This is a genomic window from Micromonospora sp. NPDC049230 (genome assembly GCF_040647875.1).
Classification (GTDB): Bacteria; Actinomycetota; Actinomycetes; order Mycobacteriales; family Micromonosporaceae; genus Micromonospora.
Map to the genome: position 1 here is coordinate 39885 of NZ_JBEZCZ010000003.1, position 115343 is coordinate 155227.

Below are 115343 nucleotides of genomic sequence, written 5' to 3' on the forward strand. Positions count from 1 at the left end.
CCCTACCGCCACTCCGCCACCGCCCGGCTCCGGGCGGGGCCCCCGCCCCCCCCAACACCCGCGCGGCCGGACGCGCCCATCGTGCTCACGTCCGCGGCGGAGCGGGCGCTCGCGGTCGAGCTACTCGGCTTCGCCGCGGTGGTCGGCGAGGCGGAGCGCAGCCTCGAGTTTCATCACCTCGCCGGTTACCTGCACCGGCTCGCCACCGCGTTCAACGCGTTCTACGAGCGCTGCCCGGTGCTGCGGGCCCCGGACGAGCTGCGGGAGAGCCGGCTGCTGCTGGCCGAGCTGACGGCCCGGACGCTGCGGCAGGGGCTGCACCTGCTCGGCATCCGCACCCCGGAGCGGATGTGAGGGGTCAGCGGGTCCTCTTCGTCGCCCGCTTTCGGGGCGGCGTCAGGAGGTCCGCGATCTGGGCGATCGCGGCCGGCACCAGGCGGTAGTAGGCCCACACCCCGCGCTTGTCGCGTTCGAGTAGCCCGGCCTCGGTGAGGATCCGCAGGTGATGACTCACCGTCGGCTGGGAGAGGTTGAGCGCCCCGGTGAGGTCACTGACGGACGCCTCACCTTCCGGCGCGGACTGGATCAGGCTCAGCAGACGCAGTCGGGCCGGATCGGCGAAGGCCTTCAGCACCCCCGCGAGCCGTTCGGCATCGGCCCGCTTGATTGGATCGCCGGTCAGCGGCGAGATCGCAGGCATGGCAGTTTTCGCAGTTCCCACGCCTGCCATAGTGACACCAACGCGATCGATAAGCCGGTAAAACCGACATCAATACTCCGATGGCGTCCGGATGGCCGCTTGGAGCGACTGAACGTGGTCACGTAGTGGCCGTGTGGGGCTCCGCCAAGCCCCACACGGCCCTACGCCGACGGACAGGCCGTCGAGTCGGCCGCGACCGGAGGTCAGCGGCGGGGTTTGGGGGAGACGCGGGGCAGGACGTACGGCGGGCCCGCGAAGATCAGATCCGACTTCAACTCGTGGTACGCCCGCTTGGGCTGGTAGGTCTCGTCGTAGATCGTGGCCAGGCCCTCCGGCGGGTCGTCGAACCAGCCCGGCACCCAGGAGTGGTTGTCGCTGAAACCCCAGACCGTGTACGACAGGCAACTGCGCACGGCGAGGCACGCCTTCATCAGCACGCTGAAGTTGGCGGCCGACGCCTGCAACCGGGGGTTGATCTCGTCGGCGTTGCCGGCCCGGACTGCCTCGGTCAGCTGGCTGCGGACGTCGACCTCGGTGAACGCTGTCGCCACGCCGAGCCCGGCGAACTTCTTCAGCGCGGCGGTCACCTGGAGGGTGTCGAAGTTGCCGTACTGGGTGCCCAGGTGGCCCTGGGCGCCGACGCCGTCGATCGGCACACCCTGGGCGAGCAGGCCCTTCGTCATGTCGTAGACGAACTGGGTCTTGTCGTCGGCCGGGTTGCCGGAGCCGAACGCCTCGATGTTGTAGTCGTTGTAGAACAGCAGGGCCCTGGGGTCGGCGGCCCGCGCCCAGCGGAACGCGTCGGCGATGTAGCCGGGCCCGAGGTTGTCGGCCCAGAAGCCCTTGTAGTGCAGGGTCGACGGGGTGTCCCAGGGGTCGCTGACCGCCTCGTTGACCACGTCCCACTGCCAGATCTTGCCCCGGTACCTGTTGACGACTGTGGTGATGTGCTTGCGCAGCAGCTCGCGCAGCTCCTGCTTGCTGATGGAGCCGTCGGCGACACCACTGGTCAGCCAGCCGGGCAGCTGGTTGTGCCAGACCAGCACGTGCCCGCGCACGCTCTGCCGGTTGCGCTTGGCGAAGTCGATGAGCTGGTCGGCCGCCGCCCAGTTGTAGGTGCCGCGGGTGGGCTCCAGGACCTCCCACTTCATTACGTTCTCGGCGGTGACCGAGGTGAACTCGGAGGAGGCCAGCTCGCGGTAGCGCGGGTCGCCGGCGTCGTTGAGGGCGTCCGTGTTGACCGCGGTGCCGACCTGGAGGCCGTGGCGCAGGCCGAGGGCGCCGAGGCTCTGCGCGGTGGGGTCGTACGGCCGACTCGCGGTGGCGGGCACCGTGTTCAGCGCCGCGACGGTCGCGACGGCGACCACGCCGACGGTCGTCCACTGTCTCAGCTTCATGTGCCTTCCCTTCCGGACCTTTGATCGACAAGTATCGATCAAGAAAGATGCGGTCCGGTGTTGGCGGATGGGGAACAGGATCGGGGTCGAGCGCCCGGGTGGCGGGACCCGGGGGGCCGGTAGTTCCGGCCGGTGACCGGAAACCTGCTCGAAACGTTAAGGCCGTCGATGTCCGGGCGTCAACGCCGAAAACTTCCGGAAATTCGTCATATGACCTGCGGGGGCTCACTGGGGTCGCCCGCGAAACTTCCGGAGGTCGACGAACTGCGGGCATCGTCGACCGGGGGTCGACGATGCCCGAACGTGTCTGCTGGAGCTGACCTGTGCGCTCAGCGCAGGCCGGCGAAGAGGTCGTCCTCGGGGGTCGGCGCGTCGGTGTGGTCCCGGACCCGGACGAAGGTCTCCACACCCATCAGCTCGGTGAACCGCTCCCGGCCCAGTTGCAGGAAGAAGATGTTCTCGGTCTGGCTGGCATGGGTGGCCAGGGCGTCGAACTTCTGCGCCCCGAAGGCGCTGGTGTCCACCCAGGTGCTGATCTCGTCGTCGGGCAGGCCGAGCTGCGGCATCGGCTCCGCCTCCGGGTCCGGCGCGTCCCACTCGACGCCGAGCTCCCGCATGATCTGGCCGAACTGCTCGAACGCGGTGCGCGGCACCGTGGTCCAGTACACCTTCGCCGGGGTGCCGGTCTGCTCGACGGCGGCCATGGTGATCCGGTGCGCCTGGATGTGGTCCGGGTGGCCGTAGAAGCCGTTCTCGTCGTAGGTGACGATCACGTCCGGCTGGTATTGCCTGATCAGCTCCGCGAGGCGGCCGGCCGCCTCCGCCACCGGCGTCGTCCAGAACGCGCCGGGCTGGTCGTTTGTCGCCCAGCCCATCATGCCGGAGTCGGCGTACCCCAGGGTCTCCAGGTGGCTGACCTTCAGCACCGCGCAGCTGGCCTCCAGCTCGGCCTGGCGCATGGCCACGACGGCGGCCGGGTCGTGCCCCGGGTCGCCCGGCTTGACCCCACCGGGGCCGTCACCGCACCGCCCGTCGGTGCAGGTCACCAGCACCGTCGTGATCCCCTCCGCGGCGTAGCGGGCAAGGACGCCACCGGTGCTCGTCGCCTCGTCGTCGGGGTGGGCGTGCACCGCCATCAGGGTCAGAGGTCGCTCAGCCATGCCATCACCCTACGGTCGGCGCCCCGCCCAGGGTCGCGGAGGGCGGCGAAGTCGCCGGGACCGGGCGCATCATAGCCAGCCCGGGGCCGGGACCGTCGACCATGTGTGAACCCTGCTCACCCGCCCGGCCTCGGCTCTACGGTGAGACGTGGCCAGCACATCCGAGAGGTCGGAACGCGGGGAGAGGTGCGATGGCGGGGGCCGGCACGGGGACGTCGTTCGGTGACGTGAGACAGGTCGACGCGGGGGTCCTGAACATCGGGTACGTCGACGCGGGGCCGCCCGACGGTCCCGCGGTGATCCTCCTGCACGGCTGGCCGTACGACATCCACAGCTTCGTCGACGTCGTGCCGCTGCTCACCGACGCCGGTCACCGGGTCGTCGTCCCACACCTGCGGGGCTACGGCACGACCCGGTTCCTCTCCGACGACACAATGCGCAACGGCGAACCGGCGGCCCTGGGGCTCGACCTCATCGCCCTCATGGACGCCCTGAAGATCGACAGCGCGAAGCTGGCCGGGTTCGACTGGGGTGCGCGTACGGCCGATGTCGTGGCCGCGCTGTGGCCCGAGCGCTGCCGAGGGCTGGTCTCGGTGAGCGGCTACCTGATCGACGGCCAGGCATCGGGCAAGGTGCCGCTGCCACCGAAGGCGGAACTGGCCTGGTGGTACCAGTACTACTTCGCCACCGAACGCGGCCGCGACGGGTACGACAGGAACCGGCGCGACTTCGCCAGGCTGATCTGGCAGACCGCGTCCCCGAAGTGGTCCTTCGACGATGCCACCTTCGAGCGCAGCGCGACAGCGTTCGACAACCCCGACCACGTGGACGTCGTGATCCACAACTACCGGTGGCGGCTGGCCCTCGCCCCCGGCGAGTCGCAGTACGACGAGGTGGAGAAGCGACTGGCCGCCAAACCGAAGATCACGGTGCCCAGCATCTCGATGGAGGGCGACGCCAACGGCGCGCCGCACCTGGAACCCAGCGTCTACGGCAAGCAGTTCGCCGGGCCGTACGAACACCGGACCGTCGGCGGCGGAGTCGGGCACAACCTGCCCCAGGAAGCACCCCGGGCCTTCGCCGACGCGGTGCTGGACGTCTGACCCGGGCCGCTATCCCCGGCGGCCCGGTCGCTGGGGCTCCGGACGTTCCACCCGCACCGGGTCGCCGCGAACGAGGTCGTCGTGCACGCGCCACCGGGCCGTGGTGACGGCACGCCGGGCCGCCTCGTCGCCGTGCTCGATGCGCCGCCGCAGCAGGTGCAGGGCGATCCGGCGGTTGAGGCTGAACTGTCGTTCCTCGTCCACCACGACGACGATGCCCGACGGACGGTGCGTCGCCCGTACCGCGGTGCTGGCCTTGTTGCGGTGCTGACCACCCGGGCCGCCGGTCCGGCAGGGCACGATGTCGACGTCCGCCTCGGCGAACGTCGTCGGCGTGGCGTCGGGTTGCGGCGGCTGGGCGGTGACATACCAGTTCTTGCGGCCCGTGCTCGCCCGGTAGGGGCTCGGGGCCTGCCAGCACAGCGTCCCGGTCCACGAGTCCACGAACGCGTCGGCGTCCGCGCCGGTGACCCGGATGAGCGCCGACCGGTAGGTGCCGGGCCGGTCGCCGGGCGACACCTCGACGCTGTCGATCGTCAGACCTCGGCGGGTGCCGTCCCGGGTCAGGCGGTGCAGGAGCTGGGCCACTGCCCAGGCGCACTCGGCGGGGCCGCGACCGGCGGACAGCAGCAGGAGCACGCTCACGACCGCCCCCGCCCGCCGCGGTGGCCCCGCCGCTCGGCGCGGGAGGTGGACCCGAGATCTGGCGTCTTGTAGGTGACCAGGGGAGTCGTGCTGACCACCGGCGTGGCCAACCGGTGCTCGACCAGATCGGCGATCACCTGCTCGATGCGCTTGTACGCCGTGGGCGCCTCCTCGAACAGCAGTTGCCGGTCACCACACACCACAAGCGAACCCACCGGAGTACGACGAAGCTCCTCGACCGTGTGCTTGGCCCGGCCCCGCCGCAGGGCGTCGGCCCGCGACATCTTGCGCCCCGCGCCGTGCGCCACCGAGTGGTTGGCCTCCGGCCCGGCGTGGGCGGCCACCAGATAGGAGGCCGTGCCCCGGGTGCCGGCGACGAGGACGTCCCGGCCGTCGCCCGGCGCCGCGCCCTTGCGGTGCAGGTAGACCCCGTCGGAGACCTCGACCAGGTTGTGGCACTGGTCGACGATCGGTGCGGTGGGCTCCGCCCCCAACGCGTACGCGACCCGGGCCGCGAGCACTCGGCGGTTGAGCGAACCCCAGCGCACGGCCTCGTCGTGCATCGCCAGGTAGGCGGCGGGATCGGGAGCGGCACCGGCGCCGTGTACCTCGGTGTGCGCCCGCAGGATCCGCTCACCCAGACCACGGGAGCCACTGTGCACGATGAGCACGAGGTCGCCGGCGTCGAGCCCGAGACGATCCGCGTGGTGCGCGTCGAGGATGGTGTCGACCCGAGCCAGTTCGACGAAGTGGTTGCCACGGCCGACCGTGCCGAGGCCGTCCAGGTGACCGGCCGGGATTTCCTCGGGCACGTGAGCCCAGGCCGGGTCGTCGGCGTCGCGCTCCGGGTGCAACGCGCGGTCGAGGTCGGGGAACCGGGAGGCGAGCCGCTCCGGCACGGCACGCTTGAGCGTGATGGGGAACACGGCGATGCCGCAGCCGATGTCGGAGCCCACCAGGAACGGGTACAGCACCGTCGAGGCCATGGCCGCCCCGATCGGCGCGCCCTTGCCGGGGTGCAGGTCCGGCATGGCCGCGACGTGGATCATGCCGTCGAGGGCGGCGACCTGCTGGCACTGCGCGAGCGCTGCGGACTCGATCCAGCTCGCGGGTGAGGCGAACACCGTGACGGTGGCCGGGGTGGACGGGGGCAGGGACTCCCCAGGGGAGTGGTGCTGGAGCAAGGAGGCTCACTTCTCACGCAGACGCGGGAACGGACGACGGCACGGCCTGCCGGGAGAGGTCACCGGAGGCGGATGCGCGGGGGTGGTTCCGTCAGTACGTCATGGACGCCACTCTCGTGCAGTCCGTCGTGCACGACAAGCGATTTTCCGGCGCACCGGGCGCTGCCGTGCGGGCTCGCCAAGCCGGGCACTGACGGTAGCGCGACAGCTGTCAGATGACTGATCGCCCCTGGCCAGTCGCTCGTCCACTATCCGTTCATGCTGACAGGGCGTGACGGCCTGCTCGTGGAGGCCCGTACCGCGCTGGTCCGGGCCTGCGGTGCGGTGCTTCTCGGCCCGGCCGGAGTGGGGCGCACCGCCCTCGCTCGGGCCGCCGTTGACGACCTGCCGCCCCGACTGTTCCGCGCGGTCTGGATCACCGCTACCGCGGCGAGCAAGGAGGTGCCGTTCGGTGCGCTCGGCCAACTCCTCAGCGGCGGTCACCCAGCCCTGCACCCGGCCCTGGTGCACAACACAGTGCTGGCCGCCCTGCGTGAACGGTGCGGCTCCGGCCGTACCCCGGTGTTGGTCGTCGACGACGCCCACCTGCTCGACGGGCCGTCCGCCGGCGTGCTGCTCTCTCTGGTCCAGGCCCGTGCGGTCCGCGCGCTGGTCACCGTCCGGTCCGGGGTCCCGGCCCCGGACGCGGTGGTCGCGCTGTGGAAGGACGTCGGGCTACCCCTGCTGATCGTGCCGGCCCTCGCCGAGGACGCGGTCGGGGCGCTTGCCGAACAGCGGTTGTCCGGCCCGGTCAGCCGCTCCACCACCCAGCTGCTGTGGCAGTGGACGGGCGGGCTGCCGCAACTGACCGCCGCGCTGATCGACCACGGGCGGGAGGTCGGTTCGCTGGTGCGCGACACCGACCAGTGGCGGTGGCGCGCCCCTCTCGCGGTGCCGGCACAGGTGGCCGACCTGCTCGACCGGGAGCTGGATCGCGTCGGCCGCCTCGGCGAGGACGCGCTGGCCGCGTTGGCCCTCGGCGGGCCCCTGCCGCTGCCCGTCGTGGAGGCGGCCGCGTCACCGGAGTTGGTCGCCGATCTCGAACAGCTCGGCATGGTCCGCAGCGAACAGAGCGACGACCAGATCCTGGTACGACTACGCCACCCGATGCTCGGTGCCGTTCTGCGCCGCCGGATGTCGCCCGCCCGGCGTCGCCGGGTGTCCGCCGCTCTGCTGGCCAGCACGCCCCAGGGCACGACCCGGGGCGCACACGCGGTGGCCAGCGCGCTGTGGGCGGTGCACGCCGGCCAACCGGTCAGCTCGGCCGAGCTGCTCCGATCGGCCAGCCTCTGCCTGTACGCGGATCCGAGCGCCTCAGAACAGCTGGCCCGTCGGGCCCGGGAGCGCGGCGGCGGCGCACCGGCGGCGGTAGCGCTCGCCGCCGCCCTCGTCGAGCAGAGCCGCACCACCGAGGCGTACGAGACGCTTGTCGCGGCACTGCGCGATGCCGAGGCCGCCGGTGACCGGGGTGCGCAGGTGACCGTCCGGGTGGCGTTGGCCAGGCACCGGGCGTGGGTGGGGCGGGAGCCTCGGCAGGCGTACGACGATCTACTGCGGATTCGCGCGGACGCCGAGGCGGCCGGTGACGCGGCCGGTCGGGCGGAGGCGGCGGCGGTCGCCGTGGTGGTCCAACTCTTCAGCGGTCAGGCGGCGCGGGCGCTGCACGACGCCCGCGAATTCCTGGGTGCGACACCTCCGCCGGCCGGGCAGTTGCGGGTCACGCTGGCGTCGGTGGCCGCGCTGGCCCTGACCGGGCAGACCGCGGAGGCGGCCCGGGTGGGCCGTGCGGCGGTGCGGCGGTCTGGTTCGTCGGCACTGCCGTTCGCCCGTGGCATGGCCGCGGCGGCGCTGGCGTTCGCCGAGCTGTGGCGGGAGCCCACCCCGACCGGGCCGGTCACGGACCCGGCGGCGGGACGGTGGCCGATGCCCGACGATCCGCTGGTCTCCGGGCTGTCCCACACCGCCTGGCCGATCTTCGACGGCTACGCCCAGCGGGTCAGCGGGGACCGGGCCGGTGCCATCAGCCGGCTCCGGGACGCCGTCGCGCAGCAGGCCGATGGGGAGGGGCTGTTCCGGTCCGAGGCCACCGGCTGGCTCGCGATCACCCTGGCCGAGGACGGCCGCCCGGACGAGGCCGAGGCGGTGCTGCGGGAGCACCCCGTCGACGCTGTCGCGTTGGTGCCTGGTCTGCGGCCGTGGGCGACGGCCGCGGTAGCCGCCGCGGCGGGTCACCGAACGCGGGCGGCCCGGTTGATGGACGAGGCGATCGCCGTCGCCCACACGTCCGGGTGCTGGCTGGTGGAGCTGGGATACCTCATCTACGCGGCACACCTCGACCCGGTCGCCGGACCGACCAGGTACGCGGGCCGCATTGCCGAGGCGATCGGGCACGTGGACGCCGAACGCCTCGTCACCGCCGGTCGGGCGGTGATCGCGCTGGCCGGCCGGAACCCGACGGTGCTGCTTGAGCACGCCCACCGCCTGGTCGACGTCAACATGAGCGGTGAGGCGCTGAAACTCGTCGACGAGGCCACCCGAACCGCCACGTCCGACAGCGCCCGGCTCTTCGTCGACCTGCGCACCCGCCTGCGGGCCACGGCACCCGGCGACCCGGCGGTGGCCGCGGGGCTGACCGCACGGGAGACGCAGATCGCCGGGTTCGCCGCCCGTGGCCTGTCCGACCGGGAGATCGCCGACCAGTTGGTGCTGTCGGTGCGTACGGTGCAGACACATCTGGGTCGGGCGTACCGCAAACTCGCGGTGACGTCCCGGCGTGAGCTGCCCGACGCGTTACGCCTGGTCGGCTGAGGGCCAGGGACGGCCGTGGCGCGCGACGCACCACGGCCGTCACCGTCCGGGAACCGCTAGGTGTTCTTCGTGTAGCAGGTGACCTGCCCGTTGGAGTCCTCGTGACACTCCGCCCCCTTGGCGCCGAGAACGTTGATCGTGCCGACCAGGACGGTCAACCCGAAGGCGGTCAGGATCCCCATGCCCACCTTCTTGGCCAACTCCGCGAAGTTGGCCGTGACGTCCAACCGGAACGTGACAGGCGCGTACCGGATCTGGTCCCACAGCTCGGCGATCCGCGGATCGTGACCGGTGATGCTGAAGTCGTCGCTGCTGTGCTCGTCGGTCACCCGACCGCTCGCGACGGCCACGAACACGTTCTTGTTCTGGTCCACCACGTTCGGCGCGGCGGCGAAACTCCAGCTGTGGCTGAGCAGACCGTTCTCGTGGACGTGCCCCTGGAACCAGTAGTGGCCGTCGCTGGCCATCCGCAACCACGCGGTGCCCTTGACGCTGGACGGCAGCAGACTGCCGGAGAACGTGTTGCTCCACTCCTGCTCCAGCCGGTCCATCGTCGTCCGGGTCGACCCGGACGGATGCCCGACCTGTGCCCCGACCTGGCGCAGGGTCAGCGGCGCCCGGATGTCGAGGTACCGGGTCGCGGCCGTACGGACGCTGGTCATGGCGTCACTCCCTCGACTTCCACATGTGTATGGTGCCGTTCTCGTCCCGGTAGGAGTGGACCTTGCCCGGCTGACCGAAGAACGCGACCCACCCGGCGACCACCGCACCCACGATGACCAGCGGAATCCACTTCAGGATGTTGGTGATCAGCTGCCCGACGTTCATCGTCACGCTCAGCCGGAAGTTCACGCTGGCGCTGCTGAGCTGGTCCCAGTACTGCGCGATCCGCGGATCATGCCCGTGCTCGGCGAAGTCGTCACTGCTGCTGTTGTCCGACACCTTGCCGCTGGCGGAGAAGACGAAGGCGTTGCCGTCGGCATCCACGAAGGCCGGCGTGGCCACGAACGACCAACTGTGCGAGACCGCGCCGTTCTCGTGCACGTGGCCCTCGAACATGTAGAAGCCGTCGCTGAACAGTCGCAGCCACGCGCTGCCCTTCACGCTGGACGGGAGCAGGCTGCCGGAGAACCACTCACTGGACGTCTGGTCCAGTTGGACAAGCATCCGTCGGCTGGAGCCGGTGGGGTGGCCGATCTCGCCGCCGATCTCCCGCATCGTCATCGGCGCCTCGAACCGCAGGTACTTCCCGGCCGCCTGACGCAGGCTGGTCATGACGTGGTCACCAGGATCGGCACCAGCGCCCGACCGGTCGGCAGCGGACCCAGCGCCTTGCCCAGGATCGCCCCGACCGCCTTGAGCGGGTCGGCCACCCGCATGGCGTGCCCCCGGGTGGGGGAGGTGGTCAGCAGGTCACCGGGACGCACCGGGCCGTGTGTCGCGTCGACCAGGCAGTACACCTTGCCGGCCAGGGCCAACGGCCGACGCCTGTCGCTGTCCGGCTGCCGGTCCAGCACCATCGCCGGGGCGAAGCTGCCCGCTCCGGAGACCACGCCGGCCACCGCGCTGTCGTACGGCTTGTCGGCCAACTCCAGCGCACCGGTCTCGCCGATCACCAGCACGGCGCCGGGAATCGCCGCGGTCAGGTGAGCGTCGGCGACGTCGAACTCCTCGGCCAGGTCCGCGTTGCTGAGCGAGATGTCGCCGTGCACACCGTCGATGACCACTGTGTACGCCCGGGTGTCCGGGTTGGCGAAGGCCATCGAGCTTTGGTCGCCGTTGATTCCGATGGTGTACGTGCGGGTCTTGCTGTGGCAGAACTTGATGTGGTTGTTCGTGCCGTCCAGGTCGACCTGGTTCGCCGCGACGATCTTCGAGCTGACCGCGTTCGTCGCGGACACGTTCGTCGCGGTGACGCTGGGGCTGTTCAGGTTGTTGGCCGCCCACAGGTCACCGGTGGTGCCGTTGAGCAGCAGCTTGTACTGGCGGGTGTCCGGGTGCGCGAACGCCATCGAACTCTTCTCACCGTCGATGCCGACGGTGTACGTGCGGGTCTTGCTGTGGCAGAACTTGACGTGGTTGTTCGGGCCGTCCAGGTCGACCTGGTTCGCGCTGAGGCTGCGGCTGTTGACGTTGTTGGCCGCCCACAGGTTGCCGTTCTGCCCGTCCAGGATCGTGGTGTAGGCGCGCTTGTCGTTCGCCAGGCTGATGGTGCTGGTGCCGCCGTTCATCCCGATCGTGTACGCGCGGGTCGTGAAGTTGGTGAGCACCAGAGCGTTGTCTGCGCCGTCGAGCACGACGGCCCGCGCGGCCACGGTGTCGGCGGTGATGGTGGTCGGCGGCGACGGTGTCGGCGTCGTCGGTGCCGCCTCGGCGTCACCCTTGACGACCGGAGCGGCAGTGGCGGGCGGTCCGTCGGCGCGCTGCGCCTGCTCGGTCTGCCGGGCCTGCTCGGGTGCGCGGACTGGCGGCGGCGCCGGTGCGGCGGTGTCCGCCCTGGCGGGCGCGTCGTCCGGGGTGGTCCGCTGCGGGGGTGTGCTCGGTGGGGTGACGGGCCGGGCGATCGCCTCGGCGCTGTCCGGGTTGCTGGCCTTCGCGGCCTCGTTGTTTGTCATGTGTCCATTGCACCGGCCAGCCGGCCGGCAATCGTCGGTAGTCACTACGTAGGTTGGTCCACCCGACTACGTAGCGCCGACGGCGTACGCTGCCGCGATGACCGCACCGCGTCGCATCCTGATCTACGGGGTGCACGGCGCGGGCAAGTCCACTCTCGCCGTGCGCCTGGCCGAGCGTCTCCGGTTGCCGTGGTATCCGGTGGACGACCTGCTGTGGCTGCCGGGATGGGTCGAGGTGCCGGTCGCCGAGCAACGCGGCCGGATCGAGGAGCTCTGCCGGCGGGACACCTGGATCCTCGACGGCGCGTACCACGGCTGGCGGGACGTGCCGCTGGCCCGTGCCGACCTGGTGGTGGCCCTGGACTACCCGTGGTGGCGCTCGTTCGGGCGGTTGCTGCGTCGTACCCTGCGCCGCCTGGGCTCGGGTGAGCTGATCTGCAACGGAAACCGCGAATCACTGGGCAGTGTGCTGTCCTCGGACTCGATCCTGGTCTGGCACGTGACTTCGTTCGGCCGGGAACGGCGGCGGATGCGGGCCTGGCAGGCCGACCCGGCCGGGCCGCCCGTCCTGCTGTTCACGAGCCCGGCCGCAGTGGACGACTGGGTGGCGGGCCTGCCAACCCGGTGACGGCCGCCCAGACACGCCCCCCGGTTCAGCCGATCGACGTAGAGCCTGGGCGCATCAGCCTCGCCCGGGCCAGTGCTCGATCACTGGTCTGGGCGCCGTTGGTCATCGCGTAGCGCGGCCGAGCGTGGCCAGGCCAGGAAACGTGCGTGCAGCAGGCCCGACGGAGTGTGCGGCAAATCCTCACATGCCTGCACAAGGTACGCCGACAGGTGCAGCATCAGCGAGATCCGCGCACCGGTGAACTCCGCCACGAGCTGTCGCTTGCGGGTCCGACACGGCCAGGCCGCGCCGCAACCCGTGCAGGTTCACTGCGGCCGTACCGGCTGATGCGCCGACAACAAAGACCTCACCACCCGTCCGGCTCGTTGGAAGAGGGAAGGGGTCACCGCCGACACCGGGCCAACCAATCCCGGGGCTGCGGCAATCCCTTCCCCCTGGCACCCACCGGCCCGGCGAATCTGCCGCAGGCGGACCGGCGAGGCCCAGAGACCTGAACCTACGAACCAGCCCCGGGCACCCCAACGTCCCAACGGACACTACGGCGGACATTTCTACGACCCTGACGCGTCCCGCCGTGTCCATTACCGTGGGACGGTATGAGTCACCGCCTCCGCGCGGCCATGCTCCGCGCCCACCTCGACCCGGCCGCCCTCGCCGCGGCCGTCGGTGTCGACGTCAAAACCGTCACCCGGTGGCTCACCGGCCGCGTTCCCCGCCAACACACCCGCCTGGCCGTCGCCGACGCCCTCGGCGAAACCGAAGCCGACCTGTGGCCCCAGACTCGCCCCGACCAGGCACCCGGCGCGGAAGCCACCGCCGAGGTCGTCGCCGCCTACGCCCACCGAGCCGACATCCCTCACCACGTATGGGCCGCACTACTCACCGGCGCCACCACCCGGATCGACCTACTCGGCTACGCCTACCCGTTCCTCCTGGAGTTGCTGCCCAACACGATGCAACTCATCAGCGGCAAGGCCGCCGATGGTGCTCGCGTGCGGCTCGCATTCGCCGACCCGGACTGTGCGCACGTCAGCGAACGCGACGCCCTCGAACAGATCGGCGGTACCCTGCCCGGCCGCATCCGCAACGCCCTCAACTTCTGCGAACCACTCCACGGCGTGCCCGGCGTCCAGATCGGCCTGCACACCGTGCATCTGTACAACTCGGTGTTCCGCTTCGACCACCAGATGATCGTCACCCCACACCTGTACCGCGCCCGCGGCTACCAACACCCCGCCCTCCACCTGCGCGAACTGTCTCCGCACGGCATCTTCGCCGCCCACGCCGACCAGTTCGAACAGATCTGGCAAACCACCACCGCCTACCTCAAGGAGACCCGGTGACCGGCCGGCGCGACTACTACCACGACCCCAACGCACCGACCGCCAACAGCCTCGTCCCCGCCGCCGCCGCCATCATCACCGACGACCACGGCCGCGTCCTGCTGCAACGACGTACGGACTCCGGCAACTGGTCGCTTCCCGGCGGCGCCATGGACATCGGTGAAAATCTGCAGCAGTGCGCCATCCGTGAGGTCAAGGAAGAGACCGGGCTCGACATCGAGATCACCGGCCTGCTCGGCATCTACACCGACCCCGCACACGTCATCGCGTACGCCGATGGTGAGGTTCGCCAGGAGTTCACAGTGACCTACCGAGCCCGAGTCACCGGGGGCACGCTGGCCGTCAGCGACGAGTCCAGCGAGGTCCGCTTCATCCACCCCGCTGAGTTCGACGGAATCCCCATCCACGACACCGTCCGCCTGCGCCTCCGCCACCACGCCGAAGGCCGCGACGCCCTCCACCTTGGATAGACCCCGACCGGCCTCGCCGCACCGGGGTACGTCCTCGTCCCCACCCGGTGGACGTTGGACTTCGCACCGCCCGGCGGCGAGGCCGGCAGCGCACGATTCACGCAGACATGTGTCGTGCGGCTGGGTGGTGACCGGCCGCAGATCCCGCTCTACCTCTCGCACGAGCGAGAGGACGACGCCCTGCGCAAGCTGGGTCTGACCGACTGAACCCGTACCCGCGGATCCCGCCCTGACCACTGGTCAGGGCTGAAGGGGCCCGGCCGGTAGGTCACCGGCCGGGCCACCGATCAGGACTCCTGGGTACGACGTCGGGCCAGGAGGAATGCGAACGCGCCCAGCACGACCAGCACACTTCCGATGCCCGTCAGGGCCGGGACCGTTCCACCGCCGGTGACCGGCAGGATGGGACCCCTGCCGCCGGGGCCACCGGGTGCGCCAGGTGCTCCAGGGCTGCCGGGTGCGCCAGGGCTACCGGGTGCTCCCTGCGGTCCGGGTGCGCCTTGCGGTCCGGGTGCCCCAGGTGCCCCGGGTGCCCCAGGTGCCCCAGGTGCCCCAGGTGCTCCGGGTGCGCCGGGGCTGCCGGGTGCTCCGGGTGCTCCGGGTGCTCCGGGTGCTCCGGGTGCCCCAGGTGCCCCAGGTGCTCCGGGTGCGCCGGGGCTGCCGGGTGCTCCGGGGCTGCCGGGTGCTCCAGGGCTGCCAGGCGCGCCAGGGCTGCCGGGTGCTCCGGGGCTGCCGGGTGCGCCAGGGCTACCGGGCGCTCCGGGGCTGCCGGGCGGGCCAGACGGGCCGGGCGGACCGGTCGGCCCGGGTGGTCCGGTGGGGCCGGGCGGTCCGGTGGGACCGGCGCACACCGGTGCCGTGATGACGTTGGTGTCGAGAGTGACGGCGGCGGTTCGGGCCAGCGCACGGCCCTGGAGGGTCGCGCCGGTGGCCATCGTGATCGCCGCCTGGGCCATGATGGTGCCCACGAATGTGGTTCCCGTGCCGATCGTCGCCGAGCTGCCGATCTTCCAGAAGACGTTGCAGGCCGAAGCGCCGTTGATCAGAACGACGCTGCTGTTCGACGCCGTCGTCAGCGAGGAGTCGACCTGGAAGATGAACACGGCCGCCGGGTCGCCCTGGCCGTTCAGCGTCAACGCCCCGGTCAGTTGCGCGGCCCCGATTCGGTAGACGCCGGGGTTGAGCGTGTTGCCACCGAGTTCCGCGGGCAGGTTGGTGAATGGTGTCCGTCCGGCGGCGTCGTTGAAGGCGATGGTCAGGTCACTCTGGGCCTGGAGAGCGACCGCGTCGCCGAGATGGACCTCACCGCCGATGGTTGCCGTCCCGAAGCCCGACGCGGTGTTTCCGGGAAATCGTCCGAGGCTCTGCCCCAGGAAGCTCGGGCCGGTGTTTGTCGGCTCGGCTCCGGCGAGGACGGAGAAGTTGCCCGCTGTTCCCAGGTTCACCGGCGCGTCGGCGGCGCTGGCCGGCGTCGAGCCGAGCAGCAGGAAGCTGACGGCGACGGCGGCGGCTGCGGATGCCGCGAGCGCCGCCAGGAGCCCTCGGCGAAAACGATGATGATGGGGCTTTGCTGTCACAGAACACCCTCCGTGGGTTATTACTTCGCAGGAGGGCTGGGTAGAGCCAAGACCTGCGTCAAACGGCCTGGATGGCACTGACAAAGTGCGGTGACCACCACATCACGCCAGAGCCGCCGATACCCATAAAACGGGATAATAGGTGCATTAAGCGCCCAATATGTATTCACGTTCACATTGCTCTGCACCGCACGAGTGATCGACCGACCACCCGGCTCAGGACCGGTGTGCCGCCGCCGGCCTGATCGCCCGGCCGTGCACGCAGGGCGAGGACGGGCCGTTGCTGGTGGCCGGGAAACGGAACCGACGCAGTTCCTCGATCAGGAACCCTTCGGCGCTGATGGCGGCGACGGTGTCGCGGTTGGTGCGGCAGCCGCCGAACAACTTCGGCCACAGTGTCGCGTCGAGCAGCCGCTGGGCTCGGTGCAGACCGCTGTGCTCCTCGGCGGCGACGTGCTCGAAGAAGCGCAACTGGCCGCCGGGGCGCAGCACCCGGCTGACCTCCGCGAGCGCGCCCGCCTGATCCGGCACTGTGCACAACACCAACGCGACGACCGCCGCGTCGAACTCGCCGTCACCAGCGGGCAGGGCCTCCGCCAGACCGTCGACGACGGTGACGGGCACCGGCGCGTCCGGTGCCGCCCGCTCGGCGGCGGCGCGCAGACGACGTTCTGGCTCGACCGCGACGACCTCGGTGACCCCTGGCGGATAGTGGGCGAACATCCTGCCGTTGCCCGCGCCGATCTCGATCACCCGGCCGGACAGGCCGGCGACCAGGTCCCGGCGGAACTCCGCCGTACCGGCCCGGTCCATGGCGACGCTGAGCCGCTCGTATACCCGGGCGAACACCGGGTGGGACACCACGGCCATGTCGACCTCCAGGGAATGCGGGGTCCTCGTCGACCTGTTCTCAAGCGATTGTGCTGCATCGGCGCACGGTTTCCGTCTTACTGGTGTGGCAGCGACCCATCCCGCACAGACAGGACGTGGTTCGACCATGAAGATCGTCGTCATCGGTGGCAGCGGCCTCATCGGCTCCAAGCTCGTGGGCAATCTCGGTGCCCGGGGACACGAAGTGGTGCCCGCCTCTCCGAAGACGGGCGTCAACACCCTGACCGGAGACGGGGTCGCTGAGGCGCTCGCCGGCGCGGACGTCGTCATCGACGTGTCGAACTCGCCGTCGTTCGAGGACACCGCCGTGCTGAAGTTCTTCGAAACGTCCACCCGGACGCTTCTCGCCGCCGCGTCGGACGCCGGGGTGGGTCACTACGTGGCGCTCTCGATCGTGGGGTGCGACCGGATCCCGGACAGTGGCTACATGCGGGCGAAGGTCGCCCAGGAGAAGCTCATCGTCGCGGCCGGCATCCCGTACTCCGTCGTGCACGCCACGCAGTTCTTCGAGTTTCTCCAGGGGATCATCGACACCGCCACGGACGGCGACACCGTGCACCTCGCACCGGTGCTCATCCAGCCGATGGCGGCGGACGACGTCGCGGCCGCGGTCGCCGACGTCGCGGTCGGTACGCCCACCAACGCGGTGGTCGAGATCGCTGGCCCGGAGCAGTTCCGCCTCGACGAACTGGGCCGCTCCGTCCTCGCGTCCCAGCAGGATCCCCGGTCGGTGGTGACCGACCCGGGCGCCAGGTACTTCGGCGCCACGCTGGGCGAGCGCTCACTCGTCCCCGCCGACGGCGCTCGTCTCGCCGCAACGAGTCTCGACGACTGGCGTGCGCGGGCGGCCCGCGCAACGTGACCGGGCCGGCTACCCGGGTGGATTCGCCCGCCCGCCGAGGCGCTGCACCAACTCCCGTACCGCCTCGGTGAACGCCTCGTCCGTCTCGTCCGGCCAGTGGCCGTGGATGGGTGGGGGAACGCTGTCGCTGGCCGGCGTCACCACGTCGCGGGGATCGCGTTGCCGGCGGTCCACGGCGTCTGCCGGGTCGCTGTCCGTCGCCGCCGGGGGTGACCGGTGGGCGGAGAAGACCCAGCCGCCGATGGGGTCGGTGTCCCGCCACAGGTTCACCCAGCGCCAACCGACCCGGCGGCCGATGTCGTGCAGTGCCGCATCGTCGATGTAGGCGGGGAAGAGCCGCGCGTAGAGGCGACGCAGCGGCGACCCGTGGGTGAGCAGGGCGACGTGGCGGCCGACCTCCGGCGGCAACTGGAGCACCGTCGCGGCGAGCAGGACCGAGCCGTGGCTGTGCCCGGTGAGCAGCACCGGGTGGCCGCTCTCGACGAGGTACGTGACGCGGCGGGTCAGCTCGGGTACGGCGCGTTCGGCGTAACAGGGCGGCGCGAAGGGGTGGGCGGCTCGGGGCCAGAAGGTGCCGAGGTCCCAGAGGACGCCGACGTGCCGCCGGAACGGGATGGTCCGGTAGGCGAAGACGCTGCCGATGACCAGGCCGATGATGATCGCGGCGATCAGCCAACTCCCGAACGCGATGCTGAAGGTGACCGCCTCCGCCGGCAACCCGATGTTTCTCTCGACGAGGTCGCTCGGGAACTCTCCCAGCAGGCCGATTGTGGTGTTGGCCGTGGCGAGCCCGGCGAGGCAGCCGAAGAGCACCGCCAGCGACACCAGTTTCTCGGTGAACCGGGCCCGGGCTATCGCGTCTCGGACCTGCCGGAGTCGGGGTCCGACCTGGGCCGGCGGGTTCGGGTAGTCGTGCGCGACGATCGCCGCGGCGGCGCGCCGCCGGCGACGGCGGGAGAGCACGATGACCAGGCCGGCGACGGTCAGCGTGACCAGCACCGCCCGCAGGAAGCCGAAGATCACCCAGGTGTACGCGCGGGGTGGGCCGGCGGCGATGCCCGCACCGGTCGGCACGTCGCGGTCGAGGAAGTCCGCCGCCCGGTAGACCAACCCCGCGGAGTACGCCACCGCCACGCTGATCCCGGCCGCCGCTATCGCGAGCGCGCCCAGCCCGAACAGCGGCCGGGCCCCTCGGCGCCGGTTGCGGCGTCGCAGCAGCACCACGCCCAGGGCGGTCAGCAATGTCGTCTGCGCGACGAACAGCCAGGCCAGGGTCGTGTCGTAGCCGGGCAGCTGGTGGCTTTCGTCCCATTGTCGCGGGCTGTCCAGCACGTGGGCCAGCACGAGGACGGTCAGGGCGATGGCGGCGGTCCGCACCGCTTTGGTGATGCCGTCGAGTCGCCGATCGGAGGCGGCCCGGTCGATCAACGGGGGAGTGCAGAGTGATCCCACGCAGGCGGCCAGGACCACAGCGGTGGCCACCGTCAGCGCGACGCCGGTGGCGGTGGCACCGGTGGCGATTCGGGCCTGGAGCAGGGTGAGGTCCAACGTCGCGAACGCGGCGGCGACGTGGATCGAGCGCAGTCGGCCGACCAGCGGCTCGGCGTCCCACTGACCGACCTCGCCGAGCCGGTGCCCGGAGACCTGCTCGGGTGCGTGGAACGCCTCGAACGTCCGCCCCGGGCGGTTGCTGATCCGCCAGATCAGGCCGATCGCGGTGGCCGGGACGAGAGCGAGCACCGCCAGTCGGAGCCCGACCGGCCGCCCGCTCAACCAGGACAGCCAGCTGCGCCCGGCGAGGCAGTTCGACGAGTTCAGACACTTCCAGCCGACGAGGTCCAGGGCGACGCCCGCGATGGCGAGCACGTAGAGCGCGGTGAGCGTGAGCGCCAGCAGCCGGCACAGCGACCTGACCACCGCCTCGGAACCGGAGTTCGCGGGGCGCATCCAGATCGCCACGTTCACGAGCATGAACGGCAGGAGGAAGACCAGCCCCAGGGCGCGGGCCACCGTCCCGGAGGGCAGGTCACCCCAGCGGTACGCCTCCAGCGTCACCCCGTGGGCGCCGGCGCTGTCCGAATACCGGGGGCGCGGCCGGTAGAAGCCGCCGCTGCGGTCGCCCGCCACCTGCGCGGTCTGCCGTAGGTCCAGCACCTCTTCGGCGTTCGCGCCGGAGACTCCGTGCACCCGCAGCTCCACGACGTCGCCGCGGATGTCCGGCCCGCTCAACCGCGCTGATCCATCCGGCGTTCCCCCCGCGGCGGCTCGGCTGCCCCATGACCCGATCCACCCGAGGCCAGCCCCGCCAGCACCGTGGCCCGAGGGCGCCACCCGGACGGCGGCAGAGCGCGGTCTACCCGAAGCGGACGGCCTCAATCGCGACAGGCCCGGCGTACGCCGGAATGATCGTCGCGGTTCCACGGCGAGGCGTCCGACGTGCCTCGGAATGGTCGTCGCGGCCCACGGCGGCCCCACACTCGTCGCGGTCGTCGCGGCCCAGCTCGGCGCGGTCGCCGGCTGGTCGCGACGTCGCCGGAGCCGTCGGTCGCCGGACACGCCGGCTCGGCCGGGTCTCCGTGGCCGGCCCGGTCCACAGCCGGCACGTCCGTGGGGATTGATCGGGCCCGGGCGGGGTAGGTGCCGCCATGGTCGCTGCCGGTCGGCACGGAGCGGACCGGCACGCTCCGCTCGTGGTCCGGCTGTGGGACCGCACGATGGCCACGCTGCGTGAGCGGTTCCGTCGGGTACGGGCGATCGGCGGGCTGGCGGTGCAGGCTGGCCTGGCCGCCGCGCTGGCGTGGTTCGTGGCGCACGAGCTGTTGCAGGTGTCGCAGCCGGTCTTCGCGCCGATCTCCGCGGTCTCGACTCTCGCCGCGTCCGTCGGCCAACGGCTCCGCCGAACCGTCGAGCTGATCATCGGTGTCACCGTCGGCGTGCTGATCGGCGATCTGCTGCTCCTGGTGATCGGCACCGGCTGGTGGCAACTCGTCCTGATCGTCGTGCTCGCCATCGTTGTCGCGTTGTTCCTCGCGGGCAGTGCGGCGGTGGTGACCCAGGCCGGGGCGACGGCGGTGCTGATCACCACGCTCAGTCCCTCCGTTCGTGACCTGGAGATCCCTCGGTTCGTGGACGCGCTTGTCGGGGGAGGTCTGGCGCTGCTGGTCACCGCCGTGCTGTTGCCGCTGAACCCGCTGCGGGTGCTGAACCGGGCCGCGCGGCCGGTGTTGGATCTCCTCGGCGCCCAACTCGGCGCGACCGCCGACGCGCTGGCCGCGCGGGACGCCGGTCGTGCCCGTGCCGCCCGCAGCGCGCTGCGGCAGAACAAGGGTCAGTTACAGGCGTTCGTCGAGGCGACCCAGGGCGCGCGGGAGGCCAGCACCCTGTCGCCAGTGCACTGGCGCGAGCGGCACGGGCCCGTGGGCCGGTACGCGCAGGCGGCAGAGCCGATCGACCGGGCGATGCGCAACAGCGGAACCCTGATCCGGCGATCGGTGACGCTGATCGAGGACGGCGAACCGGTCCCGGAGGCGCTGCCGGAGGCGGTGGCCGATCTCGCCGAGGCCGTCCGGTTGCTCAAGCGGCAGTTCGCCGCCGGCGCTGAGCCGAACCGGGCGCGCGAGCAGGCGCTGCGGGCGGTTCGGGCCGCCGGTCGTGCCTATCGGGAGGGGGTCGGCTTCTCCGGTGCCGTGGTGGTGGCACAGGTCCGGACAACAGTCAGCGATCTTCTGGTGGCCACCGGGTTGACCCAGGGGGAGGCGAATCACCTGGTCCGAGGTGCTTTCGGTGGCCTGGAAACGTCAGCGTCCGGCAACGGGACCGACCGTCTGGCATCGTCCTGAGCCATGGCTGTTGCACTCTGAGCCAAAGTGGTGCCATGATGGTGCCATGGAGCTGAGGTCATACGTTGAGAGCCTGCGAGACGAGTTCGCCGTGGCGGCGGAGGGCGTCGACCCCGAGGCCCGAGTGCTTGCCGAACGGCTCTTCGCCCAGCTGGAGGCGGCGACCCGGCTCACGTTGCTCGAGGCACTCTCCGACGCCGCCGACGAGATCACCCGCGACCTCGCCCCCGGTTCGGTGCACGTCCGGTTGCGGGGGCGCGAGCCGGACTTCGTGGTGACACCGGCCAGCCCACCGGTCGACGAGGTGGGTGCGCCCGGCGGCCCACCGACGCTGTCCGCACCCGCACCCGCGCCCGACGGCGAGGACGGCGGCACCTCGCGGATCAACCTTCGGCTCCCCGACCACCTCAAGGCCAGCGTCGAGGAGGCCGCCGGGCGTGCCGGGCTCTCGGTCAACGCCTGGCTGGTCCGAGCCGTCGCCGCCGCCGTCGGTGCCGGTGACACGGAACGTCGTCCATCCCGGCGGGCGGAGCCGCGCTCCGGCCAGCACGTCACCGGCTGGGCGCGCTAACTCTCCTACCCCCTCTTGTTTTCGCGCCGCTGACCAGCGGCGACATTCGCCGACCACCTTCCGGGAGACCACCATGCCTGTTTTCGACACGCCAGAGCCCATCGCCGTCCAGATCGAGCTGCCCGTCGGGGATGTCTGGATCAGCGCGACCGACCGCACCGACACCGTGGTGACGGTGCGGCCCCGCGACCCGTCGAGCAGGGCCGACGTGAGCGCCGCGGAGCAGACCACAGTCGAGTACGCCGCGGGACAACTACTGATCAGGGTGTCGAAGAGTTGGCGTCGCTACGGCTTCGGCCCCGGGCCGTCGGTCGACGTCCTGATCGAGCTGCCGGCCGGGTCGCGAGTGCACGCGCAGTCGTCCTGGGCGGCGTTCCGCTGCGAGGGTCGGCTCGGTGCGTGTCACATCAAGACCGGGAGTGGGATCCGGCTCGACGAGACCGGGCCGCTGGACATCGACAGCAGCCACGGCGAGGTCGCGGTGGAGCGGGTCGCGGGCTCGGCCCGGGTGAAGGTCTCGTCCGGCAAGGTGCGCATCGGCGCGGTCGACGGCCCCGCAGAGATCAAGAACTCCTCCGGTGACTGCTGGATCGGCCGCAGCGGCGGCGACGTCCGGGTCAACACCGCGTACGGCGACATCACCCTCGACGCGCCGATGGCCTCGGTGACGGCACGCACCGCCTACGGCAACGTCCGGCTGGGTGAGGTCGTCCGGGGATCGATCGAGCTGGACACCTCGTACGGGGCCATCGAGGTCGGCATCCGTCGCGGCACCGCGGCCTGGCTCGACGTCAGTTCCAAGCACGGCCGGGTGCACAACGCCCTGGAGACGACCGACGGCCCGGCGCAGACCGACGAGACCGTCGAGGTCCGGGCGAACACCGCCTACGGCGACATCATGATCCGCCGCGCCTGAGCCATCCCCACCGCAACCGCAAAAGAGGAGACCATGACCAGCTCCACGAAGCCCGCGATCGTCGCCACCGACCTGCGGAAGTCCTACGGCGACAAGGTCGTGCTGGACGGCATCGACCTCATGATCACCGAGGGAACGATCTTCGCGCTGCTCGGCCCCAACGGCGCCGGCAAGACCACCACTGTGCAGATCCTCTCCACCCTGATCAACGCCGACGGCGGCAACGCCCGCGTCTTCGGCCACGACCTGACCCGCGAGCCCGACGCGGTACGCGAACTGATCGGCGTCACCGGCCAGTTCTCGGCTGTCGACAACCTGCTCACCGGCCGGGAGAACCTCAACCTGATGGCCGACCTGTGTCACCTGGACCGGGACGCCGGTCGGCGACGGATCGCCGAGCTGCTCGACCAGTTCGACCTGACCGAGGCGGCGGGCAAGCCGGTGTCGACGTACTCGGGTGGGATGCGGCGGCGCCTCGACCTCGCGATGACCCTGGTCGGCGCACCTCGCGTGATCTTCCTCGACGAGCCGACCACCGGCCTCGACCCGCGCAGCCGCCGGGCCATGTGGCACATCATCCGTGCTCTCGTCGCCGAGGGCGTCACCATCCTGCTCACCACCCAGTACCTGGAGGAGGCCGACCAGCTCGCCGACCGCGTCGCGTTCCTCGACCACGGCCGGCTGATCGCCGAGGGCACCCCGCGCGAACTCAAGCGGCTCATCCCGGGCGGCCACGTGGTGTTGCAGTTCGCCGACCAGGACGGGCTCGACTCGGCGGCCCGGACGTTCGCGGCCGGCACCCGCGACGACGCGGCACTCACCCTCCAGGTGCCGAGCGACGGCGGAGTCGGGTCGCTGCGCTCACTGCTCGACCAACTCGACGAGGCCTCGATCAGCGTGGCCGGGCTCTCCGTGCACACCCCCGATCTCGACGACGTCTTCCTCACCCTCACCGGCCAGCCCGACTCCCGCGCCGGCCGACCCGACCAGGAAAGGGCTACCGCGCGATGAGCACCGTCTCCCTCGCCGTCCGCGACTCGAGCACCATGCTGCGGCGCAACCTCCTGCACATGCGGCGGTACCCGTCGATGACGTTCCTGCTCATCGGCATCCCGATCATCATCCTGCTGCTCTTCGTCTACGTCTTCGGTGGCACGCTCGGCGCCGGCCTCGGCCCGTCCGGCGACCGATCCCAGTACGCCAACTACGTCACCCCCGGAATCCTGCTCATCACTGTGGTCAGCGCGGCGCAGGGCACCGCCATCTCGGTCGCGATGGACATGACCGAGGGGATCATCGCCCGGTTCCGGACGATGGCGATCTTCCGACCGTCGGTGCTCACCGGCCACGTGCTGGGCAGCCTGGTCCAGACCCTGCTCAGCCTCGCGGCCGTCACCGTCGCGGCGCTGCTGGTCGGGTTCCGGCCGACGGCCAACCCGGTCGAGTGGCTCGCCGCGATCGGCGTCCTCGCCATGATCACGTTTGCGCTGACCTGGCTGTCCGTCGCCCTCGGACTGGTCAGCGACAGTGTCGAGACGGCCAGCAACCTGCCCATGCCGCTGATCCTCCTGCCGTTCCTCGGCAGCGGGTTCGTCCCCACCGACTCCATGCCGACGCCGGTGCGGTGGTTCGCCGACTACCAGCCCTTCACGCCCGTCATGGAGACCCTCCGCGGCCTGCTGCTCGGCACCGGGATCGGCGCCAACGCAGTCATCGCCGTCGTCTGGTGCGTCGTCATCAGCGTGCTCTGCTTCTTCTGGGCCAAGGCCCTGTACAACCGCAGTCGGGCCACCTGACCCCGACACCCCGCTCGACGTCCCGCCATCGCGACGGACAGCCGGCGGCTCGGCCCACGGAGGCCGAGCCGCCGGCTGTCCCTGTCGCGCGGTGCCGGCTGGGCGGTGGTGGCCGGGCTGGCGGTGGTGGCCGGGCTGGCGGTGGTGCCGGGCTGGCGGCGGCTTGATCGACTCGGCTCTCATGAAGTCGGCCTGTCCTCGCCCCGCGGACCCCCCGGTTCCAAGAAACGCGAGTGGATCATCCGGCCGCGCCGTCCGTTCAGCCGCGGGGCTCGCGGGCCGGTCCAGACATCACCCAGACGTCGAATGTTATCGATAACACAGGCCCCTCGCGGGGTCGTGCGGTGAGCCGGCAACCCCGGGGCGCGCTCGCTCATGAGCCATCGCGGCGACCGGCGGCCGTGCCAGAGGTCTGACCACGCGAGCGCGGCGGCGCGGTGATGTTATCGCCAACATCATCCCGTCCGGGCGGCTGGCCGCCGGCAGGCGGGCGTCCCGTCGAGGGGGAGGTGCGGCACCCGTCGCCCGGCCTGTCGCGGGACGTTCGGTCGGCGGCCGGTCCGTGCGGCAGCCCTCGTCCCGAGTGCCCGATCAGTGACCGACACCGGATTCACGTGCTTTGTGTCGGTCCGCCATTGACGCGCCCGAGTCGGCCCGGCTTCCGCGTTCCGTTACGGAGCTGTTGCGCCTAGATGTCTTGACGAGGCTGGATGTGAGCGTTAACACTATCCCCGTTAACGGTGGAGGTGAACATGAACCGTGTGGATGGAGCTGACGACCGCTACGTCGTCGGTGTCGACTTCGGCACCCTGTCCGGGCGAGCGCTGGTGGTCCGTGTCGGTGATGGTGCCGAGTTGGGGACCGCGGTGCACGAGTACGGCGACGGCGTCATCAGCACGACGCTTCCGGGAGGCCGAGCGCTGCCCCCGGACTGGGCTCTCCAGAACCCGGACGACTACCGCGACGTGCTGCGGCACGCCGTCCCTGCGGCGGTGTCCGCCGCGGGGGTGGACCCCACCAGGGTGGTCGGCATCGGCATCGACTTCACCGCCTGCACCGTGCTCCCGACGCTTGCCGACGGCACCCCACTGTGTGAGACGCCCGAGCTGCGCGACCGACCGCACGCCTGGGTCAAGCTGTGGAAGCACCACGCCGCGCAGCCGCACGCCGACCGGATCAACGCGCTGGCCCACGAGCGGGCGGAGCCGTGGATCGGCCGGTACGGCGGCAAGATCTCCGCCGAGTGGCAGTTCGCCAAGGGCCTGCAGATCCTGGAGGAGGATCCGGAGGTCTACGACCGGGCCGAGCGCTTCGTCGAGGCGGCCGACTGGATCGTCTGGCAGCTCTGCGGCACCGAGACCCGCAACGTGTGCACCGCCGGATACAAGGGCATCCTTCAGGACGGCCACTATCCGTCCGAGGATTTCCTGACCGCGCTCAACCCCGACTTCGGCGACTTCGTGGCCAAGCTGGACGGTCCGTTGCTGCCGCTCGGTGCCCGGGCCGGCGCGCTCACCGCGCAGGCCGCCGAGTGGACCGGCCTGCCCGAGGGCATCGCGGTGGCCGTCGGCAACGTCGACGCCCACGTCACCGCCGCGTCCGCGCAGGCCGTTGAGCCTGGTCGGCTCGTCGCCATCATGGGCACCTCGACCTGCCACGTCGTCAACGGCGCGGAGGTCGCCGAGGTGGCCGGCATGTGCGGGGTCGTGGACGGCGGCATCAGCCCCGGCGCGTGGGGTTACGAGGCCGGGCAGAGCGGCGTCGGCGACATCTTCGGCTGGTTCGTCAAGCACGCCGCCCCGGCCGGCATCGACTCACACGAGCGCCTCACCGAGCTGGCCGCGAGCCAGCCCGTCGGCGCGCACGGCCTGATCGCCCTGGACTGGTGGAACGGCAACCGTTCCCTGCTGGTCAACCACGACCTCAGCGGGATGATCGTCGGCATGACCCTGGCCACCCGGCCGCAGGACATCTACCGGGCGCTGCTGGAGTCCACCGCCTTCGGCACGCGGATGATCATCGAGGCGTTCGTCGAGGCCGGCGTCGCCGTCAACGACCTGGTGATCGCCGGTGGCCTCACCAACAACGCCCTGCTGATGCAGATCTACGCCGACGTGACACGGCGCCCGCTGAACATCATCGCCTCGGCGCAGGGGCCGGCGCTCGGGTCGGCGATCCACGCCGCCGTCGCCGCCGGTGAGTTCCCCTCGATCCACGAGGCCTCGCAGGCGATGGGCCGGGTGCACGAGGCCGTCTACCGCCCGGACCCCGAGCGGGCGCGCGCCTACGACGCCCTCTACGCGGAGTACCGGACGCTGCACGACCACTTCGGTCGCGGCGGCAACGACGTCATGCTCCGTCTGCGGGCGATCCGCAACGCGGCGGTCGAGAGCGCCGCGGCCACACCCGAGCCCGCGCTGGAAGTGGTGGCATGACCGTCACCAGCGAGCTGCGCGAGACGGTCGCCCGCCTGCCCGCCGAGCGCACCCGGCACCGCCCGGTGGCTCGCACGGCGCACCTGGCCCGCGTACTCGGGCAGCCGCCGATCGCGCCGGCGGACATCGACGCCCTTCGTGACCGTTACCAGAACGTCCACGGTCAACAACCAGTCCCACCGGCGGGTTCCTGACCCTCTGCGGCCAAACCCGACCCGCCGGTCTGCACCACCCCGAAGTAGCAGCACGCAACACCCGCGTACGCCGCTCCTTGCACATCGGCGGTTGGCGCGGTTCCCCACCACACCGAGCCAAGGAGATTCGATGCGAAAGATGCGAATGCACTCCGCTCCGTGGCGCGCTGCCACGGTCCTCGCCAGTGTGCTGCTCGTCGGCAGCATGGCGGCCTGCGGCAACAGCGACACCGGCAGCGGCGGCGGCGGCACCAAGGACGACGGCAAGATCACGATGGGCTTCTCGCAGGTCGGCGCGGAGAGTGGCTGGCGTACCGCGAACACCGTCTCGATCAAGGAGGCGGCCACGGCCGCCGGGATCGAGCTGAAGTTCGACGACGCGCAGCAGAAGCAGGAAAACCAGATCAAGGCGATCCGCAACTACATCCAGCAGAAGGTCGACGTTATCGCCTTCTCGCCGGTCGTCGAGTCCGGGTGGGACACCGTGCTCAAGGAGGCCAAGGACGCCAAGATCCCGGTCATCCTGACCGACCGCTCGGTCGACTCGGCCGACAAGTCGCTCTACAAGACCTTCCTCGGCTCGGACTTCGTCAAGGAGGGCAGGCTCGCGGGTGAGTGGCTGGTCGAGCAGAAGAAGACCGCCAGCGGTCCGGTGAACATCGTCGAGTTGCAGGGCAGCACGGGCGCCGCGCCGGCGAACGACCGCAAGAAGGGCTTCGGTGAGGCGATCGCCGCCAACCCGAACCTGAAGGTCATCGCCAGCCAGTCGGGTGACTTCACCCGGGCCGGTGGCAAGCAGGTCATGGAGCAGTTCCTCAAGGCCAACAAGAAGATCGACGTGCTGTTCGCGCACAACGACGACATGGGCCTGGGCGCGCTCGAGGCGATCACCGCCGCCGGCAAGGTGCCGGGCAAGGACATCACCATCATCACTGTCGACGCCGTCAAGGATGGTATGCAGGCCCTCGCCGACGGGAAGTTCAACTTCATCGCGGAGTGCAGCCCGCTGCTCGGCCCGCAGCTGATGGACCTGGCCAAGAAGGTCAAGGCGGGCGAGGAAGTGCCGGCTCGGATCGAGACCCAGGAGACGACCTTCACCCAGGAGCAGGCCAAGGAGGCTCTGCCCACCCGCAAGTACTGATCGACGCCGGGGGGCCGCCGCGCTCGCGTGGCGGCCCCGCCTCGTCGCCCCCATAAATCCGAACGGACCGGGCATGACCCGCGATGACCCGCGCCACGCCCGCCCGAGCCTCCCCCAGGGACGGCCGGGCGGGCGTGGTGGGAGCGCAGCGGCCCTTCCGCGTCGACAACCCCCAGAAGAGGTCTGATGGGATGACGGATAGCCGTCCGGTCCTGACGATGACCGGGATCAGCAAGTCCTTCCCCGGGGTGCGCGCACTCCACAACGTCAACTTCCAGCTCCTTCCCGGCGAGGTGCACGCCCTGATGGGCGAGAACGGCGCCGGCAAGTCGACCCTCATCAAGGTGCTGACCGGTGTCTACGACACCGACGAGGGCACGATCACCCTGGACGGGGAGCCGGTGTCCTTCACCGGGCCGATGCAGGCGAACGCCGCCGGGGTCAGCACCGTGTTCCAGGAGGTCAACCTCTGCACCAACCTCTCGGTGGCGGAGAACATCTTCATCGGCCGTGAGCCCCGGCTCCTCGGCGCCGTCCGCTGGGGTGAGGTTCGCCGCCGCGCCCGCGCCCTGCTCACCCGCCTCGACCTCGATCTCGACGTCAGCGCGCCGCTCGGCTCGTACTCGCTGGCGATCCAGCAGATGGTCGCCATCGCCCGCGCCATCGACATCAAGGCCCGGGTGCTGATCCTGGACGAGCCGACGTCCAGCCTCGACGCCGGCGAGGTGGCGCAGTTGTTCCGCATCATGCGGCAACTGCGCGACGAGGGCATCGCGATCCTGTTCGTGACCCACTTCCTCGACCAGGTCTACGAGATCGCGGACCGCATCACCGTGCTGCGCAACGGTGGGCTCGTCGGCGAGTACCTGACCCCCGAACTGCCCCAGCTCTCCCTCGTGGAGAAGATGATCGGCAAGGAACTCGACGTCCTCGAGGGCATCGAGGAACACTCCCGCCGCGATCTGGCCAAGCTGGAGGAGGGCACCCCGCTGGTGGCGGTGTCGGACTTCGGCCGGGCGGGGGCGGTCCAGCCGTTCAGCCTCACCATCCACGCCGGCGAGGTGGTGGGCCTGGCCGGCCTGCTGGGCTCGGGGCGTACCGAGGTCGCGCGGTTGTTGTTCGGTGCGGACCGGACCGACGGCGGTCAGGTCACTGTCGACGGCACGTCGAGCAGCCTGCGGACCCCCGCACAGGCCATCGACCACGGCGTCGGCTTCTGCTCGGAGAACCGCCGCGCGGAGGGGATCGTCGCCGACCTGTCGGTCCGCGAGAACATCATCCTCGCCATGCAGGCGGCTCGCGGCTGGCTGCGGCCCATCCCGCGTCGTCGTCAGGACGAGCTTGTCGACAAGTACATCAAGGCACTCAACATCCGGCCCGCGGACCCGGAGGTGCCGGTCCGCAACCTCTCCGGTGGCAACCAGCAGAAGGTGCTCCTGGCCCGGTGGCTGATCACCGAGCCACGGCTGTTGATCCTCGACGAGCCGACCCGGGGCATCGACATCGGCGCGAAGACCGAGATCCAGAAGCTGGTGACGCAGCTGTCCGACGGTGGCATGGCGGTGCTGTTCATCTCCGCCGAGTTGGAGGAGGTGCTGCGCCTCAGCCACAAGGTGGCAGTCATGCGGGACCGCCAGATGGTCGCGCAGCTCCCCAACGACGACAGCCTCAACGCCGACCGCATCATGCAGACCATCGCGAGTGGATCCCACCGCGAGGAGGCAGACCGATGAGCGACACCGTGAGCCGCTACCGGACGATCACCGGTCACCGGCTGTTCTGGCCCGCCGCCGTGCTGGTCGCCATGCTCGCCGCGAACACGATCTATCGGCCCGGGTTCCTGTCCATCGAGCTCAAGGACGGGCACCTGTACGGCACGCCGATCGACATCCTGCGGCTGAGCGCACCGTTGATCCTCGTCGCGCTGGGCATGACCCTGGTGATCTCGACCGGCGGCATCGACCTGTCGGTCGGGTCGCTCTGCGCGATCAGCGGCGCGATCGCCTGCATGTACATCAGCAAGCAGCCCGACCAGAACAACCTCGGCGTGGTGCTGACGGCCCTCGCGATGGCGTTCGGGGTCGCGCTCGTGCTCGGCGCCTGGAACGGGGTGCTGGTGGCCGTGATCGGCATCCAACCGATCATCGCCACCCTGATCCTGATGGTGGCCGGCCGGGGTCTCGCCCAGCTGATCACCGAGGGTCAGATCATCACCATCAACTCCGAGCCGTACCGGGCGATCGGCCTGGGCCACGCGCTGACCCTGCCGCTGGCCATCTTCATCGCACTCGCCGCGGCCCTGCTCGTCGCCGCGTTCACCAGGCGCACCGCACTCGGCATGATCATCGAGTCGGTCGGTGGCAACGCCGTGGCCAGCCGGTTGTCCGGCATCCGGTCCGGCCGGGTCATCTTCCTCGTGTACGTGATCAGCGCCGCGTGCGCCGCCGTCGCCGGCTTCATGATGACGGCAAACGTCTCCAGCGCCGACGGCAACGCCGCCGGTCTCTGGGTGGAGTTGGACGCGATCCTCGCGGTCGTCATCGGCGGAACGTCCCTCGCCGGCGGCCGGTTCTTCCTCAGCGGCACGATCATCGGGGCACTGATCATCCAGACCCTGACCACCACGGTGTACGCCATGGACATCTCGCCGCAGACGTCGCTGCTGTTCAAAGCGGTAGTCGTCATCGCCGTCTGCCTCATCCAGGCACCGGCCTTCCGGGCCCGGTTCGCCCGCCGCAGGCGCAGTGTTCCGCCGTCCGCCCCCGTCGCCGACAAGCCGAAGGAGCAGGTGCCGGCATGACCACTGGAACGCTTACCGCCGGTCGTAACCGGTTCCGGCTGCCGAGGAAGCAGATACCGGTCCTGGCGACGCTCGCCCTGCTGCTGGTCATGTACGGCATCGGGGTGTCGCAGTACACGGCGTTCTCCAACGTGCAGGTCATCTTCAACGTCTTCATCGACAACGGCTTCCTGCTCGTCGTCGCGGTGGGCATGACCTTCGTGATCCTCACCGGTGGCATCGACCTGTCGGTCGGGTCGGTCGTCGCCATGACGGCGATGGTGTCGGCTTCGCTGCTACAGGACGGCATGCCGGCGGCACTGGTGCTCGTCATCGCCCTGCTCATCGGCCCGACGCTCGGTCTGCTGATGGGTTGCGCCATCCACTTCTTCGAGATCCAGCCGTTCATCGTCACGCTCGCCGGGATGTTCTTCGCCCGGGGCATGTGCACGTTCATCTCCGGTTCGTCGATCCCGATCACCGACGGTTTCTGGACCTCGATGTCGCAGGAGCGGATCGGTAACCCGCAGGGCAACTTCGTGTCGATCAGCGTGCTGATCGCCTTCGTCGTGGTCGCCGTCGCCGCGTACACGCTGGCCTACACCCGGTTGGGGCGCAACGTGTACGCCATCGGCGGCAACCCCCAGTCGGCCCTGCTGATGGGCCTGCCGGTGGGGCGGACCCGGATCGCCGTCTACACGATCAGTGGTCTGTGCTCCGCGATCGGCGGGATCCTGCTGTCCTTCTACACCCTCTCCGGTGCGCCACTGATCGCCGTCGGCATGGAGCTGGACGTCATCGCCGCCGTCGTCATCGGCGGCACCGTGCTCACCGGGGGCGCGGGTTACGTCTTCGGAACGGTGCTGGGCGTACTGGTCCTGGGCGTGATCCAGACCCTCATCACCTTCGATGGGAGCCTCAACTCCTGGTGGACCAAGATCGTGATCGGCGGCCTGCTGTTCGCGTTCATCCTCCTCCAGCGCCTCATCGGAATCCGTTACAAGTGACCGCCCCTCTCGCGGAAGGCAACTCCATGGCACCACAAACCGAACCCGAGATCTGGTTCCTCACCGGCAGCCAAGGCATGTACGGCGAGGAGACGCTCCGCCAGGTGGCCGAGCAGTCTCGCCAGATCGCGGCCGCGCTCGACGACTCGACGCAGATTCCCGCCCGCGTGGTCTGGAAGCCCGTCCTGACCAACAGCGGTGAGATCCTGCAGGTCTGCCGGGACGCCGCCGCCCAGGGTGCCGTCGGGGTCATCGCCTGGATGCACACGTTCTCGCCGGCCAAGATGTGGATCTCCGGTCTGGACGCGTTGCAGACGCCGCTGCTGCACCTGCACACCCAGGCCAACGTTCTGCTGCCGTGGAACGACATCGACATGGACTTCATGAACCTGAACCAGGCCGCCCACGGCGACCGGGAGTTCGGGTACATCCAGACGCGTCTCGGTGTGGCCCGTAAGACGGTGGCCGGGCACGTCAGCGACCCGCGGGTGGCCAATCGGATCGGGGCGTGGGCCCGCGCCGCGCTGGGCTGGTCGGCGATGCGGTCGCTGCGCCTGGCCCGCTTCGGTGACAACATGCGCGACGTCGCGGTGACCGAGGGCGACAAGGTCGAGGCCGAGCTGCGGTTCGGGGTCTCGGTCAACACCTACGGCGTGAACGACCTGGTCGAGGTGGTCGGTGAGGTCACCGACGCGCAGGTGGACGACCTGGTCAAGGAGTACGAGGACACCTACCGCATCGTCGGCGCGCTGCTGCCCGGTGGTGAGCAGCACGACTCGCTGCGGTACGCCGCGCGCGTGGAGTTGGGCATGCGCGCCTTCCTGGACGCGGGAGGGTTCCGGGCCTTCACGACGAACTTCGAGGACCTCGGGGGGCTGCGTCAGCTGCCGGGCATCGCCGTGCAGCGGCTGATGGCCGACGGTTACGGCTTCGGCGGTGAGGGCGACTGGAAGACCTCGGTCCTGGTCCGCACCCTCAAGGCGATGTCGGTGGGCGTGAGCGGCGGCACGTCGTTCATGGAGGACTACACCTACGACCTCACGCCGGGCAACGAGCTGGTGCTCGGCGCCCACATGCTGGAGGTCTGCCCGACCATCGCCTCCGACGTGCCCAACGTGGAGATCCACCCGTTGAGCATCGGTGGCCGGGAGGACCCGGTCCGGCTGGTGTTCGACGCCGCACCCGGTCCGGCCGTCGTGCTCGGGTTGTCCGACATGGGGGAGCGCTTCCGGCTGGTGGCCAACGAGATCGACGTGGTGGCCCCGCCGCAGCCGCTGCGCCGGTTGCCGGTCGCCCGTGCCGTCTGGCGTCCGCGCCCCGACCTGCCGGTCTCGGCCGAGGCGTGGATCACCGCGGGCGCCCCGCACCACACTGTGCTGTCGCAGGCGGTGGGCGTGGAGGAGCTGCACGACCTGGCGGAGATGAGCCGCACCGAGCTGGTCGTCATCGACGCCGACACCCAGCCCCGCCGCTTCGCCGACGAGCTGCGGTGGAACCAGGCCTACTACCGGCTGGCCCGCGGCTTCTGACCCGCGCGGTCGGAGAGTACGGGAAACGGGTGGTCCATCCCTGCCTGCGGGCGGGGGTGGGCCACCCGTTCGCGTGTGTGCCAGCAGGCCCGCGAGGCGGTTGTGTTACGCCTTGACTAACAGCATGTTATCGCTCACAGTCTATAGCCAAGATGGTCGATGTCGTGGCTGGCCCGGCCGCGCGCGCGTCCTACCCCGCGGTTTCGGCACCTCGTCACCGCGACGGTCGGGCGGCCGGTGTTAGCGATCACATGGCCGGGCTTGGTCAGCTCGGTACCCCGCCCGGTGCCGCGGACGCCGGCCCAGACCGCACGGTTCGCGTCAGCAGAGGAGGATCATGCTTTCCATCGGTCGGGTTCCCCGGGGTGCGCCACGGCGGCGCGGGTGGCTGTCGAGACTCGCCGTCGCCGCGATGGTGCTGGTGGTCGGTGGCGCGGCCGCAGCGGTGGCCGCGGCGCCCGCGTCGGCGGCAACTGTCGACACCAGCGCCTGGTACGTGTTGGTGAACCGCAACAGTGGCAAGGCAGTGGACGTGTACAACATGGCCACGAACGACGGCGCGCGGATCACCCAGTGGACGCGTAACAACGGCAACCAGCAGCAGTGGCAGTTCGTCGACTCCGGCGGCGGCTACTACCGGCTCAAGTCTCGGCTGTCGGGCAAGGTGCTTGACGTCTCCGGCCGCTCGACCGCCGATGGCGGGCCGATCGTGCAGTGGAGTGACAACAACGGCACCAACCAGCAGTTCCGGTTGGCCGACTCGGACGGCGGGTACGTCCGCTTGATCAACCGCAACAGCAACAAGGTGATGGAGGTGCAGGGCGCCTCGACCGCCGACGGTGGCAACATCGTGCAGTACGCCGACTGGAACGGCACCAACCAGCAGTGGCAGCTCGTCCGCGTCGACGGCGGGGGCGACCCCACCACGCCACCCCCCACCACCACGCCGCCCCCGTCGAACGGCACGTACACGAACCCGGTGGTCTGGCAGGACTTCGCCGACGTCGACATCATCCGGGTGGACAACGCCTACTACATGTCGGCGTCCACCATGCACTACTCCCCGGGCGCGCCGGTGCTGCGCTCGTACGACCTGGTCAACTGGGAGTACGCCGGGCACTCCGTGCCCAAGCTCGACTTCGGCTCGAAGTACGACATGAGCGGCGGCAGCAACGCGTACGTCGACGGGATCTGGGCGTCGACGTTGAACTACCGGCCGAGCAACAAGACGTACTACTGGGCCGGGTGCATCGACTTCGCGCAGACCCACATCTACACCGCGTCCGCCGTCGACAGCACGTGGACCAAGCACACCACCATCCCCAACTGCTACTACGACGCCGGCATGCTGATCGACGACAACGACACCATGTACGTGGCGTACGGCAACAGCACGATCAGCGTGGCGCAGCTGTCCGCGGACGGGAAGTCCCAGGTCCGCGCCCAGCAGGTGTACCAGACGCCGTCGAGCATCGGGACGCTGGAGGGCGCCCGGTTCTACAAGCGCAACGGCGCCTACTACATCTGGCTCACCCGCCCGGCCAACGGCCAGTACGTGCTGAAGTCGACAAACGGCCCGTTCGGCCCGTACGAGCAGCGTCAGGTGCTGCTCAACCTGCCCGGCCCGATCTCCGGTGGCGGCGTGCCGCACCAGGGTGGGCTGGTGCAGACCCAGAACGGCGACTGGTACTACATGTCGTTCGTCGACGCGTACCCCGGTGGTCGGATGCCGGCCATGGCGCCGATCACCTGGACCGGCGACGGCTGGCCCGTGTTGCAGACGGTCAACGGCACGTGGGGCACCACCTACCCGAAGCCGAACCTGCCCGCGCCGCCGCGAGCCGTCAAGCCGCTCACCGGCACCGACACGTTCGCCGGCACCACCCTCGGCCCGCAGTGGGAGTGGAACCACAACCCCGACAACAGCAAGTGGTCGGTCAACAACGGGCTGAACCTACAGACCGCCACCGTCACCGGCGACCTGTACAAGGCGCGTAACACGCTGACCCACCGGATCCAGGGCCCCACCTCGACGGCCACCATCGAGCTGGACTACTCCACGATGCGCGACGGTGACCGCACCGGCCTGGCGGTGCTGCGCAACTCGTCGGCCTGGATCGGAGTCCGGAAGGACAACGGGTCCACCCGTCTGGTCATGCAGAACGGGCTCACGATGGACGGCAGCTGGAACACCACAAGCACCGGCAGTGAGGTGGCGAGCACCGCCGTCTCCGGTGGTCGGATCTGGTTGCGCGCCAACGCCGACATCAGACCGGGGTCCGGCCGGCAGGCCCGCTTCTCGTACAGCACGGACGGGGTCAACTTCACCTCGTTCGGTAACGCCCTGACGCTGGCGAACAACTGGCAGTTCTTCATGGGCTACCGGTTCGCCATCTTCAACCACGCGACGTCGGCACTCGGCGGCGCGGTCACGGTCCGCAGGTTCGACCTGACGACACCGTGACGCCAGTCACACGACCATCGTTTTGACCGGTGGCGCCGACGAGCGTTGCCTGCCCGGCACGTGCGGTCGGCGCCACCACCAGGTGCCCAGTCGGCCTGCTCCACGTTCTCTCCAGGAGCGTGGAGCAGGCCGGCGTGCCACCGCAGCCCGTGGCCGCGAGCCAGCTGGCCGCGTACGCACTGCGGGAAAAGCCTTGTGTGGCTTCGATGCGTAGCACATCCGAGCACAGCCGTCCCGTATTCGAAGCGTTTGCTGGCGTAGACTGACGGCGATTCAGCGCTGGTCACCTGGGATTCGGCACCGGCGTGGTGGCTGAGCGAGGGGATCGGGCCGGGCCGGGCCGTGCCGCTCCAGTCGACGTCGACCGGGCCGCGGGCCCGAGACTTAGCGGGGAGAGTGAAATGGCCGTCCACGGTCCCGCGATGACAGATGTCGCTCGTCTGGCCGGTGTCTCCCATCAGACGGTGTCGCGGGTGCTCAACGGGCACCCCAACGTTCGTGAGCAGACCCGGCTCCGGGTGCGGGCGGCGATCGCCGAGCTCGGCTACCGCCCGAACGGCGCGGCTCGTGCCCTGGTGACCGGCAGGTCCCAGGTCATCGGTGTGGTCGCACAGAACACGACCCTCTACGGCCCGGCGTCGCTGTTGGCCGCTCTGGAGCAGACCGCGGCCGAGGAGGGTTTCGCGGTCAGTGTCGGCAGCGTGCGAAACCTGGACCACCGCTCCATCTCGGCTGCCGTCGAGCGGCACCTGTCGCACCGGGTCGCCGGCATCGTGGTCATCGCGCCGGTGGAGTCGGCGGGTGAGGCGCTGGAGCGCCTTCCCCAGGACGTCCCGCTGGTCACCGTCGACGGCGACCCGAGCCGGCCGGTGCCGTTGGTGACCGTCGACCAGGTGGCGGGTGCCCGGGCGGCGACCCGACACCTGCTCGACGCGGGGCACCGCACGGTCTGGCACGTCTCCGGGCCGTTCGACTGGTTCGACAGCGTCGGCCGGATCGACGGCTGGCGGGAGGCCCTGCTGGCGGCCGGTGTGGACCCGCCGCCGCTGATGCCGGGAGACTGGTCCGCCGCATCGGGTTACCGGTGCGGGCAGATGCTGGCGAGGATGCCGGAGGTCACCGCCGTCTTCACCGCCAACGACCATCTCGCCCTGGGCGTGCTGAGGGCGTTGCACGAGTTCGGCCGGCGGGTGCCGGACGACATCAGCGTGGTCGGTTTCGACGACGTGCCGGAGGCGGCGTACTTCATTCCGCCGCTGACCACCGTCCGTCCGGACTTCGACGCGGTGGCGCGGGCGAGCCTGCAGATGCTGCTGGCCCAGATCGAGACGGGCACCGGCGGGGCGATGCGGCAGACCATCGCGCCGGCACTGGTCGCCCGCGAGAGCGTCGCCCCACCGCGGCGCTGACGTCGGCCCCAGCCGGAGAGTCCCGGCGTCGCCGGCACCTCGCCGTGCCGCTGGCTCGTCACCGTCGGTAAGACACCGATCAATCGGGCGCCCGGCTTTTTTCATCGACCGATGACAATGCAACTGCCGTGGAGGTATTGAACCTCGTGAAATGTGGCCGTAACATGATGGACGTCTCTGTTAACGCTAACAAGAATCGGCGTCCAGCTATCGACCCACCAGTCTGATCGTAGTCACGGGCGGGCGCCACCGACAAGGAGGCTCGATGAACCGCATCACCCGAGGTCGACGCTGGGGGAGTGTGCTGGCGGCCGGAGTGCTGGTCGCCGGCGCTCTGGTCGGCCTCCGCGCCCCGGCGGCGCAGGCACTTGACAACGGGGTGGCGCGTACTCCCCCCATGGGTTGGAATTCGTGGAACTCGTTTGGCTGCAACATCAACGAGGCGCTGATTCGACAGTCAGCGGACGCGATCGTCAGCAGCGGCATGCGGGACCTGGGCTACAACTACGTCGTGGTCGACGACTGCTGGTTCAACCCCAACAGGGACAGCTCCGGCAACATCCAGGGCGACCCCACCCGGTTCCCCAGCGGGATGAAGGCGCTCGGCGACTACCTGCACGCCCGGGACCTGAAGTTCGGCCTCTACCAGGTGCCGGTCGACAAGACCTGCGCGCAGTACTTCAACTCCTACCCCGGTGCCACCGGCAGCCGGGGCCACGAGGTGCAGGACGCCCGCCAGTTCGCCGCCTGGGGCGTCGACTTCCTCAAGTACGACTGGTGCTCGCCGGAGGGCAGCATCAACGACCAGGTGGCCACCTTCGCCAAGATGCGTGACGCGCTGGCCGCCACCGGCCGACCGATCGTCTACAGCATCAACCCGAACAGCATCCACGCCAAGACCGGCCCGCAGCGCAACTGGGGCGACGTGGCCAACATGTGGCGTACCACCGAGGACATCACCAACGCCTGGGACACCGGCCAGACCAACGGCTACCCGATGGGCATCCAGAACATCATCAACGTGACGGTTCCGATAGCGTCCTACGCCAGGCCGGGTGGGTTCAACGACCCGGACATGATGGAGGTCGGTCGCGGCGGCATGAACGACACGGAGATGCGCAGCCACTTCGCCATGTGGGCGATCATGGCGTCTCCGCTGATCGCCGGCAACGACGTCCGGAACATGAACTCCGCGACGCAGACCATCCTGAAGAACGCCAACCTGATCGCGATCAACCAGGACTCGCTCGGGTTGCAGGGGACGCAGGTGTCGTTCGACGGCACCCGCCGGGTGCTGGCCAAGCGGCTGGCCAACGGTGACGTCGCCGTCGCCCTGTTCAACCAGGGTGGCTCGACGACGACGATCTCCACCACGGCCGCCGCCGTCGGCAAGTCCGGGAGCTCGTTCACCCTGGTCGAGGCGTGGTCCGGTGCCACCACCTCCTCCAGCGGGACCATCAGCGCCAGCGTTCCGGCGCACGGCACCGTGGTCTACCGGGTCAGCGGTGGGGGGACGACTCCCCCGACGACGACCCCGCCGCCGACGAGCCCGCCGCCGGGTACGTCGAGCGCGCTGGCCAGCGCCGCCTCCGGCCGCTGCCTGGACGTTCCGAACAGCAACACCGCCAACGGCACCCAGCCGGTGATCTGGGACTGCAACGGCGCCGCCAACCAGCGCTGGACTGTCAACGGTCAGACCCTTCAGTCGCTCGGCAAGTGCCTGGACGCGCCCACGAACGCCGCGGCCGGTTCCAAGGTGCAGATCTGGGACTGCAACGGTGGGGCCAACCAGCGGTGGACCATCAACGCCAACGGCACGATCAGCGGCGCCCAGTCCGGGCTCTGCCTCGACGTCAACGGCAACGGCACGGCCAACGGCACCACGGTGATCCTGTGGAACTGCACCGGGGCGGCCAACCAGCGGTGGACGCAGCGATAGCCCACCGGGTCCGTCGACCGACCAGGTCGCGGCAGCCCGCCTGATCCGACAGCACTCCAGGTGCCCGCGGACGACGCCCGTCGTCCGCGGGCACCGTCGCGTTCGCCGGCCGTCTGGACGGTGGTTCGGCGCGGTCGACGGGCCTGTCCGGCGGGCGTCCGCTCCGGTGCCGGTCATCGCCGTGCTCCCAGGTCGGGGCCCCTCCAGGTGCTGGCCTCGCCGCTTGGGACGCCTCCGTTACGAGACCGTGACACCGGTATTTCGGATCTAGTGTTGACGTGCCGTATGTGAGCGCTAACACTACCCCGAAAGGTGACAGTTTTGGCCCCGGCACTCGACGGGGGAGTCCAGAGAGGAGAAGCCCGTGGGCAGGAGATTCCTGGTTGCTCTCGGCGGCGCGATGCTGACGCTGAGTATGGCAGCGTGCAGTGGCGGGGGTGCCGGCAGCGGTGACGACAAGAGCAACGCGAAGCCTGGCGACCTGACCATCGGTGTGTCGATGCCGACCCAGACCTCGGAGCGGTGGATCGCCGACGGCAACGCGGTGAAGTCCAAGCTTGAGGCGAAGGGCTACAAGGTCGACCTCCAGTACGCCGGCGACGACATCCCCACCCAGTCGCAGCAGGTCGACCAGATGATCACCCAGGGTGCTGACGTCCTGGTCGTCGCGGCGATCGACGGCACGGCGCTCAGCAGCCAGCTACAGGCCGCAGCGGCCGCGAAGATCCCGGTCATCTCCTACGACCGGCTGATCCGCGGCAGCAAGGACGTCGACTTCTACGTCAGCTTCGACAACTACAAGGTCGGCGTCGCCCAGGGCACCGCGCTGCTCGTCGGTCTCGGCCTGCTGAACAAGGACGGCTCGAAGGGCACCGCCAAGGGGCCGCTGAACGTCGAACTCTTCGCGGGGTCGCTCGACGACAACAACACGCAGTTCTTCTTCAGCGGCGCGATGGACACGCTGAAGCCGTTCGTCGACGACGGCACGCTTGTCGTCAAGTCCAAGCAGACCACGCCCGAGCAGGTCGCCACCCTGCGGTGGCAGCAGGAGACCGCGCAGAAGCGCATGGAGAACCTGCTCACCTCCAGCTACAACGACGGCTCGAAGGTCGACGGTGTGCTGTCGCCGTACGACGGCATCTCCCGGGGCATCATCACCGCCCTGCAGAACGCCGGCTACGGCACCGGCGCGAAGAAGCTCCCGGTCGTGACCGGCCAGGACGCTGAGATCGCCTCGATCAAGCTGATCAACGACGGCGTGCAGAGCTCCACGGTCTTCAAGGACACCCGCCTGCTGGCCGACCAGGCAGTGAACGCCGCCGAGGCGTTCCTGCAGAAGAAGGAGCCGCAGGCCAACGACACCAAGACGTACAACAACGGTGTCAAGGTCGTCCCGGCGTACCTGCTCCCGATCGTCACGGTCTACAAGGACGACATCAAGACCGCGCTGATCGACTCCGGCTACTGGACGGCGGAAGAGGTCGCCGCCGGTCAGGCCAAGAAGTAAGCCAATCGTCGGGCCCGGCGGTCGCCGCCGGGCCCGACGTCTGGGCGTACCCGTCCAGACCTGACGGAGGACAGTGACCATGGACGACACCATCCTCGAGATGCGTCGCATCACGAAGACCTTCCCCGGCGTGACCGCGCTGGAGGACGTCACCCTCGCAGTACGCCGTGGGGAGATCCACGCCATCTGCGGTGAGAACGGCGCCGGCAAGTCCACCCTGATGAAGGTGTTGTCCGGCGTCTACCCGTCCGGCTCGTACGACGGCGAGATTCTCTTCGACGGCAAGCCGATGCAGTTTCGTGGCATCCGCGACAGCGAGGCCAACGGCATCGTCATCATCCACCAGGAGCTTGCCCTGGTGCCGTACCTGTCGATCGCGGAGAACATCTTCCTCGGCAGCGAGCGGCGCAACCGCCTCGGGCTCATCGACTGGAACCTGGCCAACGCCGACGCCGCCAAGCTGCTGGCGTCGGTCGGGCTGCACGAGAACCCGGTCACCCCGGTCATCCAGCTCGGCGTCGGCAAGCAGCAGTTGGTGGAGATCGCCAAGGCGCTGTCGAAGAAGGTGCGCCTGCTGATCCTGGACGAGCCGACCGCCGCTCTCAACGACATCGACTCGGCTCACCTGCTCGACCTGCTGCGGGCCCTGAAGGACCAGGGCATCACCTGCATCATGATCTCGCACAAGCTCAACGAGATCACCGCCATCGCCGACTCGACCACTGTCATCCGTGACGGGCGCGCGGTGGAGACCCTCGACATGCGCTCCGACGAGGTGACCCAGCAGCGGATCATCCGGGGCATGGTCGGGCGCGACCTGGACAGCTTCTACCCCGACCGCGAGTCGTCCCCCGGCGAGGAGGTCCTCCGGATCGAGGACTGGACGGTGCGGCACCCGGTGCAGGACCGGATGGTCGTCGAGGACGTGGCCCTGTCCGTCCGCGCCGGCGAGGTCGTCGGCATCGCGGGCCTGATGGGCGCGGGGCGCACCGAACTGGCGATGAGCGTGTTCGGCCGGTCGTACGGACGCGACATCCGGGGCCGACTCTTCGTGCGCGGTCGGGAGGTGCAGGCGCGCACCGTCGCGGAGGCGATCGACAACGGCATCGCCTACGTCACCGAGGACCGCAAGAGGTACGGTCTGAACCTCATCGACGACGTCCGCCGCAACGTGTCCGCCGCCGCGCTGGACCGGCTGTCCCGCATGGGCTGGGTGAACGGCAACGAGGAGATCAAGGTTGCCGAGGCGAGCCGCCGGGAGATGAACATCAGGACGCCGAGCGTCATGGCGGTCGTCGGCAAGCTCTCCGGCGGCAACCAGCAGAAGGTCGTCCTGTCGAAGTGGCTGTTCACCGACCCGGACGTGCTGATCCTGGACGAACCCACCCGGGGGATCGACGTCGGCGCCAAGTTCGAGATCTACACGATCATCAACCGGCTGGTGGCCGCCGGCAAGGCGGTGATCGTCATCTCCTCGGAGCTGCCGGAGTTGCTCGGGATGTGCGACCGCATCTACACCCTCGCCGCCGGCCGGATCACCGGCGAGATGCCGGTGGCCGAGGCAACTCAGGAGAGCCTCATGGAGCTGATGACCAAGGACAAGGAGCTCGTCGCGTGACCAGCATCAAGACCCCTCCGACGGAGAGCCCGGCGACTCCGGACGGCACACCCGCCGCCGCTCTGCACAGCGGAACGAACGACCTGCGGGCGCTGGTGTTGAACAACCTGCGGCAGAGCGGGATCTACGTCGCCCTGGTCGTCATCGTCGCGTTCTTCGCGATCCTGACCGACGGGGTGCTGCTGAGCCCCGGCAACATCACCAACATCGTCCTTCAGTATTCGTACATCCTGGTGCTCGCGATCGGGATGGTCATCCTGATCATCGGCGGGCACATCGACCTGTCGGTCGGATCGGTCGTCGCGCTGACCGGAGCGGTATCCGCCGTGCTGGTGATCCAGCAGGGCTATCCCTGGTGGGTCGGTGTCGTCGCCGCGATCGCCGTCGGCATCGCGGTCGGCGCGTGGCACGGCTTCTGGGTGGCGTACGCCGGCATTCCGGCCTTCATCGTGACCCTGGCCGGCATGCTGCTGTTCCGGGGTCTGACCCTGCGGGTGCTCGACAACATCTCCCTGTCGCCGTTCCCGGCCGAGTACCAGAAGGTCGCGGCGGGCTTCCTCAACGGCCTGCTCGGCGGGCAGGGCTTCGACGCCTTCACGCTGCTGATCGGCGCGGTCGCCGTGGCCGGGTACGCGGTGAGTGGTTTCCGCACCCGCGTGGCGCGCATCCGCTACCAGCAGCCCGTCGAGTCGTTCCCGCTGTTCGTCGCGCGGGTCGTGCTGGTCGGCGCGGTCATCATGTACTTCGCCTGGCAGCTGGCGCACGCCCGGGGCCTGCCGATCGTGCTGATCATCCTGGCGGTGCTCGTGCTGGTCTACGGCCTGCTCACCCGGCGTACCGTCTTCGGTCGCCAGGTCTACGCGATCGGCGGCAACCTGTCGGCGGCGGCGCTGTCCGGGGTGAAGGTCCGCACCGTCAACTTCTGGATGTTCGTCAACATGGGCTTCCTGGCGGCGGTGGCCGGCGTCATCTACTCCTCGCGGTCGAACGGCGCCCAGCCCGCCGCCGGCAACATGTTCGAGCTGGACGCGATCGCTGCGGCCTTCATCGGCGGCGCGGCGGTCACCGGCGGGGTGGGCACCGTGGTCGGCGCCATGGTCGGCGGTCTGATCATGGCGGTGATGAGCAACGGCATGCAGCTGATGGGCATCGACCAGTCGACCCAGTCGGTGGTGAAGGGCCTCGTCCTGCTCGTCGCCGTCGCCTTCGACGTCTACAACAAGCGCCGGGCCGGCACGGCTCGCTGACGCCTGAACGGTACGCGCACGTGCCCCTGCCCGCCCTGCGGACAGGGGCACGCGTCGTTGTCATGATCCCGATCAGTGGCAGTTGCCGGTGCCGCTGTCGTTGTAGGTCTGGCCGGCCACCGGCACGAACTGCCAGTCGTAGCTGTTGGAGTGCAGGGTGAACTTCAGGACACCCCACGCCGAGCTGTTGCGGGCCTCGCTGTTGGGCTGGATGGTGCCGAAGCCGTAGTGGCTGGCACCGCCCATCCCGGCGACGAAGCTGCGCACACCCCGGCTGGCGTCCGCGCCACCGGACGGGTTCATCGGTGCGAACCGCTCGTACACGTGGTTGTGCCCCCAGACCACGACGTCGGCGTTGTAGTCGTAGAGCGCCTGGTACAACGGGCGCGTCGACGTCGACGGCGCGTGGTTGGAGCTGGACGTGAACAGCGGGTGGTGCCAGTAGGCCAGCGTGCACGGCTTGCCGCTGGCGGCCAGGTCCGCGCGCAACCACTGCTCCTGAGTCGAGCCCGTCGACATGCTGATGTTCGAGTTCAGCGACACGATGTGCCAGTTGCCGAGGTCGAACGAGTAGTAGCCGCGGCCGCTCGGGCCGGCGGACGTACCGAAGTAGTTGTAGTAGCCGGTCGCGCCCGACGTGTTGTAGTCGTGGTTGCCCGGCGACGGGCGGGTGCGCGTCCGGTGCCGACCCCAGGTGGGCTCGTAGTAGCTGCTGAACTGCGCCGCGGTGCCGCTGTCGTAGACGTTGTCGCCGGTGGTGAAGACCGTGCCGGAGATGTTGTCGAGCAGCGTCGCGGTGGCGCTGTCGCCGGAGCCGGAGTCGGCGATGTCGCCGGCACCCACGAACACCGGGTCGCCGGACGGTGGCGTGGTGGTCCCGGTGGTGACCACCAGTTGCGGCGCGTCGGCGCCACTCTCGCGCGTGTCGTAGTAGGCGCCGTCGCCGCTGGCGGAGGTCGCACCGAAGCTGTACGTCCCGTTGCCGGTGACGGCGGCCGTGACGTCCAGTTCGTACCAGGTGTTGCCGCTGACCGCGCCGATGGTGCCGAGCGTGGCCCCGTCGATGGCCGGCTGGTTGTTCCAGGTGGTGCCGGTCTCCGACCACGTCGTGTTGGACATCCGGCGGAACGTGCCACCGGCGTCGCTGCCGTCGTTGCCGCTGATCGTGCGCAGGCGCAGCTTGGCACTCGTCACCGTGCCGCTGACCCCGCTCACGGTGAAGCGGAGGAACGAGCGCCGCACGGGCGAGTTGTCGACAACGATCTGCGGGGACGTGCCGTAGTTGGTGGACGTCGCGTCGTTCTGGACGTAGGTGTCGGCCACCGGCGTGAACGTCACGCTCGCCGCCGAGGCCGCGTCGGCACCGGTCACGACGACGGCGGCGGTGGCCGCGACGAGCACCGCGACCGCACCTATCGTGATCGGCGGACGGGGGAATCGAATGTCCATCCAGGACTCCTCTGTTCCGGGTGTGAAGCGCATGGAATGTAGGAGCGTCGATCGGCCGGCGGGCGACGGACGGATGAACACCACAACGCGGCAGGCGAACACCTCGATGTTCGCGAGGCGTTCACCCGCATCTCGCCTCGCTGCCGCACGCGGTCCGTTGTGCCCGCTCCGATGAGTACGGACGATGGCTGACCGTCAGTCGTCGATCCGAGGAGATGCTCGTGTACCTGTCGACAGTCTCCCGACCGGTCGCCGACCAGCCCGGCTCCGACCAGCCCGGCTCCGACCAGCCCGGCTCCGGACGGTCCGGATTCCGGCCACGGCGGCGACGGCTCGCCCTGGTCAGCGGCAACGTCGTCGCACTCGGCACGGTCAGCCTGATCACCGATGTCTCCGCCGAGATGGTCGCCGCCGTCCTGCCGCTCTACCTGGTGCTGGGCCTCCAGCTCAGCCCGGTGGCCTTCGGCGTGCTCGACGGTGTCCACACCGGCGCCACAGCGCTGCTGCGGGTCGTCGGCGGGTTCGCCGCCGACCGGTTCCGGCGGCGCAAGCTGATCGCCGGCGTCGGCTACACACTCTCGGCGGTCGCGAAACTCGGCCTGCTGCTCGCCGGCCGGTCGATACCGGCGATCGGCGCGGTCATCGCCGTCGACCGGCTCGGCAAGGGCGTGCGGAGTGCCCCGCGCGATGCGCTGATCACGCTCTCCACGCCACCCGAGGCGCTGGGCCGGGCGTTCGGGGTGCACCGGGCGATGGACAGCGTCGGCGCGTTCCTCGGGCCGCTCGCCGCGTTCGCCGTCCTGCTTGTCGTCGGGCAGTCGTACGACGCGGTCTTCGTCACCAGCTTCTGCGTCGCGGCCCTGGCCGTCGTCGTCCTGGTGCTCTTCGTTCGGGAACGTCCCACCGACCAGTCGACGGACGGCCCGAACGTCTCCGTACGCGAGGCGTTCGGTCTGCTGCGCGCAGGGCCCGCCCGTCGGCTCGTGCTGGCCGCGGCGCTGCTCGGGCTGGCCACCATCGGCGACGGATTCGTCTACCTGCTCCTGCAACGCCGCGAGGACCTCGGACTGCGCTGGTTTCCCCTGCTCGCGGTGGGCACCAGTCTGGCCTACCTGCTGCTCGCCACCCCGCTCGGCGTCCTCGCCGACCGGGTCGGCCGGCTACCGGTGGTGCTCGGCGGCTACACCGCGCTCGGTGCGACGTACCTGCTGCTGGCCGGTCCGGTCGACGGCTGGCCGCTGATCGCGCTGACGCTTGCGCTGTACGGCGGGTTCTACGCCGCCACCGACGGGGTGCTCATCGCGCTCGCCGGCCCGATACTGCCCGCGCGGCTGCGGACCACCGGGATCGCGCTGGTGCAGACCGGGCAGGCGCTGGCGTACCTCGTCTCCTCTGTCCTGTTCGGTCTGGCCTGGCAGGCGTGGGGGCCGCAGGCCGCGATCCGGGTGGCGGCCGTGGCCGTCGTCGGCGTTCTGGTCCTCACCCTGCTCCTGCTGGGCGTCCCGTCCCGTCTGCGCACTCGGAAGGTGTCCCGATGACCGTGTTGTCGACCCGAGCGAAACTCGGCGTGGTGGCCGCGTCGACGGTCCTGTTGGGCAGTGTGGCGGCCGGCTACGCGGCCACGGCCGCCGAGCCGGCAAGGACGCCGCCGGCCGCCAGCGGCGACCGGGCGGTCACCCTGACCCCCGGCCCACGCCTGCTGGCCATCACCGACCGGCACCTGTCCACAGTCGCCACGGCCGACCCCACCGGGCCGCGCACCGTCTCCGGCCTGGAATGCCTGCGGGTGTACGCGGCGGCGGGCACCGGCGTCTGCCTCACACCGCAGACCGCGTGGTCGTACCAGGTGGTCGTGCTCGACGCCATGTTGCGCCAGACGCGGGCGATCGACGTGCCGGGCCTGCCGAACCGGGCCCGGGTGTCGGCCTCCGGCCGGATGGTCTCCTGGACGACGTTCGTCGGCGGCGACTCCTACACCGCCAGCGGCTTCTCCACCCGCACCGGCATTCTCGACACCACCACCGGCGCCACTGTGACCTCGCTCGAAGAGTTCGCCATCACGCGGGACGGGCGGAGCTACCGCAGCCCGGACGTCAACTACTGGGGTGTCACCTTCACCGCCGACGACAACCGTTTCTACGCGACCATGTCCACAGCGGGTAGGCGCTACCTGGTCCGGGGCGACGTCGCCGCCCGTACCGTCGAGACGCTGAAGGAGAACGTCGAGTGCCCGTCGCTGTCCCCCGACGGCACCCGCATCGCCTTCAAGGAGGCGATCGACGCCGACCCGGCGAAGGGCTGGCGCCTGTCGGTCCTGGAGCTGGCGACCATGCGGGTCTCCGCGACCGCCGAGACCCGTAGCGTCGACGACCAGGCCGCCTGGCTGGACGGCGGGACGCTCGCCTACACGAGACGTCAGGACGACGGCCAGCCCGACGTCTGGAGTGTCCCAGCCGACGGGTCCGGTGCGCCACGGCTGACCATCCCGGGCGCGGAGTCGCCGGCACCGCTGGGCTGACGGTGACTCCCCGGCGGCCAGGACACCTGACCGCCGTGGTGCGGACAGCCTTCCGTCATGTGGGATTACGCGCCGCACCCATTGCCGTTCATCGACGTTCTCAAGGCTGTTGACCATGACAAGGCTGAGCCGTCGCATCTTCGTCCTCGGTGGACTCGTGGCTGCCGGCGTCGCGGTGACACCCCGCCAGGGTGCCCGCGCCGCGGTGCCGTACCCCTTCAAGCTCGGTGTGGCGTCCGGTGACCCGGCGCCCGACAGCGTGGTCCTGTGGACCCGGCTGGCGCCGTCGCCCCTCAACGCCGACGGACAGGGCGGCATGGCCAACGCCGACGTGGCAGTGGAGTGGCAGGTGTCCACCACCGACCGGTTCACCTCGCTCGTCGCCTCCGGCTCGGTGACCGCCCGCTACGCCGACGCGCACTCCGTGCACGCGATCGCGGGCGGGCTCACCGCCGACTCCGACTACTACTACCGGTTCCGGGCCCAGGGTCAGATCTCCCCGGTCGGACGGACCCGGACCGCCCCGGCGCCCGGCACCTTCGGCCGTGACCTGGTGATGGCCTTCGCCTCCTGCGCCCACTACGAGGCCGGCTACTACACGGCGTACCGGCGGATGGCCGAGGAGAACCCCGGACTGATCCTGCATCTCGGCGACTACATCTACGAGGGTGGTGTCGGCACCTCCACGGTGCGCCAGCACGTCGGCGCCGAGATCGTGTCGCTTGCCGACTACCGCCGCCGGTACGCGCTCTACAAGTCCGACCCGGACCTCCAGGCGGCGCACGCGGCGGCACCCTGGCTGGTGGTGCCGGACGACCACGAGGTGGAGAACAACTACGCCAACATGGTCCGCAACGACAGCAGCCCCACGTTGACCGCCGCGCAGTGGACCGCGCGGCGCACCGCCGCGTACCGGGCGTACTACGAGAACATGCCGCTGCGGCCGGCCTCCGCGCCGAGCGGCAACAGCATCCCGCTGTACCGGCGGGTGCGGTGGGGGCAGCTCGCCACCTTCCACATGCTCGACACCCGGCAGTTCCGCGACGACCAGGCCTGCGGTGACGGCTGGAAGGTCTGCGCGGACGCCGACCTGCCCTCCCGGTCCCTGACCGGGGCGAACCAGGAGGCGTGGCTGCTCGACGGGCTGGCCCAGCGCTACGGCACCTGGGACATCCTCGGCCAACAGGTCTTCTTCGCCCAGCAACTCGACGCGAACGGGGCGGCGAGCATGGACGCCTGGGACGGCTACCGAGCCTCCCGGAGCCGGATCCAGACTGGCTGGCAGCAGCGTGGGGTGCGTAACCCGCTGGTGCTCACCGGTGACGTCCACCGGTCGTGGGCCAACGACCTCAAGGCCGACTACGCCAACCCGTCGTCGGCCACCATCGGCACCGAACTGGTCTGCACCTCGATCAGCTCGACCGGCAACGGCACCGGCAGCACCACAATCCCGAACGCGGCGGCCAACCCGCACCTGAAGTTCTACTCGGACCGGCGTGGCTACGTGCGTACCACGATCAGCCGAGGCCAGGTCCGCGCGGACTTCCGCGCGGTGAACACGGTGACCGAGCACGGCGCCGCGGCGTCCATGGTGCGCTCGTTCGTCATCCTCGACGGCCAACCCGGCCTCCAGGCCGGGTGAAGGAGAACCACCATGACCGCAATCACGTCACTGCTCGCCGCTTCCCTGCTCGTCCCGAACCTGGCGCCGGCCCCGATCGCCGTCACCGCCGAGGCGGTCACCTGGACCACCGCGAACAGCGTGGCCACCGGCGACCAGGACCTGCCCGGCATCGCCATGAACCGCAACGGCCAGGTGGCAGTGGTGTGGGAGGACGACCGGGACAGCACCGCGCCCGAGGACGACACCCACAGCGAGATCTACCTGCGCCTGTTCCGCGACGGCACGCCCGCCTACGAGCTGAAGCTGTCCGGCGGCGGCACCAGCGGGGCCGCCTGGCGGCACATCAGCCCCGACGTGGGGCTCGACGACCGGGGCAACGCCGTGGTGGTCTGGGCCGCCGACGGCGACGGCAACGGCGTCTACAACATCCAGTACCGGGTGGTGTCGCCCAGCGGCGCGGTGCTCGGCTCGGGGCAGGCCAACGCCAGTGACGCCGGGCAGCAGATCTGGCCGAAGGTGGCGGTCGACCCGGACGGTGCGCCGACCACCGCCGGGGTCGGCTTCACCGTGGTCTGGGAGGACATCCAGGGGACCGCCCCGGCCACCGTCAAGGCCGCCGGCTACACCGCGGCCACCACCAAGGGGTACGAGGTGACCGCCTCGCAGACGACGGGTACGCACCACCGCCCCGACGTGGCGGTGTCCGCCGCCGGTGAGGCGCTTGTGGTCTGGGACGAGGACGCCGACGCGAACGGGTCGTACAACATCGGGTTGACCCGCCTGGCCCGGTCCAACGGCGCCGTGGTGCTGTCGCGGCGGACCGCCAACGCGCAGAGTGGCGGGCAGCAGCAGCGCGCCTCAGTCGCGGCGAACGTCGCCGGGGACTTCACCGTCGGGTGGGAATCCGACCACACCGGCGCCCGAGGTGTCTGGGCGCGGTCGTTCACGGCCGCCGGCACCGCCCGGCACGACGAGGTCCAGGTCTCCGCCGGGGCCGGGGCCAGCACTCCCGGTGTCGGCATCGACGACCAGGACAACGTGGTGGTGGGCTGGACGGTGTCGGGCACCAACCCGGACGTCTGGGCGCGGGGTCTCAACCCGGACGGCACGTCCACCGGCCGCCTGGCGGCCCAGGCGTTGAGCCAGACCACGACGGGTCGACAGGAGCAGCTGGCCGTCGCCGCGTCGCCGTGGGGCGAGGTGAGCGTCTGCTACACCGACGACAACGACGGCAACGCCTTCGACCAGGTGCTCCTCGGGTTGGGGGCGACGAATTCGACATGGTTGATGTCCGCCGACGAGTTGCGCCGGCTGAAGGCGCGGGGTGCCCCGGCGGCGGGCTGAGGCGGGCAGTCACGGCCGGCGTGATCCACTCGGGTCCGGTGAAGTCGCGGTGTCCCGCTACCGGGGACACCGCGACTTTGGCGACCAGCGGCAGGTGCGCCAGCGTGTACGCGTCCGACGCCAACTGTTGGCGACGCCGGGAGCGCGGCGAGGCCGAGGTCAGCACCTTCGCCGCGGCCGGTGCGACGCCCACGAAGTAGAGCCACCACAGGCAGACGGTCGCTGGCGGCGGTGGCGGTCCGGCCGCCGCCGTAGTCGACGAGGAACGCCACTGTCCGCAGCACGGTCTGCGCGGTCCCGCCGAGGATGGCGCCCACCAGCAGCGGGACCCAGGCGAGCGTGGTGGGCACGGCGAAGCGCAGGGTCTGCCGGCGGTACCGCGGGTTGTCGGACGAGGAGTAGGTCATCAGGCCGAGGTGCAGCCCGCGGACCACGATGTAGGCGATGGCCAGTGTGAGCGGTGGGCTCAGCGCGCCGTCGTGGCGCTGCCACGACTGCGGGATCACCAGCGCGGCCACGAAGATGGCGGCCATCGCCGCGAGCATCCCGGCCAGCACCGGGCCGTTGTCCGCACGGACCTGATTGGCCAGGCGTAGCAGCTCCACGCGTACCAGAACCAGAGCAGGAGCAGGAGCCCCTGGTAGAGGGTGAGCGGCCCCAGCGACTCCGCCATGAAGTCGATGAGCCGTGTCAGCGCGAACACCAGAACCAGGTCGAAGAAGATCTCGAAGGTGGTGGCCCGGTGTGCCTCCTCGACCAGCATCGGCCGGGACCGGTGGACGCGGCTCATCCGCTCATCCTGGTCTGTTTCGCACCTCGTCGGAGGCCAACGGCCCGGCTCCGGCGGAATCAGTCGAAGAGCAGGTCGAGGTGGGCGTCCAGCGCGCCCAGCGCCTGCTCGGCGGTGTACTGCCCACCCAGCAGGTAGACACCGAGACCTTCCATCAGCGCCAGCAGGCCGGCCGCAGCGGCGGCACCGTGGCCCTCGGGCAGGACACCGGCGATGAAGCCGGTGAACTGCGCGGTGTCCTCGTGCAGGCGGGGCTCGGCCGACGGTCGCACCGCCGTGTAGGCGAGGAACGCCAGCGCCACCCGCCCGTCGTCGCGGGTCCGGTCGTCCAGGGGTAACAGCGCGGCGAGCATCGTGCGCAGCAGCAGCCGGGGCGGCGGGCTCTCGCCCAGTCGCGCCACCGCCTCGGTGATCCGGAGCTGGCTGCGCTCCCGCACCACACTCAACGCGAACGCCATCATCTCGTCCTTGGTGCGGAAGTAGTGCTGGACCATCCCGGCGGACACCCCGGCCGCGGCGGCCACGTGGCGCAGGCTGACCGCCTCCAGGCCCTGCTCCGCGGCGATCCGCATCAGCGCGTCCGCGATGAGGGTGCGTCGCTCCCGGTGATCGACCTTCTTGGGCATGGCCTCGATCGTTTCACAGTGGGTGACCGTCGGTCATTGTCGTCCTTCCCGGTAGGTGCCGACGGTCAGTGCGGCGTGACGGTTCCGGCGCCACCGTCCACGGTGACGAGCTGTCCCGTGGTGAGCGTCCGGGTGGCGTCCGGCACGCAGATGACCGCGGGGATGCCGTACTCCCGGGCCACCGTCGGGCCGTGCGCCATGATCGCGCCGGTCTCGGTGACCACCGCCGCGGCGGTGAGGAACAGCGGGGTCCAGCCCGGGTCGGTGGTCGCGGCGACCAGGACGTCCCCGGGTTCGACGTGGGCGGTGGCCGGGTCGTGGACGACCCGGGCGGGGCCGGTCACCCGGCCCGCCGACGCGCCCACGCCGACGAGTGTCCCGTCGCCGGTGGGCGCCGCCGGCAGGATGGTCTCGACGTCGGTGCCGTCGGAGAACAGCGCCACCGGCACGCTGCGGCGGCGCAGCTCCCGGCGGTGCACGGCCCGTCGGGCGGTGACGGTGCCGCGCAGGTCAACACCCTGGTGTACGAGGGTGTGCACCTCGTCGAGGGTCAGGAACATGATGTCGTCGGGCTGGTCCAACAACCCGCTGCCGTGCAGGTCGGCGCCGATGAGCAGCAGTTGGCGGCGGGTTTCGCGCAGTGGGTACAGCCCGGCGAACTTGCCGGCCTCGCGCAGGCCGGCCAGGGACCGCGCCCGGCGCAGCAGGAACCCGGCGATGGCGCCGCGCACCGGCCGCCGGCGGCGGGCTCGCCCGACCAGCTCCTCCAACGCCGCCTCGGCTGCCGCGCTGGCCCGCTGGAAGCGCCTGTCGGGGCCCTGCTGTGGGTCGGTGACCCGCAGGTAGTTGGCGACCGCGGCGAAGACCGGTGTCGGATCCTCCGCCCAGCGCGGCACGCCGAGGTCGACCTCGGCGATGCCCCGGTGACCGTAGACGTCCAGGAAGGCGGTCATGCCGATGTCGGGCAGCGTGCCGCGCAGGTGGCGCGCTGCCAACTCGGCCGGCGGGGTGTCGAGGAGGAGGTGGCGGTGCTCGCCAGCGCCCTGGGCGAGCCGCCACAGGGCCAGGTCCATCTCGATGGTGACGTTGTGCGGCATGCCACCCAGCACGGCGTGGATCTCGTCCGGGCCGGCGACTCCCTTGAGCAGGGTGGTCGGCAGCGCGGCGGCGAGCATCCCCGCGACGATCGGCCACATGATCGCGTCGGCGCTGTCGTCGGCGTCGCTCGCCCGCACGAAGCGCAGCCGGTCGGCGGCGGTCCGCAGGTCGGCGGGGGCGGCCGAGCGTACTCTGAGCTGCTCGATCGCCGCGAACATCCGCATCCGCGCGGCCTCGGGACGGGCCAGAGCCCGCAGGATCCCCACCACCGCGCGGCCGGCGGTGCGCAGCGACGCGGCGCCCTGCGCCCGGCCGCGCGTGGTGCGGGCTCCGCTCGGTGCGAACCGGGGATCCGCCAGAACGTGCCGCATCACCGCCTGGGCGCGCGGGCCGAAGTCGACAGCCAGGAGCTTCACCAGTCGCCTGCGGGCCGAGGGGTCCCGTGCCAGGTCGGTCAGGTCGCCGTAGAGTCGACCGCCGATGTCGACGATCTCGACGCGGACGCCGAGCGCGGCGAGCATCGCGGCGATCTGCGTCCGCAGGGTCGACATGCCCATCGGCGTGACCGGTCGCAGCATGCCCTGGACGTGACCGAACTCCAGGTAGACGCGGGGAAGGGGCTTCTGCGTCTCCGGTGGGAGGGGGAACAGGCTGGTGATCGGCCGGGACTGGAGAAGCCACCGGACACCGTCGCTGTCGATCGCCCACTCCACGTCCTGTGGGCAGCCGAAGTGGGCCTGCAACCGTTCGCCCATGGCGCGCAGGTCGGCCAGGTGCGCCGACGTCAGGCAGCCCGTGTCGTCGCGCGCGACGCCGTCGAGGACGTAGTGGTCCACCTGTGCCGCGCCGTCCACCACGAGCGTGCCGAGGCCCGCGGCGGCGTCGACGGCCATCTCGTCGCGGCGGCCGGTCAGCGGGTTCGCGGTGAACAGCACCCCGGCGACCGTGGGCGTGACCATGCGTTGCACGACGACGGCCATGCGTACCGTCTGGTGCTCGATCTCGCGCGCGTCGCGGTACGCCCTCGCGCGCTCGCTGTGCAGCGACTCCCAGCACTTCTCGATGGCGGCGACCAGCTCGGCGGTGCCCGTGACGTCGAGGACGGTGTCCTGCTGCCCGGCGAAGCTCGCGTCCGGCAGGTCCTCCGCCGTGGCACTGGAGCGCACCGCCACCGGGCCCGCCCCGAGTCGTTCGTACGCGGCGACGACCTCGGCCGTGGGGATGACGCCGAGCCGGTGCGCCTCGGCGGTGACGCAGAAGCCGTCGGGCACCCGCTCGCCGCACCGGATCAACTCGCCCAGCCCGGCCGCCTTGCCACCGACCAGGTCGACCAGGTCGGCGCTCGCCTCGGACAACGCGATCACCAGCATGGGAGCCTTCTCTCTTTGCAATGCACTCGTATTGCTTCCTACCGTAGCGCCTATACGATGCAACTGCAATGTCACCCGGCGGCGGTGTGACCGGCCGGTGAGGCGTTGTCGGCGTCTGTCATCCTCGGGACGGTGACGACCGGCAACCCGACCACAGCCCGCTCCCGCCGCCGCGCCATCCGCGTCCTCGTCGCCGTCGGCGCGGCGGCGGCCGTCCTCGGTCTCGCGCTCGTCGTCGTGCCGATGTTGCGACCGGCGGGGCCGCGCCCGCTCTTCCAGTTGCCGGTCACCTGCGGCGAGACGTGGCAACTCGGCACCTACCCCGGTCACGACGACTACGACGTCGACCTGTTCCCCATCGAGGGGGAGGCGTGGGGACGGCCGGTGCTCGCGTCCTACGGCGGCACTGTCACCGAGGCGGGCATCAACGGGTCGCTGGGCGGCCGTACCCCGGAGAACCCGGAGGGCCCTCGCGGGCGCGGCGGCGGCTACTGGGTGAAGATCGACCACGGCGGCAAGTGGGAGACGCAGTACCTGCACATGCTCGAACCGCCACTTGTCGAGGTCGGGCAGCAGGTCGCCCAGGGTGATCAGCTCGGGCTGGTCGGCAGCACCGGCAACTCCGGCGCACCGCACCTGCACTACGAGCAGCGGCGCGGCTGGGAGAAGGTCGAGACCCACTTCGACGGGGAGCCGTCGGGCATCACCACCGACGAGCGCGAGTACACGGTCCAGCGCACGAGCGGCAACTGCCGCCCCGGCGTCTCCTGAGGACTGCGGTTTGTCCGACCCGGTTCGGGGCACTGATATCCGAGGAACACTTCGGACGCAGGGAGGAGCCGGCCATGGTCAAGGGTGACGTCGACACGTACCACGAGGACGGGCAGTGGAAGAACAAGGCCGAGGGCAACGAGCGGGCCAGCAGCACGCATGACGTGAAGGCCGACGCGCAGGCCCAGGGCCGGGAGATGGCGGCCGACCGCGGCGTCGAACACGTGGTCAAGAAGCAGGACGGCACGATCGGGGAGAAGAACACCTACCCCCGCAGCCGCGACCCCCGCGACATCGAGGGCTGACACCCTCCCACCGCACTCGCGCCGGCCCCGTCGACTCCGCGTCGGCGGGGCCGGCGCGATTTCGCGCCGACGGCACCCCGCGAGCGCGCCCTGGGCTCCTGTTGCATCGAGATATCGGGTCGCCTACGCCTATTGTCCGATAAAGTCCTAATTGGGACTGGAGTGGGTGCGGGAATGAGGTGGGCATTGTGGTACCGAGCCGGCACGGGTCAGCACTTGTCGCGCTGGTGCTCGCCCTGACCGTCGGTGCCGTGGTGCTCGCGCCCCGACCGGCGGCGGCGGTCGGGTCGGTCCTGTTCGACCAGCCATTCCACAACAACACCGCGAACGGCATCGGCGCGGTGGCGGTGCCCGCCGTCCCGACCGCTGGCGCCAGCAACGTCGCCTGCCTCAGCGCGGCCGGCAACTCGACCACCGGCCCGTTGCTGAGTTGCACCACGTCCACCGATCCGCAGGGCGCGGGCAAGCTGCGCCTCACCCCGGCCGTCGCGAACCGGCAGGGCGGGGTGTTCGGTGCGGTGAGCGTGCCCACCTCCCAGGGGTTGCACGTCACCTTCAACACCTATCAGTACGGCGGCATCAGCACCGGAGCGGACGGTCTGGCGTTCGTGCTGGCCGCGGCCGACCCCGCCAACCCGCGGTCTCCGTCCATGCTCGGCCAGTCGGGCGGATCACTTGGCTACTCCGCGGCGTTCAACGGCGCCTCGTTGGGTCTGTCCAACGGCTACCTGGGCATCGGGCTGGACGTCTTCGGCAACTTCAGCAACAGCACCTACCAGGGCACCGGCTGTACCAACCCGCCGTACATCTCGACAACCAACACCCGGGTGCCCGGCCAGGTCGTGGTCCGTGGGCCGGGTCGCAACGGGGTCGGCTACTGCGCCATCAACAGCACCGCCACCACCACCTCGTCGCCTGCCGTGGCGTTGCGGGCCACCACCCGGGCCGCCTCGGTGGTGCCGGTCGAGGTGGTCGCCAACACCACCTCGTCGCCGTTCACCACCGACACCGGTATCGCCGTGCCGGCCGGGGAGTACCGGGTCCGGTTCACTCCGGTGGGTGGCACGGCCCGGACCCTGGCCGGCAGCCTCCCGGTCGTGCCGGCCGGCCTGTACCCGTCGCCGACGTGGCTGAACGCCAGTGGCTACCCCCGCCAACTCGCCTTCGGCTGGGTGGGCTCCACCGGCTCGGTCACCGACTTCCACGAGGTCGACAACGCCCGCGCGGTCAGCTTCGACCAGGTGCCGGACCTGAACGTGGCACAGACCAGCTCGGTCGGGGCCAGTCCGCAGCCCGGTGACCCCGTCACCTACTCGATCACCGCCGGGGTCGATTCCGGCGCGACCGAGACAGCGCCGATCTCGGTCACCCAGACCGTGCCCGCCGGAGTCGTGCCGCGGGCCGCCTACGGCACCGGCTGGGTCTGCGCCGCCCCGTCCGGACAGAGCATCACCTGCACCAACAGCAACGGCCCGTTCGCCGGCGGAAGCTCGCTGTCGCCCATCACCGTCGTCGCGACAGTGACCGGGACCCAGGTGACGCCGGCGCTGATCCAGACGACAACCGTGGCGACCTCGTCCTCGATCGACGCGAACCCGGGGTACTCCACCAGCACCACACCCGTGGTGCCGGCCACCGCACCGAGCGGCGTCACCGTCACCCCGGCGCAGAGCGCGATCTCCGGGGGCATCGCGGTCACCGTCGGCGGGAGCAACCTCACCGGCGCGACAGCGATCACCATCGGTACGACAGCCGAGCAGCAGGCCGGCACCTCGGTGCTGCTGGTGCCGTGCACGTCCGGCCCGGCCGCCGGCTGCTTCACCGTGAACCCCGACGGCACACTCGGCATCTCCGCCATGCCCGCCCGATCCAGCCCGGCGACTGTCACCGTCAGCGTCGTCACCCGGGGCGCCGCCGGCTCGGCGAGCTACGTCTACGCCGCCGCGCCGGGCACGCCGGTCGCGCCCACCGCTGTCGCGGGCGTCACCAGCGCAACTGTGAGTTGGACAGCGCCCGCGAGCAACGGCAGCCCGATCACCGGGTACCTGATCACGCCGATCCGGGACGGGGTCACCCAATCCACCCTCTCCTTCGACGCCTCCACCACCAGCCGTACGCTGACCGGGCTGACCGCCGGCGCGTCGTACGCCTTCCGGGTGGCGGCGGTCAACGCGTACGGCACCGGGACGGCGAGCCCGGCCTCGGCGGCGGTGGTCCCGTACACAGTGCCGGGCCCACCGACGATCACCTCGGCCACCGCCGGCACCAATGCCGCCACGCTGAGCTGGACCGCCCCGGCCAACGGCAGTTCACCGATCACCGGTTACACGGTGACGCCGTACCTCAACGGTGTGGCGCAGACGCCGCAGACCTTCGTCGGGACCGCCACCACCCAGATCGTCACCGGGTTGACCGGTGGCGCCACCTACACCTTCCGGGTGGCCGCGACCAACGCCGCCGGGACCGGCCCACAGTCGTCGCCCTCCGCGTCGGTGCCGGTCAACCCGTCGCCGACGCTGACGTTCGCGCCGCCCCCGCCCGGCCGGGCGTACGACCCGTACCAGTACCAGTTGACGGTGACCGGTGGCACGAGCCCCTTCGCCTGGTCGATCAGCGCCGGGAGCCTGCCCGCCGGGCTTGCCCTCGACCCGGTCACCGGCCTGCTCTCCGGCACGCCCACAGTGGCCGGCACGTTCGCGTTCACCGTGCGGGTGACCGACTCGTTCGACCAGACCGCGACCCGGCCGGTCGAACTGGTCATCAGCCCACTCGGCGGCCTCTCCATCAGCGTGCCGGCGATCTCCCCACTCGGGACCGTCACCTCGGATTCGACAGGCGTCTCGGGCCACCTCGGCCCGGTGACCGTGACCGACGATCGCGGGCCGTTCTCCGGAAACTGGGTCACCGTCGTCTCCAGCACGAACTTCACCACGGGCTCCGGCACGGGTGGCGAGACGATCCCCAACGGCAACATCACGTACGCCTCCGGGCCGGCCCTCGCCACGACCGGCGTCGGGACGTTCCTCCCGCAGCCGGGCGCGGTGTTGGACATGCCGCAGACAGCCGCCGCCTGGTCCGGTCCGGCCGGTGACCCGAACTCCGTCACCTGGAACCCCACGCTGTGGCTGGTCATCCCATCCGCGGTGGTGGTCGGCGACTACGTGGCAGTCGTGACGCACTCGGTCATCTAGGGTCCGCTGCACGCTTCGTGCGGACGAGGTGATGACACGTCGCTGCCCGGCCGTTCCTCGGGGGACGGCCGGGCAGGTCCGTGCGGTCGGTGCGAGTCGGGGCGGTGCGGGTCAGGCCAGCCGGGTGCGTTGCCGGCGGACGAGATACCAGCCGGCGAGGGCGATCAGCGCCAGCAGGGCGATCCCGCCCACCGCGTAGACCAACCACCTCGGCCCGGTGGGCGTCGCGACAGCCATCGGCGCCGCGACGGGCAGGCTGATCGTCCCGGTCGCGGTGCGTTCCACGGTGCCGCTGACGAGCGTCGCGTGCACGTCCCAGTTCCCCGCTGGCAGGGCCTGGTCGATCTCGACCCGGACCTGGCCGCTCTGGCCGGGCAGGATCGTCACACCGTTCGTCACAGTGAAGGGGCCGGCCTGCACCGCCTCCTTGCGCAACGTCGCGGTGCCGGTCATGTCCAGCGCGCGTTGGCCGGTGTTGGTGACCCTCGCCGTGACGACGGGAAACTCACCGGGCCCGGGTTCTGCCGCCAGCCCGTCGATGCGGAAGTCCGTCGGCGGCTCGCCGCCGGGACCGACGTCGAGGTAGACCCGGATGCCCACCCGGTGGATCTGTGTGACGTTGCCGGTGCGTTCCCTGGTGCTTGTCACCTGCGCCCAGATCGCGGCGTACCGCTCGCCCTTGGACGCCTTCCTCGGCACGGCGATCTCGACAGCTACCGGCCGCCGCTCGCCCGGGTCCAACTCCACGGTGGCGGTCTCCAGTCGAATCCACCCGCTGAGGTCGTTGCCCGCGCGCCCCTCGGGCACGGTGAAGGCGTTGTCCTCGATCGACGCCGCACCGGAGTAGAACTCGATCTTCTGCGTCTCACCCGAGGTGTTCCGCACCTCGACCCGGCGATTGATCGTCGTCCCGGGGTTGAGGTGGTCGACGATGTAGACCCGGGCCCGGGGATCCTGCGCCCGGCTGGCCGGGATGTCCACCATCCGGATGCTGATCGCGGCCTCGTCGGCGGGCTCCTGTCGCTGCTCCCGCACGGCAACGGCTGGCGCCGCCGAAACCCCGAGCGCCACGAGGGCGACCGAGGCCAGCAGGGCCAGCCGGCCGAGCGGCTCAGAACACCGAATGTGTCACCGTCCCCGTGTAGACACCCTCGACGGTGCCGTCCGGAATGTTCACCGACAGGGTGGGGTTCCAGCTCGCGAAGTTGTTGCCCGTGCCACCGGTGTGGGTCATCGCCGTCCGCGGCACGTTGATGACCACCTGCTGGGCCGAGGTGGGCTGACCCGGTGTGAAGGTGCCACCACCGGCGGTCCCCGTCGCGGGGCCGGACCAGTACAGGACGTTGATGGCCGGGATCGTCTCCCCGGCGGTGCCGCCTCCGGTGACGAAGTCGGTGGAGACGACGGTGGCGGTCCAGTTGGGGGTGAGCGACCCGCGCTGGTCCAGCACGGTGACCGGGCCGAGCTGACCGGTGACGGCGGAGCCCTCCACGCCGTGCCCGATGTTCGCCGTCGCCGGCACCGTGATCGACAGGCCGCCGGCGGCGTCGACGGTGAGGGTCACAATCGTCTCGCCAGTGGTGTCCGCGGCGGCCGGTCCGGCGAGCGCCACGACGGCGGCAATGCCGGCCAAGCCCGCGAGAAACTTTCTACGCATCGAGTCTCCTCTGTCCTGGAATCGCCCTTAGCGGCGGCTCGGAGCATATCTAGGACTAAAGCCCCATATCGGACGATCAGCGCGATCGTCACCCGCTCGCCAGCCGTCAGCCCGTGGGGGGGGTGGTCGGTCAGGCCGGCACCACGTACGGGAAGCTGGCGGCGCGGGCGGCCCTGGTGACGTCGGGAGTGAGGCCGGACGTGGTGCCCGTGTTGAGCACCAGGGAGAACATCACCTCGGGTGCGTTGTCGGCCATGCCGCGGCCGTTGCGGACCGCGAAGCCGTAGTTGGCCGCCGTGCCGACCTGGTAGGACAGCAGGTCGGGGTAGAGCTGTCGGGCGACGCTCCAGCCGTACGCCTGCGGGTCGGGGGCGGTGCCGTTCGCCTTGACGACGCCGGCGACGGCGGTGGCGATCTCCTCGCCGTCCTCGCTGAGGTCCTTGCTCGGGTGTCGGAAGTTGGCCGGGTCGGAGAAGTCGGTGTCGTGGGGCCAGAAGATCGGCCACATCATGGGGTGGCCGGCGCGGTTGATCTGCCGCCATCCACCGGCGTCGGTGGCCAGCATCGTGCGGCACCAGACGCCGATCTCGGTGCCGTCGCGCAGCAGCGGCTCGTCGTGGGAGACCTCCAGGGCTATCGACTCGACTGTCGTACCGGCGAAGCTGTTCTTGGCCTGGTCCACCCGCCACGCGGTGCGGTCGACAGGTGCGCCGTTCTGCACCGCGCCGTTGATGGTGGCGAGTTCGTCGAGGTCGACATAGAACGGGTCGGTGATCCGCCCGGCCCAGGCCCGGACGTTGCCGCCGGTCGACACCTCGCCGGTGTGCCCCTCGGCGATGGGTGTGCCCATCGCGGCGTCGTCGCGGGCGTCGGCGCCGGCAAGCTCGTACGCCTGGAAGGTCTGCCTGCCGTTGCCGTCCGGCTCACCGAAGGCGAATCGGTAGGTCAGCCCCTCCATCTCCGCGCCGTTGAAGTGGATCTTGATCTCGTAGCGCGCCTCGGCGTGGAAGCCGCGCTTGATGTCGGCCTTCGTCACCGAACTGTTGACGTCCATGACGAACACCGTGGCGCGGTCGCCGTCGAAAACGTAGAGATCGTCGATGTAGAGCTGACCGCCCTGGGCGGCGAGGGGGGTGTCGAGATGGTGCGACATGAGCTGGCTCCCGAAATGCCGGATTCTTGACGTATCCGAACATAGCGGGGCGTTCGGCGGTCTTTGTCCTATCGAGCCAAACCCGGGTCGCGGACGGTGGCGGGCCGCCCGGAATCGCTGCCGGGCGGCCCCACCCGCTCGTGCCGGCGTCGTCAGACGCGGGACCACTTCTGGTTGGCGGCGCCGAGGCAGTCCCACAGGTGCAGCTTGCCGCCGTTGTTGGGATTGGCCTCCCGCACGTCCACGCACCTGTTGGCATTGAGGTTGACCAGGTCGCCGGCGGCGTTGAGGGTGAAGCGCTGCGCGGTGTTGCCGTTGCAGCTGACCAGGTTGACCTCGGTGCCGTTCGCGGTGCCGGCCCAGGCGGGGTCCATGCACTTGCCCATCGCGCGGACCGTCCCGTCGGAGGCGAAGGTCCAGGCTTGGGCCGCTGTCGTGTTGCAGTCCCAGATCTGCAACTTGGCGCCCTCGACCGGGTTGGCGCTGGGGATGTCGATGCACCGCCCGCTCTGCGCGCCCCTGATCCGGCTGGTGCCCGGTGCCGGGTCGCCGCCCCCGGGGGTGTAGCTGGAGACCCGGACGTAGTCGACGAGCATCTGCTGCGGGAACTGCGTGGAGCCGTCCGGGTACCCGGGCCAGTTGCCGCCCACCGCCACGTTGAGGATCATGAAGAAGGGGTGGTCGTACACCCAGCGGTTGCCGCCGAGTCGCGCGGGATCGACCCGGTGGTACTGGACCCCGTCCAGGTACCAGGTGATCACGTTCGGTTCCCAGTCCACGCGGTAGGTGTGGAAGTCGTCGGCGAGCGGCGCCCCGATGGTGCGGCTGCCGGTGATGCCGCCACCGCCGGAGTAGCCGGGCCCGTGCACGGTGCCGTACACGGTGTTGGGCTCCCGGCCGATGTTCTCCATGATGTCGATCTCGCCGGCGTCGGGCCACCCGCCGCCGGTGCCGAGCATCCAGAACGCCGGCCAGATGCCCTGGCCGCGCGGAATCTTGATCCGGGCCTCGAACCTGCCGTAGGTCTGGGTGAAGGTCGCCGCCGAGAGCAGCCGCGCCGACGTGTACTCGCAGCGCCCGTAGTGGCACTGGTAGTTGGCGGGATTGTCCCGGCGGGCCGTGATGACCAGGTTGCCCTGGCCGTCATGCACGGCGTTGCTGGTGCTGTTGGTGTAGTACTGCCGCTCGTTGTTGCCCCAACCGCTGCCGCCGATGTCGAAGCGCCACTTGTTCTGGTCGACGGGCGTGCCGGCCGGGGAGTTGAACTCGTCCTGCCAGCTGATCGGGCCGATGGCGGCCTCGGCACGGTCGGGGTGTGCCGGGACGAGCGCGCCGACGGTCGCGACCAGGGCGACCGCCAGGAGTACGAGGGGACGGGAGCGGAGGCTGGGGCGGGCTGTGAACACGGGAGGCTCCTCGGCGGGGGAGTGGCGGAGGCTGCGCGGCGACAGGACGGAGAGCGCTCTCCAGACAGAAGCATGTCGATATCGCGACTTTCTGTCAAGAGTGTTTCCAATAAGCCCGCACCGCTCCCCGGTGTGCCGCCGGAGTGGCCCGGCCGGGCAGCCCGCACGGCGCGGACGGGTGTTACTCGATAGCTGTCGAATCGACCCTTCCTATTGCCGTGGGGCGTCCACCCGGGACAGGATGACGAGGCGTGCCGGAAACCTCCTCGTAACCCGCGCGCTGCTGGTCTCTGTCACAAGGAAGTGGGAGTCAGTTATGAGCGACGCGTCGACGGCGCTGGGTGTGCGCCTCTACCCGGATCTGGTCGAGCGGGGTGGTCTGGCCCCCGCGCTCGTCGAAACCGGCGCCCGCCAGGGGCTCGATCTGGGCCGGGTCACCGCCCCGGAGCAGGGGCGCGGCCGGTTCACCTGCGCCGAGCTGCACTCCGACCAGGGCGTGGTCTGCGTGAAGCTGGGCTCGCAGGCCCGCTACTTCATGATCGACCTGCGGGTTTCGGGCGAGGTGCTGGCACGTGGCGACGTGATGGACCTGCTCCAGGTCGCCAAGGTGGCCGCGGCCTGGCGGGCCGGGCTGACGGTCGCCGAACTCACCGCCCGGTTCCCGTTCATGGAGGAGATCACGCGCCGCTCGGCGCCCGTGGCCCAGGTCAGCTAGCCGCGCGGCCCACGACCCGCGTCAGCAGCGCAGCCGGGGTGGCAGCGGCGTCTCGGCGCCGGCACCACGGTTGAGGTATGTCGACTGGACGAAGGCGACGAAGCGTTCCGCGTCGGTCGCTGTGGACGCCAGTCCGAACGAGACACGGACCGCGCCGCCGGTCGGCAGGCGCAGCGCGGCGAGGTAGTCATCGATCGTGTCGACCCGTGCCAACAGCCGCCGCCGCACCGACTCCCGGCTGATGCCGAACGCGCCCTCGCCCGCGCCCGGATTGCAGAAACAACCGGTACGCAGGGAAAACCCGGCTTCCGCCGACTCCCGCGCGACGAGCCGCTCGTCGACCAGGGTGCCGTCCGGGTCGCGGAGGTTGAACGTCACGGTGCCGCCGCGGCCCGCGCCCGTCGTCGGCCCGTACACCTGGACCAGGGGTTGGCCGCTGGCGTGCCGCAGCGTGGTCAGCCGCTCCAGCAGCCACTCGGTGAGCAGGCCGACCCGGGCGTGCACGAGGTCCACGCCGATCGAGCCCAGCCATCGCAGCCCGAACTCCACGTCCGGGATGCTCAGGAAGTTGAGGGTGCCGTCCTCGAACGCCGACTCGTCGTCCATCGACCGGTGCCAGTCGCCCTGAACGCTGACCGCGCGGATCGTGCCGCCGGCGAACCACGGCCGGCGCAGCCGGGCCAGGGCGTCGCGGCGGGCCACCAACGCACCGACCCCGGTCGGGTAGCCGAAGAGCTTGTACCAGCTCAGGCACACGAACTCTGGCCGGACGACGCTGAGGTCCAGCCGATTCGTCGGCGCGAAGGCGGCGGCGTCGAGCAGTACGTCGTACCCGTGCTGGTGAGCCAACTCCACCCAGCCCAGCGGGTGCTGCACGCCGGAGAAGTTGCTCTGCGCCGGGTAGGCGAACAGCCCTCGCCGACCCCGACCCCACCGCCCGCCCAGCCCGCCACGGCTGGCGTCGAGCACGGTGACCAGGTCCGCCTCGGCGACCCGCAACTCCGGCCCACTCAGCGGTACGTAGCGCACGGGCGAGCCGGCCGTGCGAGCGTACTCGCGGATGCCGTTCACCGAGTTGTGGTTGTCCCAGGTCAGCACGAGCGGAGCGGCGCGGCCGAAGTCGTACGCCTCGCCGACCAGCCGACACGCGCCTGTCGCGTTCGGCGTGAAGACGACCGCGTACTCGGACGGGTCCGCGTGGAAGAAGTCGAGCACCGCGCGTCGTGCCGACTCCACAAGGGACCCGGCCGCCGCGCTCGTGGGACTTTCCGAGTGCGGGTTGCCGTACAGGCCGGCGAGCAGCCGATCGTGGTGTTCGCGGACCTGGGCGAGCGCCGCGACCCCGGCCCCGGCGTAGTCGAGGTACACCTGCCCGGCGGCGTCCAGGTGCCGATACTCGGTGGCGCGCAGTTCGTCGAGCCGGCCCGTGGCGGTGTATCCCGGCAGGGTCGTGGGGGAGGTGTGCGGTGGCGGCTCAGGTCGCACCACGGGTGTCCCGTCGGAGGAGCACCGCCCAGGCGGCAGCGAGGAACAGCGCCGTGAAGCCGCCGAGCACCAGCCAGTTCACCCACACCGGCCGGGAGAAGCTGTCCCCGTAGGTGGCCAGCAGCGGCGGGCCGAGCGGTGAGCCACCGTCGCGCCAGAGTCGTTCCACTCCGGCGGTGTGCCCCAGGCCCTCGAACGCCCAGCGGTTGGACATCGCGAAGCTGAGCCACTGACCGCCGACCGCCATGGCCGGCACCGGCAGGATCGCGCCGACGAAGAGCACCTGCGGAAAGCAGAGCATCGGCAGCAGGAGCGTCGCCTGGGCCGCGTCGGAGACCGCCGCGGAGCACAGCAGGCCGAGGGTGAGCGCCGCCGCCGAGGAGAGCAGCAGTGTCGCGTACAGGGCCGCGAAGGCGGTGCCGTCGACCGGCGGCAACCGGTCGATCCCCCGCAACACCCCGAGCAGGGCCAGGTCCACCAGGGCCAGCAGCGGCAGCAGCACCGCGACCTTTCCCATCAGGTACGGCAGCGGCCGGACACCGGTCAGCCGCTCCCGGCGCAGGATCGGCAGCTCGGTGCAGATCTGGAGCAACCCGTAGGTCAGCCCGAAGAAGAAGCCGCCGAACGCGATCCAGAACAGGATCATCACGGTCACTGTCGGGCTGGGTCGGGTCGGCTCGAACGCCCCGGGCCGGAACAGCAGCGCGAACATGCCGAGCACCAGCAACGGCGAGCCGAGCAGGATCGCCAGGGTCAGCCGGTTGCGGACGACGATCTCCGCGTTGCGGGCGGTGAGGACGGCCCACTGGCGCAGCCGGCCGACCCGCCGAGGCGGTGGTGTCGCACGCTCACCGCCGCCGATCGCGGGGGCCGGCGGGCCGGCCTGGCGGTACGCGGCGAAGCGGTCGGGCCACTCGGCCGGGTGCGAAGCCTCGTCGAGCCGCGGGTGCACCTCGGCGAGGGACCGCAGGTCGAAGAACTCCCGGGCGGCGGCGGGTGTGCCGGCGAACGCCAGGCGGCCGTGTCGGGTCAGCACGACGACCTGGTCGCAGTGGTCCACGTCGGTGATCTGGTGGGTGGTGAGCACGACGGTGGTCCCCGTGTCGGCGAGCGTACGCAGGACCCGGAGCGTCTCCACGGCGATCGCCGGGTCCAACCCGGAGGTGGGCTCGTCGAGGAAGAACACGCCGGGCCGGGCGAGGAGCTCGACGGCGATGCTGGCGCGTTTGCGCTCGCCACCGCTGAGGAGGCCCACCGGCACGGCGGCCCGTTCGGTGAGGCGTAGTTCGGTGAGCACCTCAGCGACCCGGTGGGCCGCCTCGGCCGGCGCGGTGCCGGGTGCCAGGCGCAACCGGGCGGCGTGGCGCAGGGTGCGGGCCAGCGGCAGCTCCCGGTGGATGATGTCGTCCTGCGGCACGAAACCGATCGCGCCCGCCGCTGTCGTGCCGTCGACTGTCACGGTGCCCGCCGTCGGCCTTCGCACCCCGGCCAGCAACTCCAACAGTGTGGTCTTACCGGCGCCGCTGGCACCGATGATCGCGACAAGGTGGCCCGGTGCGATGGCCAGCGAGATGTCGTCCAGGATCTGGCGACCACCCCGGACACGCTGGCCCAGACCACTGGCGGCGATGCCGACGCCGGTACGCGGAGGAGAGCTGGTCTGCTCGGTCGTCATGTGGGGTGCCCGATCCGGTCGGTGGTGGTCCGCCTGAACATCGTGCCCCGCCGATGCTACTGAGCGGGCGCGCAGTGCGCCCGGAGTGGACGGTCAACGACCGTCGTCCGTTCAGCCGGTGGTGGTCCGTGCCTCCGCTGGTACCTGGAGAAGATCAAGGCAGTTGCGCCACAGCATGTCCAGCTGGGCCGGGTCGTTGAGCAACTTCGCGAGCAGGACCCGCCCCTCGATCTGCGCGACGATCGATCGGGCGGCCTCCCGGCTGTCGACCGCGGGGCCTGCCAGGCCGCGTTCCTTCGCCTCGACGACGACCTGTTCGATGAGGCTGATCTGCTCCTCGAAGATCTCCTGGAGCCGACCGCGGATCTCCTCGGCCTGGTTGCTGAGCTCCAGGGCGAGGTTGCCGAACAGGCACCCGGCGACCACGCCGGCCTTCTGCTGACCGGCGCTCTGGACTTCCTCGGTGGCCTCGAACAGGTCGCGAAGCCGCTGTAGCGGGTCGCGCTCGCCACCGAGCAACTGCTCCCACTGGCGGCGCTGGGTGACCCAGTGCTCGTCGATGACGGTGCGGGCGAGCGCCTGCTTGGACTCGAAGAAGTAGTAGAAGCTGCCCTTCGGCACTCCCGCGACCGCGCAGATCTCGGCCACCCCGAGCGCCGTGTAGCCGCGCTGCTCGATCAGCGTGGCGGCCGCGTCGAGGATCTTGTTCCTCGCGTCACTGGTCCGTCCCATGCTTTGACGATACACGACCGGTCGGCTAGCTTTTAGTAGACCAGTCGTCTAGTGGTCGTGTGGTCGGACGATCCGGTCTCGGCCGCCAAGCCCCAAGCCAGTAAGGAAGTGGTTTCCATGAGCACCAGTCAGGGACAGAAGGTCGTTGTGATCACCGGGGCGTCCCAGGGCATCGGCGCCGACCTCGTCGCCGCCTACCGCAAGCTCGGGTACGGCGTCGTGGCGACCTCGCGCTCGATCGGCGCATCCGACGACCCGGAGATCGTCACGGTCCGGGGCGACATCGCCGAGGCCGACACGGCAGAGCGGGTGGTCGCGGCCGCCCTGGACCGCTTCGGGCGTATCGACACGCTTGTCAACAACGCCGGCGTCTTCGTCGCCAAGCCGTTCACCGACTACACCGACGAGGAGTTCGACCTGGTCACCGGGGTCAACCTCGCCGGCTTCTTCCACCTCACCCGGCGCGTCCTGCCGCACCTGCTGGCCGTCGGCGCCGGGCACATCGTCAGTATCACGACCAGCTTCGTCGACCAGCCCAGCTCGCACGTCCCGTCCGTGCTCGCGTCCTTGACCAAGGGCGGCCTCAGCTCCGCGACCAAGTCCCTGGCCATCGAGTACGCGGGTCGCGGGGTACGGGTCAACGCCGTCGCGCCCGGTGTCATCAAGACCCCGATGCACCCGGTCGAGACGCACCAGGCGCTCGCGGGCCTGCACCCGGTCGGCCGGATGGGCGAGACCAGCGACGTCGTCGACGCCGTCGTCTACCTCGAGTCCGCGCCCTTCGTCACCGGCGAGATCCTGCACGTCGACGGTGGCCAGAACGCCGGTCACTGAGCCCGCCTGTCAGCGCCGAGAGAGGAGCAGACGATGCCGATCGTCACCATCCAGATCACCCGCGAGGGCAGCACGCCCGACGCGTCCGCGGCGACCGCCGAGGAGAAGGCCGCCCTCATCAAGGGCGTCAGCGAGTTGTTGCGCGACGTCCTGAACAAGCCGTTGTCGTCGACCTTCGTGGTGATCGACGAGGTCGAGACCGAGAACTGGGGTCGCGGCGGCCTTCCGGTCGACCAGTTCCGCCAGCGGCAGGTGCCCGAGTAGGCCGAGGAGGCCCGCCGATGCGGCGGGCCCTCCGCGTCTGCGGTGTCGCGGCCAGCCGGCTCGGCTAGGAGGCCGGCACCGCGGCGAAGAACTGCCGCAGGGCGTCGGCGACCAGGGTGGGCGCCGTCATGGTCACGAAGTGCGACTGGCCCGGCCAGACGACGTAGCGGGCCGCCGGAATCGTCCTGGCGAGAGTGTTCATCGTGGCGGGCATCGGCTCCCAGGTGTCCGCGCCTGCCAGCAGGAGAGTCGGCACGGCGATCGAGGACCACCGCGCGATGTCGGTGCTGTCCTGTGCGAGGGCCTCAAGGTCGTGCAGCCAGCCGATCGCCGAGCGGCGGGCCTCGACCGGGTCGGGCACCCGATCGGCCGCGCCGGCGGCGATCGCGGCGACGATCTCGGCCGGGACCCGCGTCACGTCGTTCAGGGCCGCTGCCATCGCGGCGGCGTCGTCGCGCTCCAGGGCGGCACGGTACCGGTCGAGCAACGGCGCGATCTCCGCCCCGGCCGCGAAGAGCGGCGGCTCGAAGATGGCCAGGGAGCGGACGTCGCGCGGATCGGCCAGGGTGGTGTGCAGCGCCAGCGTCGCTCCGTAGGACGCGCCGACGAGATGAACCGGTCGGCCCGAGGAGCGGCGGGCCGCCCCGATGACGGCGAGCAGGTCGGCTCTCTCGTCCCGGAAGGATTTGGTGCCGGCCGGGACGTCGCTGGGGCCGTAGCCGCGCCGCGCCGGCAGCCACACCTCGTGGTCGTGCGCGAGGTGCCCCGCCACCGTGGCCCAGGAGTGCAGCCCGCCACCCGAGCCGTGCACCAGGATGACGGGGTCTCCGACGCCCAGGCGTCGCACCACCAGGCGGGTGCCGTCGGCCGACTCGACCGACTGGTCACGACTGTTCACCGCTGCTCCCGTTTCCCGGTTGGCCAGTTGCTCACTGTGGTGTGGACCGCGTCGAGGATCGAGTGCCACGACGTGTCGATGGCGCGGGGATGCCCGAAACCGTCGACGATTTCGAGAGTCGTGAAGCCGTGGAAGGTGCTGCGGACGAATCGCACCGCATCGGTCAGCGCCGGCTCGTCGAGCCCGTAGCCGCGCAGCATCGCGTAGCTCAGCTCGATCAGGCGCAGGTGCCCGGCCGACCTCGTGCCGACCTGGGGCGGCAGCGGGAGCTGCGTCGCCGCGTACTGCCCCGGGTGCGCCACGGCGAACGCGCGCCAGGCGTCGGCGAACGCGACGAGAGCCTGGTGGCCTGCCCGCCCGGCCACGGCGATCGCGAGCTGGTCGGCGAACGTGGCCGCCGCCCGGACCGCGACCTGCTCGATCAGCGCGTCGCGACTGCGGACGTGCACGTACAGCGCGGCGTCCGAGACACCGAAGTGCCGGGCGACGGCCGCGACGGTCAGCCGGGACAGGCCGACCGCGTCCGCCAGTTCGGCGGCGGAGGCGGAGACGCGCGCGCTGGTCAGACCCTGCCGTGGCATCCCGAACCTTTGTTCCGCTAGGAAGAAACTTAGGAGGCCTAAGATAGCACCGCCGCGCGGAGGGGTTGGGCGGGGTCGACACGGTGATCGACGCGGTCGGGTTCCAGGCCCCCGGCCGGGAGCGCCCCCGGTCGGGGGCGCCAGCTACCGGGAGCGCCCGGGCCAGGTCGTCGCCGACGCCGCCCTGCTTCAACCGCCCGAGAGCGCGGGGTGATCAAGGTGGTGCCGCACCCGAGCTGACGGGCCGGCCGCAGGCCCGATTCGCCCTTAAGGGACGTTAAGTCGCGGATCTCTCTCCTGGTGGCGGGCGTGAGGATATGATCATCGTCGATCCGGTCCGTCGATGGAGGCGTGGGTCACACCGTCGGCCGAGGGTCGTCCTGGCGTCCCGGAGGTGGGGCCGGCGTCGCGGTCCCATCGCGATGACTCGATAGCGCCGAGCGCGTGGTCGTGCGCCATGCGTACGGCCCGTCGCGGATCGTGCCTGGTGGCGAGCCTGTCGAGGGGGTCCGGTGTCGATCATGGCGACGCCGGCCATTTGACAACGTTGCCACAAGCAGGCGAAGGTGCCGGGAGGGGCTGCGGGGGCGGCTGTGACAGGCGAAGACTGGGTAACGTCGATATTGCCGGATTGTTACATTTTCAACAGTCCCTCGCCTTGCGGATGGCCCTCCGGCCGCAATACGTTGCCGTCAACAACAAAACCAAGTGAAGGTTCAACCTTCCGGAGGCAACCGATGACGTTGGCGAGGTGGTACGAGCGATGAGCAGCGTGCCGATCCTCCTTGAGATGCGCTCCATCACCAAGGAGTTCCCCGGAGTCAAGGCCCTCTCCGACGTCAACCTGGTGGTTCGCGCCGGCGAGATCCATGCCATCTGCGGCGAGAACGGTGCGGGCAAGTCCACGCTGATGAAGGTTCTCAGCGGGGTCTATCCGTACGGCAGCTATGACGGCCAGATCGTCTACCAGGGGTCGGAGAGCAAGTTCTCCGACATCCGGGCCAGCGAGAACGCCGGAATTGTGATCATCCACCAGGAGTTGGCGCTCATCCCGGGCATGTCGATCGCCGAGAACATCTTCCTCGGCAACGAGCCGCGCAAGCGGGGCGCGATCGACTGGAAGGCCGCGAACCGGATGGCGCTGGACCTGATGGCCCGGGTCGGCCTCCAGGAGGACCCGGACACCCTGATCAAGGACATCGGGGTCGGCAAGCAGCAGCTCGTGGAGATCGCCAAGGCGTTCGCCAAGGACGTGAAGCTGCTCATCCTGGACGAGCCGACGGCCGCCCTGAACGAGGCGGACTCGCGGCACCTGCTGGACCTGCTGCGCGGGTTCCGCTCCCGGGGCATCACCTCGATCATGATCTCGCACAAGCTGAACGAGATCGAGGCGATCGCCGACCAGATCACCATCCTGCGCGACGGCCGGACCGTGGAGACCCTCGACGTCAAGGCGGACGGGGTCGACGAGGACCGGATCGTGCGGGGGATGGTCGGCCGTGAGCTGAGCAGTCGGTTCCCGGACCACACCCCGAAGATCGGCGACGTCTTCTTCGAGGTCCGCGACTGGAACGTCCGGCACCCGATCTCCGCCGAGCGCCAGGTCTGCAAGAACGAGAGCTTCGTGGTGCGCCGCGGCGAGATCGTCGGCTTCGCCGGTCTCATGGGCGCGGGCCGCACGGAACTCGCGATGAGCATCTTCGGCCGCTCCTACGGGGTGTACGAGTCGGGCACGATCATCAAGGACGGCAAGGAGATCGTCCTGAAGTCGGTCGCGGACGCGATCGACAACGGGCTCGCGTACGTCAGCGAGGACCGCAAGGCGATCGGCCTCAACCTGCTCGACGACATCAAGACGTCGACGGTGGCCGCCAAGCTGTCCAAGATCTCCCACCACGGCGTCCTGGACGAGGTCGAGGAGTACCAGGCGGCCGAGGCGTACCGCAAGGAGTTGCGGACCAAGGCCCCGACGGTCGACGAGAGCGTCTCCAAGCTCTCCGGCGGCAACCAGCAGAAGGTCGTCCTGGCGAAGTGGATGTTCACCGACCCGGACCTGCTGATCCTCGACGAGCCGACGCGCGGCATCGACGTGGGCGCCAAGTACGAGATCTACGGCATCATCCAGCGGCTCGCCGACCAGGGGAAGGGCGTCATCGTCATCTCCTCGGAGCTCCCTGAGCTGATCGGGCTCTGCGACCGCATCTACACCGTGTTCGAAGGCGCCATCACGGGCGAGATCGCCCGGGCGGACGCCACCCCGGAAAACCTCATGAAGCAGATGACCTCGACGAAGAAGTTGGCCTCCCGATGAGCCGTATCAAGGACCTTCAGAAGAATCTGTTTGGAGGTACGACCTCCAACGCGCGCCAGTTCGGGATGATCTTCACCCTGGTGGCGATCGTCCTGATCTTCCAGATCTGGACCAACGGGCTGACGCTGCGCTCGGACAACCTGATCGCGCTGTTCCAGCAGAACTCGTACATCCTGATCCTGGCCATCGGCATGCTCATGGTGATCGTCGCCGGGCACATCGACCTGTCGGTCGGCTCGGTCGCGGCCTTCACCGGCATCCTGGTCGCCAAGTCGATGACCGAGTGGGACCTGCCGTGGCCCGCCGCCATCGTGTTCGGCCTCGCCATCGGCGCGGTGATCGGCGCCTGGCAGGGGTTCTGGGTGGCCTACATCGGGGTGCCGGCGTTCATCGTCACCCTGGCCGGCATGCTGCTCTTCCGCGGTGGCAACCAGTTCATCGGCAACGCGCAGAGCATTCCGGTGCCGGAGGGCTTCCGGGACATCGGCTCCGGGTTCCTGCCCGAGTTCGGCCCGAACACCGGCTACAACAACGCGACGCTGCTGCTCGGCCTGGCCGCCGCGGTGGCTGTGGTGTGGCGCGAGCTTCAGGCCCGTAAGACCCGTCGGGCCATGGACGCCGACCCGGCGCCCATGTGGATCTCGGTGCTGCGAATGGCCGTCATGGTCGGCGTGATCGCCTTCGCGGCGCTGCGCTTCGCCAGCGGTCGGGTGGGCACCAGCTTCCCGATCTCCGGCATCATCCTGCTGGTTCTGGTGATCGCCTACTCCTTCTACACCCGCAACACGGCAGGTGGCCGGCACATCTACGCGGTGGGCGGCAACTCCCGGGCGGCCGAGTTGTCCGGCGTGAAGCTCAAGCGGGTCAACTTCTTCGTCATGATGAACATGTCCGTCCTGGCCGCGCTGGCCGGCATGATCTTCGTGGCCCGTTCGGCGGCCTCCGGACCGCAGGACGGCAACGGCTGGGAGCTGGACGCCATCGCCGCGGTCTTCATCGGTGGCGCTGCCGTCGCCGGCGGTATCGGCACCATCAGCGGCTCGATCGTCGGTGGTCTCGTCATGGCCGTGCTCAACAACGGCCTCCAGCTCGAAGGCGTGGGCACCGACAAGGTCCAGATCATCAAGGGCCTGGTCCTGCTGCTGGCCGTCGCGGTCGACGTCTACAACAAGAGCCAGGGGCGCTTCTCCATCATCGGGAGCCTGATGCGGCCGTTCCGCCGCGACGACTCCGCCTCACCGCCGGACGCGGAGCGCGAGCCCGCCAAGGCAGCGGTGTCCGGCTGACGGCCACCGACCCCTCACCACCCCGTTCCACATCCAGAAAGGCAAGTCCTCACCATGCGTAAATTCTTCGGCACGTCGGTGGTCGCCATCAGCGCCGCCGCCATGCTGGCCCTCGCCGGTTGCGGCTCCGGCCGTGACGGCGACTCCGGTTCCAAGGGCGATGCGGCCAAGGGCTTCGCGGCCAACTCGCTGATCGGCGTGGCCCTCCCGGCCAAGACCTCGGAGAACTGGGTCCTCGCCGGTGACCTGTTCACCAACGGTCTCAAGGAGGCCGGCTTCCAGGGTGACGTGCAGTACGCCGGCGCGTCGACCACTGTCGCCGACCAGCAGGCCCAGATCACCGCCATGGTCACCAAGGGCGCCAAGGTCATCGTCATCGGCGCGACCGACGCCGCGCAGCTGTCGACCCAGGTCGCCGCGGCGCACCAGGCCGGCGTGAAGGTCATCGCGTACGACCGCCTGATCAAGAACACCCCGGACCTCGACTACTACGTCGCGTTCGACAACTTCAAGGTCGGCCAGCTCCAGGGCCAGGCCCTGCTGGACGGCATGAAGGCCAAGAAGCCGAACGGCCCGTACAACATCGAGCTGTTCTCCGGCTCGCCGGACGACAACAACGCCGGTGTCTTCTTCGACGGTGCGATGAGCGTGCTCAAGCCCGAGATCGACAAGGGCAACGTTGTCGTCGCCTCCGGTCAGAAGGAGGTCAAGCAGACCGCCATCCAGGGCTGGAAGGCCGAGGGTGCGCAGGCCCGCATGGACCAGCTGCTGACCTCGACCTACGGCACCAAGCCGCTCGACGGCGTCCTCTCCCCGAACGACACCCTGGCCCGCGCCATCCTGACCTCGGTCAAGGGCGCCGGCAAGCCGATCCCGGTCGTCACCGGCCAGGACTCCGAGGTCGAGTCGGTCAAGTCGATCGTCAAGGGCGAGCAGTACATGACGATCAACAAGGACACCCGCAACCTGGTGAAGGAGACCATCAACATGGTCAAGGCTCTCCAGGCCGGTGACAAGCCGCAGGTGAACGACACCAAGTCCTACAACAACGGCAGCAAGGTCGTCGACACGTACCTCCTCCCGCCGGTCGCCGTCACCAAGGCGAACGCGGCCGAGGCGTACGCCACCGACCCGAAGCTCGCGCCGCTCACCAAGTAATCACCGCACGGTAGGCAGCAACGCCGATGGGTCCCGGGTCTCCTCTACCGGGACCCATCGGCGTCCTCGCGCCCCCGCGCCAACCGGCTTCGACCCGGAAGGAGGTCTGACCGTGGCGACACCCGTCCGGGCCAGGCCAGCCGGCGTCGGCCGCACCACCGAATCCCCGCCGCCGTCGGTCCCCGGCGCCAGCCAGGAGGAGATCCGGCGGCAGAACCTCGGCGCCGTGCTGCGCTACGTCCACCTGCACGGGCCGACGTCCCGCGCCGAGTTGACAGGCCGGCTCGGCCTCAACCGCAGCACCATCGGCGCCCTCGCCGCCGACCTGGTCGCCAGCGGCCTGGTCAGCGAGGAGGCGCCGACCACCGCCCGCCGCGCCGGTCGCCCGTCACTGGTGGTCAGTCCCCGCTCCGACCGGGTCTACGCCCACGCGTTGAGCATCGACGCGGACCGGCTACGTGCCGCCCGGGTCGGCCTCGGTGGGCAGATCCTCGACCGGCGGGAGATCCCGCGACCCAGCGGCATGTCGGCGACCGACGCCGTCGGACCCCTCGCCGGCCTGGTCCGGGACATGGAACGGTCCGTGGCCACCGACGCCCTGCTGGTCGGCGGCGCCGCCGCGGTCACCGACACCACCCGCGACCCGGACGGCCGGATCCGGGTCGCCAGCCTCGACGAGACACTCGCCGTCGCACTGGAGGCGGAGTTCACGGGAACACCCGGCTTCGTGGCCGGTGACCTGGCCGACATCGCCGGGCTGGCCGAGCACGTCCGGGGCGTGGCGGTGGGCATCCACGACGTCATCTACCTGCACGGCGACCTCGGCATCAGCGCCGGCATCATCGTCGGTGGCCGACTGGTGATCGGCCACCGCGGCCACAGCGGCAAGGTCGGCCACATGGTCGTCAACCCGAACGGTCTGCCCTGCGGCTGCGGCTCACGTGGCTGCTGGGAGACCGAGATCTCCGAAGCCGCGCTGTTGCGGCACGCGGGCCGTGACCCGAGCGACCGCGGTGCGGTGGCCGAGGTCCTGCGCGCGGCGGCGGACGGCGACCGCACCGCCCGCGCCGCGGTCGAGCAGGTCGCCGAGTGGCTCGGCTTCGGGGTGGCCAACCTGGTCAACGTGGTCAACCCGGACGCTGTGGTGTTCGGCGGGTCGCTGCGCCACATCTTCACCGCCGGGGCGGACGTCGTTCGCGAGCGGTTGGACACCATGCCGCTGCCCGCCTCCCGCGAGCACCTGCGGCTGCGCGCCGCGGCACTCGGCCGCGACGCCGTTCTCATCGGCGCCGCCGAGTTGGCCTTCGACAAACTCCTTGCCGACCCGCTGAACGTCGGCGTGGCCGGCCAGATCGGGCCCACCGAGTAGTCCACGACCGCGCGACGGGCACCCGGGTGTGTGTGCCGTCTTCCTGTCGTTCACCACCGTCGTACTGACGGCGCGGTTCCCGTACGCCCGCTACCGGCGACTGGCCGGCTGACCCGCCCGAGGGATGCGCCCCCGGTGGTCGACCCACCGGGGGCGCGGTCGGTCAGCCGGCCGGCCGCAGCACCCGGCCGGGGCCGGCGGCGTTGTCGGCGACGGCCTGGCTGCGCTGTGTCCCGGTGACGCAGACGTCGTCGCCGATGAACGCCTCGCGCCACACGTACCCGGCGACGCAGGTGTGCGGGCCGTACGGGCCACTGACCCAGCGGCTCGTGGCGACCGCGTTGTCCGCCAGCACCTGGGAGCGGGTCGTGCCGCTGACGCAGACGTAGTCGGACTGGTCGGCGTCGCGCCAGACGTACCCGCTGACGCAGGTGTTCGGGCCGGACACCAGGCGGGCCGGGTTGCGCCGGGACGCGGCGGCGGCGTTGTCCGCGGCGGCCTGGCTGCGCTGCGCCCCGGTGACGCAGACGTCGTCCCCGGCGTACGCCTCACGCCACACGTACCCGCTGACGCAGGTGTGCGGGCCGTACGGGCCGTTCACCCAGCGGCTCGCGGCGGCGGCGTTGTCCGCCGACACCTGGCTGCGGGTGGCGCCGGTGACACAGACGAGGTCGCCGGCACGGGCCTCGCGCCAGACGTACCCCTGGAGGCAGCGGTTGACCACGTCGGTGGTCACGGTCACCGACGCGGTGTTGCCGGAGAGCCAGTTCACGCCGATCTGCACACCGTTGGCGTTGAGCGACTGGGCCGGGCCGCCGCCGGGCCCGGTACGCAGCAGGGTGGGGGTGCCGTTGCGGACCTCGTGCAGCAGCACGGTGTCGGCGGGGATGCCGGCGCTCCAGCCGGTCTTGCGGCGGAACTCGACGGTGTAGTAGCGGAACAGGTCGGCCGGGTCGAACGGGATCCGGATCAGCTGTGTGCCGCTCGCGGCGGGCACCTCCAGCGGGGCCAGGGTGACGGTGCGCGAGCCAACCCCGTCGGCGGCCATGGTGAGGATCCGGTTCTTCGGCAGCCAGCCCAGCTCGTCGCGGTGCGGACCGTTGAGCCCGACCGCGCTCGTGCCGTAGTTCGCGGTGGTGAACGCGTAGATGTTCATCGCGCTCATCTCGTCCCACGGGTCGTCGTACTCGCCCGGTTGGGACCAGGGCGCGTTCTGGTACGTCGTGTCGTTGGAGAACGAGTGGCCCAGGTTGTAGCCGTGCAGCATCTCGTGCGCGGCGAAGCCGACGTTCCAGGCGCCCGGGTCGAGCAGCACCCGGCCGCCGGCCGCGCCGGAATCCACCCAGTCGTTGAGCATGACCGCGATCCGGTTGCCGGCGGGCACCGCGTAGCCGGCGGTCGCCGCGGTGTCCACGCAGCGCTGGATCCGGGTCCACCTGTCGATCGACTGGAACTGCGCCAACGTGTACGGCATCGAATACCAGCCCCGCACCACCGAGCCGGCCAGGGACACCCGCCCGCCGGACTGGTCGGCGAGGTAGTCCGCCACGCCGCCGGTGCCGACCCCGGTCGCGGTGAGGAAGTTGGCGAAGTGCGACGTCGGTTGTGGCTCCGCCGGCTTGTCGCTGAACTTGCACAGCAGCACCGACCAGGCGGTGGCGTTGCGGATCGGGCTGGCCGTCGCCGGCGAGGGCGACAACACCACCGCGCCCAGCACGGCGCAGCCGAGCGCCACGGCCGACGCGGCGACCCGACGGAGGATTCTGGACTTCACGCGTGCTCCCATCCCTGTGGCCCGGCCAACCCGGGCCCGGAGTCCACATCGGAGCACTGAGGGTGAGTTGATCGGCACGTTGAGTCGCGTAGGCGACGGGCCGGAATCCGACTGCGCGGACCGTCGACGGCCCGCCGGGCGGGTGATCGCCGAGCCCCGTGGCCCCGGCGATCACCCGTCGAGCGGCTACGCGATCCGACGCACCCGGCGGATGGCGAGGTAGAGCAGGAGCACGGCCAGGGCGACGAAGATGCCGGTCTCGATCCCCTGGAACAGCCAGAACCGGTCCGCCGGTTGGTACAGCTGCCAGTTGTACGCGCCCGGCTCCAGCCCCCACTCCGCACCGCAGACCCGACCGTCCGGGCCCTTGCCGCCCGGCGGACACTGGATCCGGCCGCCCTCCGCGATCATCGTCCCGTCGGGGTTCCGGACGCCCTGGGCGAGGACCCAGTCCCCCCGACTGACCTCCGGTGGCCCTTCCCCCTCGGTCGAGAAGGTCTGGGTGCGGGCCGGCTGGTAGTGCCGTCGGGCCAGCAGCTCCACCGCCGCCCGGACGCCGATGTAGCCGGCAAGGGTGATGCCCATGGCGGGCAGCATCCGCTTCCAGACGGTGCCGGCGAAAACGCCGAGCGCCACGGCGAACAGGGTGTACCCGATCGGGACGATGCCTTGGAGATCAAAGATGATCATGCCGAATCGGCCCTCGTGCGCGGACTTGGTGAGCGGATCGACCCACCAGGACATGCCTAGGCCGTAGATCGTCGCGAGGACCAGCGCCGCCGCGCCCACCAGCCCGAACTTCACCAGGGCCCACCGGGTCCGGCCGATGCCCTGGGTCCAGACGAACCGGTGTGTGCCGTGCTCCACCTCGCGGGCGACAAGCGGCGCGCCCCAGAAGAGGCCGACAAGGACCGGCAGGGTGATCAACAGTACGGCCACCAGACTGAGACTGGAGTACCGATCGCCGAAGCGCCGGAAGCCCGCATCGCAGGTCTCCCGGGTCGCCTGCGCCACGTCGGCGCGGGCGAGTTGGCTGGCGCAGTCCGTCAGCCCGAGGTCGGCGTAGGTGTTCCGCATGGCCAGGCCGATGGGCACCAGCAGGGCGGCCAGCGCCACGAGCCCCAGCACTGTGTAGAACGCCTGCTTGCGGTGTTGCCGCCAGGTCAACCAGATCATGCCGCCACTCCCCACTCGCTGTGCCTGGTCGGCGTGGTGCCCTCGGCCAGATAGGCCAGCACGACGTCCTCCAGGCTGACCTCGCGGACCGTCCAGGCCGGGTCGGTGACCGGGCCGTCGGTGCGGACCAGCAGCGTGGACTGCCGATCGGTGTGGCTGGCCCGGACCACGGCGGCGACGCCCCCGATGACGCCGCCGTCGTGCCGGGGGCCGACCAGTTGGCGGTGCTCGGCGACCAGATCGTCGACCGCGCCGGTGAGCTGCACCTGGGCGGAGTTGAGCACGATCAGGTAGTCGCAGACGCGTTCCAGGTCGGCCAGCAGGTGCGAGGAGAGCAGGACCGTGGTGCCGGATTCCGCGACGCTGCCCATCAGCGACTGGAGGAACTCCCGCCGGGCCAGCGGGTCGAGGCTGGCCACCGGCTCGTCGAGCAGCAGCAGCCGGGGCTGCTTGGCCAACGCGAGGGCGAGCGCGACCTGCGCCCGTTGGCCGCCGGAGAGCTTGCCGACCGGACGGTCCGGGGGGATGCCGAGCTGCGCCAGTCGCTGGCGGGCCAGCATCGCGTCCCACCGTCTGTTCAGCTTGCCACCGGCGATGACCAACTCGGCCGCGGTGAAGTCCCGGTAGAGCGGGGTGTCCTGGGCGACGAACCCGATGTCGGCCAGCCCTTCCGTGTCGCCGTACGGGGATCTGCCGAACACGCGCACCTCGCCCGCGTCGGGCTTGAGCAACCCGACGGCCAGGTGCAGGAGCGTGCTCTTGCCCGCACCGTTCGGCCCGACCAGCGCGGCGATCCGGCCGGCCGGCAGGTGCAGCGAGCAGTCCCGCAACGCCCACGTGCTGCCGTACCGCTTGCCCAGCCGGTCGGCCTCCAAGACCATGTCCATCCTCTGTCCTCTCGATCCGCCGCGCCCGTCGCCTCGTGGCGGTGCGGCGCTTGCTTCGGTGCCTTGTGGTTCGCTCGCCGCGCTCGCTCAGGCGGGCTCCTTCTGCGGGGTGTCGTCGGCGAGGGTGGCGCGCAGCGTGGTCTCCACCAGGGCGATGACGTCCTCGGCTGAGAGGCCCGCGGCCTGCGCGCGCTGCAACCAGGCGACCAGGTCCTCGCGTAGCTCGGCCTGGTTGGGCAGGGACGCGCCGGCCAGGGTGCGCCGCACGAAGGTGCCCACCCCGGGTCGGCCACCGACCAGACCCTCGATCTCCAGCTCCCGGTACGCCTTCAGCACCGTGTTCGGGTTGATCGCCAGTGACTGCGCGACGTCCCGGACCTTCGGCAACTGGTCGCCCGGCGTCAGCAGGCCGACGCGCAGCGCCTGCTTCACCTGCTGCACGAGCTGCATGTAGGTGTTCACCTTCGACCGGCTGTCCAACACGAACTCGATCACTCGTGATGATCCTTCCTGTTGTCCTACGACAGTAGGACTAATAGACAGCTTCATCGGTGCCCTCGCCGCTGTCAAGCGCGGCGCGGCGGGGCGGGCAGATCCGGCGCGGAATCGTGCCGACGGGGAGGCGTTCGATGGTCACCGACGAACTGGCGACGTCGAGAGCGACTCCACTACAGGCGGCCCGAGCTGTGTCGGGAGCGACTGCCCCGGCCGCTCAACCGGCTGATGTGGGTGCAGGCCGGGTTGGTCGCCATGGCCACCGACCTGGCCGAGGTGATCGGTGGCGCGGTCGCCCTGTACCTGCTCATCGGCATCCCGTTCGCGCTGATCCCGCACGGGCGTGGCCGGTCGAGCCGAGCGTCCGGGCGGCGACGTCCGCACGAGCGTGATGCCGGTGAGTCATCTTGATGACTCACCGGCATCACACGCGGTGGCAACCCTGCCCCCGGAGTGGACGGCCGGGCCGGCGGTGTGCGCGTCAGGTACGACGGCCCTCGTCGCGGGTGGGGATTTCCTGGCGCTGTTCGAGGGCGTCGGCCGGGTTGGCGTCTGCCGGCAGCGACGTCACCTCCTCGAGCGTGCCCGCCGGGAAGGCGCCCTGCTCGGCCAGGTCCGCCTCGGACGCTTCCGGGTCGACGTCACCCGACACCCGGTCCGGCGGCCCGTAGTCGACGGCGTCCTGCCGTTGCTCGTGGGCGTCCGCCTCCGGGGGAGGGAACGTGTCGCCCTGATCATCTGAGTACGTGCTCATCGGAGCCTCCTGCCCGGCGGTTGTCGACATGCCGCCGGGCCGCTGCCTACCCGTCGCGGTCGACCTCACGCCTGGCGGCCGTATCGCGTCGACCAGTGGCCGAACCGGCCCGGAACGCGGCTACGGCTTCCAGGGTCTCCGGATGGGTGGCCAGCAGCGCGGCCGCTCCGCTCAGGTCGGCGGGTGGATCTTCCGCTGGCAGCCACCCGCCGTCGTGACCGAGCAGGCCGGCGACCGCGTCGACCGTCTCCGGATGGGCGACGAGCAGCAGGCCCACCTGCCGCTGCGGCGCGGCGGTCGTGACCGCCTCCCGCGTCGGGGGCGGGGGTGTCAGCCACGGCGGAATCCAGGCATCCAGCTCGGTCAGCGCCCCCGGGAAGGTGCGTCCCGCCTCGCGGACCAGCATCGGGACCAGCTCCGGCCCCTGGTCGCGCATTGTCGTGATCAGGGTTGGCAACCAGGGCAGCAGCACCGGGTCGGGCAGCCGGGCGAAGGCGGTGGACATCGTCTCGACGACGAACGGCGCCAACCCGGGCACCGGCTCCAGCGCGTGCACGAGCCCGGCAAGATACTGCGGGAAGGCGGGCACCACCAGCGGGTTGGTCAGCAGGTCGGCGCACCGGGCCCGCAGCTCGGCCAGCGGCAGCACGCCGAGCTGGTGTTGGCCCGCCCAGAGCAGGGCCACCTTCGCCGGTGCCGTCGGGTGTGACTGCGCGACAGCCAACTCCAACTGGGACCTGTCGCAGCCCAGGGACAGCGCCAAGCCCTCCATGGAGAACAGGAAGCCGAGCATCGCGGCAACCTGTCGGACCTCCGTCTCCTCCGCGGCGATGGCCGTCGGCAGCAGGGTGCAGTAGTGCGCGTAGCCGGTGGTCACGAACGCCTCGCACCAGGCCGGCAGGATCGGCCTGGTGGCCCGGTAGTGGGCCAGCAGGCGACGGATGCGGCGCAGCACGTCCGGGGCGCCGTCAGCGGTGCGCTCGGCACCGAGCAGGTCCACCGCCCGCGCGCCCAGTTCGTCGACCAGCCGCGGGCTGTCGAGCAGCCGGATCGCGTCCTCGACGGCGGCGAGCGCATCGGAGGCGGTGGCGTCAGGGCCGCGTACCGCCCGGCGCAGTCGCTGCTCCAGCACCTGCTCGACGGTGACCCCTTCGTAGCCCAGCTCGATCAGCGCGCGTTGGTTGCGGCCGAGCGCCAGATCCCAGCTCTCCTGGATCGAGCGGTGTCCGAGCCGGCGCTCACCCATGATCGGACGCACCGCGTCCGGTGGCAGCAGGTGCCGCAGGATCCACAGCAGGTCTGAGCAACGGGCCAGCTCCGGTTGGCCGGTCAGATCCAGCAGCGCCCGCTGTACGGTCCGCTTCTCGAGGGCGAGGCCGAGCGGCTGGAGTCGGTCGAGGACGTCACGGGCCAGTGGCGGCAGGGCGTCGTAACCGACCTGACCGATCCGGTCGCCGCCCAGCAGGATCTCGCAGAGCCGCCGCACGTCCCTCCGGCCGGGCACCACGTCCTTCTCGATACAGGTAACCGCGGCGTCGGCGAAGTCGTACGGGGTGGGTCGAGCCCGATTGCGCAGGCCAGCCAGGAGGACCGAGGTCTCGAAGACGGCGATCGCGTCGGCCGTGCTGGCCAGGTAGCCGTTGCGGCGGGCCAGCCGGACGATGTCGACGCACCAGCCGCGCAGCTCCGCCTCGTCCAAGCCGTCCAGGTCGGGTGGTGCGGCGAGGAATCTGGTGAGGGAGTCGCTGACCGGACCGGCCACCGGCGAGGGCATCGTCGTGGCGAGGCCCCGCCGGCCGCGGGTCGGCGCGGTGCGTTGTCCGTCCAGCCGGTACGGGGACAGCCGGTGCCGGCTCACCGCCGTCGTCCAGGTCGCCGCCGCGATCGACACCGAGCCGGGTGCCAGGCTGAACTGCGCCTCGATCGCGGAGTGGCTTGACGGAATCAGCCCGTACCGCCAGCGGGTGTCGGTGCGTGGCGTGATCTCGAAATCGGCCGCGGCCGAGCCCAGCCCGAACTGCTCGACCCGGCTGGCGGCGTGGAACGCGCCGCAGACGTAGAGGCAGTCGGCGGCATCGACGCCGGAAGCGGCCAGGTGCTGACGCATTCGCGTCCACATGTACCGCTCGCGGTCCTCGTCCCGGCCCAGGCGGTCCGAGTCGGCTGGGCGCAATCGCCGGAACAGGCTGCCGATCAGCACCATCACCTGCCGGTAGGTGTCGTAGTCGGCGCCGGCGAGCGGGCGTTCGACGTACTGGTCCCACCACTCCGACCAGTGCCGCACCTTGCCGTGGTGCAGCAGGTAGGCCTCCAACTCGGCGAACCGGGGCCGCAGGTCACCGATCTCCACCCCGACGGCGTCGCCGTGCAGCCCGGACTCGTCGCCCGCGTCAGCCCCGGTGTCGTCGTCGGCCGCCGGACTGGTGCGCGGTGACCACTGGAAGACGTGGTCGGTCGAGCGGTCCACGAGCACCAGCTCCACGCCCGGGGTCTCCAGCGCGTACGCGATGGCCTGGTATTCCGCCGACGCCTCGGTGATCGGGGCGACAACGCTGAGCGGACCCCAGTCGGCGGGGAAACCGGACAGCTCCGACGCGAACGCCTGCACCGCGACCGGCAGACGGCAGTTGCGCAGCTCCCCGAGCAGCGGCTGAAGATCCTCGCACAGCTCCAGATAGATCACCCGAGGTTGCTTGGCCCGGAGCCGCCGCACCATCGCCAGAGCGGAGGCTGGTGAATGATGGCAGACCGGGAAGATCTCCAGCCGCTCGCCGAGCGCGCGGTCGACGTCGTCGACCATGCCGGCCAGGATCTCACCGAGTGCGTCGGGGGAGCCCGCGAACGCGGAGACCGCGTCGCTGAGCTGCTCGCGCAGTGCGCCGAACGTGCCGGCGGCGGTCGGTGCGGTCACGACAGGGACGCAATCGCCTGACGACCACCGTCCAGAAAGCCCGCCCACCCGTCGTCGTCCTTGCGTGCCCGCGGCTCCACCACGCCGTGCAGGTATTTGTTGAGGATCGCCAGGTCTTCCGGGCTGCGCCGGGCCAGCGACCCGACCAGCGACCCGGCGATCGTGGCCGCCCGCAGCGTGCGGTCGCCGAAGAACTGGCTGTGCAGGATGGCGTCCTCCAGCACGCCGATCTGTTCGGCGGTGGACAACGCCGACTCCAACTTCTCGTCGTCGCTGGTCGCCGCGGCGGCACCGGCTCGCAGGTCGGCAAAGCTCTGTAGCAGGATGTCCAGCAGGGTGGGTGGCACGTCCAGCTCGATCTGGTGCCGGCGCAGCAGCTCCTCCGTGCGGAAGCGGACGATCTCGGCCTCGCTGCGCTTGTTGGTGACCACCGGGATCCGGACGAAGTTGAAGCGCCGTTTGAGCGCCGAGGAGAGGTCGTTGACGCCCCGGTCGCGGCTGTTGGCGGTGGCGATGATCGAGAAGCCGGGCTGGGCGAAGACGATGTTGTCCTGCTCCAACTCGGGGATGGCGACGTACTTCTCGGAGAGGATCGAGATCAGCGCATCCTGCACGTCGCTTGTGGAGCGGGTCAGCTCCTCGACGCGGCCGATCACCCCGCGCTCCATCGCCGTCATGATCGGCGACGGAATCATCGAAGCCCGGGACTGCCCCTTGGCGATCACCATGGACACGTTCCACGAGTACTTGATGTGGTCCTCGGTGGTGCCGGCGGTGCCCTGCACGACGAGTGTCGAATTGCGGCAGATCGCGGCGGCCAGCAACTCGGCCAGCCAACTCTTGCCGGTGCCGGGGTCGCCGATGAGCAGCAGGCCGCGATCCGAGGCCAGGGTGACGATGCTGCGCTCGACGAAGCTGCGGTCACCGAACCACTTCTGCGGGATCTCCCGGTCGAGGCCGTCGGCCCGCTCGGAACCGAGGACGAACAGCCGGACCATGCGCGGGCTCAGCCGCCACGAGAACGGCTTCGGGCCGGTGTCGACCGACTCGAGGAAGTCCAGCTCGTCGGCGTACGTGACCTCGGCGGGGGCGCGCAGCATCTCGGACATGAGGGGTTGCTCTCCTAGGTGAGGAAGTTCTTCAGCTCGACGACGAGCTTGCGGATGTGGCCGGAGATGACCGGGGTGCCCTGGTCCTTCAAGCGTTGCCGGAACCAGGGGTTGACGCTCTGCTGCCCGGAGCTGCTGACCGAGCCGACCGGGATGACCTTGACGCCGGAACGGTGCATGGCCTGGAGCCCGTCGAAGACCGCCTGGTGGTTGACCTCGTAGAAGTCGGAGATCCATACCAGCACCGTGTTCTTCGGCTCGGCGATCTTGGGCCGGGCCAGCGTCAGCGCCGCCGTGCCGTCGGTGCCGCCACCCAACTGGGTACGCAGCAGCACCTCGAACGGGTCGTGCACCCACGGGGTGAGATCCAGCGCCCGGGTGTCGTACGCGACGAGGTGCACGTCGACCTTCGGCAGCCCGGCGAAGATCGAAGCGAGGATCGTGCAGTTGACCATCGAGTCGACCATGGAGCCGGACTGGTCGACAACGACGATGAGCCGGGACGGCGTCGTACGCCGCGCCGTGTGCCGGTAGTAGAGCCGGTCGACGTAGAGCCGTTCGTCGTCCGGGCTCCAGTTGGTCAGGTTCTGCCAGATGGTCCGGTCGAGGTCCAGGTTGCGGAACACCCGCTTGGGCGGCACCGACCGGTCCAGGGTGCCGACGCTGGTCTGTTGCACCTGCGTCCGAAGCACCTCGGCGACCTCGTCGACGAAGCGTCGGATCAGCGCCTTCGCGTTGGCCAGCGCCACGCCGGACAGGTTGGCCTTGTCGCGCAGCAACTGCTCGATCAGCGACATGCTCGGAGTCAGCTGACTGGCCAGCGTGGGGTCGGCCAGCACCTCCCGCAGGTGCATCCGCCGGACCAGGTCACCCTCCAGCCCGGCGAGGGTGCCGCCCAGCCCGCCGCTCTGGCGGCGCAACTCGCCGGGCTCGCAAGCGAGGGCCTGCTCGAACCAGCCGGCGTCGGACTGCCACCGGGCCAACTGGGTGGCGCTGACCGGGCCGGAGCCGGTGGCGAACACGTTGAGCAGCACCTTCGACACCAGCGCCGCCCGGCGCACCTCGGCCTCGCCGGGCCGGAAGGTCGCGGCGTCACCAGGGTCGCTGTCGTCCGGCACGTCGTCGGAGGTGAGCAGCCCTCGCAGCTCCGCCGCGAGTGCCGGGAAGCGCTGCACGACGGTGTCCACCGAGACCGCCGGGTCCAACAGGGTGGCGGGTAACCCGAGGTCCTCCACCACGGCCACGCTCGCCGACTCCAGGCTGGGTTGCTCGTCGCGGTCGAACAGGCGGGACAGCAGCCGCCAGTAGAGAACCTGTCGGCGGTTGGCGTCGGTGGACGCCCCGTCAGCGGTCGGCTCGGTCATCGGCGCAGCAACCGTCCCGCGCGCTCGCGCAGCACGGCCACGGCGTCACCCGCTCGGGCCTCCTCCTTGGCGATCTTCGGATCGGTCACGCCGCACGCCCAATCTCCGTTGTGCGCCTGCACCACCCGCCGCTTCACCGTGGCGCGCACCGCCAACGGTTGAAGCTGCCATTGGCCGTCGTCCCAGCGCAGCAGGCCCAGGCAGGCCGACGCGGTGGCGACCAGGTCGGTGGTGAGGGGGCCGGTGGCCGGCAACCGGTCGACAGCCAGCACGACCCGTTCGCCGTCCACGTCGACGGCGAGTGTCCCGTCCTCGTCGCGGACCGGGTTGCCCTCGACGAGCACGGGCTCGGCGATGCCCGCCGGGTGCCGGTCCAGTGGGGCGGTCGCGGCCGCGTTGGCGGCGGGCAACAACACCCGGGCCGTCGCGAACGGATCGGCGGGCTCGTCGAGCCGGACCCGATCGTCGGCCCAGCCCAGGTCGCCGCCGCGCAGCGGCAGGTCGGTGACGGTCAGTGCCCGGTGCTCGGCCAGGGCGGTGAGCAGGAGCGGGTGCGCGGACAACAGCCGCCAGACGGCTGGCCCGACGATGGTGTCCACCTTGGCGGCGGCGACCGCCGTGCGGATCAGCTGCGGCTGCCCGCCGCCGGCCGGCTCCAGGACGGCGTGCAGCTGAACCTGCACGGCCGTGTCGTGGGTGTGCACGTCCACGCCGAGGGGCAGCAGTCGCCCGGAGACCCGTGGTGCCTCGTCGCTCTGCTGCGTGCCTTCGGTGAGCAGCACGCCCCGGGCCCAGAGGTCGCCCCAGCGGCGGGCCGGCACCTGCGCCATGGTGGCAACCGGCACGCAGGCCCGTAGCTCCGCGGCGAGACCGTCGAGCAGCACCGCGATCCGTCGTGACGCCGGCACGGCCAGCGCGGCCTCGACCACCGTCGCGGCGGCGGTGAGCAGCTCGTGGTCGACGCCCCGCCACCCGGTGACCGCCACCTCGTGCCACCACGCTCGGGCGCCAGCGAGGGCCGGCGGCGTGTCGCTGGGCGCGGCGCCCGGGGCGGTCCAGGGTGAACGAGCCCGGCCCAGGGCCGCGTCGCACTGCCCGAGTAGGGCGTCGTGGGCCGCGCCAAGCAGCGCCGAGCGTGCCCCGGCGAGGACGGTGAGGTGCTCCGGAGTCACCGACCCGGCGGTGATCGCGCCGACCGCGGCGGCGACCGCGTCGGCCAACGGCGTGCCAGCCACCGCGTCGGCCACCGCGGTCAGCGCCGCCTTGTCCCGCTCGCCGATCCGGCCGAAGCCGTTGGTGAGCGCATCGTCGAAGCCGGCGACCACGTCGAGCGCATCGGCCAACCCGACCGGCGCCTCGCGCAGTTGGGCGACCTGGGTGCCGCGCATCAGCGGGTCGCTCCCGTCGCCGGGAACCAGTGCAACTCGGGGAGAGCGACAGTGCTGTCGGGCAGTTCCAGGTAGGAAAGGTGGCGGAGGAAGCGACTGAACACCATCGCCGCCGAGGCGGCCTCTTGCTGCCCGTCCAGTAGGGCCAGCAGCTCCGCGCCGCTGTCCACTCCGTCGCCGATGTCGACCCGCAGGTAGCGGGCCACCCGCGCGGAGCCGTACTGGAGCAGCGCCTCGTCGGCCAGCGCGTGCAGGTGTTTGCACGGGGCGCCGCGCAAGCCACCGCAGGGCCGGTTGTTGTTGGTGCTGCAGTGGTAGGCGTGCGTGCCGGCGGAGACCGACGAGACGTACACCCGCTCGACGTCCGACCCGCTCGAGACGACGCCCTGCAACCGACCGTCGGCCAGCTCGACGAAAGGCACCTTGGCCAACTTGCGGGGCCGTGCTGGCGGCACCACCACCAGCACGCTGCACCGCCGCCATCCGGCGCCGTCGGCGTCCGTCACGTCACGCCCTCCCACCATCGACAGAAATCAGGGTGCCGCGCACGCCCACCGGAAGCCGGCGGCGCTGCGACGACACGATCATGGACTACGGGTACGACAGATCCAGCGGCGGTGCGGCGTGATTTTCGGGACCGTTCGGCGCAACCAGCACGACCGGCGCCCGAGCCGAACCTGGAAGCGCGGGTACGCGCGGGGTGAGCGCACGTCGACGACGCGTACGACTACCTACCCGCGCCGACCACGCCGGTGGCCGGGATCGGCCAGGATGGGCAGGTGGCCGGTCCCGGCCGCGACGAGGAGGGTGGGCGATGCGGGTACGCGGGCGGTTGACCTGGGGGCGGCGTGCCCGCGCGGGTACGGCGCTGGCGGCGCTGCTCGCCGGGGTGGTGACGCCGGCCGTCGTGCTGACACCGCCCGCGGCGGCGGGGGCGGCGGCAGCGGGGACGCCGGTGTGCCAGGTGCGCGACAACCGGCTGCGGGAGCTCTCCGGCATGGTCGCCACCGACGACGGGTACGTGGTGATCAACGACGGTGCCGACGACGAGGCCCGCCGCCGGATCTTCTTCCTCGACAAGCGCTGCGCGGTGCTCCGGGCGGTGGCCTATCCGTCCCGCCCCCGCGACACCGAGGACCTGGCCATCGGCCGCGACGGCACCGTCTGGGTCGCCGACATCGGCGACAACGACCACTCCCGGGCCACGATCGCCCTCTGGCGGCTCGCTCCCGGAGCGGACGAGCCGGTGCTGCACCGGATGACGTACCCGGACCGCCCGCACGACGCGGAGGCGTTGCTGCTCGACGCGTCCGATCGGCCGGTGGTCGTCACGAAGGGCGGCAGCGGCACCGTCTTCCTGTACGCCCCGACCGCCGCGCTGACACCGGGGGCGACGACGCCGCTGGCCTCTGTCGGCCAGGTGACCCTGCCGACGACAGGCACCAGCAACCCGTTCTCGTTCCTCGGGCGCGGCGTGATCACCGGCGCGGCGAGCGCACCGGACAGGCGTCGGGTGGCGCTGCGCAGTTACGCCGACGCGTTCGAGTACGACGTGCCCGACGGCGACGTGGTCCGCGCGCTGACCGCCGGCACCCCGCGGATCACCCCGTTGCCGGACGAGCCCCAGGGCGAGTCGATCACCTACAGCCGCGACGGCCGGTCGTTGCTCACCGTCTCCGAGTCCGCCGACCAGCCACCCGGCACCCGCCCGACGATCCTGCGTTACCCGGCCACCGACGGACCGTCCGCCGCCGCGGGCCCGACCGGGTCCGTCGCGCCGGAGTTGCCCACCCAGGTCCGACCGATCGCCGAGGACACCATCGGCCCGAGCGGTAGGACCTGGCTGCTGGCGGCCGGCGCCGGAACACTGCTGGCACTGCTCGCGGTGGCCGGTGTGCTGCGGTGGCGGCACACGGCGCGCCGCTGAGCGCACGCCAGCGGTGCGGCAGGATGGTGGGATGTCCGTGCTGTCCACGTTGCGTCACCCGATCGTCGCGGCCCCGATGGCGGGTGGCCCGTCCACACCAGCGCTGGTGGCGGCCGTCTCCGCCGCCGGCGGGCTGGGCTTCCTGGCCGCCGGGATGATCGACACCGAACGGTTGACCGCCGACATCGCGGAGGTTCGCGCGCGCACCGACCGGCCGTTCGGCGTCAACGTCTTCCTGCCCGACCCCGGCGGCGTCGACGAGGCCGCCATCCGGGCGTACGCCGAACGGCTGGCCCCGCGGGCTGCCGCGCGCGGGGTGCGCCTGGGTGAGCCGGTCGGCGGCGACGACGCGTACCCGGAGAAGGTGGCCGCCCTGCTCGCGGACCCGGTCGGAGTCGTGTCCTTCGTGTTCGGGCTGCCCGAGCGGGCGGTGGTGGCCGCCCTGCGCGAGCGGGGCACCGAGGTGTGGGCCACCGTCACCCGCCCGGACGCCGCGTCGGCCGCCGTCGACCTGGGCGTGGACGCGGTGGTGGTGCAGGGCACCGAGGCCGGCGGGCATCGTGGGGGTCTGCCGGACGACGACGACTACGCGCTGCTGCCCCTGCTCCGGCTGGCCGCCGCCCGCTGCGACCGGCCGCTGGTGGCGGCGGGCGGCATCGTCGACGGTCCCGCACTGGCCGCCGTGCTCGCCGCCGGTGCCGCCGCCGGGCAGCTCGGCACGGCCTTCCTGCGCTGCCCGGAGGCGGGCAGCTCGCCGATGCACCGCGCGGCGGTGGCCGGCACCACGCCGACCGCGCTGACCCGGTCGTACACCGGCAAGCGGGCCCGGGGCGTGGCCAACGACTTCCTCCGCCAACACGACGCGTCGGCACCGGCCGGTTACCCCCAGGTGTTGCACCTGACGCGTCCGCTGCTGGCCGCCGCGCGGCGCGACGGGGACGCGTCGGTCGCGAACCTGTGGGCCGGGCAGGCGCACCCCCTCGCGCGGGACCTGCCGGCGGCCGAGGTGGTCACCGGGGTGAGTGCCGGTGCCCGAGCCGCGCTGGCGGCGGCGGTCGAGCGGTCGACGCGCTGGGGCTGACCGCCTCGGGCGGTCGGGACCGCCGGCCGGGAAACCCGTAGAGTCTCGCCGTGATCGAGATCGGTGCGCAGGTCGACCTGTCCCACCCGCCGGACCGGGTCTGGCGCGCACTGACCGACCGGTCGCTGCTCGGGCGGTGGTTCGCCGAGGCCGACACGGTCGAGGGCGTCGCGGACCGCCTGCTGCTGCACACTGCCGAGTTGCCCGGCTTCGAGGCCAACGTCGAGGTCGAGGTGACCGAGCGGCAGGAGCCGACACTGCTCGTGCTGGCCTGCGACGAGGCCGGCCGGCTCAGCGAGCTGACCTGCGCGGTCACTGTCACCACGCAGGGCTGCCGGTTGGAGGTGCGGGAGGTCACGACGCACGGCGCGTGGTCCGCCGAGCAGCACGACCCCCGCGAGCAGCAGGTGCGCCAGGCGCTCACCGTGCGACTGCCGGCCATCCTCGACTGGCTCGCGTTCCAGCAGGTCGACCTGCGCCGCGGCGACGGCGGGATGACCGCCGAGCTGCCGCTGGTCGGCCCGCGCGACGCGTCCGGCCGCACCCGCCGTCGACGTCGCACACTCGTCGTCGCGGTCGCCGGGGCCGTGCTGGTGGCGGGGACGGCGGCCTGGCTGACGGTGCCGCCGGAGTCGAAGCCCGCCGCCGCACCGGCGCCGACAACCTCACCGTCGCCGTCCGTGACGGCCGGCAAGACCGCCGTCGCACCGACGGCCACCCCCTCGGCGCGACCCGCGCGGACCACCGCGTCGGCCACCACCCGCCCGAGCCAGACCCCGTCGGCGACGCCCTCGCGTACGCCCGAGTCCGCCGCGCCGCCCCCGCCGCCCCCGCCGCCGGCGGCCGTGGTGGCCCGGTACGCGACCGAGTCCAGCCGACTGTTCGGCTACACGGGTGAGATCGTGGTCGACAATCCGGGCGGCGCACCGGTGGCGGACTGGGCGGTGGTGGTCACCCTCGGCGAGGGCACCACGCTCGACGACGTCGACGGCGCGAACTGGCGACAGGACGGGCGGGCGATCACCTTCACCGGAGCGGCGGTGGCGGCCGGGGGATCCCAGACGATCAGCTTCGACGTCCGCGACAGCCGGCCGAAGGCCCGGGGGCCGGAGAGCTGCGTGATCGGCGGGCAACCCTGCGCGGGCCTCTGACTAGGCTGCCGTCATGGCACTGCTGCACAAGGCGACCCTGCGCCCCACGAAGCTCGAACTGCTCGCGACCTGGCTCCCCGACCGACCCTGGTACGTCGGACCCGCCGGCGTCGAGGTGGTGAGCCGAGGGGCCTACCGCTTCGACGACCCGGCCGGCGAGGTCGGCATCGAGACGATACTTGTCGGGGCCCCCGACGGCCCGGTCCACCACGTCCCGCTCACCTATCGAGCCGCACCCCTCGACGGTGCGGACACCTGGTTGGTCGGCACCACCGAGCACTCGGTGCTGGGTCGGCGCTGGGTGTACGACGGCTGCGTCGACGAGGCGTACGCCGCCGCGCTCGCCCACGCCATCCGCACCGGCTCCGGCCAGGCGGAGCAGTACTTCGAGGTGGACGGTCGGCGTGAGGTGCGCGAGCCGAGTGTGACGGTCACCGTCAGCGGCGCCGGGAACGCCGACGCCGCACCGGTCGGCGCCGTGCGCCGCGTGGTCGACGAGGACAGCACGCTCATCGTCACCGACTCCGTCGAGTTGGTCGTCGTCCGTCGACCCGGCGCCGCCGACGCCGCCGGAGCTGCCCTGCTCGGTAGCTGGGACGGACAGCCGACGAGCGTGCCGCTGGCGTACGTCCGGACGCGCTGACGGTGCGGTGGGCGGCCCGACTCGTCGAGCCGCCCACCGCGTTCACCACTGGGCCGGAGGCGGGGGCGGCGACACGGGCGGCCGGTCGTCGCAGGTGATGGTGTTGGGCAGCAGCCACGGCGCGAGCCACCCGCCGTCGTTGCCGCCGAGATCGGTCACCGTGAACTCCGAACCGGCCGGGGTGAAGTGGAACGAACCGCAGTTGTTGACAGCCACCGCACCCACGTTGCGGGCGTCCACGTTGGCGAACGAGGCCGACCCGGCCGAGCGGGCACTGACCACCGACGTGCCGGTGCCGTCGACCCGGACGTCCCGCAACCGCACGTCGGAGATCGAGTAGAGGTCCTTCACCGGCCAGTCGCTGACCAGCATGATCGCGTTGTAGGTGCTGTCGAGGTACGCGTCGCCGGTCACCTCGACGGCCGCGTCGATGCTGCGGTCCAGGGCGAAGACCCAGATCGCGCCGAGCCCGATGTTCCAGTTCAGCTCGTACGTGCCGGCGCGGGCGGTGGTGTTGTTGGTGAACCGCAGGTGCCCGGTGAACGGTTGCGCGCCGAAGCGGGAGCCCGCGTGCAGGCCGCTGCCCTCGCGGACCGGGTCGGCGACGAGGTTGTGCGAGACGGTGGTGTCGGTGCCGCCGTAGATGGCGATGCCGTTGGCCAGCGTCGGCGACTGCACTGTGTTGTGGTCGAACGTGTTGCGCGCGTTTGCCGTCTTCTCCGACCACATCGCCAGGCCGTCGTCGCCGGTGTTGCGGACGAAGTTGTGCGCCACCAGGGAGTCGGTGACGCCGGTGTGGAAGTTGAGCGCGTCGGCGATCTGGTCGACGACGATGGTGTCGGTGACCCGGACGTCGCGCATCGGCCCGTCGAACCACAGGCCGGCCTTGGTGTGGTGCAGGTAGAGCCCGTCGATCGTGGAGTCGCTCATCGCCCCACCGATCGCGTTGACCTGGTCGGTGTCGATGCGCTCTCGGACGTCCCCCTCGATGGCGAAGCCGGAGAGGCGCACGTTGCGGCTGCCGCCGTCGGCGGCGTCGCGGCCGTAGAACCCGACTCCGGTGTGCACCGAGCCGTCCGGCGCGGGCGTCGGCAGGGCGACCTCACGACCCTTGATGACAGTGTGCCAGTTGCCGGCGCCCTCGATCGTCACGTCGTCGACGATGATGTGCCGGTTGACCTGGTAGGTGCCCGGCGGGAGGTAGACCTTCAGGTGGGCGCGTCGGGCGAAGGCGATGGCCCGGTCCAGCGCGTCGGCGGAGTCCCGCCGGCCGGTGGGATCGGCGCCGAAGGCGAGCACGTTCGCCGCGAGCAGCCGGACGTGCGGCGGCGCGACCAACTCGGAGTCGAGCAGGTCGATGACGGTCCAGGCGGCGGCGCTGCCGGTCGGCGCGGTCAGGCGGATCGTGTCACCGGCCCGGTAGGTGCGCCCGAGCAGCAGCCGCTGCTCGTCGTAGAAGTGGGTGGGCCGAAACGGCGTGCTGATGACCGGGGCCGGCGTGGTGGCCGCTGGCACGCACTGGCACTCGGTGATCCACCAGTCCGGGTGCAGCAGCCCGGCCGACGGGTCGTTGGAGAACGGGTACTGGTTGTAGAGCCACGAGTACTGCGAGGTCAGCGTCATGGTGCGCAGGTGCTTGCCGTTGACGGCGACCCGCAGCGGCGCGGTGATCCCACCGCCCTGTGGGGCGTCCGGGATGCTGTACCGCACGGTGATCCCGTTGGTCGCGCTGGGTAGGACGAACTCCACGTACTCGCCGGGGGTGAGCCGGACCGCCCGGCGACCGGAGGCCTCCGCGGGCAGCGTGTAGGCGGACCGGTCGGGGCCGATGACCTCGCCGTTGGTGCGCGCGTTCTCCGCCTCCTGCTCGACGAAGTCGACGTCGGCGCCGCGCCCGGCGACAAGCGCCGGGTCGAGCGCGGCGCGGGTGACCACCGGCCGCGCGGCGGCGGGCGCGGATGGGCCGGCGACGGCCACTGTGGGTCCGGCGACCAGCACGGCGAGGCTGGCCGCGAGCGCGACGGCCGCGCCGGTGGGCCGGCCGGGTCGTCCCCGTGCCGGCATGCTGCTGCGAATCATCGGTGACCCTCCTGGGTGGGTGGTGGTGGAGGTCCGCCCGGCGCTTCCCGACGCCCGACATTGATCGTCATGATGCAGCAACGGACATGGCACTGCAAGACCACAATAGAAGCACGAAAATGTACGACTGTCAGGCTGCAAGAAATGGACGATTGGCGAGTTGAGGTGTCGCGCCTCGCCTGCGCCCGCGCCGGCCACGGCCGGCGTACGCTGGGCCGCGTGGATCAAGAAGACCGGATCGCCCTGTTCCTCGACTACGAGAACCTCGCGTTGGGGGCACGCGACCACCGTGGCGGCGCGGACTTCGACTTTCGCCCGATCGCCGACGCGCTCGCCGAACGGGGTCGGGTGGTGGTCCGTCGGGCGTACGCCGACTGGTCCTACTTCGACGAGGACCGCCGGATGCTCACCCGGTCCCATGTCGAGCTGATCGAGATCCCGCAGCGGATGGGTGCCTCCCGCAAGAACGCCGCGGACATCAAGATGGCTGTCGACGCGATCGAGTTGGCGTTCGAACGCGACTACATCTCCACCTTCGTGATCTGTAGCGGCGACAGTGACTTCACCCCGCTGGTGCACAAGCTTCGCGAGTTGAACAAGCGGGTCATCGGCGTCGGGGTCGAGGGGTCGACGTCGGCGCTGCTCCCGCCGGCGTGCGACGAGTTCCTCTACTACGACCGGCTGGAGGGTGTGGACATCCCGCCGACCCGCAGCCGGCGTGGTCGTCCGACCCGGCAGCCCAGCTCCGACCAGCGCCCGCCCGAGACGGAGCTGGAGCGCGAGCCGGAGCCGGAGCCGGAGGTGGGCCGTCGACCCGCCGGCGAGGAGCCCGGCCGGGACGTGGACGCACTCGCCGTCCAGGTCGCCCAGACGGTGGCCGGGTTGCAGGGCAGCGCCAACGGCGAGGTCACCGCCTCCCGGCTCAAGCGCACCCTGCTGCGCAAGGACCCGACGTTCAGCGAGTCCGACTACGGGTTCCGCACCTTCGGGGAACTGCTGCGGCACCTCGCCGAACACAACGTGATCGAGCTGGCCGAGGGGCCCGCGAAGGGTGACCCCGAGGTCTCGCTGCCCGAGCACGGCGACCGGGAGGTGGCGTTCGGTCTGCTCCGTGGCGTGGTGGCGGAGCTGGGCAGCGGCGGCAACCCGGTGGCGCTGTCCGGCTTGAAGAACCAGCTCCGGCGGGCCCGGCCCGACTTCAGCGAGAAGAAGCTCGGCTACCGCAGCTTCCTGCAATTCTGCAAGGCCGCCGCCACCGGTGGAGCTGTCGACCTGCGGTGGAGCCCCGAAGCCGACGACTACCTGCTGACCACCCAGGGCTGAGCGCGGGCCCCGGTGCGCCCGGCGACCCGGCGGGGCTGGGGGTGCGCCGTTCCACCCGCGTTGGCGAACATCCTGGCCGGTGTGTTCGACGGCAGGTGGCCGCCCCCTGATCCGCCGCTCAGGGTGGGGTGGATCCGCCGTTGCGGGCTCTCCCCGTCGACGCATGGACCGAAATGCGCCGGAATTACGGCTATCGCCCTGGTATGTGCCTACCTGCGCCGTACCCTCGACGCAAAAATTGCTATACGGTCGGCGAATGAAGGTCGAGGAGCATTGGTGGAACGGAGACACGACCCCGCGCGGACGCCGGGACGTGTATATCCGTACTGACGGGCAGGGTTGGGAGGTCCGCGCCCAGATCGGTGGGGCGTCGGGTCGTGAGCGGGTGCAGCAGTGCCCAAGCCGGGCCTCGGCGGCCATCCTCGCCGATGCGTGGCGCGGCACCCACCCATCCTGGCGCGAGCTGAAGCAGCGCTGATCCGGCACCGGGCCGGGCCGGCAACGCTCCTGGGCTCCCGCCCGGTGCGCTCCCCGGCCGGCCCGGCGCTCGGCTCACCTCACCTCATCGATGACGTTCAGGTCACGGCCCGTGCGGGTTCCTTGATCAGTAGCCGTCCGGGGCATCGGATGCGACTACCCGTCACCAGGTGATCGAGGAACAGGGCACGCGGCCTGTGTCCTCGCCGTCAGGCCGGGTACACGGAGGTCGGCCGGTCGTGCCCGATGGAGGTCGCCCATGTCGCAGAGCCCGGACGAGGAGAACCCCCGGCTCGATGAGGAGGTCCGGGAAGCCGAACGTCGGCTGGCCCGCATCACCACCTCATCGGACGACGCGCTGACCGACGACGACGCCCGGGTACCGGATGACACCCCGTCCGAGCGGGACGACTAGGGCGTTTCCTGCCGGGCCGTCCCGCCCACCAGCCGATGCGCGCTCGTCGACGTCCGCCCGCGCCCATCGACCGGTACGCGCCGGCGTCCGCGCGCGCCGACCGGCCCGCGTCGGCCCGTGCATGCTGACCGGCCCGCGTCGGCCCGTGCATGCTGACCGGCGCGGCCTGCGCTGGCACAAGATCCGCCCACCGACCCGGCGCTGGCGCGTGCTGCCAACGGAATAAAAGCGGCAGAACCGGCATATCGACCGTGCGCGACTGCCGAAACCAGGCGACCGGAGGTTGATCCACTCGGGTTTGCTGAAAACGCGGCATCCCGGACGCCAGGATGCCGCTATATTCATGAAACCGAGTGGATCATGGCCGAGTGCCGGTCCAGCTCCGCAGAGGGTCGACCTTTCGACTCCGGCTTGCCCGCGCGAATCAGGCAAATCGCCCGCGCCCGCGCCCGCAAGATCGCGCTGGATCCAAAAAGAGGCCCCTCGCTGCGCGGGCGAGGCCACTACAACCAGGATCGAGCACGATCATCCGAGAGCGAGAGCGAGAGCGAGAGCGAGAGCGCAGCTACCGACCGGCGCCCCGTCATCACCGGGGCTCCCGCTGGTCGGCCCGGATGAAGTCATGGGGTGGGCCTGCCCGACGGATCGAGTCGGGCAGGCCCACGGTCGGCGGAGGGGTGCTCAGCGTTTGAGCGTGAAGGCGAAGTCGCCGGAGAGCCTGCCGCTCAACCGGACTGTCGAAACGAGCTTCCCCTCCATGATCAGTCTCTCGACCTCGGCTCGCGACAGACCGAAACCCTCAGCGATCAGTCGCACCGGCCGGACCGGGATCCGCGCCGCGAAGCGGACCGAGACGTCGACCGTCTCCCGGTCCAGGTGATCCGATCCGCCGGTGTCGAGACGCCAGGCACCCTCCCAGTCGAGGGCGATGCGATTGCGGTGCTGCACGAACGGGTTTTGGAGCAACTTGGCAGTCAGGCCAGGATCGTTGTGGTGCAACCGGTCCAGCAGCCCGGGTCGTATGGCGCGCACGGTCACCCGCTCCAGGAGCGTGAGCTTTGCCGTTGCCCCACAGGCGGTACAGAGCACGAGGAGCCAGACGTCGAGGAGCTTGTGGTTGGCGTTGACGCGGAATTTACCGCTTGGCCGGAAGCGCTCGGACGCGCACGCGTGGCAGCGACGGCGAACGAGCGGCAGGCAGGTGGGCACGACGGCCCAGTGTGTGAGCACAGAAGTACACCGATTTCAGTGAGAAGTCCGCAGCAAGAGGGAGCGCGGCGCACAGGCGCGACGCGCGACGCAATCAGCGCTCGGGGGATCTCACAGGGTGTACAACGGCACGTCCTTGCCTAGACGACCTGGTTCCGCAGCACGGTAACGGCGCGAACGGGCGCTCCTCCACCGATTTTCGAACGCCGAGCGCGCCGCGACCCCCCCAGCGCGCCGAGCACCCCGCACGCGCCGAGCCACCTGGTCTTCCCGCGCCGGAAATCGCGTTGATCCGAAGTTGTCGGCTCACTACGGTGCGTACGTCTGGGCGCATGCGCGATGAGCGGAGCTGACGTGACAGGTCCCACCGGCGCCGACGAGCCCACCCGCGGCGGCATGCGTCTGCTGCGACACAACCCGGACTTCCGGGCACTGTGGTCGGCCCGGGTCATCTCGTACGCGGGCGACTCGCTGAGCCTCGTCGCCTTGATGCTGCACGTGGAGGACAGCACCGGTCGGGCGTTCGCGATCGCGTTGCTGCTGCTCGTCGGTGACTTCGCGCCGGCACTGCTCGGCCCGCTCACCGGGGCGCTCAGCGACCGATTCGACCTGCGCCGGGTCATGATCAGTGCGGAGTTGGTCCAGGGTGGTGTGCTGCTGCTGATCGCCGTACTGCTGCCGTCGTTGCCGGTGCTGCTCGCCCTGGTGGCGGTCCGGGCGATCGCCGGGCAGGTGTTCCAGCCCGCCTCCCGGGCGGCGGTGCCGGCCCTGGTGCGCGACCGGGACCTGGAGTCCGCCAACTCCACTGTCGGGTTCGGCACCAACGGTGGCGAGGTGCTCGGTCCGCTGCTCGCGGCGGCGCTGTTCCCGCTGGTGGGCGTACGCGGGGTGCTGCTTGTCGACGCCGTGTCGTTCCTGCTCTCGGCGGTCCTGCTGGCGTCGCTGCCGAGAATGTCGGCGCCCGCCGACGAGGAGGCCGGCCGGAGTTCCCTGCTGCGCGACGCGCGGGTGGGCCTGGGCTACCTCTGGTCGACCCCGGTGGTCCGGGTGGTCGCGCTGGGGTTCTGCGCCGTCGTGGCGTTCAACGGCGTCGACGACGTTGCCCTGGTCCTGCTGGCCACCGAGACCTTCGACGCTGGCGGCTCGACCGTCGGGTTGCTGCTGGGCGCTGTCGGGCTCGGGTTGTTCGTCGGCTACCTGCTGCTGGGTCGGTACGGGGTGCGGGCGTCCACCGCCGGGCTGCTGATCGCGGGTTTCGCCATCAGCAGTGTCGGCAACCTGCTGACCGGGCTGGCCTGGGCGGTCGGCGCTGCCATCGTCATGCAGGCGGTACGCGGGCTGGGCATCGCGGCCATGGACGTCGCCTCCAGCACGTTGCTGCAACGGGTCGTGCCCGAGGCGATGCTCGGCCGGGTCTTCGGCAACCTGTACGGCGCGATCGGAATCGCCGCCGCGCTGTCCTACCTGGGCGGTGCCGTGCTGCTCGACGCCACGTCGGCCCCGACCACGCTGCTGATCGCCGGCGCGGGCGGCACGCTGGCCACCGTCGCCACCGCCTGGGCACTGCGGCGGAGCCTGAGCCGGACGACTCTCCCCGCCGGTGTCGTCGAGCCGGAGCAACGGGCGTAGCCCGCCACGGCACGGCCGGAGCAACGAGCCTGCCCCGCCACGGCACGGCCGGAGCAACGAGCCTGCCCGGCCACGGCACCGCCGGTGTCGGTCAGGCGGTCGGAACCGGCAGCACCGCCCCTTCGGCCGCCGACCGGTGCGCCAACTCGATCAGCTCGACGATGGCGACCGAGTCCCGGGGGTCCACCGGCATCGGCGTGCCGTCGCGCAGGGCAGTCGCCACCTGCGCGTAGAAGTTCTGGTACGCGCCGGGCTCGGTCGGCACCGGCCGCAGGTCACCGTCGACGCCGAGCATGCCGTAGCGCTCCGGCGGGACCTCGCCCCAACCCGGCTGGTCCGGTCGGCCGCCCTCGTGCAGCGCCGCCTCCTGCACGTCGAGGCCGTACGTCGTGTAGCCGGCCCGGTCGCCCAGCACCCGCAGTCGGGGCCCGAGCTGGGCGGTCACCGCGCCCATCCACAGGTGCGAGTGCACCCCGTTGGCGTGGGTCAACGCCACGAAGGCGTCGTCGTCGACAGCCGCGCCCGCGCGGCGGCGGTCCACCTCGGCGTAGACGCGGTCGACAGGGCCGAACAGTTGCACCGCCTGGTCGACGAGGTGGGCGCCGAGGTCGAAGAGGGCACCGCCGGCCTCCTCGGGACCGGCAAGCTCCCGCCAGCCCGGCTTGATGGTCGGGCGAAACCGCTCGAACCGGGACTCGAAACGCAGCACCCGCCCCAACTCGCCCTGCTCCACCAGCCGGCGGGCGGTCAGGAAGTCGCCATCCCAGCGCCGGTTCTGGAAGACCGTCAGCGGCACCCCGCGCTCGGTCGCCTCGCCGATCAGCGCGCGACCCTCCGCGGCGGTCGGGGAGAGCGGCTTGTCGACGACGACCGGCAACCCGGCGGCCAGTGCCGCGCGGGCCATCGGCACGTGCTGCCGGTTCGGCGTCGCCACCACCACCAGGTCCAGGGCGTCCGGCGTACGCCACAGCTCGTCGGCGTCGTCGACCAGGCGGGCGGCCGGGAAGTGCTGCCGGGCCTGCTCGCGCCGCTGCGGATCGCGGGTCACGATCGTGTCGAGCCGCAGCCCCGGGGTCGCGGCGATCAGCGGCGCGTGGAACACCCGACCCGCCAGCCCGTACCCCAGCAGACCGACCCGCAGCGCCTCCGCCATGCCCTACCCCCGTCTCGCCGGCCCGCGCCCTTCGCCGGCGGCGGCACCGCCTGCCGAATCTACGCCCCGATCTCAGCCCGGCGCCGGTCAGCCCACCGGGTCGCTGCGCAGGTAGGTGAGCACCGCGAGCACCCGGCGGTTGGTGTCGTCGCTGGGTGGCAGGTCGAGCTTCAGCAGGATGTTGCCGACGTGCTTGCCGATCGCCGCCTCGGTGACGTGCAGTCGGCCGGCGATCGAGGCGTTCGAGCGGCCCTCGGCCAGCAGCGCCAGCACCTCGCGTTCACGGGCGGAGAGCGCGGCGAGCGGATCACGCGGGCGGTGCAGCAGTTGCCGCACCACGTCCGGGTCGATGGCGGTGCCGCCCGCCGTGACCCGGCGCAGCGTGTCGACGAACTCGGTGACCTCGGCCACCCGGTCCTTGAGCAGGTAGCCGACGCGCTGACCGTCGCCGCTGTCCAGCAGCGCCGCCGCGTACCCGGTCTGCACGTACTGGCTGAGCACCACCACCGGCAGGTGGGGCCGCTCGGCGCGTAACGCGACTGCCGCGCGGAGCCCGTCGTCGCGGCGGCCCGGCGGCATCCGGATGTCGGTAAGCACCAGGTCCGGTGTGTGCTCGCGGGCCGCGGCCAGCAGCTCGGGTGCGGAGCCGACGGCGGCGCACACGGTGAACTCGAAGCGGGTCAGCAACGCGACCAGGCCCTCGCGCAGCAGCACCTCGTCCTCCGCGAGCACCACCCGGGTCAGCGACGGCACGGCAGCTCCACCCGGACCAGGGTAGGCCCGCCGGGCGGGCTGGACAGCAGCAGCCGGCCGTCCACGGCGGCGACCCGGTCGGCCAGACCGGTCAGGCCGGTGCCCCGGGTGGGGTCGGCACCGCCCCGCCCGTTGTCGGACACCTCGACGACGAGGTCCCCGCCGGCCCGGGTGAGGCGCACCTCGGCGTGGGTCGCCCGGGCGTGTCGGGCGACGTTGCCCAGTGCCTCGGACACCACGAAGTAGGCGGTCGTCTCCACGATCTCCGGCAACTCGCCAGGCAGGTCGGCGTGCACGGTGACCGGGATGGTGGCGACGTCGGCCAGTTCGCTTGCGGCACCGGCCAGACCGAGGTCGGTGAGGCTCTGCGGGCGGATGCCGTGCACCAACTGCCGCAACATCACCATCAGGCCCCGCGCCTGGTCGTGGGCCACGGCGAGGGGTCGGGCGGCGGGGGAGTCCTCTGGTACGTCCAACTGGGCGAGGCCCAGCTGGAGGGTGAGGCTTGTCAGTCGTGGTTGTGCGCCGTCGTGCAGGTCCCGTTCGATCCGGCGTCGTTCCGCCTCGTACGCGCCGACCAGCCGGGTGCGCGAACGGGCGACCTCACGCAGCGCCGCCGCGTCGACCGGCCGAGCCAGTGCCCACCGGGTCACCTCCGCCTGGGCGGCGGCGACCAGACCGGCCGCGTAGCAGAGGACCGGCAGGAGCAGCACTGCCACGATGGCGTACGGGATGGCTTCGCCGGTGGACTCGATCGGCTGCCAGACGACGACCGGCTCGGCGTCGCCGGCCAGCCACGGACTGGTGATCATCCCGAGGTCGAGCAGCACCAGCAGCAGGAACACCCAGTACACCACCGGAACCAGTCCGCCCAGGCAGAACAGGTAGGCCACCTCCCGCCAGGCCCCGGCGCTGCGGTAGCGGGCGACCAGACCCGGCCACCGCGGCGCGGGCAGCTGACGGTTGTCCACGAGCCGGAGCCGCCACCGCTCGATGACGGCCACCGGGAAGCTCACGATCGGCGCCAACGCCAGCAGGCTGAGGCTGCTGACCGCCAGGAACAGCAGGAGCGCGACGCCGGGAGGCCGACCGTCCAGCAGCAACCCGTTGGCGGCGGCCAGCAGCGGTGCGCCGATGATGAGCAGCCCGACGGCGAGCAGGCCCGCGATCGGCACGGTGCTGATCAGGTAGACAAGTGCCCGCCAGGGCCAGGCGGAGATCAGCCAGTCGCGGCGACGCAGCGCCTCGGCGAGCCGAGTAGGGGATTTCGGGGTCATGCCGCAGACGCTAATCGGGGACGACCGGGCACCCCAGCCGTCCAGATCCACTTTCCGGGGTAGGTCCAGCACTACCGACCGAACGGGTGTACGGGGTCCGGAAACGGGAAGAACGCGGCGCGCGTGACCTGTCCGGGCGGCGGCTGGAGTGACATGGGTGCCAGAACGTTCGTGGTGGTCGGCGGTACCAGCGGGCTCGGCTTCGCGGTGGCCCGGCAGTTGGTCGACGAGCACCAGGTCGTGGTGTTCGGCGACGAGCCGGCCGAGGTCGCGGCCACGGCCGACGAGCTGGGGTGCGACGGGGCGGTCTGCGACATCTCCGCCTACGAGCAGGTCCGGGCGGGCTTCGCCGAGGTGGTGCGGCGCCACGGCACGATCGACGGGGTGGCGGCCTGCGCCTCGATGTGGGCGGGCGGTGAGCTGGCGGACCTGTCGGTGGAGCACATCCGCCGGGCCGTGGAAGTCAACGTTCTGGGCCTCACGTACCTGCTGCGGGAGGTGGTCGGGCACCTGCACCGGCAGGGCCACGGCAACGTGGTGTACATCGGCGCGCTGGCGCTGGCGGCCCCCCGACCGGGCATCCCGGTCTACCGGGCCACCAAGAGCTACGGCAACAGCCTTGTCGACTCGTTGGCCGAGGCCCAGCACAGCAACCGGATCAAGGTGATGCAGTTGCATCCAGGGCCGATGCCGACGCGGTTGCAGGAACGGGTGGGCGCCGAGTTCCTGGACGAGGTGTACGCCCTGCCGGACCAGGTCGCCGCCGAGGTCGTCCGGCTCCTGCTGCTCGAACCCGACGACCTCTACGTCTCCGGTGAGCGCGTGCTGCGCGCGGACGGGCGGTGGTGACGGCCGCCGGCGGACCCGACGACCGTCCCGCCTCGGCGTGGGCGCCGCTGCGGACGGCGGTCTACCGCAACCTGTGGCTGGCCCTGCTCGTCGCCAACATCGGCACCTGGATGCAGACTGTCGGTGCGCAGTGGCTGCTGATCCACCACTCCAACGCCTCCACCCTTGTCGCGCTGGTCCAGACCGCGAGCCTGCTGCCGGTGCTGCTGTTGGCGTTGCCCGCCGGGGTGTTGGCCGACAACTTCGACCGCCGGCGCCTGCTGATCGCCGTGCAGTTGTTCCTGGTCGCGGTGGCGGTGGCGTTGACGCTGCTCACCCAGACCAACCGGATGCCGCCGGCGCTGCTGCTCACCCTCACCTTCGCGTTCGGGGTCGGGCAGGCGCTCACCCTGCCGGCCTGGGCGGCGGTGATCCCGGAGCTGGTGCCGCCCGACCAGTTACGGTCGGCGTCCGCGCTCGGCTCGATAAGCGTGAACGTGGCCCGGGCGGTCGGGCCGGCGGTGGCCGGCGTGCTGATCGCCCGCACCGGCGTCGCCCCGGTCTTCGGCCTCAACGCCGTCGCGTTCGCCCTCTTCACCTACGCGCTGTGGCGCTGGCGGCCCGGCAACGCCCGCGCGGTCGAGGTGCCCGAGCGGTTCACCGCCGCGTTGCGCGCCGGCAGCCGCTACGTACGCCACTCGCCGACCGTCCGCCGGCTGTTGCGCCGGGCGCTTGTCTTCGTGGTCCCGGCGAGCGCGCTGTGGGCGTTGCTGCCGCTGGTGGCCGCCCGGCGGCTGGGGCTGGGCTCCGGCGGGTACGGGCTGCTGCTGGCCGCCCTCGGCGTTGGTGCCATCGCCGGCGGTGTGCTGCTGGCCGTGATCCGCAGCCGGCTGTCGGCCAACCAGCTCCTGCTGATCGCCGGGGCGCTGTTCACAGTGGCGTTGACGGTGGTCGGCACCGTGCGGGTCGTACCCCTGGTGCTTCTCGCCCTGTTGCCCGCCGGGATGGCCTGGGTGACGGTGCTGGCCAACGTCAACGCCGAGATGCAGCTCTTCCTGCCCAGTTGGGTGCGGGCCCGGGGCCTGGCCGTCTACCAGGTGTGTTTCGCCGGCGGGCAGGCGGCCGGCGCGCTGGCCTGGGGGTTGGTGGCCGAGATGGCCGGGCTGGTCCTCGCCTATCTCGCGGCGGCGGCGCTGATGCTCGTCGGCACCGCGACGAGTCGGATCTGGCCGTTGCCGAACCTGCGGTCGGTGAACCGCGAGCCGGCGGCGTACTGGCCGGAACTGCACCTGGCCCACGAGCCGGACCCGTGGGTGGGGCCGGTGCTGGTCATGGTGCAGTACACAGTTCGGCCGGAGCGGACCCGGTCGTTCCTGGCGGCGATGGACCTGGTGCGCGGGGCACGGCAGCGGACCGGCGCGATGCGCTGGGGGCTGTTCCGGCCGGCCGAGACGACGGACCGGTTCGTCGAGGTGTACCTGGTGCCGTCGTGGGACGAGCACCTGCGCCAGCACGGCGGCCGGTTGACGGGCGAGGACCGCGCGGCCGAGCAGCGGGCCCGGGAGCTGACCGACGCGGAACCGGAGGTACGCCACCTGGTGCCCGCCGCCGCCGGCCCGACGTTGTCCGACGATCGCGAAGAGGTCTGACAGCACGGGCCGGCGGGCGACGTACGCCGTACGCCCACGTTGTTAGGATGGCCGCACCATGGCGAGTGAGCGCAAGGCGACCGCGGACCCGGCCCGCAGCCTGGCCATCCTGTGGCGCACCCGGGAGCCGACCAGCCGCAGCGCCGGGCCGGGCCTCAGCGTCGACCGGATCGTGCGGGCCGCGATCGACGTCGCCGACGCCGAGGGCCTCGACGCGCTGACCATGCGCCGGGTCGGCGAGGCGTTGGGTGTCGGCACGATGTCGGTCTACACCTACGTGCCAGGCAAGGCCGAACTCGTCGCCGTCATGATCGACACCGCGTACGGCGAGATGCCGCGCCCCGCCCTGGAGGGCGACTGGCGGGCCCGGCTGGAGCGGATCGCCCGCGACAACCTCGCGCTCTACCAGCGGCACCCGTGGATGCTCCGGGCCGAGACGACCCGACCCGTGCTCGGCCCGCACCTGCTGGCCAAGTACGACCACGAGTTGGGCGCGGTCGCCGGCCTCGGGCTCACCGACGTGGAGATGGACGCGGTGCTCACGCTCGTCCTCGGGCACGTGAAGAGTTCCGCCCGCGCCGCGTCCGAGGTTGTCGACCTGGAGCGGGAGACCGGCATGACCGAAGGCCAGTGGTGGCAGTCGCACGCGCCCTGGCTGGAGACGTTCCTGACGCCCGGTGCCTACCCGACCGCCTCCCGGGTCGGCACGGCGGCCGGCCAGCAGCACGGTGCCGCCTACGGCCCGGAGTACGCCTTCGAGTTCGGCCTGCAACGCGTGCTCGACGGGATCTCGGTGGTGGTCGCCGAACGTGCCACCGCTAGCCAGCCTGGTTGAGCTGGCGTCCGCCGCGTGTCAGCCGGGCCAGTGCGCGCGCCGACGGGCTGCCCGGCTCGGCGTGGTAGACGACGAGCGACTGGGTCGTGCCGTTGATCGTGAGCTTCTCGTAGCGCAGCTCCACCTCGCCCACCCGGGGATGGTGGAACGTCCGCAGTCCACCGCCCGCGCGGGCGGTGACGTCGTGCCGGGCCCACAACCGCCGGAACCGCTCACTGCCAGTCGCCAGCTCCTCGACCAACTCGGTGAGGCGCGGGTCGTCCACCTCGGCGCCCACCTGCGCGCGTAGGCCGGCCACCGCGTTTGCCGCCACCGCCGTCAGGGCCGGGTAGAGCGCCGGCACGCCCGGGTCCAGGAAGACCGCGCGCAGCAGGTTCACCCCGGCCGTGAAGATCGGTGCCAACGCGGTCGCGGCGGAGTTGGCGAAGAGCACGTCCAGGTGCCGACCGTGGACGAAGGCGGGCGTCTCGGCCCACGAGTCGACAAGCTGCCGGATGCCCACCGGCACCCGCTCCGTCGGCCGTGCCGCACGGCGGGCCGGCACCGGCCGGGCCAGCCGGTGCAGGTGTGCCGTCGCCTCCGCGTCCAGCAGCAGCGCGCGGGCCAGGGCCTCGATGACCTGTGTCGACGGGTGCCGGTCCCGTCCCTGCTCCAACCGCAGGTAGTAGTCGGCGCTGATGCCGGCGAGCAGGGCGGCCTCCTCGCGCCGCAGGCCGGGCACCCGCCGACGGCCGTGCGCGGGCAGCCCGACGTCGCCCGGCCCGATCAGCTCGCGCCGGGCCCGCAGGTACTCGCCGAGCGGACCGGCAGTGCTCACCAGCCCATCGTAGGAGCGACCCACCGGCCGCCCTCCCGATCCTGCCGCCACCGGGAAGAACAGGCACCCGCTCGCCTGTCGAAGCCGGCGGGCCTGGCGGAACCGGCCCGAGCCCGGCCCTCCGGGTGGTACGACTGTGACGGCAGGTGATGTCGAGAGAGGGGGGCGATGGCGAGCTGGCTCCCCGAGCGGCTGCTCCAGAAGCGGGAGAACCCCCGTCGGACGTCTTTCCTGGAGCTCTTCTTCGACCTGGCCTTCATCTTCGCGCTGACCCGGCTGTCCCGGGCACTGGTCGACGACACCAGCATCACCGGCGGCTTCCAGGTGCTGGTGCTGCTGGCGGCGCTGTGGTGGGTGTGGTTCGTGACCGCCTGGTCGGCGGACTGGTTCGACCCGCGCGCCCCGCTGATAGTCGTACTCCTGCTCTGGGTGATGTTCGGCGGCCTGCTGATGGCCGCCGCCGTGCCCACCGCGTTCGACTCGCACGCCGGCTTGTTCGCCGGCGCCTACGTGGCCATCCACCTCGGTCGAGGCGTGCTGCTGATCCCGGCGCTGCGCGGGCACCCGCTGCAACTGCGCAGCCTGCGGGTGGCGATCTGGTTCGCGATCTCCGGCGTGCTGTGGGTGGTCGGTGCGCTCGTCGCCCCGGCCCGGGAGGCGCTCTGGGCGCTCGCCCTGGTGCTGGAATATTCCCTCGCCCGGCTGCGCTGGCCGTTCCCGTGGCTCGGGCGCAGCTCCTGGCCGGACCTTCAGGTGAACGGTGAGCACCTCTCCGAGCGCTACCAACAGATCTTCATCATCGCGCTGGGCGAGTTGATCCTGTTCTCCGGCATCGCCTACAGCGGCTCCGGGATGAACCGGGGGAGCACCGTGGCCTTCGCCCTGGCGTTCGTGACGGCGGTGGCCCTCGCCCGGCTCTACCTGGTGCCGGCGGGCACGCGACTGGGCGCCAGCATCGTGGCGGCCGGCCCGCCCGGCAGCAAACTGGCGCTCCTGGCCGGCTACCTGCACGTCGTCATGATCGCCGGGGTCCTGGCCACAAGCGTCGCGATGGAGCTGACGATCGAGGATCCGGACTACCGCGACACGGGACACCTGGCCGTGGGCGTCATCGGCCCGGCGCTGTTCCTGACCGCCCGGATCCTGCTCTCGGCGGTGGTCGACGCCAGTGTGCCCTGGGCGCGCCTGGTCGGCGTGCCGGCCATCATCCTGCTCGGGTCGGCGACCATGAAGCTTCCGCAACTGGCCAACAGCGCCGTCGTCGCCGGGGTGTTGCTGTTGATCGTCGTGGTCGACGGGATGCCCGGCGTGTGGCGGGCTACCCGACCGGGCGGCGCGACCGACGCGCCCGACCAGCGACGGCACGGGTAGCCGCCCCGATGCCGGGCAGGCCACCGCAGCACGGCGACCACCCGCGCCGCGCTGACGTTGTCGAGTTGCGGGTGCACGGCGTGTCGGGGGCACAACCCGCAGCCGTCCTGCACGAGGCGAGAGGGCGGCAGGTCGCGGGCGACGACAGCGGGGGATTCCACCGCCGAGCCGGGGCGGACGACACCGACCCGGACGGGTTGACGCTCGAGGCGTACCGCTGGGCCGACCTGCCCTCGGGCACCGTGGCCCGGACACTGTCCATGGTCTTCCTGCTGCCGTTCATGCTCAGCAACCTGGCGGTGTGGATGCGGCCCGCCGGCCGCCGCGCCGCCGGGGTCACCATCCTGTGCCGGCTCCTCGCGCTCAACCTCACAGTCCTGTACGTGGTGTCCATCGCCGGGGTCGCCCTCGACCTGCTCGCCTGGCGGTGTCTCGGTGCGGCCCGTTGCCGTGCACCCTTCGACACTCTGGCCGGGCTCGACGATGGGCCCGTGGGGCAGCGGTTGGCCGTGCTGACGCTGCTGCCGATCGCCGCGATCGTGCTCCTGCGGCTGCTCGGGACCCGCCGGTCCCGCCCGGCCGGCAACCCACTGTGGGCGGTGGAGCCGCTGGTGGCGCGGCTACGGGCGATCCACGTCGCCGCCGCCTTCGCCGTCCTCGATCTGCTGTTGCTCACCGCCCGTCGCGCCGGCGGCGCGACGCCCGCGACGACGCTGCTGTGGGCGCTCAGTGCGGCGGTCCTGCTGGTCTGCGTCGCTCTGCTCGCCGCGCCCGGCCTGATCGACAGTGCGTCGACCGCGGGGATGTCGACCTGGCTCGCCCGCGCGGTGGGCGTGGTGGCGGTCGGTCTGAGCGTGGCGACCCTCGTCGCCGTCGCGAGCGACGGGCGGGGTTGGCCGTCGCCGGCCGGGCTCCCCGGCTACGGTGCGATCGCGGGCGGGGCGCTGCTCGGCCAGATGGCACTGCTGGTGCTGCTCTGCGGGCTGGTGCTGTGGCGCCACGGTCGCGCCACGGCCCGGTCGGCGCTGCCGCGGGGAGCGGCCCGGTCGGCGCTGCCGCGGGGAGCGGCCCGGTCGGCGCTGCCGCGGGGGCTGGGTGCGACTGTTCTCGCGGCCATCGCCGTCGGTCTGGCCGGTGCGTTCTCCGCCGGGCTCGTCTACCAGGCGGGGGATCTGCTCGGCGGCTTCCGCGGTGACGGCGGGCCGCCGCTGCCGTACCGCTGGACGATCCTCGCGGTGTTCCTGCACGTCGTCGCGGCGGTGCTGGCGTGCGCCGCGATCACCCTCCGGTCGCGGCGTCGCCGGTGCCGTGCGGCGGCGGACATCACCGCCCGCGACTTTCCCGTCGTGCCGCCGGAGGCGACCGGGCGGCTGCGGCTCGCCACGAAGGCCGTCGCCCGTGCCCGGTTCACCGAGTGGCTGGGCGTGCTGGCCACCGCGTACGCGGCGCTTGCGGTGATCGGGCTGGCCACGAGCCTGCTCGGGGGGACCGATCGCGGACCGGAGGACCTGACGTGGCGGTTCCTCGGGCTGCCGGCCGGGTTCGTCGGGATGGCGCTCGCGGGGGGCACCTACATCGTCGCCGCCGTGGTCCTGGTCCTGCTCTCGGGTGGTGTGTTCGCGTACCGGACGGCGTGGTTCCGCCGGCACGTCGGGATCCTGTGGGACCTGGGCACCTTCTGGCCCCGCGCGGCGCACCCGTTCGCCCCGCCGAGCTACGCCGACCGCGCGGTGCCGGAGTTGGCCGACCGGATCACCCAGCTGGCCGAGCGGCACGCCGGTGTGGTGCTGTGCGGGCACAGCCACGGCTCGGCGTTGCTGGCCCTCGCGGTGCTGCGGCTGCCTCCGCACACCCGTCGACGGGTCGCGCTGCTCACCTACGGCTCCCCGCTGGACCGCCTCTACGCCCGGCTCTTTCCGGCGTACCTCAATCGGGAGGTGCTGCGCGAGGTGGGGGAGCGGGTCGGGTGGCGGTGGCTCAACCTGTGGCGGGACACGGACCCGGTCGGTGGTTGGATCTTCGCCGCGCACCGGCCCGGTGATCCGCCGCCGGACGCGGCCGACCCGGCCAGCGGGGTCGACCGGCGGCTGCGGGATCCGCGCGGCCTGCTGCCGGCACCGGGGGAGCGTCGACCGCCCCCGGTACGCGGGCACCACCCGGACGAGTCGGAGCCCGAGTTCCGGGCGGCGCTGCGGGAACTCGCCGACCGGCTGCGCCCCCCGGACGGCGGGTGAGACGACCCGTCACCGGTCCTCGGCCAAGCGGCGGCCGGTCACCGCTGAAGCAGGGCGCGCAGCGCCCCGACCACTGTCGCGGGGGCCTCCTCCGCCATGAAGTGCCCGCAGGTCGCCGTCTGGTGGTCGAGGTCCGGGGCCCAGGCCCGCCACACCCCGGCCGCGTCGTAGCCGCGCGCCGCACCCCAGTCCTGCTGGAGCACTGTCACCGGCATCCGCAGCTTGTTGCCCGCTGCCCGGTCGGCGGTGTCGTGGGTGACGTCGATCCCGGCGGACGCCCGGTAGTCGGCGACGATCGAGGTGACCGCGTCGCGGGACGCGCGCAGGTAGGTGGCGCGCACCTCGGCCGGCAGCGCCCCCGGGTCGCGGGTCCAGACGTCCAGGAAGTGGCCGAAGAACGCGTCCGGGCTGCCGCCGATCAGTTCCTCGGGCAGGCCGGGCGGCTGCGCCATCAGGTACAGGTGGAAGGCGACAGCGGCGTTGAGGCCGTGCAGCACGTCCCACATGTCCAGTGTGGGCAGCACGTCGAGCAGGGCGAGGTGGCTGATCGCCGCCGGGTGGTCGGCGGCCAGGTCGGCGGCGACGTGCCGCCACGTGAGGTGGGTCTGCGGGAAGCCGTGCAACAGCACGATCGGTGGTCCGGAGCCGCCCACTGCGGCGGTGAGCGTCACACCGTCGGCGACGGTGACGCGCTGGTAGTCGAATCCGTTGATCCTCGGCTCCACCGGGAACCCTCCTGGCGAGCAGGGCCGGCTGGGGCGGTGGCCCGTCGCCGTCGTACGGTGTCGAGCCTGCCCGGTGGTGATCAGCAGACGGTCAGCGCCGCATCAGTGCCGGCCGGCACCGCCGCCTAGATTGGTGGCATGACCAGGCAACGAACGCCACCGGTGGGGGTGACGTTCGGCGTCCTCGGGCCGGTGACGGCCGCCACCGAGGGCACCCCGGTCGCGCTGCGGGGGCACCGGCAGCGCCTGGTGCTGGCCCGGCTGTTGATCGCCCACGGGCGGGTGGTGCCGGTGGACCGCCTCGTCGACGACCTGTGGGAGGCCCCGTCGGACGGCGCGGTGGGCGCGATCCGCACCTTCGTCGCCGACCTGCGCCGGGCGCTGGAGCCCGACCGGCCGCCCCGGCAACCACCCCGCCTCCTGGTCACCGAACCCCCGGGGTACGCGCTGCGGACCGCCCCGGACGCGGTGGACGCCGGACGCTTCGAGGCGGTCGTCGGCGAGGCGGGACGACTGCTGGCCGCCGAGCTGCCCGCACCGGCCCTGACCGCGCTGGACACGGCGCTCGGACTCTGGCGCGGACCCGCGTACGCGGACTGCGCGGACGCCCTCTGGGCCGTCGCGGAGATCAACCGGCTGGACGAGCTGCGGATGCTCGCCGTCGAACGGCGGGCCGAGGCGCTGCTCGCCCTGGGTCGGCCGGACGAGGCCGCCGCCGAGCTGCCCGCCCACCTCGCCGACCATCCACTGCGGGAGGACGCCTGGCGGCTGCTCGCGTTGGCCCGCTACCGCGCCGGCCGGCAGGGCGACGCGCTGGCCGCGCTGCGGGAAGCCCGCGACGCCGTGGTGTCCGCGCTGGGGGTGGACCCGGGGCCCGAGCTGCGCCGACTGGAGGCCGACATCCTGGCCCAGGCGGCACACCTCACCCCCATCCCCGCGGTGGCCGTCGCGGCCGGGCCCGTTCGCGGTGGCGGGTCGGAATCGCCGCCGGGGCGGCCGTTCGTCGGGCGGGACGCGGAGTTGGCGCGGCTGCGGCACGCCGCCGAGGCCGCCACCCGAGCGGGTCGCCCAACGCTCGCCCTGCTCAGCGGGGACCCGGGCGCCGGCAAGTCCGCACTGGCCGAGAAGCTGAGCCGACAGCTCGCCGCCGAGGGCTGGAGCACGGCCTGGGGTCGCAGCCCCGAGTACGACGGCGCCCCGGCCGCCTGGCCCTGGACGCAGATCACCGACGCGCTCACCGCGCCGGCCGGGCCGGTGGGCGGCGGGCTGGGCGGGCCGGTGGGCGGCGGGCAGGCGGTCACCGATGGGCCGCGTGATCCCGCCGTGGCCCGGTTCCGTCGGCACCGCGCGGTGGCGGCGCTGGTCTCCGCCGTCGCCGACCGGGGCCCCCTGCTGCTGGTCCTGGACGACCTGCACCGCGCCGACGGCGACACGTTGGACCTGCTCACCGGCCTGCTCGCCGGCCCGCAGCCGGCCACCGGCCCGGTGCTGGTCCTCGGCAGCTACCGGGCCACCGAGATCAGCCCGGAGCTGACCGCCACGCTGGCCCGCGTGGCCGGCCTCGAACCGGTGCGGGAATACCTCGGCGGGCTGTCCGCCGAGGCGACCGGCGAGTTGGCCAGTGCGGTCGCGGGGTCGGAGCTGGACCCGCCCACCGTCCGACTGATCCACCATCGCAGCGGCGGCAACCCGTTCTTCGTCCGGGAGTTGGCCCAGTTGTCCGCGAGTGCGGGGCAGGCGGCGCTGGCGGCGGTGCCACCGGGGGTGCGCGACGTGATCCGGCACCGCCTCGCACAGTTGCCCGCCCCGACCCGTACCGTCCTGCGGCAGGCGGCGGTGCTCGGCCGGGACCTGGACCCCGAGGTGCTCGGTGCGCTGGCCGGCGATCCGGCGGCACTGCTGGACGCCGTGGACCGCGGGTTGCAGGCCGGGTTCCTGACCGAGCAGGAGCCCGAGGGGCGACTGCGGTTCACCCACCTCCTGGTCCGCGACACGCTCTACGCCGACCTGTCCGCGTCGCGTCGCGCGGCCTGGCACAGCGCCGTGGCCGAGGCGATGCGACGGCAGCAGCCTGTCGACCCCGCCGCCCTCGCCCACCACCTGCTGCACGCCGGAGGGCAGGAGGCCGCCCACCGCGCCGCCGGCTACGCCCGTACCGCCGCCGAACAGGCCGAACGGACCGGCAACCCGCACGAGGCGGCCCGGTTGTGGGCCCAGGTCGTCGACGCGTACGACCGGGCCGGGCAGAACGAGCGGCGCGAGCGGGTCGGCGCGGTGCTCGGCCTCGGGCGCGGGCTGGCGGTGACGGGCCGGCTGGCTGAGGCACGGCGGTACCGCGCCGCCGCGATCACCGACGCCGAGGCGGTCGGTGACCCCCGGCTGACCGCGGAGGTGCTTGCCGGTTTCGACGTGCCCGCCATCTGGACCCGCAACGACGACGACGCGCTCTCCGAGCGGATCGTGCACCTTGCCGAGCGAGCCCTGACCGGTCTCGGCCCGACCGGCTCGGCGCAACGCAGCCGGCTGCTGAGCACGCTCGCGCTGGAGCTGCGGGGCAGCACCGGCGACCGTGGCCGCCGGGCCGCCGCCGAGGCCGAGCGGATCGCCCGGACCGTCGCGGACCCCGGGCTGCTGGCGTTCGCGCTCAACGCGCGTTTCATGCACACCTTCCACAGCGTCGGACTGGCCGACGAGCGGGCCCGGATCGGCGCGGAGCTTGTCGACCTGGCCACCCCGCGGCAGTTGGTGACCTTCGAGGTGCTGGGTCACCTTGTCCTGGTCCAGGCCTGCTGCGCACGAGCCGACCGGGCCGGCGCGGACGCGCACGGCCGCGCCGCCGACCGTCTCGCGCAGCGCTACGAACTGCCGCTGGTCGGGGTCTTCACCAGCTGGTACGCCGCGCTGCGCCTGGCGCTGAGCGGCGAGCGGGCCGCCGCGGTGACCGCGTACCGGGCCGCCGCGCAACGCCTGCCCGCCGACGCCATGCCGGGCCTGGCCCCGGGGCTGCTGCCGCTCGCCCTGCTCGGTCTGCGACTGGCCGACGCCGCCAGCGACGCCCCGCCGGCCCTCGGGCGTCAGCGCCCGATTCCCGGGCCGGACGACGAGGACTGGGCGCGGCTGGACTGGGGCCCGCACGAGCCCTGGGTCCGGCCACTGCTGCTCGCCGCAGCCGGCGACCGGGCTGCCACCCTTGAGGCGCTGCGGGCCCTCCCGGACGGGCCGCACGACCTGCTGCGGGAGGTGCGGCTCTGCCTCACCGCTCGGGCGGCGCTCGCCGTCGAGGACCGGCCCACCATGGAACGCGTTTTCGCCACGCTCCGCCCGGCCGCCGACGAGCTGGCCGCCGGCAGTGGGCTGGTCACCGCCGGTCCGGTGGCCGGGCACCTCGCCGACCTGGCCGCCGCTCTGGGCCGCGACGAGGAAGCCGCCGCGCACCGCCGTACCGCCCGCGCGCTCGCCGTCGACGACCTCACCTGAGCGCCACGT

92 protein-coding genes and 5 pseudogenes are annotated in these 115343 nt (G+C 71.3%); 55 read left to right on the plus strand and 42 right to left on the minus strand.

Going from position 1 to position 115343, the window contains the following annotated elements:
• Positions 1 to 354, plus strand: a 354-nt coding sequence (locus AB0A95_RS03315; protein ID WP_357553947.1) for a DALR anticodon-binding domain-containing protein, incomplete at its 5' end; no start/stop codon positions are given.
• 4 nt (positions 355 to 358) lie between these two features.
• Here the strand turns inward: AB0A95_RS03315 and AB0A95_RS03320 are convergent.
• The 3 genes from AB0A95_RS03320 to AB0A95_RS03330 form a co-directional block, all read right to left on the minus strand.
• Positions 359 to 700, minus strand: a complete 342-nt coding sequence (locus AB0A95_RS03320; protein ID WP_357553948.1) for a metalloregulator ArsR/SmtB family transcription factor — start codon at positions 698 to 700, stop codon at positions 359 to 361.
• Positions 701 to 903: 203 nt separating this feature from the next.
• Positions 904 to 2097: an endo-1,4-beta-xylanase gene (locus tag AB0A95_RS03325; protein WP_357553949.1), complete on the minus strand. Its 1194-nt coding sequence runs from the start codon at positions 2095 to 2097 to the stop codon at positions 904 to 906.
• Positions 2098 to 2426: 329 nt separating this feature from the next.
• Positions 2427 to 3257 carry a PIG-L family deacetylase gene (locus AB0A95_RS03330; RefSeq protein WP_357553950.1) on the minus strand — a complete coding sequence of 277 codons (831 nt, stop codon included), beginning with the start codon at positions 3255 to 3257 and terminating at the stop codon, positions 2427 to 2429.
• 227 nt (positions 3258 to 3484) lie between these two features.
• Here AB0A95_RS03330 and AB0A95_RS03335 point away from each other — a divergent pair, with 227 nt between their 5' ends.
• Positions 3485 to 4360, plus strand: coding sequence for an alpha/beta hydrolase (locus AB0A95_RS03335; protein ID WP_357553951.1), 876 nt, complete (start codon positions 3485 to 3487; stop codon positions 4358 to 4360).
• A gap of 9 nt (positions 4361 to 4369) precedes the next feature.
• Here AB0A95_RS03335 and prfH read toward each other — a convergent pair whose 3' ends face one another.
• Complete coding sequence (gene prfH, locus AB0A95_RS03340; protein ID WP_357553952.1) at positions 4370 to 5005, minus strand: peptide chain release factor H; 636 nt, start codon at positions 5003 to 5005, stop codon at positions 4370 to 4372.
• Positions 5002 to 6189, minus strand: a complete 1188-nt coding sequence (locus tag AB0A95_RS03345) for an RNA ligase RtcB family protein (protein WP_357553953.1) — start codon at positions 6187 to 6189, stop codon at positions 5002 to 5004. The genes prfH and AB0A95_RS03345 overlap by 4 nt, the downstream gene beginning before the upstream one ends.
• A 258-nt stretch (positions 6190 to 6447) precedes the next feature.
• Between AB0A95_RS03345 and AB0A95_RS03350 the strand changes: the two genes are divergently transcribed.
• On the plus strand, positions 6448 to 9036 hold the full coding sequence (locus AB0A95_RS03350; RefSeq protein ID WP_357553954.1) for a LuxR C-terminal-related transcriptional regulator: 2589 nt from the start codon (positions 6448 to 6450) through the stop codon (positions 9034 to 9036).
• Positions 9037 to 9092: 56 nt separating this feature from the next.
• Here the strand turns inward: AB0A95_RS03350 and AB0A95_RS03355 are convergent, their stop codons facing one another.
• From AB0A95_RS03355 to AB0A95_RS03365, 3 genes are read right to left on the minus strand one after another with little or no spacing between them, the layout of a single operon-like run.
• Entirely contained in the window at positions 9093 to 9698 is a 606-nt protein-coding gene (locus AB0A95_RS03355; protein WP_357553955.1) for a hypothetical protein, read from the minus strand.
• A gap of 4 nt (positions 9699 to 9702) precedes the next feature.
• A complete protein-coding gene (locus AB0A95_RS03360; protein ID WP_357553956.1) occupies positions 9703 to 10311 on the minus strand; it encodes a hypothetical protein in 609 nt (202 codons plus the stop codon).
• The gene (locus tag AB0A95_RS03365; protein ID WP_357553957.1) at positions 10308 to 11651 is read right to left on the minus strand and encodes a hypothetical protein; all 1344 of its coding nucleotides are present in this window, start codon (positions 11649 to 11651) and stop codon (positions 10308 to 10310) included. Before AB0A95_RS03365 ends, AB0A95_RS03360 begins: the two co-directional genes overlap by 4 nt.
• Positions 11652 to 11748: 97 nt before the next feature.
• Here AB0A95_RS03365 and AB0A95_RS03370 point away from each other — a divergent pair, with 97 nt between their 5' ends.
• Positions 11749 to 12279 (plus strand): adenylate kinase, encoded by a 531-nt coding sequence (locus AB0A95_RS03370; RefSeq protein WP_357553958.1) that lies wholly within the window; start codon positions 11749 to 11751, stop codon positions 12277 to 12279.
• An 80-nt stretch (positions 12280 to 12359) separates the two neighbouring features.
• On the opposite strand, the pseudogene AB0A95_RS03375 reads toward AB0A95_RS03370, so the two are convergent.
• A pseudogene (locus tag AB0A95_RS03375) lies at positions 12360 to 12629 on the minus strand (flavin reductase).
• Between the two features lie 270 nt (positions 12630 to 12899).
• On the opposite strand from AB0A95_RS03375, the gene AB0A95_RS03380 reads away from it, so the two are divergent.
• The 3 genes from AB0A95_RS03380 (at position 12900) to AB0A95_RS03390 (ending at position 14954) form a co-directional block, all read left to right on the plus strand.
• A complete protein-coding gene (locus AB0A95_RS03380) occupies positions 12900 to 13622 on the plus strand; it encodes an XRE family transcriptional regulator (RefSeq protein ID WP_357554156.1) in 723 nt (240 codons plus the stop codon).
• Complete coding sequence (locus tag AB0A95_RS03385) at positions 13619 to 14092, plus strand: NUDIX domain-containing protein (protein WP_357553959.1); 474 nt, start codon at positions 13619 to 13621, stop codon at positions 14090 to 14092. Before AB0A95_RS03380 ends, AB0A95_RS03385 begins: the two co-directional genes overlap by 4 nt.
• Before the next feature lie 430 nt (positions 14093 to 14522).
• Positions 14523 to 14954: a hypothetical protein gene (locus AB0A95_RS03390; protein ID WP_357554176.1), complete on the plus strand. Its 432-nt coding sequence runs from the start codon at positions 14523 to 14525 to the stop codon at positions 14952 to 14954.
• A gap of 55 nt (positions 14955 to 15009) precedes the next feature.
• Here the strand turns inward: AB0A95_RS03390 and AB0A95_RS03395 are convergent.
• Positions 15010 to 15747 (minus strand): annotated as a pseudogene (locus AB0A95_RS03395) (ice-binding family protein); the annotation flags it as partial.
• 138 nt (positions 15748 to 15885) lie between these two features.
• Positions 15886 to 16539 carry a class I SAM-dependent methyltransferase gene (locus tag AB0A95_RS03400; RefSeq protein ID WP_357553960.1) on the minus strand — a complete coding sequence of 218 codons (654 nt, stop codon included), beginning with the start codon at positions 16537 to 16539 and terminating at the stop codon, positions 15886 to 15888.
• A 127-nt stretch (positions 16540 to 16666) separates the two neighbouring features.
• On the opposite strand from AB0A95_RS03400, the gene AB0A95_RS03405 reads away from it, so the two are divergent.
• Positions 16667 to 17422, plus strand: coding sequence for an SDR family oxidoreductase (locus AB0A95_RS03405; RefSeq protein WP_357553961.1), 756 nt, complete (start codon positions 16667 to 16669; stop codon positions 17420 to 17422).
• Between the two features lie 9 nt (positions 17423 to 17431).
• Here the strand turns inward: AB0A95_RS03405 and AB0A95_RS03410 are convergent, their stop codons facing one another.
• Positions 17432 to 19651, minus strand: coding sequence for a hypothetical protein (locus tag AB0A95_RS03410; RefSeq protein ID WP_357553962.1), 2220 nt, complete (start codon positions 19649 to 19651; stop codon positions 17432 to 17434).
• A gap of 485 nt (positions 19652 to 20136) precedes the next feature.
• Here AB0A95_RS03410 and AB0A95_RS03415 point away from each other — a divergent pair, with 485 nt between their 5' ends.
• The 18 genes and pseudogenes from AB0A95_RS03415 (at position 20137) to mmsB (AB0A95_RS03500) (ending at position 43813) form a co-directional block, all read left to right on the plus strand.
• Positions 20137 to 21261, plus strand: a complete 1125-nt coding sequence (locus AB0A95_RS03415) for an FUSC family protein (protein ID WP_357554158.1) — start codon at positions 20137 to 20139, stop codon at positions 21259 to 21261.
• Between the two features lie 46 nt (positions 21262 to 21307).
• Positions 21308 to 21832: a hypothetical protein gene (locus AB0A95_RS03420; RefSeq protein WP_357553963.1), complete on the plus strand. Its 525-nt coding sequence runs from the start codon at positions 21308 to 21310 to the stop codon at positions 21830 to 21832.
• A gap of 73 nt (positions 21833 to 21905) precedes the next feature.
• Entirely contained in the window at positions 21906 to 22748 is an 843-nt protein-coding gene (locus AB0A95_RS03425) for a DUF4097 family beta strand repeat-containing protein (protein ID WP_357553964.1), read from the plus strand.
• Positions 22749 to 22781: 33 nt separating this feature from the next.
• Positions 22782 to 23759: an ATP-binding cassette domain-containing protein gene (locus AB0A95_RS03430; protein WP_357553965.1), complete on the plus strand. Its 978-nt coding sequence runs from the start codon at positions 22782 to 22784 to the stop codon at positions 23757 to 23759.
• The gene (locus AB0A95_RS03435) at positions 23756 to 24544 is read left to right on the plus strand and encodes an ABC transporter permease (protein WP_357553966.1); all 789 of its coding nucleotides are present in this window, start codon (positions 23756 to 23758) and stop codon (positions 24542 to 24544) included. Before AB0A95_RS03430 ends, AB0A95_RS03435 begins: the two co-directional genes overlap by 4 nt.
• 752 nt (positions 24545 to 25296) lie before the next feature.
• A complete protein-coding gene (araB, locus tag AB0A95_RS03440) occupies positions 25297 to 26979 on the plus strand; it encodes a ribulokinase (RefSeq protein ID WP_357553967.1) in 1683 nt (560 codons plus the stop codon).
• A gap of 65 nt (positions 26980 to 27044) precedes the next feature.
• Positions 27045 to 27173, plus strand: a pseudogene (locus tag AB0A95_RS03445) (L-ribulose-5-phosphate 4-epimerase); the annotation flags it as partial.
• Positions 27174 to 27303: 130 nt separating this feature from the next.
• The gene (locus tag AB0A95_RS03450; RefSeq protein ID WP_357553968.1) at positions 27304 to 28314 is read left to right on the plus strand and encodes an ABC transporter substrate-binding protein; all 1011 of its coding nucleotides are present in this window, start codon (positions 27304 to 27306) and stop codon (positions 28312 to 28314) included.
• A 191-nt stretch (positions 28315 to 28505) separates the two neighbouring features.
• Positions 28506 to 30047, plus strand: a complete 1542-nt coding sequence (locus AB0A95_RS03455; protein WP_357553969.1) for a sugar ABC transporter ATP-binding protein — start codon at positions 28506 to 28508, stop codon at positions 30045 to 30047.
• Complete coding sequence (locus tag AB0A95_RS03460; RefSeq protein ID WP_357553970.1) at positions 30044 to 31114, plus strand: ABC transporter permease; 1071 nt, start codon at positions 30044 to 30046, stop codon at positions 31112 to 31114. The genes AB0A95_RS03455 and AB0A95_RS03460 overlap by 4 nt, the downstream gene beginning before the upstream one ends.
• Positions 31111 to 32100 (plus strand): galactofuranose ABC transporter, permease protein YjfF, encoded by a 990-nt coding sequence (yjfF, locus tag AB0A95_RS03465; protein ID WP_357553971.1) that lies wholly within the window; start codon positions 31111 to 31113, stop codon positions 32098 to 32100. Before AB0A95_RS03460 ends, yjfF begins: the two co-directional genes overlap by 4 nt.
• Before the next feature lie 26 nt (positions 32101 to 32126).
• Positions 32127 to 33629, plus strand: a complete 1503-nt coding sequence (gene araA / locus AB0A95_RS03470; RefSeq protein WP_357553972.1) for an L-arabinose isomerase — start codon at positions 32127 to 32129, stop codon at positions 33627 to 33629.
• Between the two features lie 337 nt (positions 33630 to 33966).
• Entirely contained in the window at positions 33967 to 36093 is a 2127-nt protein-coding gene (locus tag AB0A95_RS03475; protein ID WP_357553973.1) for an RICIN domain-containing protein, read from the plus strand.
• 422 nt (positions 36094 to 36515) lie between these two features.
• On the plus strand, positions 36516 to 37502 hold the full coding sequence (locus AB0A95_RS03480; RefSeq protein ID WP_357553974.1) for a LacI family DNA-binding transcriptional regulator: 987 nt from the start codon (positions 36516 to 36518) through the stop codon (positions 37500 to 37502).
• Between the two features lie 265 nt (positions 37503 to 37767).
• On the plus strand, positions 37768 to 39441 hold the full coding sequence (locus tag AB0A95_RS03485) for an alpha-galactosidase (RefSeq protein ID WP_357553975.1): 1674 nt from the start codon (positions 37768 to 37770) through the stop codon (positions 39439 to 39441).
• Between the two features lie 364 nt (positions 39442 to 39805).
• Complete coding sequence (gene chvE, locus AB0A95_RS03490) at positions 39806 to 40948, plus strand: multiple monosaccharide ABC transporter substrate-binding protein (RefSeq protein ID WP_357553976.1); 1143 nt, start codon at positions 39806 to 39808, stop codon at positions 40946 to 40948.
• A gap of 79 nt (positions 40949 to 41027) precedes the next feature.
• Positions 41028 to 42566, plus strand: coding sequence for a multiple monosaccharide ABC transporter ATP-binding protein (gene mmsA, locus AB0A95_RS03495; protein WP_357553977.1), 1539 nt, complete (start codon positions 41028 to 41030; stop codon positions 42564 to 42566).
• Positions 42563 to 43813: a multiple monosaccharide ABC transporter permease gene (gene mmsB, locus AB0A95_RS03500; RefSeq protein WP_357553978.1), complete on the plus strand. Its 1251-nt coding sequence runs from the start codon at positions 42563 to 42565 to the stop codon at positions 43811 to 43813. Before mmsA (AB0A95_RS03495) ends, mmsB (AB0A95_RS03500) begins: the two co-directional genes overlap by 4 nt.
• A gap of 72 nt (positions 43814 to 43885) precedes the next feature.
• On the opposite strand, the gene AB0A95_RS03505 is transcribed toward mmsB (AB0A95_RS03500), so the two are convergent.
• Positions 43886 to 45262 (minus strand): DNRLRE domain-containing protein, encoded by a 1377-nt coding sequence (locus AB0A95_RS03505; protein WP_357553979.1) that lies wholly within the window; start codon positions 45260 to 45262, stop codon positions 43886 to 43888.
• Positions 45263 to 45483: 221 nt separating this feature from the next.
• Here AB0A95_RS03505 and AB0A95_RS03510 point away from each other — a divergent pair, with 221 nt between their 5' ends.
• From AB0A95_RS03510 to AB0A95_RS03525, 4 genes are all read left to right on the plus strand, one after another.
• The gene (locus tag AB0A95_RS03510) at positions 45484 to 46800 is read left to right on the plus strand and encodes an MFS transporter (protein ID WP_357553980.1); all 1317 of its coding nucleotides are present in this window, start codon (positions 45484 to 45486) and stop codon (positions 46798 to 46800) included.
• Positions 46797 to 47780, plus strand: a complete 984-nt coding sequence (locus tag AB0A95_RS03515; protein ID WP_357553981.1) for a hypothetical protein — start codon at positions 46797 to 46799, stop codon at positions 47778 to 47780. The genes AB0A95_RS03510 and AB0A95_RS03515 overlap by 4 nt, the downstream gene beginning before the upstream one ends.
• 115 nt (positions 47781 to 47895) lie before the next feature.
• Positions 47896 to 49422: an alkaline phosphatase D family protein gene (locus tag AB0A95_RS03520; protein WP_357553982.1), complete on the plus strand. Its 1527-nt coding sequence runs from the start codon at positions 47896 to 47898 to the stop codon at positions 49420 to 49422.
• A 12-nt stretch (positions 49423 to 49434) separates the two neighbouring features.
• Complete coding sequence (locus tag AB0A95_RS03525; protein WP_357553983.1) at positions 49435 to 50748, plus strand: hypothetical protein; 1314 nt, start codon at positions 49435 to 49437, stop codon at positions 50746 to 50748.
• Positions 50749 to 51023: 275 nt separating this feature from the next.
• On the opposite strand, the pseudogene AB0A95_RS03530 reads toward AB0A95_RS03525, so the two are convergent.
• The 3 genes and pseudogenes from AB0A95_RS03530 to AB0A95_RS03540 form a co-directional block, all read right to left on the minus strand.
• Positions 51024 to 51538: pseudogene (locus AB0A95_RS03530) on the minus strand (low temperature requirement protein A); the annotation flags it as partial.
• A gap of 59 nt (positions 51539 to 51597) precedes the next feature.
• Positions 51598 to 52164, minus strand: a complete 567-nt coding sequence (locus AB0A95_RS03535) for a TetR family transcriptional regulator C-terminal domain-containing protein (protein WP_357553984.1) — start codon at positions 52162 to 52164, stop codon at positions 51598 to 51600.
• Positions 52165 to 52229: 65 nt separating this feature from the next.
• Positions 52230 to 54632, minus strand: coding sequence for a PEP/pyruvate-binding domain-containing protein (locus tag AB0A95_RS03540; protein ID WP_357553985.1), 2403 nt, complete (start codon positions 54630 to 54632; stop codon positions 52230 to 52232).
• Positions 54633 to 54764: 132 nt separating this feature from the next.
• On the opposite strand from AB0A95_RS03540, the gene AB0A95_RS03545 reads away from it, so the two are divergent.
• The 3 genes from AB0A95_RS03545 to AB0A95_RS03555 all read left to right on the plus strand — a co-directional run bounded on the left by AB0A95_RS03545 (position 54765) and on the right by AB0A95_RS03555 (position 58899).
• Entirely contained in the window at positions 54765 to 55403 is a 639-nt protein-coding gene (locus AB0A95_RS03545) for a M23 family metallopeptidase (protein ID WP_357553986.1), read from the plus strand.
• A gap of 74 nt (positions 55404 to 55477) precedes the next feature.
• Entirely contained in the window at positions 55478 to 55708 is a 231-nt protein-coding gene (locus AB0A95_RS03550; protein ID WP_184183641.1) for a DUF2188 domain-containing protein, read from the plus strand.
• Between the two features lie 179 nt (positions 55709 to 55887).
• Complete coding sequence (locus AB0A95_RS03555) at positions 55888 to 58899, plus strand: fibronectin type III domain-containing protein (RefSeq protein WP_357553987.1); 3012 nt, start codon at positions 55888 to 55890, stop codon at positions 58897 to 58899.
• A gap of 111 nt (positions 58900 to 59010) precedes the next feature.
• On the opposite strand, the gene AB0A95_RS03560 is transcribed toward AB0A95_RS03555, so the two are convergent.
• The 4 genes from AB0A95_RS03560 to AB0A95_RS03575 all read right to left on the minus strand — a co-directional run bounded on the left by AB0A95_RS03560 (position 59011) and on the right by AB0A95_RS03575 (position 63115).
• Complete coding sequence (locus AB0A95_RS03560; RefSeq protein WP_357553988.1) at positions 59011 to 59934, minus strand: hypothetical protein; 924 nt, start codon at positions 59932 to 59934, stop codon at positions 59011 to 59013.
• A gap of 76 nt (positions 59935 to 60010) precedes the next feature.
• A complete protein-coding gene (locus AB0A95_RS03565) occupies positions 60011 to 60556 on the minus strand; it encodes a hypothetical protein (RefSeq protein WP_357553989.1) in 546 nt (181 codons plus the stop codon).
• Positions 60557 to 60686: 130 nt separating this feature from the next.
• Positions 60687 to 61709, minus strand: coding sequence for a DUF4331 family protein (locus AB0A95_RS03570; RefSeq protein WP_357553990.1), 1023 nt, complete (start codon positions 61707 to 61709; stop codon positions 60687 to 60689).
• Between the two features lie 152 nt (positions 61710 to 61861).
• Entirely contained in the window at positions 61862 to 63115 is a 1254-nt protein-coding gene (locus AB0A95_RS03575) for a family 16 glycosylhydrolase (protein ID WP_357553991.1), read from the minus strand.
• Positions 63116 to 63431: 316 nt separating this feature from the next.
• On the opposite strand from AB0A95_RS03575, the gene AB0A95_RS03580 reads away from it, so the two are divergent.
• Positions 63432 to 63830, plus strand: coding sequence for a hypothetical protein (locus AB0A95_RS03580; protein ID WP_357553992.1), 399 nt, complete (start codon positions 63432 to 63434; stop codon positions 63828 to 63830).
• Between the two features lie 21 nt (positions 63831 to 63851).
• On the opposite strand, the gene AB0A95_RS03585 is transcribed toward AB0A95_RS03580, so the two are convergent.
• From AB0A95_RS03585 to AB0A95_RS03595, 3 genes are all read right to left on the minus strand, one after another.
• Positions 63852 to 65315 (minus strand): aminotransferase class V-fold PLP-dependent enzyme, encoded by a 1464-nt coding sequence (locus tag AB0A95_RS03585; protein WP_357553993.1) that lies wholly within the window; start codon positions 65313 to 65315, stop codon positions 63852 to 63854.
• Positions 65305 to 66990, minus strand: coding sequence for an ATP-binding cassette domain-containing protein (locus AB0A95_RS03590; RefSeq protein WP_357553994.1), 1686 nt, complete (start codon positions 66988 to 66990; stop codon positions 65305 to 65307). The genes AB0A95_RS03585 and AB0A95_RS03590 overlap by 11 nt, the downstream gene beginning before the upstream one ends.
• 111 nt (positions 66991 to 67101) lie before the next feature.
• Positions 67102 to 67722: a TetR/AcrR family transcriptional regulator gene (locus tag AB0A95_RS03595; RefSeq protein ID WP_357553995.1), complete on the minus strand. Its 621-nt coding sequence runs from the start codon at positions 67720 to 67722 to the stop codon at positions 67102 to 67104.
• Positions 67723 to 67839: 117 nt separating this feature from the next.
• Here AB0A95_RS03595 and AB0A95_RS03600 point away from each other — a divergent pair, with 117 nt between their 5' ends.
• Both AB0A95_RS03600 and AB0A95_RS03605 read left to right on the plus strand, forming a co-directional pair.
• Positions 67840 to 68556: an SDR family oxidoreductase gene (locus AB0A95_RS03600; RefSeq protein ID WP_357553996.1), complete on the plus strand. Its 717-nt coding sequence runs from the start codon at positions 67840 to 67842 to the stop codon at positions 68554 to 68556.
• Positions 68557 to 68589: 33 nt separating this feature from the next.
• Positions 68590 to 68820: a 4-oxalocrotonate tautomerase family protein gene (locus AB0A95_RS03605; protein WP_357553997.1), complete on the plus strand. Its 231-nt coding sequence runs from the start codon at positions 68590 to 68592 to the stop codon at positions 68818 to 68820.
• A 64-nt stretch (positions 68821 to 68884) separates the two neighbouring features.
• On the opposite strand, the gene AB0A95_RS03610 is transcribed toward AB0A95_RS03605, so the two are convergent.
• Positions 68885 to 69718, minus strand: coding sequence for an alpha/beta hydrolase (locus AB0A95_RS03610; protein ID WP_357553998.1), 834 nt, complete (start codon positions 69716 to 69718; stop codon positions 68885 to 68887).
• Positions 69715 to 70299, minus strand: coding sequence for a TetR/AcrR family transcriptional regulator (locus tag AB0A95_RS03615; protein WP_357553999.1), 585 nt, complete (start codon positions 70297 to 70299; stop codon positions 69715 to 69717). Before AB0A95_RS03615 ends, AB0A95_RS03610 begins: the two co-directional genes overlap by 4 nt.
• Positions 70300 to 71062: 763 nt before the next feature.
• On the opposite strand from AB0A95_RS03615, the gene mmsA (AB0A95_RS03620) reads away from it, so the two are divergent.
• The 4 genes from mmsA (AB0A95_RS03620) (at position 71063) to AB0A95_RS03635 (ending at position 76423) form a co-directional block, all read left to right on the plus strand.
• Positions 71063 to 72610, plus strand: coding sequence for a multiple monosaccharide ABC transporter ATP-binding protein (gene mmsA / locus AB0A95_RS03620; RefSeq protein ID WP_357554000.1), 1548 nt, complete (start codon positions 71063 to 71065; stop codon positions 72608 to 72610).
• The gene (mmsB, locus tag AB0A95_RS03625) at positions 72607 to 73896 is read left to right on the plus strand and encodes a multiple monosaccharide ABC transporter permease (RefSeq protein ID WP_357065367.1); all 1290 of its coding nucleotides are present in this window, start codon (positions 72607 to 72609) and stop codon (positions 73894 to 73896) included. Before mmsA (AB0A95_RS03620) ends, mmsB (AB0A95_RS03625) begins: the two co-directional genes overlap by 4 nt.
• Positions 73897 to 73950: 54 nt before the next feature.
• Positions 73951 to 75054 (plus strand): sugar-binding protein, encoded by a 1104-nt coding sequence (locus AB0A95_RS03630; RefSeq protein ID WP_357554001.1) that lies wholly within the window; start codon positions 73951 to 73953, stop codon positions 75052 to 75054.
• A 112-nt stretch (positions 75055 to 75166) separates the two neighbouring features.
• The gene (locus AB0A95_RS03635) at positions 75167 to 76423 is read left to right on the plus strand and encodes an ROK family transcriptional regulator (RefSeq protein WP_357554002.1); all 1257 of its coding nucleotides are present in this window, start codon (positions 75167 to 75169) and stop codon (positions 76421 to 76423) included.
• Positions 76424 to 76586: 163 nt separating this feature from the next.
• Here the strand turns inward: AB0A95_RS03635 and AB0A95_RS03640 are convergent, their stop codons facing one another.
• The 4 genes from AB0A95_RS03640 to AB0A95_RS03655 form a co-directional block, all read right to left on the minus strand.
• A complete protein-coding gene (locus AB0A95_RS03640; protein ID WP_357554003.1) occupies positions 76587 to 78197 on the minus strand; it encodes a hypothetical protein in 1611 nt (536 codons plus the stop codon).
• Between the two features lie 186 nt (positions 78198 to 78383).
• The gene (locus AB0A95_RS03645; RefSeq protein ID WP_357554004.1) at positions 78384 to 79373 is read right to left on the minus strand and encodes a transporter; all 990 of its coding nucleotides are present in this window, start codon (positions 79371 to 79373) and stop codon (positions 78384 to 78386) included.
• Positions 79370 to 80260 carry an ABC transporter ATP-binding protein gene (locus tag AB0A95_RS03650; RefSeq protein ID WP_357554005.1) on the minus strand — a complete coding sequence of 297 codons (891 nt, stop codon included), beginning with the start codon at positions 80258 to 80260 and terminating at the stop codon, positions 79370 to 79372. The genes AB0A95_RS03645 and AB0A95_RS03650 overlap by 4 nt, the downstream gene beginning before the upstream one ends.
• 87 nt (positions 80261 to 80347) lie before the next feature.
• Positions 80348 to 80755, minus strand: a complete 408-nt coding sequence (locus tag AB0A95_RS03655; protein ID WP_357554006.1) for a GntR family transcriptional regulator — start codon at positions 80753 to 80755, stop codon at positions 80348 to 80350.
• Positions 80756 to 80941: 186 nt separating this feature from the next.
• Here AB0A95_RS03655 and AB0A95_RS03660 point away from each other — a divergent pair.
• Positions 80942 to 81076 (plus strand): annotated as a pseudogene (locus AB0A95_RS03660) (divalent metal cation transporter); the annotation flags it as partial.
• Positions 81077 to 81236: 160 nt separating this feature from the next.
• On the opposite strand, the gene AB0A95_RS03665 reads toward AB0A95_RS03660, so the two are convergent.
• From AB0A95_RS03665 to AB0A95_RS03690, 6 genes are read right to left on the minus strand one after another with little or no spacing between them, the layout of a single operon-like run.
• The gene (locus AB0A95_RS03665) at positions 81237 to 81509 is read right to left on the minus strand and encodes a hypothetical protein (RefSeq protein WP_357554007.1); all 273 of its coding nucleotides are present in this window, start codon (positions 81507 to 81509) and stop codon (positions 81237 to 81239) included.
• A gap of 46 nt (positions 81510 to 81555) precedes the next feature.
• Positions 81556 to 84420 (minus strand): hypothetical protein, encoded by a 2865-nt coding sequence (locus AB0A95_RS03670; protein ID WP_357554008.1) that lies wholly within the window; start codon positions 84418 to 84420, stop codon positions 81556 to 81558.
• Entirely contained in the window at positions 84417 to 85529 is a 1113-nt protein-coding gene (locus AB0A95_RS03675; protein ID WP_357554009.1) for an AAA family ATPase, read from the minus strand. Before AB0A95_RS03675 ends, AB0A95_RS03670 begins: the two co-directional genes overlap by 4 nt.
• Positions 85530 to 85543: 14 nt before the next feature.
• Positions 85544 to 86893, minus strand: a complete 1350-nt coding sequence (locus AB0A95_RS03680) for a VWA domain-containing protein (protein WP_357554010.1) — start codon at positions 86891 to 86893, stop codon at positions 85544 to 85546.
• Positions 86890 to 88281, minus strand: coding sequence for a hypothetical protein (locus AB0A95_RS03685; protein WP_357554011.1), 1392 nt, complete (start codon positions 88279 to 88281; stop codon positions 86890 to 86892). The genes AB0A95_RS03680 and AB0A95_RS03685 overlap by 4 nt, the downstream gene beginning before the upstream one ends.
• Positions 88281 to 88748, minus strand: a complete 468-nt coding sequence (locus AB0A95_RS03690; protein ID WP_357554159.1) for a hypothetical protein — start codon at positions 88746 to 88748, stop codon at positions 88281 to 88283. Before AB0A95_RS03690 ends, AB0A95_RS03685 begins: the two co-directional genes overlap by 1 nt.
• 347 nt (positions 88749 to 89095) lie before the next feature.
• On the opposite strand from AB0A95_RS03690, the gene AB0A95_RS03695 reads away from it, so the two are divergent.
• Genes AB0A95_RS03695 through AB0A95_RS03710 form a run of 4 tightly spaced genes read left to right on the plus strand, consistent with a single transcriptional unit; the run spans position 89096 to position 93083 of the window.
• The gene (locus tag AB0A95_RS03695) at positions 89096 to 90208 is read left to right on the plus strand and encodes a hypothetical protein (RefSeq protein ID WP_357554012.1); all 1113 of its coding nucleotides are present in this window, start codon (positions 89096 to 89098) and stop codon (positions 90206 to 90208) included.
• A 31-nt stretch (positions 90209 to 90239) separates the two neighbouring features.
• Positions 90240 to 91289 (plus strand): nitronate monooxygenase, encoded by a 1050-nt coding sequence (locus AB0A95_RS03700; protein ID WP_357554013.1) that lies wholly within the window; start codon positions 90240 to 90242, stop codon positions 91287 to 91289.
• Positions 91290 to 91339: 50 nt separating this feature from the next.
• Positions 91340 to 92440 (plus strand): SRPBCC family protein, encoded by a 1101-nt coding sequence (locus AB0A95_RS03705; RefSeq protein ID WP_357554014.1) that lies wholly within the window; start codon positions 91340 to 91342, stop codon positions 92438 to 92440.
• Between the two features lie 13 nt (positions 92441 to 92453).
• Positions 92454 to 93083 carry a hypothetical protein gene (locus tag AB0A95_RS03710; protein ID WP_357554015.1) on the plus strand — a complete coding sequence of 210 codons (630 nt, stop codon included), beginning with the start codon at positions 92454 to 92456 and terminating at the stop codon, positions 93081 to 93083.
• Between the two features lie 42 nt (positions 93084 to 93125).
• Here AB0A95_RS03710 and AB0A95_RS03715 read toward each other — a convergent pair whose 3' ends face one another.
• On the minus strand, positions 93126 to 95162 hold the full coding sequence (locus tag AB0A95_RS03715) for a glycosyl hydrolase family 28-related protein (protein ID WP_357554016.1): 2037 nt from the start codon (positions 95160 to 95162) through the stop codon (positions 93126 to 93128).
• A gap of 219 nt (positions 95163 to 95381) precedes the next feature.
• Here AB0A95_RS03715 and AB0A95_RS03720 point away from each other — a divergent pair, with 219 nt between their 5' ends.
• The 3 genes from AB0A95_RS03720 (at position 95382) to AB0A95_RS03730 (ending at position 97377) form a co-directional block, all read left to right on the plus strand.
• Complete coding sequence (locus tag AB0A95_RS03720) at positions 95382 to 96485, plus strand: PIN domain-containing protein (RefSeq protein ID WP_357554017.1); 1104 nt, start codon at positions 95382 to 95384, stop codon at positions 96483 to 96485.
• Between the two features lie 256 nt (positions 96486 to 96741).
• Positions 96742 to 96963 (plus strand): hypothetical protein, encoded by a 222-nt coding sequence (locus AB0A95_RS03725; RefSeq protein ID WP_030335934.1) that lies wholly within the window; start codon positions 96742 to 96744, stop codon positions 96961 to 96963.
• Between the two features lie 258 nt (positions 96964 to 97221).
• Entirely contained in the window at positions 97222 to 97377 is a 156-nt protein-coding gene (locus tag AB0A95_RS03730; RefSeq protein ID WP_357554018.1) for a hypothetical protein, read from the plus strand.
• Positions 97378 to 98058: 681 nt separating this feature from the next.
• On the opposite strand, the gene AB0A95_RS03735 is transcribed toward AB0A95_RS03730, so the two are convergent.
• The gene (locus tag AB0A95_RS03735; RefSeq protein WP_357554019.1) at positions 98059 to 98586 is read right to left on the minus strand and encodes a DUF1062 domain-containing protein; all 528 of its coding nucleotides are present in this window, start codon (positions 98584 to 98586) and stop codon (positions 98059 to 98061) included.
• A gap of 354 nt (positions 98587 to 98940) precedes the next feature.
• On the opposite strand from AB0A95_RS03735, the gene AB0A95_RS03740 reads away from it, so the two are divergent.
• Entirely contained in the window at positions 98941 to 100215 is a 1275-nt protein-coding gene (locus AB0A95_RS03740) for an MFS transporter (protein WP_357554020.1), read from the plus strand.
• A 91-nt stretch (positions 100216 to 100306) separates the two neighbouring features.
• Here the strand turns inward: AB0A95_RS03740 and AB0A95_RS03745 are convergent, their stop codons facing one another.
• The 3 genes from AB0A95_RS03745 to AB0A95_RS03755 form a co-directional block, all read right to left on the minus strand.
• The gene (locus tag AB0A95_RS03745; protein WP_357554021.1) at positions 100307 to 101368 is read right to left on the minus strand and encodes a Gfo/Idh/MocA family oxidoreductase; all 1062 of its coding nucleotides are present in this window, start codon (positions 101366 to 101368) and stop codon (positions 100307 to 100309) included.
• An 87-nt stretch (positions 101369 to 101455) separates the two neighbouring features.
• The gene (locus AB0A95_RS03750; RefSeq protein WP_357554022.1) at positions 101456 to 102121 is read right to left on the minus strand and encodes a response regulator transcription factor; all 666 of its coding nucleotides are present in this window, start codon (positions 102119 to 102121) and stop codon (positions 101456 to 101458) included.
• Positions 102109 to 103398: a histidine kinase gene (locus AB0A95_RS03755; RefSeq protein WP_357554023.1), complete on the minus strand. Its 1290-nt coding sequence runs from the start codon at positions 103396 to 103398 to the stop codon at positions 102109 to 102111. Before AB0A95_RS03755 ends, AB0A95_RS03750 begins: the two co-directional genes overlap by 13 nt.
• Before the next feature lie 153 nt (positions 103399 to 103551).
• On the opposite strand from AB0A95_RS03755, the gene AB0A95_RS03760 reads away from it, so the two are divergent.
• The 3 genes from AB0A95_RS03760 to AB0A95_RS03770 are packed head-to-tail and all read left to right on the plus strand — an operon-like array spanning position 103552 to position 106710.
• The gene (locus tag AB0A95_RS03760; protein ID WP_357554024.1) at positions 103552 to 104247 is read left to right on the plus strand and encodes an SDR family oxidoreductase; all 696 of its coding nucleotides are present in this window, start codon (positions 103552 to 103554) and stop codon (positions 104245 to 104247) included.
• On the plus strand, positions 104241 to 105875 hold the full coding sequence (locus AB0A95_RS03765; RefSeq protein ID WP_357554025.1) for an MFS transporter: 1635 nt from the start codon (positions 104241 to 104243) through the stop codon (positions 105873 to 105875). Before AB0A95_RS03760 ends, AB0A95_RS03765 begins: the two co-directional genes overlap by 7 nt.
• A 58-nt stretch (positions 105876 to 105933) precedes the next feature.
• The gene (locus AB0A95_RS03770) at positions 105934 to 106710 is read left to right on the plus strand and encodes a TetR/AcrR family transcriptional regulator (protein ID WP_357554026.1); all 777 of its coding nucleotides are present in this window, start codon (positions 105934 to 105936) and stop codon (positions 106708 to 106710) included.
• On the opposite strand, the gene AB0A95_RS03775 is transcribed toward AB0A95_RS03770, so the two are convergent.
• Complete coding sequence (locus AB0A95_RS03775) at positions 106694 to 107527, minus strand: helix-turn-helix domain-containing protein (RefSeq protein WP_357554027.1); 834 nt, start codon at positions 107525 to 107527, stop codon at positions 106694 to 106696. The genes AB0A95_RS03770 and AB0A95_RS03775 overlap by 17 nt on opposite strands.
• A gap of 168 nt (positions 107528 to 107695) precedes the next feature.
• On the opposite strand from AB0A95_RS03775, the gene AB0A95_RS03780 reads away from it, so the two are divergent.
• Entirely contained in the window at positions 107696 to 108898 is a 1203-nt protein-coding gene (locus tag AB0A95_RS03780; RefSeq protein WP_357554028.1) for a low temperature requirement protein A, read from the plus strand.
• An 8-nt stretch (positions 108899 to 108906) separates the two neighbouring features.
• On the plus strand, positions 108907 to 111132 hold the full coding sequence (locus tag AB0A95_RS03785) for a hypothetical protein (RefSeq protein ID WP_357554029.1): 2226 nt from the start codon (positions 108907 to 108909) through the stop codon (positions 111130 to 111132).
• A 38-nt stretch (positions 111133 to 111170) separates the two neighbouring features.
• Here AB0A95_RS03785 and AB0A95_RS03790 read toward each other — a convergent pair whose 3' ends face one another.
• Positions 111171 to 111857 (minus strand): alpha/beta hydrolase, encoded by a 687-nt coding sequence (locus AB0A95_RS03790; protein ID WP_357554030.1) that lies wholly within the window; start codon positions 111855 to 111857, stop codon positions 111171 to 111173.
• Between the two features lie 138 nt (positions 111858 to 111995).
• On the opposite strand from AB0A95_RS03790, the gene AB0A95_RS03795 reads away from it, so the two are divergent.
• Positions 111996 to 115334 carry a BTAD domain-containing putative transcriptional regulator gene (locus tag AB0A95_RS03795; RefSeq protein ID WP_357554031.1) on the plus strand — a complete coding sequence of 1113 codons (3339 nt, stop codon included), beginning with the start codon at positions 111996 to 111998 and terminating at the stop codon, positions 115332 to 115334.
• Positions 115335 to 115343 lie beyond the last annotated feature (9 nt).

What these genes read in the sequence shown, in the direction of transcription:
- araB (WP_357553967.1), top strand. Translation starts at nt 25,297, where the DNA reads ATGAACCGTGTGGATGGAGCTGACGACCGCTACGTCGTCGGTGTCGAC.
- AB0A95_RS03780 (WP_357554028.1), top strand. Translation starts at nt 107,696, where the DNA reads ATGGCGAGCTGGCTCCCCGAGCGGCTGCTCCAGAAGCGGGAGAACCCC.
- AB0A95_RS03435 (WP_357553966.1), top strand. Translation starts at nt 23,756, where the DNA reads ATGAGCACCGTCTCCCTCGCCGTCCGCGACTCGAGCACCATGCTGCGG.
- AB0A95_RS03645 (WP_357554004.1), bottom strand. Translation starts at nt 79,373, where the DNA reads ATGATCTGGTTGACCTGGCGGCAACACCGCAAGCAGGCGTTCTACACA.
- AB0A95_RS03580 (WP_357553992.1), top strand. Translation starts at nt 63,432, where the DNA reads ATGAGCGACGCGTCGACGGCGCTGGGTGTGCGCCTCTACCCGGATCTG.
- AB0A95_RS03550 (WP_184183641.1), top strand. Translation starts at nt 55,478, where the DNA reads ATGGTCAAGGGTGACGTCGACACGTACCACGAGGACGGGCAGTGGAAG.
- AB0A95_RS03505 (WP_357553979.1), bottom strand. Translation starts at nt 45,262, where the DNA reads ATGGACATTCGATTCCCCCGTCCGCCGATCACGATAGGTGCGGTCGCG.
- AB0A95_RS03325 (WP_357553949.1), bottom strand. Translation starts at nt 2,097, where the DNA reads ATGAAGCTGAGACAGTGGACGACCGTCGGCGTGGTCGCCGTCGCGACC.
- AB0A95_RS03715 (WP_357554016.1), bottom strand. Translation starts at nt 95,162, where the DNA reads ATGATTCGCAGCAGCATGCCGGCACGGGGACGACCCGGCCGGCCCACC.
- AB0A95_RS03710 (WP_357554015.1), top strand. Translation starts at nt 92,454, where the DNA reads ATGGCACTGCTGCACAAGGCGACCCTGCGCCCCACGAAGCTCGAACTG.
- AB0A95_RS03355 (WP_357553955.1), bottom strand. Translation starts at nt 9,698, where the DNA reads ATGACCAGCGTCCGTACGGCCGCGACCCGGTACCTCGACATCCGGGCG.
- AB0A95_RS03540 (WP_357553985.1), bottom strand. Translation starts at nt 54,632, where the DNA reads ATGCTGGTGATCGCGTTGTCCGAGGCGAGCGCCGACCTGGTCGACCTG.
- AB0A95_RS03450 (WP_357553968.1), top strand. Translation starts at nt 27,304, where the DNA reads ATGCGAAAGATGCGAATGCACTCCGCTCCGTGGCGCGCTGCCACGGTC.
- AB0A95_RS03570 (WP_357553990.1), bottom strand. Translation starts at nt 61,709, where the DNA reads ATGTCGCACCATCTCGACACCCCCCTCGCCGCCCAGGGCGGTCAGCTC.
- AB0A95_RS03430 (WP_357553965.1), top strand. Translation starts at nt 22,782, where the DNA reads ATGACCAGCTCCACGAAGCCCGCGATCGTCGCCACCGACCTGCGGAAG.
- AB0A95_RS03650 (WP_357554005.1), bottom strand. Translation starts at nt 80,260, where the DNA reads ATGGACATGGTCTTGGAGGCCGACCGGCTGGGCAAGCGGTACGGCAGC.
- AB0A95_RS03595 (WP_357553995.1), bottom strand. Translation starts at nt 67,722, where the DNA reads ATGGGACGGACCAGTGACGCGAGGAACAAGATCCTCGACGCGGCCGCC.
- AB0A95_RS03350 (WP_357553954.1), top strand. Translation starts at nt 6,448, where the DNA reads ATGCTGACAGGGCGTGACGGCCTGCTCGTGGAGGCCCGTACCGCGCTG.
- AB0A95_RS03590 (WP_357553994.1), bottom strand. Translation starts at nt 66,990, where the DNA reads ATGACGACCGAGCAGACCAGCTCTCCTCCGCGTACCGGCGTCGGCATC.
- AB0A95_RS03420 (WP_357553963.1), top strand. Translation starts at nt 21,308, where the DNA reads ATGGAGCTGAGGTCATACGTTGAGAGCCTGCGAGACGAGTTCGCCGTG.
- AB0A95_RS03320 (WP_357553948.1), bottom strand. Translation starts at nt 700, where the DNA reads ATGCCTGCGATCTCGCCGCTGACCGGCGATCCAATCAAGCGGGCCGAT.
- AB0A95_RS03460 (WP_357553970.1), top strand. Translation starts at nt 30,044, where the DNA reads ATGAGCGACACCGTGAGCCGCTACCGGACGATCACCGGTCACCGGCTG.
- AB0A95_RS03680 (WP_357554010.1), bottom strand. Translation starts at nt 86,893, where the DNA reads ATGACCGAGCCGACCGCTGACGGGGCGTCCACCGACGCCAACCGCCGA.
- AB0A95_RS03770 (WP_357554026.1), top strand. Translation starts at nt 105,934, where the DNA reads ATGGCGAGTGAGCGCAAGGCGACCGCGGACCCGGCCCGCAGCCTGGCC.
- mmsB (WP_357065367.1), top strand. Translation starts at nt 72,607, where the DNA reads ATGAGCCGTATCAAGGACCTTCAGAAGAATCTGTTTGGAGGTACGACC.
- AB0A95_RS03475 (WP_357553973.1), top strand. Translation starts at nt 33,967, where the DNA reads ATGCTTTCCATCGGTCGGGTTCCCCGGGGTGCGCCACGGCGGCGCGGG.
- AB0A95_RS03695 (WP_357554012.1), top strand. Translation starts at nt 89,096, where the DNA reads ATGCGGGTACGCGGGCGGTTGACCTGGGGGCGGCGTGCCCGCGCGGGT.
- AB0A95_RS03330 (WP_357553950.1), bottom strand. Translation starts at nt 3,257, where the DNA reads ATGGCTGAGCGACCTCTGACCCTGATGGCGGTGCACGCCCACCCCGAC.
- mmsA (WP_357553977.1), top strand. Translation starts at nt 41,028, where the DNA reads ATGGACGACACCATCCTCGAGATGCGTCGCATCACGAAGACCTTCCCC.
- mmsA (WP_357554000.1), top strand. Translation starts at nt 71,063, where the DNA reads ATGAGCAGCGTGCCGATCCTCCTTGAGATGCGCTCCATCACCAAGGAG.
- AB0A95_RS03515 (WP_357553981.1), top strand. Translation starts at nt 46,797, where the DNA reads ATGACCGTGTTGTCGACCCGAGCGAAACTCGGCGTGGTGGCCGCGTCG.
- AB0A95_RS03615 (WP_357553999.1), bottom strand. Translation starts at nt 70,299, where the DNA reads ATGCCACGGCAGGGTCTGACCAGCGCGCGCGTCTCCGCCTCCGCCGCC.
- AB0A95_RS03370 (WP_357553958.1), top strand. Translation starts at nt 11,749, where the DNA reads ATGACCGCACCGCGTCGCATCCTGATCTACGGGGTGCACGGCGCGGGC.
- AB0A95_RS03600 (WP_357553996.1), top strand. Translation starts at nt 67,840, where the DNA reads ATGAGCACCAGTCAGGGACAGAAGGTCGTTGTGATCACCGGGGCGTCC.
- AB0A95_RS03730 (WP_357554018.1), top strand. Translation starts at nt 97,222, where the DNA reads ATGTCGCAGAGCCCGGACGAGGAGAACCCCCGGCTCGATGAGGAGGTC.
- AB0A95_RS03755 (WP_357554023.1), bottom strand. Translation starts at nt 103,398, where the DNA reads ATGACCCCGAAATCCCCTACTCGGCTCGCCGAGGCGCTGCGTCGCCGC.
- AB0A95_RS03665 (WP_357554007.1), bottom strand. Translation starts at nt 81,509, where the DNA reads ATGAGCACGTACTCAGATGATCAGGGCGACACGTTCCCTCCCCCGGAG.
- AB0A95_RS03700 (WP_357554013.1), top strand. Translation starts at nt 90,240, where the DNA reads ATGTCCGTGCTGTCCACGTTGCGTCACCCGATCGTCGCGGCCCCGATG.
- AB0A95_RS03415 (WP_357554158.1), top strand. Translation starts at nt 20,137, where the DNA reads ATGGCCACGCTGCGTGAGCGGTTCCGTCGGGTACGGGCGATCGGCGGG.
- AB0A95_RS03480 (WP_357553974.1), top strand. Translation starts at nt 36,516, where the DNA reads ATGACAGATGTCGCTCGTCTGGCCGGTGTCTCCCATCAGACGGTGTCG.
- AB0A95_RS03675 (WP_357554009.1), bottom strand. Translation starts at nt 85,529, where the DNA reads ATGTCCGAGATGCTGCGCGCCCCCGCCGAGGTCACGTACGCCGACGAG.
- AB0A95_RS03380 (WP_357554156.1), top strand. Translation starts at nt 12,900, where the DNA reads ATGCTCCGCGCCCACCTCGACCCGGCCGCCCTCGCCGCGGCCGTCGGT.
- AB0A95_RS03785 (WP_357554029.1), top strand. Translation starts at nt 108,907, where the DNA reads ATGCCGGGCAGGCCACCGCAGCACGGCGACCACCCGCGCCGCGCTGAC.
- AB0A95_RS03760 (WP_357554024.1), top strand. Translation starts at nt 103,552, where the DNA reads ATGGGTGCCAGAACGTTCGTGGTGGTCGGCGGTACCAGCGGGCTCGGC.
- araA (WP_357553972.1), top strand. Translation starts at nt 32,127, where the DNA reads ATGGCACCACAAACCGAACCCGAGATCTGGTTCCTCACCGGCAGCCAA.
- AB0A95_RS03455 (WP_357553969.1), top strand. Translation starts at nt 28,506, where the DNA reads ATGACGGATAGCCGTCCGGTCCTGACGATGACCGGGATCAGCAAGTCC.
- AB0A95_RS03795 (WP_357554031.1), top strand. Translation starts at nt 111,996, where the DNA reads ATGACCAGGCAACGAACGCCACCGGTGGGGGTGACGTTCGGCGTCCTC.
- AB0A95_RS03605 (WP_357553997.1), top strand. Translation starts at nt 68,590, where the DNA reads ATGCCGATCGTCACCATCCAGATCACCCGCGAGGGCAGCACGCCCGAC.
- yjfF (WP_357553971.1), top strand. Translation starts at nt 31,111, where the DNA reads ATGACCACTGGAACGCTTACCGCCGGTCGTAACCGGTTCCGGCTGCCG.
- AB0A95_RS03745 (WP_357554021.1), bottom strand. Translation starts at nt 101,368, where the DNA reads ATGGCGGAGGCGCTGCGGGTCGGTCTGCTGGGGTACGGGCTGGCGGGT.
- AB0A95_RS03485 (WP_357553975.1), top strand. Translation starts at nt 37,768, where the DNA reads ATGAACCGCATCACCCGAGGTCGACGCTGGGGGAGTGTGCTGGCGGCC.
- AB0A95_RS03535 (WP_357553984.1), bottom strand. Translation starts at nt 52,164, where the DNA reads ATGCCCAAGAAGGTCGATCACCGGGAGCGACGCACCCTCATCGCGGAC.
- AB0A95_RS03565 (WP_357553989.1), bottom strand. Translation starts at nt 60,556, where the DNA reads ATGCGTAGAAAGTTTCTCGCGGGCTTGGCCGGCATTGCCGCCGTCGTG.
- AB0A95_RS03630 (WP_357554001.1), top strand. Translation starts at nt 73,951, where the DNA reads ATGCGTAAATTCTTCGGCACGTCGGTGGTCGCCATCAGCGCCGCCGCC.
- AB0A95_RS03400 (WP_357553960.1), bottom strand. Translation starts at nt 16,539, where the DNA reads ATGGCCGTGGTGTCCCACCCGGTGTTCGCCCGGGTATACGAGCGGCTC.
- AB0A95_RS03425 (WP_357553964.1), top strand. Translation starts at nt 21,906, where the DNA reads ATGCCTGTTTTCGACACGCCAGAGCCCATCGCCGTCCAGATCGAGCTG.
- AB0A95_RS03365 (WP_357553957.1), bottom strand. Translation starts at nt 11,651, where the DNA reads ATGACAAACAACGAGGCCGCGAAGGCCAGCAACCCGGACAGCGCCGAG.
- AB0A95_RS03520 (WP_357553982.1), top strand. Translation starts at nt 47,896, where the DNA reads ATGACAAGGCTGAGCCGTCGCATCTTCGTCCTCGGTGGACTCGTGGCT.
- AB0A95_RS03725 (WP_030335934.1), top strand. Translation starts at nt 96,742, where the DNA reads ATGAAGGTCGAGGAGCATTGGTGGAACGGAGACACGACCCCGCGCGGA.
- AB0A95_RS03525 (WP_357553983.1), top strand. Translation starts at nt 49,435, where the DNA reads ATGACCGCAATCACGTCACTGCTCGCCGCTTCCCTGCTCGTCCCGAAC.
- AB0A95_RS03685 (WP_357554011.1), bottom strand. Translation starts at nt 88,281, where the DNA reads ATGCGCGGCACCCAGGTCGCCCAACTGCGCGAGGCGCCGGTCGGGTTG.
- AB0A95_RS03405 (WP_357553961.1), top strand. Translation starts at nt 16,667, where the DNA reads ATGAAGATCGTCGTCATCGGTGGCAGCGGCCTCATCGGCTCCAAGCTC.
- AB0A95_RS03360 (WP_357553956.1), bottom strand. Translation starts at nt 10,311, where the DNA reads ATGACCAGCCTGCGTCAGGCGGCCGGGAAGTACCTGCGGTTCGAGGCG.